Annotated in this window: 99 protein-coding genes (2 of these 99 only partly in view); 57 read left to right on the top strand and 42 right to left on the bottom strand. The window is 68.3% G+C overall.

Annotation, left to right across the window (positions count from 1 at the left end):
• Together QM806_RS20735 and QM806_RS20730 are read left to right on the top strand one after the other, a co-directional pair.
• Positions 1 to 672: the 3' portion of a TauD/TfdA dioxygenase family protein gene (locus tag QM806_RS20735; RefSeq protein ID WP_283292667.1), read on the top strand. It extends 195 nt beyond the left edge of the window; only the last 672 of its 867 coding nucleotides appear in the window; the start codon falls outside the window, past its left edge; it ends in the stop codon at positions 670 to 672.
• Positions 673 to 728: 56 nt separating this feature from the next.
• On the top strand, positions 729 to 2,264 hold the full coding sequence (locus QM806_RS20730; protein ID WP_054247304.1) for a phospholipase C: 1,536 nt from the start codon (positions 729 to 731) through the stop codon (positions 2,262 to 2,264).
• Positions 2,265 to 2,315: 51 nt separating this feature from the next.
• Here QM806_RS20730 and QM806_RS20725 read toward each other — a convergent pair whose 3' ends face one another.
• On the bottom strand, positions 2,316 to 3,731 hold the full coding sequence (locus QM806_RS20725) for an amino acid permease (protein ID WP_283292665.1): 1,416 nt from the start codon (positions 3,729 to 3,731) through the stop codon (positions 2,316 to 2,318).
• Between the two features lie 257 nt (positions 3,732 to 3,988).
• Between QM806_RS20725 and shiA the strand changes: the two genes are divergently transcribed.
• Complete coding sequence (gene shiA, locus QM806_RS20720; protein ID WP_054247306.1) at positions 3,989 to 5,347, top strand: shikimate transporter; 1,359 nt, start codon at positions 3,989 to 3,991, stop codon at positions 5,345 to 5,347.
• 103 nt (positions 5,348 to 5,450) lie between these two features.
• On the opposite strand, the gene QM806_RS20715 is transcribed toward shiA, so the two are convergent.
• Positions 5,451 to 6,230, bottom strand: a complete 780-nt coding sequence (locus QM806_RS20715) for an IclR family transcriptional regulator domain-containing protein (protein WP_005568382.1) — start codon at positions 6,228 to 6,230, stop codon at positions 5,451 to 5,453.
• 54 nt (positions 6,231 to 6,284) lie between these two features.
• Positions 6,285 to 7,100: an arylamine N-acetyltransferase family protein gene (locus QM806_RS20710; RefSeq protein ID WP_283292663.1), complete on the bottom strand. Its 816-nt coding sequence runs from the start codon at positions 7,098 to 7,100 to the stop codon at positions 6,285 to 6,287.
• A 92-nt stretch (positions 7,101 to 7,192) separates the two neighbouring features.
• Here QM806_RS20710 and QM806_RS20705 point away from each other — a divergent pair, with 92 nt between their 5' ends.
• Complete coding sequence (locus QM806_RS20705; RefSeq protein ID WP_054247308.1) at positions 7,193 to 8,272, top strand: PQQ-dependent sugar dehydrogenase; 1,080 nt, start codon at positions 7,193 to 7,195, stop codon at positions 8,270 to 8,272.
• Positions 8,273 to 8,311: 39 nt separating this feature from the next.
• On the opposite strand, the gene QM806_RS20700 is transcribed toward QM806_RS20705, so the two are convergent.
• On the bottom strand, positions 8,312 to 8,641 hold the full coding sequence (locus QM806_RS20700) for a hypothetical protein (RefSeq protein ID WP_005251221.1): 330 nt from the start codon (positions 8,639 to 8,641) through the stop codon (positions 8,312 to 8,314).
• 120 nt (positions 8,642 to 8,761) lie between these two features.
• Here QM806_RS20700 and QM806_RS20695 point away from each other — a divergent pair, with 120 nt between their 5' ends.
• Positions 8,762 to 9,613 carry a spermidine synthase gene (locus tag QM806_RS20695; RefSeq protein WP_005258922.1) on the top strand — a complete coding sequence of 284 codons (852 nt, stop codon included), beginning with the start codon at positions 8,762 to 8,764 and terminating at the stop codon, positions 9,611 to 9,613.
• Here the strand turns inward: QM806_RS20695 and QM806_RS20690 are convergent.
• The 4 genes from QM806_RS20690 to QM806_RS20675 are packed head-to-tail and all read right to left on the bottom strand — an operon-like array spanning position 9,610 to position 14,633.
• On the bottom strand, positions 9,610 to 11,001 hold the full coding sequence (locus QM806_RS20690) for a GntP family permease (RefSeq protein WP_005258920.1): 1,392 nt from the start codon (positions 10,999 to 11,001) through the stop codon (positions 9,610 to 9,612). The two genes, QM806_RS20695 and QM806_RS20690, sit on opposite strands and share 4 nt — an antisense overlap.
• Positions 11,002 to 11,042: 41 nt before the next feature.
• A complete protein-coding gene (locus QM806_RS20685) occupies positions 11,043 to 11,672 on the bottom strand; it encodes a bifunctional 4-hydroxy-2-oxoglutarate aldolase/2-dehydro-3-deoxy-phosphogluconate aldolase (protein ID WP_283292660.1) in 630 nt (209 codons plus the stop codon).
• Positions 11,669 to 13,288 (bottom strand): N-acyl-D-amino-acid deacylase family protein, encoded by a 1,620-nt coding sequence (locus QM806_RS20680; protein ID WP_283292658.1) that lies wholly within the window; start codon positions 13,286 to 13,288, stop codon positions 11,669 to 11,671. Before QM806_RS20680 ends, QM806_RS20685 begins: the two co-directional genes overlap by 4 nt.
• A 22-nt stretch (positions 13,289 to 13,310) precedes the next feature.
• Positions 13,311 to 14,633, bottom strand: coding sequence for an amino acid deaminase (locus QM806_RS20675; protein ID WP_054247310.1), 1,323 nt, complete (start codon positions 14,631 to 14,633; stop codon positions 13,311 to 13,313).
• 222 nt (positions 14,634 to 14,855) lie between these two features.
• Between QM806_RS20675 and QM806_RS20670 the strand changes: the two genes are divergently transcribed.
• Genes QM806_RS20670 through QM806_RS20660 form a run of 3 tightly spaced genes read left to right on the top strand, consistent with a single transcriptional unit; the run spans position 14,856 to position 17,066 of the window.
• Positions 14,856 to 15,869 carry a sugar kinase gene (locus QM806_RS20670; protein ID WP_054247312.1) on the top strand — a complete coding sequence of 338 codons (1,014 nt, stop codon included), beginning with the start codon at positions 14,856 to 14,858 and terminating at the stop codon, positions 15,867 to 15,869.
• Positions 15,866 to 16,615, top strand: a complete 750-nt coding sequence (locus tag QM806_RS20665) for an IclR family transcriptional regulator (RefSeq protein ID WP_005258913.1) — start codon at positions 15,866 to 15,868, stop codon at positions 16,613 to 16,615. Before QM806_RS20670 ends, QM806_RS20665 begins: the two co-directional genes overlap by 4 nt.
• A gap of 46 nt (positions 16,616 to 16,661) precedes the next feature.
• The gene (locus QM806_RS20660; protein ID WP_005251231.1) at positions 16,662 to 17,066 is read left to right on the top strand and encodes a RidA family protein; all 405 of its coding nucleotides are present in this window, start codon (positions 16,662 to 16,664) and stop codon (positions 17,064 to 17,066) included.
• 4 nt (positions 17,067 to 17,070) lie between these two features.
• Here QM806_RS20660 and QM806_RS20655 read toward each other — a convergent pair whose 3' ends face one another.
• Positions 17,071 to 18,411, bottom strand: a complete 1,341-nt coding sequence (locus QM806_RS20655) for a potassium channel family protein (protein WP_005258909.1) — start codon at positions 18,409 to 18,411, stop codon at positions 17,071 to 17,073.
• 320 nt (positions 18,412 to 18,731) lie between these two features.
• Here QM806_RS20655 and QM806_RS20650 point away from each other — a divergent pair, with 320 nt between their 5' ends.
• Both QM806_RS20650 and QM806_RS20645 read left to right on the top strand, forming a co-directional pair.
• A complete protein-coding gene (locus QM806_RS20650) occupies positions 18,732 to 19,181 on the top strand; it encodes a PPOX class F420-dependent oxidoreductase (RefSeq protein ID WP_283292654.1) in 450 nt (149 codons plus the stop codon).
• Positions 19,182 to 19,234: 53 nt separating this feature from the next.
• A complete protein-coding gene (locus QM806_RS20645; protein ID WP_039951312.1) occupies positions 19,235 to 19,717 on the top strand; it encodes a hypothetical protein in 483 nt (160 codons plus the stop codon).
• Positions 19,718 to 19,787: 70 nt separating this feature from the next.
• Here QM806_RS20645 and QM806_RS20640 read toward each other — a convergent pair whose 3' ends face one another.
• From QM806_RS20640 to QM806_RS20615, 6 genes are all read right to left on the bottom strand, one after another.
• On the bottom strand, positions 19,788 to 20,018 hold the full coding sequence (locus QM806_RS20640) for a hypothetical protein (RefSeq protein WP_054247316.1): 231 nt from the start codon (positions 20,016 to 20,018) through the stop codon (positions 19,788 to 19,790).
• A gap of 110 nt (positions 20,019 to 20,128) precedes the next feature.
• Positions 20,129 to 20,884: an AIM24 family protein gene (locus QM806_RS20635; RefSeq protein ID WP_005251237.1), complete on the bottom strand. Its 756-nt coding sequence runs from the start codon at positions 20,882 to 20,884 to the stop codon at positions 20,129 to 20,131.
• A complete protein-coding gene (locus QM806_RS20630; protein ID WP_005258896.1) occupies positions 20,881 to 21,579 on the bottom strand; it encodes an AIM24 family protein in 699 nt (232 codons plus the stop codon). The genes QM806_RS20635 and QM806_RS20630 overlap by 4 nt, the downstream gene beginning before the upstream one ends.
• A gap of 5 nt (positions 21,580 to 21,584) precedes the next feature.
• Entirely contained in the window at positions 21,585 to 22,208 is a 624-nt protein-coding gene (locus QM806_RS20625) for an AIM24 family protein (RefSeq protein WP_005258894.1), read from the bottom strand.
• A gap of 80 nt (positions 22,209 to 22,288) precedes the next feature.
• Positions 22,289 to 23,431 carry a DUF475 domain-containing protein gene (locus QM806_RS20620; RefSeq protein WP_005570611.1) on the bottom strand — a complete coding sequence of 381 codons (1,143 nt, stop codon included), beginning with the start codon at positions 23,429 to 23,431 and terminating at the stop codon, positions 22,289 to 22,291.
• Positions 23,432 to 23,549: 118 nt separating this feature from the next.
• Positions 23,550 to 24,125: a TerD family protein gene (locus QM806_RS20615; protein ID WP_005251244.1), complete on the bottom strand. Its 576-nt coding sequence runs from the start codon at positions 24,123 to 24,125 to the stop codon at positions 23,550 to 23,552.
• Between the two features lie 258 nt (positions 24,126 to 24,383).
• Between QM806_RS20615 and QM806_RS20610 the strand changes: the two genes are divergently transcribed.
• From QM806_RS20610 to QM806_RS20580, 7 genes are all read left to right on the top strand, one after another.
• Positions 24,384 to 25,505 (top strand): hypothetical protein, encoded by a 1,122-nt coding sequence (locus QM806_RS20610; protein WP_283292722.1) that lies wholly within the window; start codon positions 24,384 to 24,386, stop codon positions 25,503 to 25,505.
• A 12-nt stretch (positions 25,506 to 25,517) separates the two neighbouring features.
• The gene (locus QM806_RS20605; protein ID WP_085999984.1) at positions 25,518 to 26,720 is read left to right on the top strand and encodes an HpcH/HpaI aldolase/citrate lyase family protein; all 1,203 of its coding nucleotides are present in this window, start codon (positions 25,518 to 25,520) and stop codon (positions 26,718 to 26,720) included.
• Positions 26,717 to 28,000: a phosphoribosyltransferase family protein gene (locus tag QM806_RS20600; RefSeq protein ID WP_283292651.1), complete on the top strand. Its 1,284-nt coding sequence runs from the start codon at positions 26,717 to 26,719 to the stop codon at positions 27,998 to 28,000. The genes QM806_RS20605 and QM806_RS20600 overlap by 4 nt, the downstream gene beginning before the upstream one ends.
• Entirely contained in the window at positions 27,997 to 29,106 is a 1,110-nt protein-coding gene (locus QM806_RS20595) for a cysteine protease StiP family protein (protein WP_054247320.1), read from the top strand. Before QM806_RS20600 ends, QM806_RS20595 begins: the two co-directional genes overlap by 4 nt.
• Positions 29,103 to 29,981 (top strand): HAD family hydrolase, encoded by an 879-nt coding sequence (locus QM806_RS20590; RefSeq protein WP_054247321.1) that lies wholly within the window; start codon positions 29,103 to 29,105, stop codon positions 29,979 to 29,981. The genes QM806_RS20595 and QM806_RS20590 overlap by 4 nt, the downstream gene beginning before the upstream one ends.
• A gap of 62 nt (positions 29,982 to 30,043) precedes the next feature.
• Positions 30,044 to 31,294 carry a TerD family protein gene (locus tag QM806_RS20585; RefSeq protein ID WP_283292647.1) on the top strand — a complete coding sequence of 417 codons (1,251 nt, stop codon included), beginning with the start codon at positions 30,044 to 30,046 and terminating at the stop codon, positions 31,292 to 31,294.
• Positions 31,295 to 31,302: 8 nt separating this feature from the next.
• Entirely contained in the window at positions 31,303 to 32,871 is a 1,569-nt protein-coding gene (locus tag QM806_RS20580) for a TerD family protein (RefSeq protein WP_120660423.1), read from the top strand.
• A 21-nt stretch (positions 32,872 to 32,892) separates the two neighbouring features.
• On the opposite strand, the gene QM806_RS20575 is transcribed toward QM806_RS20580, so the two are convergent.
• The 4 genes from QM806_RS20575 to QM806_RS20560 all read right to left on the bottom strand — a co-directional run bounded on the left by QM806_RS20575 (position 32,893) and on the right by QM806_RS20560 (position 36,291).
• Positions 32,893 to 34,299 carry an ABC1 kinase family protein gene (locus QM806_RS20575; protein ID WP_283292645.1) on the bottom strand — a complete coding sequence of 469 codons (1,407 nt, stop codon included), beginning with the start codon at positions 34,297 to 34,299 and terminating at the stop codon, positions 32,893 to 32,895.
• A 117-nt stretch (positions 34,300 to 34,416) separates the two neighbouring features.
• The gene (locus QM806_RS20570; protein WP_054246672.1) at positions 34,417 to 35,271 is read right to left on the bottom strand and encodes an LLM class F420-dependent oxidoreductase; all 855 of its coding nucleotides are present in this window, start codon (positions 35,269 to 35,271) and stop codon (positions 34,417 to 34,419) included.
• Between the two features lie 56 nt (positions 35,272 to 35,327).
• Positions 35,328 to 35,894, bottom strand: coding sequence for a hypothetical protein (locus QM806_RS20565; protein ID WP_271209551.1), 567 nt, complete (start codon positions 35,892 to 35,894; stop codon positions 35,328 to 35,330).
• A gap of 76 nt (positions 35,895 to 35,970) precedes the next feature.
• On the bottom strand, positions 35,971 to 36,291 hold the full coding sequence (locus QM806_RS20560) for a GYD domain-containing protein (RefSeq protein WP_005251258.1): 321 nt from the start codon (positions 36,289 to 36,291) through the stop codon (positions 35,971 to 35,973).
• Positions 36,292 to 36,374: 83 nt separating this feature from the next.
• On the opposite strand from QM806_RS20560, the gene QM806_RS20555 reads away from it, so the two are divergent.
• Entirely contained in the window at positions 36,375 to 37,190 is an 816-nt protein-coding gene (locus tag QM806_RS20555) for a DUF72 domain-containing protein (RefSeq protein WP_005258872.1), read from the top strand.
• 123 nt (positions 37,191 to 37,313) lie between these two features.
• On the top strand, positions 37,314 to 37,787 hold the full coding sequence (locus tag QM806_RS20550; protein ID WP_005569987.1) for a hypothetical protein: 474 nt from the start codon (positions 37,314 to 37,316) through the stop codon (positions 37,785 to 37,787).
• A gap of 5 nt (positions 37,788 to 37,792) precedes the next feature.
• Here QM806_RS20550 and QM806_RS20545 read toward each other — a convergent pair whose 3' ends face one another.
• On the bottom strand, positions 37,793 to 38,110 hold the full coding sequence (locus QM806_RS20545; RefSeq protein ID WP_005251263.1) for an ArsR/SmtB family transcription factor: 318 nt from the start codon (positions 38,108 to 38,110) through the stop codon (positions 37,793 to 37,795).
• A gap of 90 nt (positions 38,111 to 38,200) precedes the next feature.
• Here QM806_RS20545 and QM806_RS20540 point away from each other — a divergent pair, with 90 nt between their 5' ends.
• Positions 38,201 to 39,256 (top strand): SDR family oxidoreductase, encoded by a 1,056-nt coding sequence (locus QM806_RS20540; RefSeq protein WP_005569985.1) that lies wholly within the window; start codon positions 38,201 to 38,203, stop codon positions 39,254 to 39,256.
• A gap of 11 nt (positions 39,257 to 39,267) precedes the next feature.
• Here the strand turns inward: QM806_RS20540 and QM806_RS20535 are convergent, their stop codons facing one another.
• Complete coding sequence (locus tag QM806_RS20535; RefSeq protein WP_005258862.1) at positions 39,268 to 39,792, bottom strand: MarR family winged helix-turn-helix transcriptional regulator; 525 nt, start codon at positions 39,790 to 39,792, stop codon at positions 39,268 to 39,270.
• A 66-nt stretch (positions 39,793 to 39,858) separates the two neighbouring features.
• On the opposite strand from QM806_RS20535, the gene QM806_RS20530 reads away from it, so the two are divergent.
• A complete protein-coding gene (locus tag QM806_RS20530) occupies positions 39,859 to 41,271 on the top strand; it encodes an FUSC family protein (protein ID WP_043791502.1) in 1,413 nt (470 codons plus the stop codon).
• 6 nt (positions 41,272 to 41,277) lie between these two features.
• Here QM806_RS20530 and QM806_RS20525 read toward each other — a convergent pair whose 3' ends face one another.
• A complete protein-coding gene (locus QM806_RS20525) occupies positions 41,278 to 41,586 on the bottom strand; it encodes a hypothetical protein (RefSeq protein ID WP_005258859.1) in 309 nt (102 codons plus the stop codon).
• 93 nt (positions 41,587 to 41,679) lie between these two features.
• On the bottom strand, positions 41,680 to 42,267 hold the full coding sequence (locus tag QM806_RS20520; protein WP_005258858.1) for a TetR/AcrR family transcriptional regulator: 588 nt from the start codon (positions 42,265 to 42,267) through the stop codon (positions 41,680 to 41,682).
• Positions 42,268 to 42,363: 96 nt separating this feature from the next.
• On the opposite strand from QM806_RS20520, the gene QM806_RS20515 reads away from it, so the two are divergent.
• From QM806_RS20515 to QM806_RS20505, 3 genes are all read left to right on the top strand, one after another.
• Positions 42,364 to 43,398 carry an ABC transporter permease gene (locus QM806_RS20515; RefSeq protein ID WP_283292637.1) on the top strand — a complete coding sequence of 345 codons (1,035 nt, stop codon included), beginning with the start codon at positions 42,364 to 42,366 and terminating at the stop codon, positions 43,396 to 43,398.
• Between the two features lie 20 nt (positions 43,399 to 43,418).
• The gene (locus tag QM806_RS20510) at positions 43,419 to 44,087 is read left to right on the top strand and encodes a SanA/YdcF family protein (protein WP_005569978.1); all 669 of its coding nucleotides are present in this window, start codon (positions 43,419 to 43,421) and stop codon (positions 44,085 to 44,087) included.
• A 67-nt stretch (positions 44,088 to 44,154) separates the two neighbouring features.
• Complete coding sequence (locus tag QM806_RS20505) at positions 44,155 to 45,231, top strand: VIT1/CCC1 transporter family protein (RefSeq protein WP_054246674.1); 1,077 nt, start codon at positions 44,155 to 44,157, stop codon at positions 45,229 to 45,231.
• Here the strand turns inward: QM806_RS20505 and QM806_RS20500 are convergent.
• From QM806_RS20500 to QM806_RS20490, 3 genes are all read right to left on the bottom strand, one after another.
• Positions 45,154 to 46,218, bottom strand: coding sequence for a GAF domain-containing protein (locus QM806_RS20500; protein WP_005569974.1), 1,065 nt, complete (start codon positions 46,216 to 46,218; stop codon positions 45,154 to 45,156). The genes QM806_RS20505 and QM806_RS20500 overlap by 78 nt on opposite strands.
• An 80-nt stretch (positions 46,219 to 46,298) precedes the next feature.
• Positions 46,299 to 46,439 carry a hypothetical protein gene (locus QM806_RS20495; protein WP_005569973.1) on the bottom strand — a complete coding sequence of 47 codons (141 nt, stop codon included), beginning with the start codon at positions 46,437 to 46,439 and terminating at the stop codon, positions 46,299 to 46,301.
• Positions 46,436 to 47,434 (bottom strand): ScbA/BarX family gamma-butyrolactone biosynthesis protein, encoded by a 999-nt coding sequence (locus QM806_RS20490; RefSeq protein WP_283292632.1) that lies wholly within the window; start codon positions 47,432 to 47,434, stop codon positions 46,436 to 46,438. The genes QM806_RS20495 and QM806_RS20490 overlap by 4 nt, the downstream gene beginning before the upstream one ends.
• A 484-nt stretch (positions 47,435 to 47,918) precedes the next feature.
• Between QM806_RS20490 and QM806_RS20485 the strand changes: the two genes are divergently transcribed.
• Positions 47,919 to 49,391 carry a glycoside hydrolase family 183 protein gene (locus QM806_RS20485; RefSeq protein ID WP_054246675.1) on the top strand — a complete coding sequence of 491 codons (1,473 nt, stop codon included), beginning with the start codon at positions 47,919 to 47,921 and terminating at the stop codon, positions 49,389 to 49,391.
• A gap of 60 nt (positions 49,392 to 49,451) precedes the next feature.
• On the opposite strand, the gene QM806_RS20480 is transcribed toward QM806_RS20485, so the two are convergent.
• Positions 49,452 to 50,663: an SfnB family sulfur acquisition oxidoreductase gene (locus QM806_RS20480; RefSeq protein ID WP_005569967.1), complete on the bottom strand. Its 1,212-nt coding sequence runs from the start codon at positions 50,661 to 50,663 to the stop codon at positions 49,452 to 49,454.
• 126 nt (positions 50,664 to 50,789) lie between these two features.
• Between QM806_RS20480 and sfnG the strand changes: the two genes are divergently transcribed.
• Positions 50,790 to 51,905: a dimethylsulfone monooxygenase SfnG gene (sfnG, locus tag QM806_RS20475; RefSeq protein WP_043791510.1), complete on the top strand. Its 1,116-nt coding sequence runs from the start codon at positions 50,790 to 50,792 to the stop codon at positions 51,903 to 51,905.
• A 43-nt stretch (positions 51,906 to 51,948) separates the two neighbouring features.
• On the opposite strand, the gene QM806_RS20470 is transcribed toward sfnG, so the two are convergent.
• The 3 genes from QM806_RS20470 to QM806_RS20460 all read right to left on the bottom strand — a co-directional run bounded on the left by QM806_RS20470 (position 51,949) and on the right by QM806_RS20460 (position 55,741).
• On the bottom strand, positions 51,949 to 53,604 hold the full coding sequence (locus tag QM806_RS20470) for an FAD-binding dehydrogenase (protein ID WP_005569963.1): 1,656 nt from the start codon (positions 53,602 to 53,604) through the stop codon (positions 51,949 to 51,951).
• Entirely contained in the window at positions 53,601 to 54,308 is a 708-nt protein-coding gene (locus QM806_RS20465) for a TetR/AcrR family transcriptional regulator (protein WP_005569961.1), read from the bottom strand. Before QM806_RS20465 ends, QM806_RS20470 begins: the two co-directional genes overlap by 4 nt.
• A 107-nt stretch (positions 54,309 to 54,415) precedes the next feature.
• Entirely contained in the window at positions 54,416 to 55,741 is a 1,326-nt protein-coding gene (locus QM806_RS20460; protein WP_283292629.1) for an MFS transporter, read from the bottom strand.
• 135 nt (positions 55,742 to 55,876) lie between these two features.
• On the opposite strand from QM806_RS20460, the gene QM806_RS20455 reads away from it, so the two are divergent.
• Genes QM806_RS20455 through QM806_RS20445 form a run of 3 tightly spaced genes read left to right on the top strand, consistent with a single transcriptional unit; the run spans position 55,877 to position 57,959 of the window.
• A complete protein-coding gene (locus QM806_RS20455) occupies positions 55,877 to 57,046 on the top strand; it encodes an LLM class flavin-dependent oxidoreductase (RefSeq protein WP_283292628.1) in 1,170 nt (389 codons plus the stop codon).
• Positions 57,047 to 57,065: 19 nt separating this feature from the next.
• On the top strand, positions 57,066 to 57,518 hold the full coding sequence (locus tag QM806_RS20450; RefSeq protein WP_283292627.1) for a helix-turn-helix domain-containing protein: 453 nt from the start codon (positions 57,066 to 57,068) through the stop codon (positions 57,516 to 57,518).
• Positions 57,519 to 57,527: 9 nt separating this feature from the next.
• Entirely contained in the window at positions 57,528 to 57,959 is a 432-nt protein-coding gene (locus QM806_RS20445) for a VOC family protein (protein ID WP_054246680.1), read from the top strand.
• A gap of 10 nt (positions 57,960 to 57,969) precedes the next feature.
• Here the strand turns inward: QM806_RS20445 and QM806_RS20440 are convergent, their stop codons facing one another.
• Complete coding sequence (locus QM806_RS20440) at positions 57,970 to 58,482, bottom strand: CGNR zinc finger domain-containing protein (RefSeq protein ID WP_167117594.1); 513 nt, start codon at positions 58,480 to 58,482, stop codon at positions 57,970 to 57,972.
• Between the two features lie 263 nt (positions 58,483 to 58,745).
• Between QM806_RS20440 and QM806_RS20435 the strand changes: the two genes are divergently transcribed.
• The 4 genes from QM806_RS20435 to QM806_RS20420 are packed head-to-tail and all read left to right on the top strand — an operon-like array spanning position 58,746 to position 62,481.
• Positions 58,746 to 60,596 (top strand): hypothetical protein, encoded by a 1,851-nt coding sequence (locus tag QM806_RS20435; protein WP_054246682.1) that lies wholly within the window; start codon positions 58,746 to 58,748, stop codon positions 60,594 to 60,596.
• The gene (locus QM806_RS20430) at positions 60,593 to 60,787 is read left to right on the top strand and encodes a hypothetical protein (RefSeq protein WP_005258831.1); all 195 of its coding nucleotides are present in this window, start codon (positions 60,593 to 60,595) and stop codon (positions 60,785 to 60,787) included. The genes QM806_RS20435 and QM806_RS20430 overlap by 4 nt, the downstream gene beginning before the upstream one ends.
• Positions 60,788 to 61,150, top strand: coding sequence for a hypothetical protein (locus tag QM806_RS20425; protein WP_005258829.1), 363 nt, complete (start codon positions 60,788 to 60,790; stop codon positions 61,148 to 61,150).
• Positions 61,147 to 62,481: a hypothetical protein gene (locus QM806_RS20420; RefSeq protein WP_005569958.1), complete on the top strand. Its 1,335-nt coding sequence runs from the start codon at positions 61,147 to 61,149 to the stop codon at positions 62,479 to 62,481. Before QM806_RS20425 ends, QM806_RS20420 begins: the two co-directional genes overlap by 4 nt.
• A 15-nt stretch (positions 62,482 to 62,496) precedes the next feature.
• On the opposite strand, the gene QM806_RS20415 is transcribed toward QM806_RS20420, so the two are convergent.
• Both QM806_RS20415 and QM806_RS20410 read right to left on the bottom strand, forming a co-directional pair.
• Positions 62,497 to 63,303 carry a family 1 encapsulin nanocompartment shell protein gene (locus tag QM806_RS20415; protein ID WP_005251300.1) on the bottom strand — a complete coding sequence of 269 codons (807 nt, stop codon included), beginning with the start codon at positions 63,301 to 63,303 and terminating at the stop codon, positions 62,497 to 62,499.
• The gene (locus QM806_RS20410; protein WP_283292624.1) at positions 63,300 to 64,352 is read right to left on the bottom strand and encodes a Dyp-type peroxidase; all 1,053 of its coding nucleotides are present in this window, start codon (positions 64,350 to 64,352) and stop codon (positions 63,300 to 63,302) included. Before QM806_RS20410 ends, QM806_RS20415 begins: the two co-directional genes overlap by 4 nt.
• Before the next feature lie 151 nt (positions 64,353 to 64,503).
• Here QM806_RS20410 and QM806_RS20405 point away from each other — a divergent pair, with 151 nt between their 5' ends.
• The 5 genes from QM806_RS20405 to QM806_RS20385 all read left to right on the top strand — a co-directional run bounded on the left by QM806_RS20405 (position 64,504) and on the right by QM806_RS20385 (position 69,669).
• Positions 64,504 to 64,929: a pyridoxamine 5'-phosphate oxidase family protein gene (locus QM806_RS20405; RefSeq protein WP_039951331.1), complete on the top strand. Its 426-nt coding sequence runs from the start codon at positions 64,504 to 64,506 to the stop codon at positions 64,927 to 64,929.
• Positions 64,930 to 65,126: 197 nt separating this feature from the next.
• Complete coding sequence (locus QM806_RS20400) at positions 65,127 to 66,479, top strand: MFS transporter (protein WP_283292622.1); 1,353 nt, start codon at positions 65,127 to 65,129, stop codon at positions 66,477 to 66,479.
• The gene (locus QM806_RS20395) at positions 66,476 to 67,504 is read left to right on the top strand and encodes a Gfo/Idh/MocA family protein (protein WP_054246684.1); all 1,029 of its coding nucleotides are present in this window, start codon (positions 66,476 to 66,478) and stop codon (positions 67,502 to 67,504) included. The genes QM806_RS20400 and QM806_RS20395 overlap by 4 nt, the downstream gene beginning before the upstream one ends.
• Positions 67,501 to 68,553, top strand: a complete 1,053-nt coding sequence (locus tag QM806_RS20390; protein ID WP_054246685.1) for an alcohol dehydrogenase catalytic domain-containing protein — start codon at positions 67,501 to 67,503, stop codon at positions 68,551 to 68,553. The genes QM806_RS20395 and QM806_RS20390 overlap by 4 nt, the downstream gene beginning before the upstream one ends.
• Before the next feature lie 102 nt (positions 68,554 to 68,655).
• A complete protein-coding gene (locus tag QM806_RS20385) occupies positions 68,656 to 69,669 on the top strand; it encodes a LacI family DNA-binding transcriptional regulator (RefSeq protein ID WP_005569694.1) in 1,014 nt (337 codons plus the stop codon).
• A gap of 9 nt (positions 69,670 to 69,678) precedes the next feature.
• Here QM806_RS20385 and QM806_RS20380 read toward each other — a convergent pair whose 3' ends face one another.
• On the bottom strand, positions 69,679 to 70,485 hold the full coding sequence (locus QM806_RS20380; RefSeq protein ID WP_005569693.1) for a sugar phosphate isomerase/epimerase family protein: 807 nt from the start codon (positions 70,483 to 70,485) through the stop codon (positions 69,679 to 69,681).
• A 1-nt stretch (position 70,486) separates the two neighbouring features.
• The gene (locus QM806_RS20375; protein ID WP_283292620.1) at positions 70,487 to 71,644 is read right to left on the bottom strand and encodes a DUF993 family protein; all 1,158 of its coding nucleotides are present in this window, start codon (positions 71,642 to 71,644) and stop codon (positions 70,487 to 70,489) included.
• Between the two features lie 118 nt (positions 71,645 to 71,762).
• Here QM806_RS20375 and QM806_RS20370 point away from each other — a divergent pair, with 118 nt between their 5' ends.
• The 14 genes from QM806_RS20370 (at position 71,763) to QM806_RS20305 (ending at position 87,828) form a co-directional block, all read left to right on the top strand.
• Positions 71,763 to 73,325: an acyl CoA:acetate/3-ketoacid CoA transferase gene (locus tag QM806_RS20370; RefSeq protein ID WP_005569691.1), complete on the top strand. Its 1,563-nt coding sequence runs from the start codon at positions 71,763 to 71,765 to the stop codon at positions 73,323 to 73,325.
• A 10-nt stretch (positions 73,326 to 73,335) separates the two neighbouring features.
• Positions 73,336 to 74,505 (top strand): acyl-CoA dehydrogenase family protein, encoded by a 1,170-nt coding sequence (locus QM806_RS20365; RefSeq protein WP_054246687.1) that lies wholly within the window; start codon positions 73,336 to 73,338, stop codon positions 74,503 to 74,505.
• The gene (locus QM806_RS20360) at positions 74,502 to 75,260 is read left to right on the top strand and encodes an SDR family NAD(P)-dependent oxidoreductase (RefSeq protein ID WP_054246688.1); all 759 of its coding nucleotides are present in this window, start codon (positions 74,502 to 74,504) and stop codon (positions 75,258 to 75,260) included. Before QM806_RS20365 ends, QM806_RS20360 begins: the two co-directional genes overlap by 4 nt.
• Positions 75,257 to 76,084 (top strand): aldo/keto reductase, encoded by an 828-nt coding sequence (locus tag QM806_RS20355; RefSeq protein WP_054246689.1) that lies wholly within the window; start codon positions 75,257 to 75,259, stop codon positions 76,082 to 76,084. The genes QM806_RS20360 and QM806_RS20355 overlap by 4 nt, the downstream gene beginning before the upstream one ends.
• Positions 76,071 to 77,195: a glycerate kinase gene (locus QM806_RS20350; RefSeq protein WP_043791327.1), complete on the top strand. Its 1,125-nt coding sequence runs from the start codon at positions 76,071 to 76,073 to the stop codon at positions 77,193 to 77,195. The genes QM806_RS20355 and QM806_RS20350 overlap by 14 nt, the downstream gene beginning before the upstream one ends.
• A 189-nt stretch (positions 77,196 to 77,384) precedes the next feature.
• Positions 77,385 to 78,425: a sugar ABC transporter substrate-binding protein gene (locus tag QM806_RS20345; protein ID WP_283292616.1), complete on the top strand. Its 1,041-nt coding sequence runs from the start codon at positions 77,385 to 77,387 to the stop codon at positions 78,423 to 78,425.
• Between the two features lie 47 nt (positions 78,426 to 78,472).
• Positions 78,473 to 79,504, top strand: a complete 1,032-nt coding sequence (locus QM806_RS20340) for an ABC transporter permease (RefSeq protein ID WP_043791326.1) — start codon at positions 78,473 to 78,475, stop codon at positions 79,502 to 79,504.
• Entirely contained in the window at positions 79,501 to 81,018 is a 1,518-nt protein-coding gene (locus tag QM806_RS20335) for a sugar ABC transporter ATP-binding protein (RefSeq protein WP_169693223.1), read from the top strand. The genes QM806_RS20340 and QM806_RS20335 overlap by 4 nt, the downstream gene beginning before the upstream one ends.
• A gap of 44 nt (positions 81,019 to 81,062) precedes the next feature.
• Complete coding sequence (locus tag QM806_RS20330) at positions 81,063 to 82,040, top strand: ABC transporter permease (RefSeq protein WP_043791324.1); 978 nt, start codon at positions 81,063 to 81,065, stop codon at positions 82,038 to 82,040.
• Positions 82,041 to 82,074: 34 nt separating this feature from the next.
• The gene (locus QM806_RS20325) at positions 82,075 to 83,193 is read left to right on the top strand and encodes a Zn-dependent alcohol dehydrogenase (protein ID WP_005569680.1); all 1,119 of its coding nucleotides are present in this window, start codon (positions 82,075 to 82,077) and stop codon (positions 83,191 to 83,193) included.
• Between the two features lie 16 nt (positions 83,194 to 83,209).
• Positions 83,210 to 84,721: an aldehyde dehydrogenase family protein gene (locus QM806_RS20320; RefSeq protein ID WP_120660440.1), complete on the top strand. Its 1,512-nt coding sequence runs from the start codon at positions 83,210 to 83,212 to the stop codon at positions 84,719 to 84,721.
• Positions 84,718 to 86,319, top strand: a complete 1,602-nt coding sequence (locus QM806_RS20315; RefSeq protein WP_269591260.1) for a GMC family oxidoreductase — start codon at positions 84,718 to 84,720, stop codon at positions 86,317 to 86,319. Before QM806_RS20320 ends, QM806_RS20315 begins: the two co-directional genes overlap by 4 nt.
• A gap of 4 nt (positions 86,320 to 86,323) precedes the next feature.
• A complete protein-coding gene (locus tag QM806_RS20310; RefSeq protein WP_043791322.1) occupies positions 86,324 to 86,815 on the top strand; it encodes a hypothetical protein in 492 nt (163 codons plus the stop codon).
• Complete coding sequence (locus QM806_RS20305) at positions 86,812 to 87,828, top strand: aldo/keto reductase (protein ID WP_005569672.1); 1,017 nt, start codon at positions 86,812 to 86,814, stop codon at positions 87,826 to 87,828. The genes QM806_RS20310 and QM806_RS20305 overlap by 4 nt, the downstream gene beginning before the upstream one ends.
• 7 nt (positions 87,829 to 87,835) lie before the next feature.
• Here the strand turns inward: QM806_RS20305 and QM806_RS20300 are convergent, their stop codons facing one another.
• On the bottom strand, positions 87,836 to 91,333 hold the full coding sequence (locus QM806_RS20300; protein WP_064080052.1) for a serine/threonine-protein kinase: 3,498 nt from the start codon (positions 91,331 to 91,333) through the stop codon (positions 87,836 to 87,838).
• A gap of 69 nt (positions 91,334 to 91,402) precedes the next feature.
• Here QM806_RS20300 and QM806_RS20295 point away from each other — a divergent pair, with 69 nt between their 5' ends.
• Positions 91,403 to 92,074 carry a cyclase family protein gene (locus tag QM806_RS20295; RefSeq protein WP_005565524.1) on the top strand — a complete coding sequence of 224 codons (672 nt, stop codon included), beginning with the start codon at positions 91,403 to 91,405 and terminating at the stop codon, positions 92,072 to 92,074.
• A 6-nt stretch (positions 92,075 to 92,080) separates the two neighbouring features.
• On the opposite strand, the gene QM806_RS20290 is transcribed toward QM806_RS20295, so the two are convergent.
• Genes QM806_RS20290 through QM806_RS20280 form a run of 3 tightly spaced genes read right to left on the bottom strand, consistent with a single transcriptional unit; the run spans position 92,081 to position 94,105 of the window.
• On the bottom strand, positions 92,081 to 92,371 hold the full coding sequence (locus QM806_RS20290; protein WP_005258785.1) for a MoaD/ThiS family protein: 291 nt from the start codon (positions 92,369 to 92,371) through the stop codon (positions 92,081 to 92,083).
• A complete protein-coding gene (locus tag QM806_RS20285; protein ID WP_005258783.1) occupies positions 92,368 to 93,465 on the bottom strand; it encodes a WD40/YVTN/BNR-like repeat-containing protein in 1,098 nt (365 codons plus the stop codon). The genes QM806_RS20290 and QM806_RS20285 overlap by 4 nt, the downstream gene beginning before the upstream one ends.
• Before the next feature lie 52 nt (positions 93,466 to 93,517).
• Positions 93,518 to 94,105 carry a sigma-70 family RNA polymerase sigma factor gene (locus QM806_RS20280; RefSeq protein WP_005565527.1) on the bottom strand — a complete coding sequence of 196 codons (588 nt, stop codon included), beginning with the start codon at positions 94,103 to 94,105 and terminating at the stop codon, positions 93,518 to 93,520.
• 169 nt (positions 94,106 to 94,274) lie between these two features.
• On the opposite strand from QM806_RS20280, the gene QM806_RS20275 reads away from it, so the two are divergent.
• The 3 genes from QM806_RS20275 (at position 94,275) to QM806_RS20265 (ending at position 98,293) form a co-directional block, all read left to right on the top strand.
• The gene (locus QM806_RS20275; RefSeq protein ID WP_283292720.1) at positions 94,275 to 95,462 is read left to right on the top strand and encodes a DUF8462 domain-containing protein; all 1,188 of its coding nucleotides are present in this window, start codon (positions 94,275 to 94,277) and stop codon (positions 95,460 to 95,462) included.
• A 130-nt stretch (positions 95,463 to 95,592) separates the two neighbouring features.
• Positions 95,593 to 97,548 carry an aconitate hydratase gene (locus QM806_RS20270; protein ID WP_283292611.1) on the top strand — a complete coding sequence of 652 codons (1,956 nt, stop codon included), beginning with the start codon at positions 95,593 to 95,595 and terminating at the stop codon, positions 97,546 to 97,548.
• A 28-nt stretch (positions 97,549 to 97,576) separates the two neighbouring features.
• Positions 97,577 to 98,293 (top strand): M50 family metallopeptidase, encoded by a 717-nt coding sequence (locus tag QM806_RS20265; RefSeq protein ID WP_120660444.1) that lies wholly within the window; start codon positions 97,577 to 97,579, stop codon positions 98,291 to 98,293.
• On the opposite strand, the gene QM806_RS20260 is transcribed toward QM806_RS20265, so the two are convergent.
• Both QM806_RS20260 and QM806_RS20255 read right to left on the bottom strand, forming a co-directional pair.
• Complete coding sequence (locus QM806_RS20260) at positions 98,228 to 112,948, bottom strand: non-ribosomal peptide synthetase (protein WP_283292610.1); 14,721 nt, start codon at positions 112,946 to 112,948, stop codon at positions 98,228 to 98,230. The two genes, QM806_RS20265 and QM806_RS20260, sit on opposite strands and share 66 nt — an antisense overlap.
• Before the next feature lie 135 nt (positions 112,949 to 113,083).
• Positions 113,084 to 114,091, bottom strand: coding sequence for an NAD(P)H-dependent glycerol-3-phosphate dehydrogenase (locus QM806_RS20255; RefSeq protein ID WP_005258770.1), 1,008 nt, complete (start codon positions 114,089 to 114,091; stop codon positions 113,084 to 113,086).
• 106 nt (positions 114,092 to 114,197) lie between these two features.
• Here QM806_RS20255 and QM806_RS20250 point away from each other — a divergent pair, with 106 nt between their 5' ends.
• The gene (locus tag QM806_RS20250) at positions 114,198 to 114,869 is read left to right on the top strand and encodes an Rv1157c family protein (RefSeq protein WP_210460617.1); all 672 of its coding nucleotides are present in this window, start codon (positions 114,198 to 114,200) and stop codon (positions 114,867 to 114,869) included.
• Between the two features lie 8 nt (positions 114,870 to 114,877).
• Here QM806_RS20250 and QM806_RS20245 read toward each other — a convergent pair whose 3' ends face one another.
• Positions 114,878 to 115,343: the final stretch of an HNH endonuclease gene (locus tag QM806_RS20245; RefSeq protein WP_283292608.1), read on the bottom strand. Its footprint extends 851 nt past the window's final position; 466 of the gene's 1,317 nt are visible here — the last part of the coding sequence; its start codon lies beyond the right edge, outside the window — the gene reads right to left on this strand; its stop codon occupies positions 114,878 to 114,880.

Here is a 115,343-nt window from a genome sequence, read left to right as displayed (position 1 = left end):
TTCGGTCGCCGGCTCGGCCGGCTGACCGCGGGGCACCCCGTCCACGACAGCGGCGACGTCGCGCAGGAGGTGTACGCACTCGACAGCCAGGACAACGGTTTCGCCGACGTGTGGCACACCGACGTGACGTTCATGAAGCGACCGCCGCTGGGGTCGATTCTCCGCCCCGTCGTCCTCCCACCGCACGGCGGCGACACCAACTGGGCCGACAGTCAACTCGCGTACGAGTCGCTGTCGCTGCCGATCCGGCAGATGATCGATCAGCTGACCGCGGTGCACGACGGCAACCGCGAGTTCGGGTACTACCTCGCGCAGAAGCGGGGCGGCAAGGGAAACGTCTGGGACGGTGAGGAAGTCACCGCGCTCGTGCCCGTCGAGCATCCCGTCGTGCGGGTGCACCCGGAGACGGGACGCAAGGGCATCTTCGTGAACCCGGGCTTCACGTCCCACATCGCCGGAGTGTCCGAGGCGGAGAGCCGGGGAATCCTCGACTTCCTCTACGCCCACCTGACCAAACCCGAGCACATCGTGCGGCACCGCTGGCGCCTCGGCGACCTCGTGCTGTGGGACAACCGCAGCACCGCGCACTACGCCAACCGCGACTACGGAACCCAGCACCGCGTCATGCACCGCATCACGCTGGAAGGTGACGTGCCGTTCGGCCCGCAATAGAGCAACCTGCGCATTCGCCGGGCGCGCGGCGTCCGCAGCGACTACCGTCACGATCCGTGACCCCGGCATCGGACATCTCACGACGCAAGTTCCTCGCCTCCGCCGCGGCGGCCGGCGGTGCCGCCTTCCTCAGCTCGTGGGCGGGCCCGGTCATCGACCGCGCCTACGCGCAGGACCCGGGCGGCAGCGGGTCGCTGAACGACATCGAGCACTTCGTCTACCTCATGCAGGAGAACCGCTCGTTCGACCACTATTACGGCACCCTGTCGGGGGTGCGCGGGTTCGACGACCCGTCACCGGCGTGGCAGCAGTACGGCTGGACTCCGGGTGCCGGGCCCACCCCGACCGGGTTTCTCAACCCGTTCCGGCTCGACACCACGCAGGGCACACACCTCGACGGCGAATGCATCAACGACCCCACCCATTCGTGGGGTCCGCAGCACGACGCGTGGAACGGTGGCGCGATGGACCGGTGGATGCCGGTGCACATCGCGCACGAGGGGCCGCTCAACGGTCCCGCGACGATGGGCTACTACACGCGAGCCGACATCCCGGTGCACTACGACCTCGCCGACGCCTTCACGATCTGCGACCACTACTTCTGCTCGGTGCTGGGACCGACGGACCCGAACCGGCTGTACTGGATGACCGGAACGATCGACCCGGACGGGCTGGCCGGTGGGCCGCTGGTCGAGACGCCGACGGTGATCCCCAGGTTCGTCTACTCCTGGCGCACCTATCCGGAGAACCTGCAGGAGGCCGGCGTCAGCTGGAAGGTGTACGCCAACAAGGATCTCGGTCCTGTGTCGAGTGTCGCACTCGACGGGATGCTCGGCTGCTTCACGCAGTACAGCGACCCGAATTCGGAACTCGCTCGCCGCGGTCTCGATCCGACGTATCCGAACGACTTCCGGGCCGACGTCGCGAACGGCACGCTGCCCGCGGTGTCCTGGATCGTGCCCAACATCTTCACGTGCGAGCATCCGGCGCTGCCCCCGGCCGCGGGCGCGGTCGGGATCGTCGAGGTACTCGACATTCTCACGTCGAACCCGGCGATCTGGGAGAAGACCGCGCTGATCATCAGTTACGACGAGAACGGCGGTTTCTTCGACCACGTCACCCCGCCCACGCCGCCGCCGGGCACCCCGGGCGAGTATCTGACGGTTCCGCTGAACACCGTGTCGGAGAGCGAGAACAACCCGGGACCGATCGGCCTCGGTTTCCGGGTGCCGTCGCTGATCGTCTCGCCGTACAGTCGTGGCGGCCTCGTCGCCTCCGACACGTTCGACCACACGTCGCAGCTCCGGTTGCTGGAGAAGCGATTCGGCGTGCCCGTCCCCAATCTCACCGACTGGCGCCGCGGCGCCGTCGGCGACATGACGTCCGCGTTCGACTTCTCGTCGGCGCCGAACGCCGGCATTCCCGTGATGACGGACCCCGGGCCACGCCTGCAGGCGGCGATCGCGCAGTGCGGGCCGAACGTGGCCGCGGGGACGCTCAACGCCGGTACGCCCTACCCCGTCCCGCCGAATTCGATGCCCGTGCAGGAACAGTCGCCGCTGCGGCGTCGCCCCAGCGGGCTGATCATGTAGCGGACTCTCTGACTCCTGCTCGATGAGCGAACGGCGGCGGCCGATCCGAGCTCAGGGGCGGAGGGCGTCGACCTCTTCGCCGGAGGTCGAGGGATCCGGCGTCTCGTCGGTGGTCCCGCGCGTGCGCTGGCGGTAGATCCCGATTCCGACCACGACCACGGCGAGTCCCATCGAGACGTACATCTGGCTCCTGGTCTCCGGCAACACGAGCATGCCGACGCAGAGCGCGATGATGGCGGCGATCGTGCACCACGTCAGGTACGGGAACAGCCACATCTTCAGCGACAGGTCCTTGCCCTCCGCCTCGAGGCTGCGCCGCATGCGTAGCTGCGCCACCGAAATCGCCAGCCACACGAACAGGGCGATCGCGCCCGAGGAGTTGACGAGGAACAGGAACACGGTGTCCGGGTACAGGTAGTTGAGGCCCACGGTCAGGAATCCCACGACCGTCGAGACGAGCACGGCCTGGCGGGGAACTCCCGACGATCCGATCTTCGACAACGAGGCCGGGGCGTCGCCGCGGCGGGAGAGCGAGAAGATCATGCGGCTCGCCGTGTACAGGCCGGAGTTCAGGCAGGACAGCACCGATGTGAGCACGACGACGTCCATGATGTTGCCGGCTGCCGGGATGCCGAAGGAGTCCATGACGGCGACGTACGGGCTCAGCGCGACGGAGGCATCGTCCCAGGGGAGCAGCGTCACGACGACGGCGATGGAGCCGATGTAGAAGATGAGGATGCGCCACACGACGGAACGCACCGCGTTGCGCACTGCCGCCACGGGGTTGGCGGATTCACCGGCGGCGATGGTGGCGATCTCGGCGCCGAAGAAGGAGAACACGACGACGAGGACCGCCGCGAACACGGCACCTGCCCCGTTGGGGAAGAACCCGCCGTGACCGGTGAGGTTGCTGAGGCCGGGGGCTTCGACTCCGGGCAGGGCTCCGCAGATCGCGAGGACGCCGAGCACCAGGAAGATGACGATGGCCGCGACCTTGATCGACGCGAACCAGAACTCGAACTCGCCGAACGACTTCACGGACGCGATGTTCGTCAGCGTGAGCAACACCATCAGGATCAGTGCCCAACTCCACTGCGGGACGTCGGGGATCCAGCGGTTCATGATGACGGCGCCTGCCGTCGCCTCGATGCCGAGGACGATGATCCAGAACCACGCGTAGAGCCAGCCGATGCTGAAGCCGGCCCATCGGCCGATCGCGCGGTCGGCGTACGCCGAGAACGATCCCGTCTCGGGGTTGGCGGTCGACATTTCGCCGAGCATGCGCATCACCAGGATGACGACGATGCCCGCGAGTGCGTAGGCCACGAGTACGCCGGGGCCCGTCTCGCGGATCGCGACCCCGGAGCCCACGAAGAGGCCTGCGCCGATCACCCCCGCGATAGCGATCATCGAGAGGTGCCGCTTCTTCAGTGTGTGCTGAAGCTGCGGATCGGTGGTTCCTGACATGGAGAAATCCCTTCGGCGCTACTCCGGGTGTGATGTGCGTCGCTGATTCGGAAAAGTGTGTACGAGGCGTGGGGGCTCCGGAATCGCCGATTCGGTGAAATTGGTGCGGCTGAGATGGACGAAACGGCAGTACCACGAATCTGCGCCTTCTTGACAACGCGGAAACGCTATGGCTACCGTCACATTATTCAACCAGCGGACACGAGTTCGGTATGCGAACAGGATCTGTCCGGCACCAACCTAGACGGGACATCGGAATGAGCGATCACGCCTTCACCCCGGCAGCCGAGAAGCAGGCGCGAAGAGCAGCGCTGAGCAGTTTCGTCGGCGCAGTCATCGACTGGTACGACTTCCTGCTCTACGGGTTGGTCGCCGCACTGGTCTTCAACTCGGAGTTCTTCCCGAATGTCAGCCCGGCGATCGGAACGCTCGCCGCGTTCGCGACGTTCGGCGTCGGATTCCTGTTCCGGCCGCTCGGCGGTGTGGTGTTCGGCCACTACGGCGACCGCATCGGACGCAAACGGATGCTGATCCTCACCGTGCTGATCATGGGAACGAGCACCGCCCTGATCGGACTGTTGCCGTCGTTCGGGTCGATCGGCTGGTGGGCTCCGGTCCTGCTCGTCACGCTGCGCGCCATCCAGGGCTTCGCCGTCGGCGGCGAGTGGGGTGGGGCAGCGTTGATGGCCGTCGAGAGCGCCCCGCCGAAGAAAAAGGCGTTCTACAGCAGCGGAGTGCAGGTCGGCTACTCGGTCGGGCTCATCCTCGCCACCGGATTCGTCATGCTCATGAGCAACCTGACCACCGACGACGCGTTCAGCCAGTGGGGTTGGCGTGTTCCGTTCGTCGCCAGCATCGTCCTGGTCGGAATCGGCCTGTGGATCCGCGCCGGAGTGCAGGAGAGCCCCGAGTTCGTCGAGAAGGTCGAGAAGGTCGAGGAGGAGCAGACCGCGCAGGACAAGAAGCGGATTCCCCTCGTCGAAGCACTGCGCAACCACCCGAAGGCATTCCTCCAGATCATCGGCCTGCGTTTCGCCGAACTGTTCTCCATGTACATCGTGACCACGTTCGCGTTGAGCTACTCCACCCAGGAACTGGGGATGGAGCGCAACTTCATGCTCAACGTCGGTCTGCTCGTCGGTGCAGTGGGTATCGGCACCATCCCGCTGTTCGCGTGGCTGTCCGACAAGCACGGCCGGCGGCGCGTCTACGTCCTCGGCGCGCTGATCGGCGCGGTGTGCGCGTTCCCGTTCTTCATCTTCCTCGAGAACGGGTCGATGATCGGCACCGTCATCCTCGCCGTGCTCCTCGTCAACATCTCGCACGACATGGTCGTCAGCGTGCAGCAGCCCCTGTTCACCGAGATGTTCGGGGCCGAGTACCGGTACAGCGGCGCGGGCGTCGGCTACCAGGTGGCCAGCGCGATCGGCGGCGGCTTCACCCCGTTCATCGCGGCAGCCCTGGTCACCGCCAGCGGCGGGTCCTGGCACCTCGTGGCCGTGTACCTCGCCGGCGGCTGCATCGTCAGCGCCCTGATCGCGTGGCGACTGCAGCCCGATGCGAGTGCCGACGCGTCGGACGCCGCCACTCGAGCCGAGCTCGAGAACTCGCACTGAACATGGCGGCGCGGTCGGTGCTCCGGGAGTTGCCGGGTGCGAGCCTCGACCGCGTCGTGCAGGTCGGGGCCGGTGGTGCCGGAGTCGCCGTCGCCCTAGGCGGTCAGCCGAGGGACAGGTCGGAACCGATCCGCTCCGCGGTCGCGACGAGTTTCGGCACCACCGACGCCGCGACGTCGTCCCGCGTGTACTGCGTGCCCTGCAGCGAGGAGTTGAGGGCGGCGACCACGGCGCCCGTCCGATCCCGGATGGGAACGGCCGCGCCGCGGATGCCGATCTCGAGCTCGTTCTCCGACATCGACCAGCCGTCGGCGGCGACCTTCCGGACGTCTGCGCGCAGGTGTTCGACGTCGGAGATCGTGTGGGGTGTGAAGGCCTGGAATTCGGTGGTCTTCAGGTAGTCGTCGAGCGCGCCGGCCGAAAGTCCGGCCAGCAGAACCCGTCCCGTGGACGTCGCGTACGCGGGGAACCGCATGCCCACCGTGATGGAGATGCGAATGATCCGGGGCGAGCGGACCCGCGCCACGTACACCACGTCGGGACCGTCGAGAATGGTGACGGAGATGGTCTCGCCCAGTTCCTTCGCGAGAGCCTCGATGTGCGGGTCGGCGACCTGCGGCAGTCGCAGCGCGGCGAGGTACGAGAAGCCGAACCGCAGCACCCGGGGTGTGAGCGAGAAGTTGCGTCCGTCGAGACGCAGGAAACCCTTGTCCACCAGGGTGAGCAGAATACGGCGCGCAGTGGACCGGGTGATCCCGACAGCCTGCGCCACCTCACTCAGTGTGCGTTCACGGTGCTGTTCGTCGAAGCATTCGAGAACGGTCAGGCCACGGTCCAGGGACTCGAGGAAATACCGTTCCCCCGACGCCGGCTGCTCGGCCACCTCAGCAGCCACCTGTTTCGCACACGCCGTCATGCTACCGGGCGACTAGGTGTGTCAGAGCCGGCTGAACGCCGCGTCCAGTGTGGCGAGTCCGCTCGTGTCGATGAGGAAATCGGTTTCGAGAGTGTCGCGCAGTTCGTCGACGGTCGCCAGTTCGCGCCGCTCGGACGTCCCGCCGAGGTGGTGCACCGTCAGCCGCGTACCGGCCAGGGCGTAGCGGCGGTCTTCCGTGGCCCGCGCCGCCATGAGTCCGGTCACGAAATGCGATCCGGGCCAGGTCGACAGGTACCAGTTGGGGGCCTCGTAGTCGACGGGGAACTGCCCGGTGAGGTCGAACCGGTAGATGGTCCGCCACTCGTCACCGACGAGTGCCTGCATCGCGTAGTCGCCCGCGACGTCGACCAGCCGGAACGGTTCCAGCGGAGTGTCCTGCACGGTGTCCAGTTCGAAGCGCAACGTGGTGGTGAGGGTCATGCCGCCGAACCCGACGTCGATGAGCCTTCGCTCGCCGGCGACGTCGACGAGCAACAGCATGTGCGAGCGCGGAGTGACCGCATCGATCGGAGATCCCCACAGAACACGGGCGGCGAGTGGCGTCACGTCGAACCCGAGCTCGAGCAGGACGGCCCGCAGCAGGAGATTCTGCTCGAAGCAGTAACCGCCCCTTCGGGATTCGACCAATTTCTGGTGCAGTGACGGCAGGTCGAGCCGGTTCGGTGTGCCGAGGAACGGGTCGAGGTTCTCGAACGGGATCGACCGGGCGTGATGTGCGGCAAGCTGGTTCAGCGTCGCCGTCGTCGCGGATCGGTCGCCGTCGTACCCGATCCGGTCGAAGTACCGCTCGAGGTTCAGATCGCCCGCAGTGGCCATGGAGCACAGTGTAAGCGCGGCGAATGACCGATCAGGGGCCGTCACTGGGGGAGGATGGACAGGGTGCGGGGTCGCGTGACGGGAGGACACCCATGGGACGGCGACGTTTCTCGGTTGCAGCGTTGCTGGTGGTCGTCACGTGCGCGGCATGCCAGTCCGAGGGGAGTCCGGCGCAGCCGTCGACGACCACCGCGGTCGCCGCGCCGGCCGAAGCCGAGCCCACGGTGATCGCCGCCGACCTCGACGTGCCGTGGGGGATCGCGCTCCTGCCGGACGGGACGGCACTGATCGCGGAACGGGACAGCGGCGCGATCCAGCACCTGCAGGCGAACGGCGACACGACCGTGATCGGCGAAGTGCCCGGTGTGGCGGCGCGGGGCGAATCGGGACTGCTGGGCCTGGCCGTCTCACCGGCCTACGCAACGGATCAGATGATTTACGCGTACCTGACCACCGACGACGACAATCGGGTGGTCGCCCTGCGGTTCGACGGCCGCAGCCTCGGGGAGCCGGCCCCGATCCTGACGGGCATCCCCGCCGGATCGATCCACGACGGCGGCCGGATCGCATTCGGGCCGGACGGCAAACTGTACGTCGCCACCGGTGAAGCCGGTGACCGGCCACGCGCCCAGGACCCGTCCTCACTCGGCGGCAAGATTCTGCGGATCAACCCCGACGGGTCGATCCCGGCCGACAACCCCACCCCCGGTTCACCGGTCTGGTCGTTCGGGCACCGCAACGTGCAGGGCCTCGCGTGGGACGACGCCGACCGGTTGTGGGCCACCGAATTCGGGGCGAACACCTGGGACGAGGTGAACCTCATCGAACCCGGCGGCAACTACGGATGGCCGGAGGTCGAGGGGCGGTCGGGCGAGGCGGGCTTCGTCGATCCGGTGGTCCAATGGTCCACCGGCGAGGCGTCCCCGTCCGGGCTCGCGTTCCAGGACGGCGCGCTGTGGGTCGCGGCGCTGCGCGGCGAACGACTGTGGCGGATTCCCGTGGGCGGTGACGGCTCGCTCGGCGAACCGCAGTCGCTGTTCGAAGGTGAGTACGGCCGACTGCGCACCGTCGTCGCGACACCGGACGGAGCAGTCTGGTTCAGCACCAGCAACCGTGACGGGCGCGGCGATCCGGCGGAGGGCGACGACCGCATCCTCATGCTGCGCCCGTGAGTACTTATCAACCGCGGGCGGTTAATAAGTACTCACGGGTCAGTCGGTCCAGGGGACGATCGGCGGCTTCACCCACATGATCTTCTCGTCCCGGTGCGCCGGGGTGGCGGCGGGATGGTCGGGGTGGCGCTCCGCCCACGCCGACTTCTGGTCGAGCAACTCGACCACGGTCAGCCACGTCTCCATGGTGCTCGGCGGGTTCGACCCGGCCGCCCGGGCGAGTTTCCGCAGCGTGCCGTCGGTGAGGTCGAGGAGTTCCTGACCGCTGATTCCGCGATCCCACACATACCGCGCGAGTCCCATCGCCTTCTCGCGACGTCGCTTCGCAGCGCCTTCGGTGTGCGCGAAGTCGACTTCCTGAGGTTCCATCGTCTTCCCTTCTCGTGCGCGTCACCACGGTAGGTCACCCGTGTCTCGTCCCGGTATCGTGGGAGGACGATTCTCGCAGCAGACGCGAGCGGACGGCGCGAGCAGTAGGGAAGACGGACGATGGGCAGGCAGCGCGGCGGTCGGGCTGCCCGGACAACCGACGGGGGTCCCGTCGCAGGCGTGTACCCGATCGACACGGGCACGTGCGAACTCACCGAAGACCACCTCAACCCGCACGGCTGGGTGCTGAAGGTGAACGGGGTCGAGAGTTCCCACATCGACCTGTCGGATCCCACGCACCTCGATTTCGAGTACATGCGGTGGATCGCCGAACTGGTCGCTTCGCACTGGGGAACGGACCAGCGGGTGCGGTCCCTGCACCTCGGTGGCGGTGCCTGCTCACTCGCGCGGCATCTCGCCGCCCGGTATCCGGACGCCCGGCAGGTGGTGGTCGAACTCGACGGCAGGCTCGCCGAGTTGGTGCGCGAATGGTTTGACCTGCCGCGGGCACCACTGCTGCGACTGCGGGTGGGTGAGGCGCGGGCGGTCACCGAGACGCTGACGGAGTCCAGCCGCGACCTGATCGTGCGCGACGTGTTCGCCGGCAACACGACTCCGACGCCGCTGACGACGACGGAGTTCACCGGGCACGTGCGCCGGGTGCTGGCGCCCGGCGGGATCTACGCGGTCAATTGCGGCGACACCCGCGACCTCGTCCTGGCGCGCCGGGAGGCGGCGACCATCGGCAGCGTGTTTCCGCACACCACGGTCATCGCCGATCCCGCCATGCTCAAGGGCCGCCGCTACGGCAACATCGTGATCGCGGGCAGCGACGTGCCGATCGGCGACGACCCCGCACTCGTCCGCACACTGCTGGGTGGTGGTGTGCCTGCCCATGTCTGGGACGACCGGCAGGTGCGGACGTTCGCCGGTGCGGCGCGGGTGCTGCGCGACGCGGACTCCGGGAGCTAGACCAGCACCCAGATCAGCGAGGCCATCGCGAAGCCCACCACGGACAGGATGGTTTCGAGCACCGTCCACGTCTTCAGAGTGTCTTTCACCGACATGTTGAAATACCGTGACACGATCCAGAATCCGCCGTCGTTGACGTGGCTGGCGATGATGGATCCGGCCGACACGGCGATCACGATCAGGGCGATCTGCGGGGACGAATAATTTCCGGCTGCGATCGACGGTTCGATGACGCCTGCGGTGGTAACGATGGCGACGGTCGCCGAGCCCTGGGCGATGCGGAGGGCGCAGCTGATCAGGTACGCGGACAGGATGACCGGGAGGCCGAGTGCGTCCATCGAGTCGGCCAGGGCCTGCCCGACTCCGGTGGCCCGCAGCACCGCGCCGAAGAACGCACCGGCGCCGACGACCAGCAGGATCATGCCGACCGGTTTCAACGCCGCCGCGGACATCGCACCGATCTCCTGCGCCGTGATTCCGCGCCGGGTCCCGAGCAGGTACAGCGCCAGCAGGACGGCGATGGTCAATGCGATCGTGGGTGTGCCGAGGAAGATGAGGACGGACAGTAGTGTCGAGCCTTCTTCGAGGACCACGTTGCCGACCGTCGCACCGAGGATCAGCACCATCGGCACGAGGATGATGAACGAGATCAGCCATAGTGGCGGCGGGTTCTTGTCGGCTTCCTTCTCCTCCGGGATGAACTCGTCCGGGACCTCGATGATCACGCGCTTGCCGATCCAGCTACCCCAGACGACGCCACTGACGAACCAGGCGGGGATACCGCAAGCGAGGCCCATGATGATGATCCAGCCCATGTCGACGTGCAGCAGACCGGCCGCGGCGACGGGTCCCGGGTGCGGGGGCAGGAACGCGTGGGTCATGGACAGGCCGGCGAGCATCGGCATCGCGTACATCACCAGCGACTTGCCGCCGCGCTTCGCCGCCACGTACACGAGCGGGGCGAGGATGAAGATGCCGATGTCGAAGAAGACCGGGATACCGAGGACGAGGCCGGTGACACCCATCGCGAGCGGAGCGCCCTTGGGCCCGAACAACTTCAGTAGCCGTTCGGTCAGGACGTCGGCACCGCCGGAGCGTTCCATCATCGCGCCGAGGACGGTGCCCAGGCCGATGATCGGCGTGATGTGCCCCAGGATGCCGCCGAACCCCTTCTCCAGAATCGAGTCGGCCGCCGACGTCGGTGTGCCGACCAGTTCGACCACCGACACTCCCGCGATGAGCGCGACGCCGACGCCGACGACGATCAGCGCGATGAACGGCTCGAGCTTCAGCTTGATGATGAGGATCAACAGCACGGCGATGGATATCGCCGCGAGAGTGAGTAGTCCGGCTGTGTCGTGCTGCAGCCAGTCGACGAACGACGTCATTGCGTCTCCAGGGGAGGTGGTGGGGTCGGGCGAGAGTGGGACTAGTTCGAGAGCGCGGCGACGAACGATCGTGCGCGGTCGGTGATGTCGGTCCAGTTGCCTGCCGCGACGCTGGACGGTGGGACGACGCTGGTGCCCGCGCACACGGCCAGCGCGCCGGCGTCGAGGAACTGGCGGGCGTTGGAATCGTTGATCCCGCCCGACGGCAGGAGTTCCACGCCGGGATACGGGCCGTGCAGGTCCGACAGGTAGTCGGGGCCGAGCCGCTTGGCGGGGAAGATCTTGACCGCGGCCGAGCCGAGATCGACGGCCATGGCCACCTCGGTGGGAGTGAACGCGCCGAGGAACACGGGAATCGACCGCCCTGTCGCGACTTTCGCGACGTCGGGACGGATGCCGGGGGTCACGAGGAACCGGGCGCCGGCGTCGATCGCGGCGGCGGCCTGATCGCCGGTCATCACGGTTCCGACGCCGAGGATGCTGCCTGCCGCGGCTGCGGCGTCGGCGGCGCGACCGAGATGATGGAGCACCTCGGGCGTGGTGAACGTCAGCTCGACCGTCCGGATTCCGCCCTCGGCGAGTGCGTGGCACAGGTCTGCGGCGTCGGGGATGGTTTCCGCTCGCACCACCGTCAGTACCCGGTCGGCACGCAAGATGTCGATCTCGGTCATCGAACTGCTCCTCCTTCTTCGCGGCGCAACGATCTTCCGGCGGTCGCGCCGGTGAGGCGGCCGTCCTCGAGGGCGAGGTGGCCGCGGACGAATACGTGGGAAATACCGGCCGCCGCCTGGCGCGGCTGTGCGTAGGTCGCGGTGTCGCTGACCGTGTCCGGATCGAAGAGCACGAGGTCAGCGGCGTATCCGCGGCGGACGAATCCGCGATCCACGAGCCGCAACCGCGTCGCGGCTCGGCCGCTGAGGTGACCGACACACTCCTCGAGGGACATCAGGCCGAGGTCGCGGCTGTAGTGCCCGAGGTAGCGAGCGAACGTTCCCCACCCGCGCGGGTGCGGTTTTGCGCCGACCAGCAGTCCGTCGCTGCCGCCGGTGTGCCGGGGGTGCTGCATGATTGCGCGCACGTTCTCCTCGTGGCCGACGTGTTGCAGGATGCCGCTGCCGAGTTGGTCGCGGATCAGGATGTCGATGCACACGTCGAAGGGGTCGCGGTTCTCGGCGACGGCGATGTCCGCGACGGTCTTCCCGACGTAGTCGTCGAGTTCCGCGTTCTGCACGCCGCTGATCTCGAGCGTGTGCCACTCGGCGATCACCCCGTGGCAGCCGTCGGAGCCGGTGACCTCGAGATGCTCCCGGATGCGTTCGAGGGCAACCGGATCCCGGAGCCGATCGAGCGTCTGTTCCATGCTGCCCGCCGACGCCCAGCTGGGCAGGATCGCCGACAGCGTGGTGGCGCCGGGAAGGTAGGGGTAGGTGTCGAGGCTGATGTCCGCGCCGGCGGATTCGGCCGTGTCGAGCAGGGCCAGCAGTTCCGGGGCGCGGCCCTTGTTGGGTCCGAAGTTCAGCGTGGCGTGAGCCAGATGCAGTGCGCACCCCGCCCGCGACGTCAGGTCGACCATCTCGGCGTAGGCCTCCATGGCGCCGGCGCCGTAGGACCGGTGGTGCGGGGAGAAGTAGCCGCCGTACTCGGCGACGGTCCGGCACAGTGCCAGCAGCTCCTCGTTGTCCGCGTACATCCCCGGCGTGTAGGTCAGTCCCGCGGACAACCCGACGGCACCCTCCGCCATGGACTGCGCGACGATCCGCTGCATCTCCTCGATCTCCGACGGTGTCGCCGGCCGGTCGTCCCAGCCGACCACCAGGGCCCGGACCACTCCGTGCGGGACGAGATACGCGACGTTGGTGGCGATACCGCGGTCGAGTCGGTCGAGGTATTCGCCGACGCTCCGCCAGGAGAAGTCGAAATCCGAGGGATCGGTGTTCCACCCCGCGATCTTGCGCCGGACCACCGCGAGCACGTCGTCGGTGACGGGTGCGTAGGACAGCCCGTCCTGCCCGAGTACCTCGGTGGTGACGCCCTGGGTGATCCGCGACGGGTGCTCGGGGTTCAGCAGGATCTGCAGATCCGAGTGGGCGTGCATGTCGATGAAACCGGGCGCGAGCACCAGGCCGTCGGCGTCGATCACTCGATCCGCGCGAGGGCGTCCGGTCTCGGAGTGAACTGCCTCGGGCCAGATTTCGGCGATCCGGTCTCCGTCGACGAGCACGTCGGCGCGGTACGTCGGCGCCTCCGAACCGTCGACGACGGTGGCGGAGCGGATCAGTGTGGTCATGATGTGAGTCCTCGGCCGGGGATCAGAAGAAGGTGCGGATCAGGTCGACGACGACCGGATCGTCGGAGTCGTCGCCGACGACGGGAATCCAGCGCCACTTGTCGAACGCGGTGCACGGGTGCGAGAGACCGAGCCGGACGACGTCCCCGACACGCAGATCGTGTTCGGGCCGTGCGGGATCGAGCCGGAGGAACGCGTGCTGGTCGTTGACGGCGGTCACTTCGGTGCCGACGAGGGGCCGCGGCGTCGCCCCGAGTTGGCCGGCGACGGTCTGCGCGGTGGGGAGTCCTTCGTCGAACGGGACGTCGCGCTTGCCGGCGTCGAGCAGGGCGAGGCCCGGCTCGGGGCGGGACACCACCCGGGCCCACGTGTGCATCGCCGACGTGAGTCGACGTGCCTGCCTGTCTTCGCTGCGGCCGAACGGTGAGATCCCGGTGTAGAAGCCGTCGTCGTGGATGATGTATGCGCCGGCGCGGACCACCACTTTGGTTCTGCCACCGGCAAGTTCGGCGAGCACCTCGGCGACCACGTCGAAGTAGGCGCTGCCGCCCGCGGTCACGTACACGTCCTGACCCTCGGGGTAGCGGCCCTCGGCCTCCAGTCGGCGATGCAGTTCGGCCATCGACCGGAGATACGTGCGGACCCGGGTGAGGGACTCCTCGGACGCGTCGTGTGCGAGGGCGCCCTCGTAACCGGAGACACCGGCCAACCGCAGTGCGGGGCTTTCACCGATACGTTCGGCCACCTCCACTGCCTCGGCCACGGTTCGCGCGCCGGTGCGTCCTCCCTCTCCGCCGAGTTCGACGAGTACGGGCATCGGACGGACCACCGTGACGTGCGCGAGCGCCGCGGTCATCGCGTCGACCGTCTGCGGGGAGTCGGCCCACATCAGGACTTCGAGTTCCGGGTTCGCGTCCATCTGCTCGGCCAGCCACCGCAGCGCGGTCGGGTCGACGAGCGAGTTCGCGATCTGCACCCGGCGCGCGCCGAAGCGTACCGCCACCCGGAGCTGACCGAAGTTCGCGAGCGTGATGCCCCACGCGCCGCTGCGGATCTGCCGGTCCCACAGCACCGGAGACATCGTCGTCTTCCCGTGCGGCGCGAGGTCGACCCCGTGCGCCTCGCACCAGGCCGCCATCGTGTCGAGATTGCCGGCGATGGCCGTCTCGTCGAGGACCATGACGGGCGTGCTGAAGGCGGACAGCCTCGGCTGCGTTCCGAGGAACTCGGTCTTGGTGAGGCCGTTCGCCGCGGAGGGGAGGGCTTTGTCCACGTCGGACAAGCGCAGCTCGTCGAGCTCCGCCAAGGCGCCGGAATCGAGTGTGTCCGGTCCGCTGATCGTCATCGTCGATCCTGTCGTTCGGGTTCTGGGGGGCAGGCCTGCAATCGGAGGGAGGGCCGTGAAGTGCTACGTTGCGCTCTATGCAACGGTGATTGCGTTTTTGAGTCACCTATGTCTAGCATTGGCCTGGGTCATCGTCAACGGTCCGGTGTGGCATGCATCGCCGGGGCGAGGGCTCTCGAAACGCAACCCCAGTGCCGGTCCGAGCAGTCGTAGAGGTAACAAGTGCAGGAATCGACCCCCACCCCCGAGTCCGGTGTCGCGTGCCTCGGTGAGGCGATGGTCCTGGTGGCCCCGGACTCGACACTCCACCTGGCCGGCGCCGAGGCGAACGTCGCCGCCGGACTCGCCGCGCTGGGCATACCCGCCGCCTGGGTCGGACGGCTCGGCGACGACGAGTTCGGCACCCTCATCCGCACCGAACTGCAGGCGCGGGGTGTCGACGTCCGCGCGATCGAGGTCGATCCCGACAGGCCCACCGGGCACTACTCGAAATCCACCGCCCTCGACGAGCACGGCGAGCCGCGAACCGACAGCCTGTATTCCCGGGCCGGTTCGGCGGCGTCGGCCATGGATCCCGGATTCCTCGACACGCCGGCCGTCGCGGATCTGTTCGGCCGCGCCGCCGTGGTCCACTGCAGCGGAATCACACCGGCCCTGTCCGATTCGTGCCTCGCGCTGATGCGGCGACTGCTCCGCGACCGGTCGGGAATCTCCGGTGTGGTCAGCTTCGACGTCAACTGGCGTGAACAACTGTGGCCGGACGGCGACCCGCGGATGGTCGTGGAACTGGCGAATCTCGCCGATCTGGTTCTCGTCGGCGCGGACGAGGCCTTGCGCGTTCTCGGCACCGCGGATCCGCACGAGTTGCGGCTCATCCTGCCCGCCCCGGCCACCGTCGTCGTCAAGGACGGAGCGCACCGGGCGCTGGCCGTCGACCGACGTGGCCGCAGTGTGGCGGTTCCCGCGCTGCGCGTCGACGTCGTCGAACCCGTCGGAGCGGGCGATGCCTTCGCCGCCGGATATCTCAGCGGGGTGGTGCGCGGCGAGGATCAGGCGCGGTGCCTGCGCCGCGGGCACATCGGTGCCGCCGCCACTCTGACGGTGGCAGCGGACTCGGCACCCCCGCCGCCCGCCGAACTGCTGGACGAGCTGCTCCGGTGCTCCGAATCGGACTGGGCGGCAACGAGCGTCACCGCCGACGGTTTCTCCCCCCGAGGAAGTGGAGTGAACGGATGAGTCAGAGTGTCTCCCGCGCCCTGCACCTGCTGGTGCAACTCGGCAACGGTCCCGCCAATCTCGACCAGCTGGCCGAATCCACCGGGGTCCACAAGACCACCGTGCTCCGGTTGCTGCGAACGCTGTCCGACGAGCGGTTCACGTTCCGCGACAACAGCAACCAGTATCACCTCGGTTCCCGCATCTTCGAGCTCGCCGCGCAGGCCACCGATCAACGGGAAGTGCGGCGCATCGCGTCGCCGCACCTCGTCGCGTTCAACCGCGAATACGGGCGCACCACGCACCTCGCGGCGATGGAAGGAGGTGACGTGGTGTACATCGACAAACTCGAATCGCACGATCAGATCAGGATGTACTCGCGAATCGGACTGCGCGCCAACCTCAATTCCACCGCCGTCGCGAAGGTGATTCTCGCCGACCTGCCGGATTCGGAACTGCGGCCGATCGTCGACTCGATGGACTTCTCCGCCCGCACCGCCAACACGATCACGACGCCCGAACGCTACCTCGACGAGATCCGTCTGGTCCGGGAGCAGGGCTGGGCGCACGATCAGGAGGAGAACGAGCCGTCCGTCAATTGCATCGGGGTGCCCATCCGCGGCGCGTCCGGCCGCGTCGTCGCCGCCGTCTCCGTCTCGGTGCCCGACGTCGTGCTCAGCTACGAACGCGTCCTCGACCTGCTCGAACCCCTTCAGGCAGTGGGGGCGCGGATCTCCCGCGACTGCGGATACCGCGCCCAGCCCTGACCGTCCCCCGTCCACCCGAAAAGTAACGACACACAGGAGAATCGATATGTCCGACACCACCGTCATCCGCACCGAAGGCGCCCCCGCCCCCGCGCACACGTTCAGCCAGGGCATCAAGAAGGGCAACATGCTCCAGGTGTCGGGGCAGGGTCCGATGGACCCCGTCACCAACAAGTACATCGCGGAGGGCGACGTGCGCGAGCAGACCCGTCGCACGCTCGAGAACGTCAAGGCGATCCTCGAAGCCGGCGGCGCGAGCGTGGAGGACGTGCTGATGTTCCGCGTCTACCTCACCACCCGCGACGACTTCGCCGCGATGAACGACGTGTACGGAGAATTCATCGCGGAGAACGTGCCGAGCGGACAGCTGCCGTGCCGGACCACGGTTTTCGTCGACCTCCCGCACGAGGTCATGCTCGTCGAGATCGACGCGCTGGCAGTGACCGGCTAGGTCGCTACGCGGTGACGAGGTGCCGGCAGCTCATCCGCGGCGACATGGGCAGCTCGGTGAAGACGGGCTCGGACGTGTCCGCCGTCGGCACCTCCAGGTAGAGGTGGCTGCCGTCCGCGACGACCCCCTGCGGTTGCAGGCCGATCAGCTTGGCCACCACGTACGTGGCGCTCAGGCTGGTGACGTCGCGGATGATCCCGAGCCGCAGCAACGACCGCGTCTCCGCGATCGCCTCCTGCTCACCGGCCCGCAGGACCAGCCGCAGTCCGGGTGACACGGCCTGCGCCGCCACGGACACCGCGATGTTGTCCAGGTCGTCGGAGCCGACGGCGGCCAGCGCGAGAGCTCGGCTCACACCCAGTCGCTCGAGGAGTTCACGGTCACCACCGTGCCCCACGACGGTCGGGATGTTCATCGACCGCACGAGCCGCAGGTTCTTGGCGTGGGGGTCGCGTTCGACGCCCACCACCGCGACACCGAGAGCCTGTAGTTCCCGGCAGAGCCGGAGCCCGACCTGGCCGAGGCCGACGACGATGACGTGGCCGGAGCGGGGCAGGACGCGGCTGCCCACCAGGCCGACCAGCCGGGGGCCGAGCAGGCGCTCGATGATTCCGGCGGTGAACATGGCCGTGAAGACGACGGTGAACAGCATCGCCACCGAGGCGAACACCGCGTAGGCGGGGCTGCCGTGGGTGTCGGTTCCCGGACCCACGGTGGTCACCACGCGCACCGCCTCGTTGAACGCGTCGAGCGGTGCCACGTGCTGGCCGAGCATCAGCCACAGCCAGTCGGCGAACAGCACTGCGAGGAGCCCGGCGAGCCCACCGAGCAGGATGCGCGTGCCGATGTCGTGCGAGCGCAACAGTCCGGTCGCGCCGGTCGCCGCGGTGCGCCACCAGCTCCGCCGGGGCAGGTCGACGTGGGCGCCCTCGGGGTGGCCGTCGATCATGCGGACCGTCAACATGTGCTCGCCCGCGTGCCGGGCCGCGACGAGTTCGGGTTCCAGGCACGGACCGGCGAGCGTGGGGGCGGCCAGGTCTGCAGGTGACGTCACCTCGCACTGCGGAAGGAGCTGCGACAGCTGGTCCGCGACCGTGCGGTCGAAGATCGTCACCACCAACGGGATCGACGCCGAGATGTGCGCCGCGGCCAGCGCGTAGCGCAGTGCGACGACGTCGTCGCGCACCAGTACGGCCATCCCGCAAGGTTCGTCCGCCATCGCCAGGCGGAGCTCGTCGTCGTCGGGGGCGACGAGATGGCGTACGTGAAAGTCCCTTTCGCGGAGGGACGCACAGACCCGTCGGGCCACGGTGGTTTCGCCGATGACGAGATATGAGTCGTTCACGTGTGGTCCTTCCGGCTCGGGATCACGAGAGCGTACCCGAGTAGAACCGTAGATCCCACACGAGAATGCCTACCGGTGAGTAGCCGGCAATGTCCTGGAACACGTTATCGGCCAATGATTTTGCGAAACGTCAGCCTACTCGTCGGTAGGAGCGGCGCCCTGTATCGCCAGGACGAGTCCGATCGCGGCGATCCAGACCAGGCCGCTCGGAGCGGCGGTCAACGTGGTAGCGCTCTCCCGTCCGCCACGCGACGATGGAGGTCGACGATCATCGCCGCAGTGCCGGGAACACCTCCGCGGTGACCGTGGTTGGGTGAGTCATGATCCTCGATGCGAATGACGACCGGCGCCCACTTCTCGACCTCGTTGCCGCACACAACCGTGCGGTCCTCGCGACGATCAAACGCGACGGGCGCCCGCAATTGTCCAACGTGATCTATGCCTGGGACCCCGGCACGCAGACCGCGAGAGTGTCGGTGACGGCAGATCGGGCCAAGACCCGGAACGCCGCCCGCGACCCGCGGGTCTCGCTGCACGTCAGCGCGACCGACTTCTGGAGCTACGCGGTCGTGGAGGGAGACGCGGAACTGAGCGCGGTCGCGGCGGATCCGAACGACGCGGCGGCGGACGAGCTCGTCGACGTGTTCCGGCTCGCGTCCGGAAAAGAGCACGACGACTGGGAGGAGTTCCGCCGCGCGATGGTGTCCGAGCACCGGCAGGTACTCCGGGTCCGCGCGACGAAGGTGTACGGCATGGCCCAGTTGCCCTGAGTGTGCAGAACGTAGCTGTGGCAGCCGGTCGGAGCCGGTGGGACGATTGAGTCATGCGCAGGAGACGGTGGCCGGCGGCACCGCCGCCTGCCACGGAGGGAATCGTGGTGCACGGGCCGGTGGAGCTCGTGACGAGCCGCGACCTGAGCTTGCGCCTGGCGGAGGTCGTCGCGCACCCGACGGGCATGCTGCTGCGCATCGAGCTGACGGCGAGAGGCAGATCCGCTGATCTGGCGCGCCACGAGACGCGTCCACTGGACGATCCCGACGACCCGTCGGCTCGGTGGTCGTATCTCGCGGTGAACGTGCATGTCGACGATATGGAGGGTGTCGCTGATCCACGCCACCCGCATTCGACGTCGAAGTCCGATGCCGCTGACGCGTCCGAGTATCATTCCGCGCCGCATTACTGGATCAGCGACTACCCGGAGTCGGGAACGATCACGCTGACCGCGGGGTGGAAGGAAATAGGACTCCTGCCGAGAACGCGGACGATCACTCTCGGCCCGAATCCGAGTATGCGACCCACCCGGTAGACATACGAACGTGCCCTTCGGCGCCGTGGGAGCGTCGAAGGGCACGTTCGTCCTGCGAGGGGAACGCAGATCAGGGCAGGGGAACCCAGGTGCCGAAGAACCAGAATCCGTGCGGGCTCGGCGCGGGTGCCTGCTGCTGCGGAGCGTGCTGCTGCTGCGGCTGAGGCTGCGGTGCCTGCTGCTGCTGGGCGGGGACGGGGTTGTGGCCCACCGGGTCGGCGCTGGCGACGCCGGCTCCGATGCCGAGGGCTGCGAGGGCGATACCACCGGTTGCGACGGCCTTGGTCACGACGGACTTCATGCGGTTCCTCCTGGAACGTATCGGATGCGGTGTCAGAACTTCCTGACACAGACCAGATTGCTGCCCGTCCCTGCTGAAACTCTTCGCTCAGTCTGTCAATCTCCTCGGTGTCAGCGCGGCTGCTCCGCCAGCTTGGCGGCGATCACGCCGTTGAGCCGTTGCAGACCGCTCGGGGTGAGGCCGTGGATCTGGCCCTCGATGCTGCGCACGACATGCGTGTCGCTGAGGACCTTCTCGCTCGACTGGATCAGAACCGTTCCGGCGCCGGTGAAGTCGAACTGCCGTTCCTCCCCGGAGTTGATTCCCATCATGTGGGCGCCCGCCGCGAGGAAGTTGCTGATCCACCCCTGGTCGTAATGGTGGCTCGGGGACGGGCAGTCGGCCCACCCGACGAGCGCCTCGGGGTCGATCCGCAGCGGCGGCTCGGCGAACATCACCGGGCCGTTGGACGACGCAAGGAACTTGCCGGTCCCGATGAGCGTCAGGAAGCCCGGCACGATGGACTGGTTCAGGGCCAGACCCGGCTCGAACGCAAGGAGATTCGACGCCCGGATCGTGAGGTTGCCGTCGTCGAGGTCGTACGAGTTGATGTCGTAGCCGCGGTCGCCGATGATCAGCTTCCCGAATCCTTCGGCCACCGCGTAGTCGCCCATGTACAGCGGCGCGGAGAACTGGTTGGCGACCATGTGCAGTGCGGCGCCGTGCAATCCGTGGGTCAGTGCCTGGAACTGCATCTGCCCGTAGTAGGCGATCATCGCACCCTTGCGGATGAACCAGGGCGCGGTGAGGTCGATGCAGAACGCGTAACTGTTGTCGGGAATGTTGTCGCTGGCGCCGAGAGTGGACGGATTGTGGATGGCGGTCACAGTTTCTCCTCCGAAGCCTGAACGTAGACGATGCCCTGACCGGTGCACTGCAATTGCATCGCTTCCCCGACGCCGCGGCCCATGGCCTCGCGCCAGCCGACGGCGGATTTCAGTTCCACCTGGACGCTCCCGTACGTGCCGACGAATGCGTCGGGGTCGACGAACACCGGATTCGGTCCACCCACAGGGAGTTCGATGAAGCCGCCGTGCGCGAGGAGGACCGCCGACCCGTACCCGGACAGCTGCGTCGTGAACATCCCGGTACCGGCGAGGGCGCCTGCCGCAGCGCCACGCAGGGCGCCGAGCATGCCGCGTCCGCCGCCGCCGCCCTGACTCGTCACGGAGATCACCGAACTCTGCAGTCCCGCATTGTGAGCGAGCAGCCGGGACGCCTCGACACACAGCGCACCGCCCTGCGACATGTCGACGACGTGCACCTCTAGCCCGGCGTGGCCGTAGTGCACCTCGCCCTGCCCCTGCGCGAGCATCGTGCGTTCGTGCTCGCCCTGCATCATGCGTCCGGCCATCCGGGTGAATCCACCCATGCCCGCCATCGACTGGGAACCCGGCACCTGATGCGGCGAGAACTGGACCTGACCCGTGTAGAACAGCATCGCGCCCGTGCGGGCCACCACACCGCCGGCGGCGCCGACGTCGACCTTGACGACCTTCGAGTTCACTTTCGAGAAGACCATGGGGCTCACCGCTCTGCCGGTTGAATGGAGACGACGCCGTGACCGTCCCACCTGAGGGAGAAGGCCTCACCGTTGCCCTGGCCGACGGCGTTGCGCCACGACACGTCGGTCACGAACGACTGCGTCACCTGTCCGCGCGCCGAGACGAACGCGTCGGGATCGACCACCAGCGGGTACTGCGGCGACACCTCGAGATGGATGAGCGGCCCGCCGGCCGACAGCAGCGCCACCTGTCCCTGGCCGGAGACGGTCGTGGTGAACAGGCCCTGACCGCCGACCCCGCCGCGCAGTCCGGTGAACGTGACGTTGGTGTTCAGGTTGCCGCTCAACGCGAGAAGCTGCTGCGACTCGACCTGCAGGGTCTCGTTCGCCAAGTCGACGACGGAGACGTACTGACCGCCCACCGCGAGGTACACGACACCGTGGCCGGAGCATTCCATCAGCGACAGCGCCTCGCCCGTGGCACGCCGCTTCATCCCGGCGAGCACCCCGTCACCGCCACCGAAACCTGCCGACTTGAAACTGACATTGCCCTCGTAGGCGATCATCGAACCCTGTATCGCCCGGATGGTGGTTCCGGCGAGCTGCGCCTCCACCACCTTCTTCGACTTGTCGAGCAGCCGCCCCATGGGTGCCCTTTCCAGTGTCGAGCGGCAGTGCCCGTGACCGAGTCACGAGCACTGCCGCTGGATGTGAGTACAGGCAGAACCTAGCCGACGGACACCGGGTCCTGCTCGTCCACGTCGTCTTCCACTGCGCCGGCCGCTGCAACGGCCTTGCGGTTGCGGACGATGCTGGAGATGAAGGCGGCACCGATGAGGGCGACGCCCACGAGTCCGGTGACGTTCTCGTTGACGTGGTAGCCGATGGACACCAGCAGGATCACGGCCAGTGCGCCGATGGCCCAGTGGGCGCCGTGCTCGAGGTACACGTAGTCCGACAGGGTGCCCTTGCGGACCAGGAACACCGTGATGGAACGGACGAACATCGCGCCGACGAAGCCGAGGCCGAGGGCGATGATGATCGGGTCGGACGTGATCGCGAACGCGCCGATAACACCGTCGAAGGAGAACGACGCGTCGAGGACCTCGAGGTAGAGGAACAGGAAGAACCCGGCCTTACCGGTGGCCTTGGCCAGCTCGGTCGGTCCGCCCTTGGACCCTTCGACCAGTTCTCCGTCTTCGTCTTCCCCCGGAGTGTTGAACAACTCACCGAGACCGTTGACGGCGATGTAGGTGACCATGCCGAGGACGCCCGCGATCATCACCGTGGAGACCGTGTCCGCGGGGGCGATGTACGCGGCGGTGATCAGCAGCAGGGCGCCGGCGATGATGACGGCCAGCTGGTCGAGCTTGCCCGCGCGGGCAAGGGGCTTCTCCAGCCAGGACAGCCAGGTGATCTCCCGCTCTTCCAGGATGAAGCCGAGGAACAGCATCAGCAGGAACATGCCGCCGAACGCCGCGATCTGCGGGTGCGCGTCGGTGAGCAGCGTTTCGTAGCTGGCGCTGCCGTCGGGGAAGTACGCGGCACCGTCGGCAGGCGGGTTGAGAGCCAGGTCGAGGGCGGCGACGGGGCCGAGGCCGGACGCGAGCCACACGATGACGAGGGGGAAGACCAGACGCATACCGAACACCGCGATGACGATGCCGACGGTGAGGAAGATCTTCTGCCAGAACTCGCTCATCCGGCGGAGCACGGTGGCGTTGATGACGGCGTTGTCGAAGGACAGTGAGATCTCGAGGATCGACAGGATCACCACGAGGAGGACGGCCTGGGGGCCTCCGTAGAGCGCCGCAACGATGATGGAAATCACCGTCACGGCGAAGGAGAGACCGAATATTCGCAGAACCACGAAGCGTGGCCTTTCTCTAGTGGGCATGCAGGGTGGCTACTGCAGGTGGACGAGCACCGGGGGAGGGTTTCACGTCAGGGCCGTGAAACCCTCCCCCGGCTGGAGAACGTGACGACTGTCAGACGTTGACGCCGTAGTCGCGGGCGATACCGGCCAGCCCGGACGCGTAGCCCTGTCCGATGGCGCGGAACTTCCACTCCGCACCGTTGCGGTACAGCTCGCCGAAAACCATAGCGGTCTCGGTCGACGCGTCCTCGGACAGGTCGTAGCGGGCGAGCTCGGTGCCGTTGGCCTGGTCGACGACGCGGATGTAGGCGTTGCGGACCTGACCGAACGACTGCGAACGGGTCTCCGCATCGTAGATCGAGACGGGGAACAGGATGCTCTCGATGTTCGCGGGGACCGCCGCCAGGTTGACGTTGATCACCTCGTCGTCACCCTCGCCCGCACCGGTGGTGTTGTCACCGATGTGCTCGATCGAGCCGTCGGGGGAACGCAGGTTGTTGAAGAACACGAAGTGCTGGTCCGACACGACCTTCTTGTCGGCACCCGCACCGATGGCACTGGCGTCGAGGTCGAAGTCGGTGCCGGTGGTCGAGCGGGCATCCCATCCGAGTCCGACAGCCACCGCGGTCAGGTTCGGCGCCTCCTTCGTGAGAGAAACATTGCCGCCCTTGGTCAAGCTGACGCCCATTCAGGGGTCCTTTCGAGAGGAGGTGGGTGGACCCTCGACAACTGTCGAAGTTCCGGGTTCGTCGTGCAACACCACGATAATGAATTTGTCCGACTTGTCCCATCCCGCGAACTGTCCACAGGTTTGTGCACAGGCAATTCCGGACCACTCGGGGTTGTCGGCCCGACCAGTACGATTCAGGACGTGACGAGCGGATGGGCGGGACGCTTCCGAGGAAGAGCCCGGGGCGACGACTCGGCTCGTCGCGCCCACGACACGATGGTCGCAGCGTTTCTCGATATGGACAACCGGCAGAGCATCGCCGCCGCGGCCGTGGACGCCTCGGAACAGCTGACTCCGGAACGCGGAATCCGGCGGGCCTGGGAACCGGTTCGCGACGGGTGCTACCAGGCCGCAACGGCGTATCTGGCGGCCGAAGACCAGTTCGAGAACGTGCAGTCACCCGCCGCCACCGCCGCGTACGAGCAGGTGACGCGGCATTTGGTCGCGGCAACCCAGACCCTCGACGAGTTCTATCGCACACATCGCGGCCATCTCGAGGAGTCGACCGCCATGCTGGCGGCCGTTCCCCAGGTTGCCCAGCAGGCGCTTCAGGTCTCCTCCGCCGCGCAGCAGCGGGTGCAGACCGAGGGCGCCGCGTACGCCGGCTACCCGTCGGTACGCGACCGGGGAGCGGCACTCGACGCCGCGGTCGTGGCGCTGCAGGGCGCCCGTGGCGCCAATCCGATCCGCGAAGCGGCGGCGCGCGTGCGGGAGGAGTCGGCGGCGCTGGAGAAGGCACTGGCCGCGGCCCCGTCCAGAGAGCAGGACGCCGCTCACGCGGTGTCGTCGGTGACGACGAGGATCGCCGCCGTGCAGACTCGGGCGGAACGCCTCGCGCCCGCCTACTCCGCGCTGCTGCGCGAGTTCAACGCGGCCAGTTCGGCGGATCTCGTCCACAACGACCGCGAGAGCCGCAGGCACATCGAGCAGGCGCAGACCGATCTGCAGCAGGCGCAGAAGGCTCTGACCGCGGGTAATCCCGAGGGGGCGCTCGAACTGACCGCCGCGGCGCGGACCCATCTGGTCGACGCCGAGGCGAACGTCGACGGCGTCACCGATCGCCTGCGGTTGCTGCGCGCGGTCCGCGAAAACCCGCGGGCCAAGGAAAACGAGATCAGATTTCGTCTCCGCGACGCCCAGATGTTGGCTGTCAATCGTGGGCTCGTGCGGGAATGGGGGTCGGTCCTCGACGCTCAGCTCGAGCGGATAGACCGAATTGCAGGGACACTGACCGGGAGGCATCCCGACTACTGGGCATACGTCGCCCAGCTCGATGCCGTGTCGGCGTTCATAGCCGAGGTGGTTCAGAAGATGAGAGGACACACAGGACAGCGATGACACGGGGGGACGATGAGCATTAGCGAAGAGATGATGCCGGCTGCGGTAAAGCATGTTCGGCACTTCCACCACCTCGATCCCGAGACGCACGGCCGGCTGTTCCTGCACGCTCCGCAGGCGCTCGGGCCGGACGAGGATCGTACGGTGCTGGCCGTCGCGCTGGGCGCGACGCTGTACGTGCCTGCGACGAGGTCCGACCTCGCGGACACCATCCTTCGACGGTCCGGTGACGGTGTCTGCTCGATGGTCCTGGACCTCGAGGACGCGGTGGCCGACGACCAGGTGGAGGCGGCGCTGCTCAACGCCGTCGACGCGCTCGACCGGCTCGCAGTCCACGGTGGTGCGCGGATGCAGTTGTTCGTCCGGGTGCGGGCCGCCGAGGACCTTCGGCGGATCGCCGATCTGCTGACCACCGGCGTCGAGGTGTTGTCCGGATTCGTGATTCCGAAGTTCGGTAGTGCGACGGGACGTGTATTCCTCGACGAGCTGGCCGCGGCATCGGAGCGGCTCGGCAAGCACCTGTATGCGATGCCGGTGCTCGAATCGCCCGCACTGGTGCACCGCGAGACCCGCGACGACGAACTGGCGAAGATCGGCGCACTGCTCGTCGAACACCGCGAGCGGATCCTCGCCGTGCGCATCGGCGCCACCGACATGTGTGCCACGTTCGGCATCCGCCGCGACCGCGACCTGACGATCTACGACGTGCGGGTGGTCGCGGACGCGATTGCCGGCATCGTCAACTTCCTGGGCCGCGCCGACGACACCGGACACGTCATCACCGGTCCCGTGTGGGAGTACTTCGCCGACCACGAGCGGATGTTCCGGCCGACCCTGCGCGCCACGCCGTTCGAGGAGCACAACGAGGTGCGGTTCCGCCAGCAGCTGGTCAGCCGGGATCTGGACGGCCTGCTGCGGGAGATCGCCCTCGACCGCGCCAACGGTATCCAGGGCAAAACCGTCATCCATCCGACGCACGTCGCGGCCGTGCACGCGCTGTCCGCGGTGACGCACGAGGAGTACCACGACGCGCTCGACATTCTCGGCGCCGAGAATGTCGGCGGCGTCCAGGCGTCGGGGTATCGCAACAAGATGAACGAAATGCGCCCGCACCGCAGCTGGGCCGAGAAGACACTCGTCCGGGCGAAGGTGTTCGGCGTGACAAACGAGGGAATCACGTTCGTGGATCTACTGACCGCATTGGCCGTCCGATGAGCTCACCCACCGCCGTGCGCGCGGTGCCCTGGGCCACGGAACATCTGGGGCTGACGCTCGCCCACGTGGGTTCGGACACGGGGCTGACCATCCCCGAACTCGTCGAGCCCGGCCTGCGGCGCAACCCGCGGCGTGCCCATCTGCTCGTCTCGACGGTCCTCGGCAAGCACGTGCCCACCGACCCGGCTGCCGTGATCGGCGCAGGCGACCGCCTCGGTGATCTCGTCGCCGACCTCCTCGGCCCGGACGCAGATCCCGTCGTGCTCGGATTCGCCGAGACCGCAACAGGTCTGGGGCATTGCGTCGCGGCCCGGCTGCGCGCCCGGTGTTACCTGCACTCCACGCGCCGGGACGTCCCCGAGATCGGGACGTCCGCCGGGTTCGAGGAGGGGCACTCGCACGCGACCAGTCACCAGCTACAGCCGACGTCCGTCGAGTTGTTCACGGGCGATCGTCCACTCGTCCTCGTGGACGACGAGATCTCCACCGGCGCCACCGCGGTCGACGCGATCCGAGCGCTACACCGGCAGAACCCGCGCAGCCGTTACGTCGTGGCGTCGCTCGTCGACATGCGCGAGCAGGACCACCGGGACGCTGTCGCCGCCGCCGCCGCCGAATTGGGGGTGCAGATCGACAGTGTGAGTCTGGCGGTGGGACGCACCGAGCTTCCCGACGGACTGATCGACTCGGTCGGTGCCCTCCCTGATCCGGTGCTCAACCCCGTCGGTGAGCGAACCGGGACCGTCGAGCGCGCCGACATACCTTGGCCCGCAACAGTTCCGGAGGGCGGGCGTCACGGGTTCCTGCAGGAAGACACCGAGGAGTTCGATGCGGCCGTCGCGTCGGCGGCTGCGGTGCTCCGTGACCGGCTCGACCCGCAGCGCCCGGTGATCGTCGTCGGACACGAGGAGCTGATGTACCTCCCTCTGCGAATCGCGGACGCGCTCGCCACGTCCGGTGTCCGGGTTCGTTTCCAGACGACCACGCGGTCACCCGCCTACGTGCTCGACCAGCCGGGGTACCCGCTGCGCCGCGGATTCCGTTTCACGGCCCCCGAGAACGGGGAAGAGCAGCCGCGTTTCGTCTACAACGCCGAGTGGCCGGACGAGGACGCCGTCGTGGTCGCGGTGATCGACGCCGCGGCCGACACCGACCGGCTCACGGCGGCCGGCGGATTCCTCGACGTCCTCACCGCGTCGGGGACGGATGTGCTCCTGGCCGTCGTGTCCGGCGCCGACCCGCGGTCGCTGCGCGCCGCGCGTGCGGGAGCGTCGACGTGACGGCGCCGCTGACCGGCCCGGCGTTCGGTTCGTACGCCGCCGACGAGGTGGGCTGGCTGCTCAAAGACCTGTCGCACGTCGACCTCGAAGCCGATGTCGCCGAGCGGGAGCGCCGCATCCAGTCGGGTGAAGCCCACTACGCGGAAACGCTGCCCATCGAATACCAGCCCGATGCGGAGTACCGCGAGCTGTTCGAGAAGGTGCTGCAGGACAGCTCCATCCGGCTGGCGCGTGCCGTGGGGACGGTCACCGACCTCGTGCTGGCCGAGCGCGGCCGCGACGTCACTCTCGTGTCCCTGGCGCGGGCGGGAACCCCGGTGGGTGTGCTCATGCGCCGCTGGGCGCGCGACGTCCACGGGTTGACGCTGCCGCACTACGCCGTCTCCATCGTCCGGGACCGGGGGATCGACGCCGTCGCGCTCGACTACCTTGCACAGCATCACGACCCGGCGAACGTGGTGTTCGTCGACGGATGGACGGGCAAGGGTGCCATCGCCCGCGAGTTGTCGCAGGCACTCGCCGAGTACCGCGAAGCCGGGGGCGCCGAGTTCGACGACGACCTCGCCGTCCTCGCCGATCCCGGGCACTGCGTTCGCACGTTCGGCACCCGCGACGACTTCCTGATCGCCTCGGCGTGTCTGAACTCGACTGTGTCGGGCCTGGTGTCGCGGACCGTCCTCAACGACACGCTGATCGGCCCCGGTGACTTCCACGGCGCCAAGTTCTACGCGCACCTGGCGGGCGAGGACGTGTCCAATCACCTCCTCGATTCCGTCAGCGCCTCCTTCGGGGATGTGCGTGAACACGTTCCCAGCGACGTCGAGGACTTGCTGCGGTCGGACCGCACCCCCACCTGGGACGGCTGGAAGTCCGTCGAGGCGGTTCGGGAGCAGTACGGAATCTCGAGTGTGAACTTCGTGAAGCCGGGCGTCGGCGAAACCACCCGCGTGCTGCTGCGCCGGGTGCCGTGGCGGGTGCTCGTCCGCGACCTCGACGCCCCGGAGCACGCGCACATCCGGCTCCTCGCCGCCGCGCGTGCGGTCCCCGTCGAAGAGGTTCCCGGCCTGGCCTATTCGTGCATGGGCCTGATCAAGGATGTGACATGACCGCGCTGATCGCGACCGACCTCGACCGGACCATGATCTACTCGCGCGGGGCCATGGAACTCGCCGTCACCGAGAGCGACGTGGCCGAGCGGCCCGGCGACGAGGACCTGCTGTGCGTCGAGGTGTACGACGGCAAACCGCTGTCCTACGTCACGTCGGCCGCCGAGGCCATGCTGCGGAAGCTCACCGCGACCGCCGTGGTCGTGCCCACCACCACGCGCACCGTTGCCCAGTTCCAGCGCATCGACCTGCCGGGGGCGCCGTGGCGGTACGCGATCACGACCAACGGCGGCAATATCCTCGTCGACGGGGTGCCCGATGCGCGGTGGCGGTCGGGTGTCGACATCGCGATGGCCGACGGTGGAGCCTCGCTGGTGGAGGTCGGCGCCGAGTTGAGCCGACGGATCGACGACGGCTGGGTGCGTTCGTCCCGGGTGGCCGACGAGTTGTTCTCCTACCTGGTCGTGGACCTCGACGCGATGCCGGCCGGCTTCGTCGAGGAGTGGAACGACTGGTGCGCGGATCGGGGATGGGGAGTGTCCCGGCAAGGCCGCAAGATCTACACGATGCCCGACGCGGTGTGCAAGAGTCGTGCGGTCGCCGAGGTCCGTGCAAGGCTCGTCGACGACGGAGTGCTCGAGGCGGAAGCGCCCGTGCTGGCGGCCGGGGACGGGGCTCTCGACGCCAACATGCTCAGTGCGGCCGACGCCGCCATCCGCCCCCGGCACGGCGAACTCGAAACCATCGACTGGCAGCATCCGACCCTGTCGGTCACCGGAAGCAGCGGTATCGCCGCTGGTGAGGAGATCCTGCGCTGGTTCGCGGACCGTGTCGCGCGGGGTGCGGGGACGACGGCCGTCGGCTCTCTTTTGTAGGTTGTAGGCAAACAGACCAAACGGGACAAACCCGACGCTCCCACAGTGAAGGAACCACCGCAGTGTCCACTCCGCTAGCCAAGGGTCAGAACGGCCCGCTGAGCGTCGACGACGTCATCGTCTCCCTCGAACTGACGGCCGCCGCCGACCTGTCCGCGCTGCTCGTCACGGACTCGGGGAAGGTCCGCTCGGACGCCGACTTCGTCTTCTTCAACCAGCCGGCCGGTCCCGGCGTGCGACTCGTCCCCGGAGCCACCGGACAGGCGGCCTCGCTGAAGGTGTCTCTCGGCGCGGTGCCTGCCGACATCGCCCAGGTGCGCGCGGTCATCACCCTCGACGACGCCACCAGTAACTTCGGCCGCTCGGCGCCGCCGACCGCCCGGGTCTCGGACGGCACCGGAAACTCGCTGTACGAGTACAAGATCGAGGGACTGAACTCCGAGTCGATCGTCATCGCGCTCGAGCTGTACCGACGCCAGGGCGCCTGGAAGGTGCGGGCCGTCGGGCAGGGCTACGCCGGCGGGTTCGCCGCACTCGTCACCGATCACGGCGTGTCCGTCGACGACGCTCCCGCACCCGCCGCCGCTCCTGTCCAGCAGCCGCCCGCTCCCGCACCGGCACCGCAAGCCGCCTACCCGCCGCCGGCCGCACCGGTTGCGCCCACGGCTCCCGCTGCACCCCCCGCTGCACCCCCCGCGCCCGCTGCTCCGGCCGAGGTCAGTCTTACCAAGTCGCGACCGGTCAGCCTCTCCAAGGGCCAAAAGGTCACGCTCCGCAAGGACGGTGGCGTCGCACTGACGTACATCCAGATGGGGCTCGGCTGGGATCCGATCGAGAAGCGCGGCATGTTCGGGAACCGTTCCGCCAACGTCGACCTCGACGCGTCGGCGGTCCTGTTCGCGGACAACAACATGGTCGATGTCGCCTACTACGGGCAGCTGACGTCGAAGGACGGGTCGATCCGGCATCAGGGCGACAACCTCACCGGTGAGGGCGCCGGCGACGACGAGGTGATCCTCGTGGATCTCACCCGCATTCCGCCGCACATCTCGACCATCGTGTTCATCGTGACGTCATACCGCGGGCACACGTTCGAGCAGGTGAAGAACGCCTTCTGCCGCCTGGTGGACACCACGTCGTCGGCCGAACTCGCCCGGTTCACGCTGCAGGGCGGGATGCCGTTCACGGGAATGGTGATGGCCAAGGTGTACCGGGTGGGCGGTGAGTGGAAGCTGCAGGCCATCGGTGAGGGCATTCAGGCCAAGCATGCCGGGGAGGCCGCGCCTCAACTCGCCCGCTTCCTCGGCGTCTAGGGGCGGCGGTGACGGTCCACCTCGTTCCGGGGCAGAACGCCGCGCTGCCGTCGCGCGAACTGCGTTTCCGCGCGGTCGATGCGACGCCGATCGACGTCTCCGCGCTGATCGTGGACGGCGATCTCCGCGTGCTGTCCTCGGACCATTTCGTGTTCTACAACCAGCGCCGCGCCGCCGGGGTGGAACTCGACGCGGACGGAACGGTCCGGCTGCAGCTGGACGAGGTGGACGCCGCTGCGGTGGCCGTGCTCTGCGTGGTCAGTGTCGATCCGGCGTCCCCGAACGGTCCGGCGACGCTGGCCCGCGAGGGGCTGTCGGCCACGCTCGCCGACGAAAATGGTCTTCCCCTGGTCGTTTTCGACGTCCCGCTGGTCGGTTCCGAGGCGGCCGCGATCTGCCTCGAGATCTACCGGCGCGGCACCGAGTGGAAGGTGCGGGCCGTCGGGCAGGGATACGACGGCGGCCTCGCCGAACTCGTCACCCGGCACGGCGTCGAGGTGGACGAACCCGCGCACGCTGTGGCCGAGGAGGTTCCGGCGATGCCCGGTCCTGCGGGCATCCCGCTCGACCCGGCCCACTCGTTCGAGAGGGCGTGGATGATCTTCGAGGACGCCGCCCGGTCCGCGGCCTCGTTCCGATCCTCCCGCGACTACGCGCAGGCCCGGCTGGACGACGAACTGTCCGAGTCGGTGGCCGACCCGTCCACACGCAACAGTCCGGCGGTCGTGCAATCGCAGGCCAGGGCGCAGGAGCGGTGTGATGCCCTCGTCGCCGAGGCGCAGCGCAAATTCGACGGCGAGACTTCGCAATTGGCCGACGAACTCCGCGCCATCGATCCTCTGCTGCCGCGGTCGCTGGCCACCTTCGAGTCCGCCGCGTGGACCAGCCCGGTCACCGGCAGCGCCGTGACGGACGGGCTGAGGCTCGGTGAGTTGACCGCACCCGACCTCGGTGAGCTGCGGGTGCCGTTCTGCGTTCATTACCCGTTGGGGCGTCCGCTCTGGATCGTCGGCGATCCGGCCGAGGCCGCACCGGTGGTCGCGGCGCTGGCGGCGCGCATGCTGGTCGCATCACCTGCGGTGGCACAGCGGTTGGAGGTGGTCGACCTCAGCGGCTCGCTGCGCACGTTCACCGAACCCCTCGGTGCTCTGCTGGCTTCGCCCGTCGTGTCGTCGGCTTCCGACATCACCGCCCGCCTCACCGCGCTGTCCGAGAGCGTCGACCTCGCAGAAATGGCGGCCCGCAGCGGAATCCGCGACAGCCTGCCGGAGCCGCGGCTGGTGATCCTGGGCGACTTCCCGCACGGGTACGGCGCCGAGGACGCCGCCCGGATCGTGCACCTCGCCGATCACGGTCCCGCACTCGGGACGTCGCTGATCATCGTCGGCGACAGCGCCTCCGCCGATTCGGATCCGGGCGTCGCGGTGCTCGAACGCATCGCGCAGCAGGTTCCGACGTCCGGGGTCCTCACCGTCTCCGACCCGTGGACGGGCAACGACTGGATCCTGACACCAGACCGGCTCCCGGACCACCCCCTCCACCGGGCCTCGGTGCTGGATTCACTGACCGGGCAATAAAACCCTCGCCGCGAGCTAGCGTCACTCGTCGGGCAGTTCGACCCCGAGTTCGAGGGCCTTCGTGGCGGCGGCGTCCGGAAAGACGTTGCGGAACAGGAACAGGTCCTGCCCGATCACCCAGCCGGGGGCGAGTTCCGTGGCGTAGCGCTCGAAGTAGCCGAGTTGCTTTCCGAACAGGACAAGTTCCTCGGGGCTGGCGACGCCCCATTTCTTGCCGATGCCGATGAGCGCCATGATGAGTTCGCTGAGCCGCAGCTCGCCGAGGTCCCGGCCCAGCAGGGGTGCGAGCGCGGCGGCCACCTGGAGTCCGATCTCGTCGTCGGTGGCGTCGTTGTCGGTCGCGTAGCCGAGGCTCCGGATTCCGCGGGCCATCCGGGAGAAGTCGCCGTCGATCAGCGTCGCGTAGAACATGTCGCGCAGGATCTGCCGCCACGACTCGGGGAGCTCACCGACGATGCCGAAGTCGAGCATCGCGATGCGTCCGTCGTCGAGGACCCACAGGTTCCCGGCGTGCACGTCGCCGTGGAACGGGCCGTGCAGGATGACGGACTCGATCCACACCTTGACGCCGCGGCGGATCAGCATCCGGGTGTCCATGTGGACGAGGTCGGGGAACCGGTCGAGCGGCAGCCCGTACATGCGTTCCATACAGATGACGTGCGGACCGCAGTAGTCCCAGTACACCTCGGGGGTGGTGACGCCCTTGTTGTCGCCGAACGCCCCGATGTTCGTCCTGAACCGGGCCTGGCGGTCGGCCTCGACCGCACTGTTGAGTTCGGTCATCGTGGCGGCGTGGAGGTCGCGGATGATGGCGGTGGCGTTGGCGATGCGGAAGAACTCGAACAGTTTCTCGAGGATCCGCGCGCCCCAGTACGCGGTGCGCAGGTCCACCACCATGCGGCGGAAGATGTCGGGGCGTTGGACCTTGATGACGGCTTCCCTGCCGTCGGGGAGAACGCAGCCGTGCACTTGCGCGACGGAGGCGGCGGCGAGGGGGACGTCGTCGAACGACGCGAACAGTGCGTCGACGGGATGCCCCAGATCGGCTTCGATCACCCGGCGGGCCTCCTGGGCGGGCACCGGCGGCACGTCGTCGAGACATCGCAGACAGGCATTGGCCAACGGGGCGGGGAACACGCCGGAAGACGACGCCATCAGCTGCCCGACCTTGACGAACGTCGGGCCCAGCACCTCGAAACCGTTGACCAGGCCCTCCGACGCCGCGTCCGCAAGGGTGCGGCCGCGACGTCGGACAGGCCAGGTGACCAGCGCGAACAGGGTGTAGGCGACGACGACCACGCCGATGACCAGCGCCCGCCACAATTCCGCGGCGCGAAAATGATCGAGGCTCGCGGAGTGCACGGTCAGGGCTGTAGGTGGCGGCCCCGAAGCGTACGGGCCGACCGGACGTGCCGTTGGCTCTTGCACAGTTCCTACCTTGCGTTCAGTGCTGCCTGCCGTTCAGAAGGGGACCATACCCCGACCGTTTCGGCGAACCCCTTTCAGTATGCGGTACCCGCCATCACACCATTTGGTTAGCAGAACTCAGAGTCCCAGCGCGCCTGCGAGTTCCCGCAGGGCAGGCACCGGATCGTCGCCGGCGGGGAGTACCTGGATGGCCACGTGATCGGCGCCCGCGTCCAGGTGTTCCCGGAGGCGGCCGGCGACGTACTGCGTGTCGCCGTGGGCGACGAGCGCGTCGATCAGGTCGTCGCTGCCGCCGTTCTCGATCTGCTCGTCGGTGTACCCGAGCCGTTTCAGGTTGTTGACGTAATTGCGCAGGTGCAGGTACGGATTCTCGACGGCCGAACGTCCGATGGGGCGGGCGCGTTCCGGATCGGTGTCCAGCACGACCTTCTGCTCTGGCGCGATCACCGGACCCGGGCCCAGCAGCTCACGCGCTTCACGGGTGTGCTGCGGAGTGGTCAGGTACGGATGGGCGCCGGCGGCGCGGGCTGCGGACAATTCCAGAACCTTCGGCCCGAGTGCGGCGAGGACGCGTCGTCCCGCTGGGACACCGGCAGCATCGAGGGCGTCGAGATACTCCACGAGCGCGGCGTACGGCTTGCTGTAGTTCAGCCCGGGCTGTTCGGGATGGCCGACACCGATGCCGAGGAGGAAGCGCCCCGGATGACGGGCTTCGAGCCGGTGGAACGAGGTCGCGATCTCGTCGGCGGGCGCGGTCCAGATGTTCACGATTCCGGTCGCGACGGTGATCGTGGACGTCGCGTCGAGTAGGCGTTCGGCGATCTCGAGGTCGGCAGGCGGGGAGCCGCCGATCCAGATCGCGCCGTAGCCTGCCGATTCGATCGCCGCACCCACCTCGGGCGCCAATCCGCCGGCGTGACGCCAGACGCCGAACTGTCCGAGCTGCGGGGTTTGTGCTGTGGTCTCCGTCATGTGGCGTGCAACCTTCCGTCGTCGTCATTCATTCCGGTGTTCTCGAGTACGGGGTCTCAGGCCTGGTGCAGCCAGGAGCGGAACAGTAGCGCGCCCGCGGCGGCGAGCACGAGCGCGACGGGAACGGCCCACGCCGGACCACCGTCGCCGAGTAGACGCCGAGTGAGTCCGGCCAGCAGAGAGGCGATGGCCTTCAGGATCCACACGGCGACCGGCACGAGCAGGAGTCCGAGGACGAGATGCACCAGCCAGGCGCCGGCGAGCGTCGGACCACCCCAGCTGTACTCGTAGGAACCGTCGGTGATCAGCCCGTAGAACAGGCCCCGGAACGCGGCGATCCCGCTGAGGAACGCGAAAAACCAGGCCACCATCCCGATCAGCAGCGACAGCACCGAGTGGGCGAAAACGCTCGGCCACGACGGCGAACGCACGTCGATCCGCTCCGACGCGCTCGAGTCGGCGGCAGCGAGCTGCCACCGCCCGGCCCAGCGGTGCCGTCCGGTCATCGCGGCGCCGAGTGAGACGAGGCCGGCGGGAAACGCCCTCAGCGCGAACAGGGCACGGCGAGCGGACTCGGTGGTGAACGGGTTCACCGATGTCGAGTTGGCCTGGTCAGTTGACATGGCTCGACGCTATCGACCGACTCCTCCGCCGCACATCATCCTGCAGAACGATATTCGCTACCGCAGGGGTAGTCGATCAGCTGCCGGGCGCCCGGTACTCGGCGTCCCGGCGGACCGCGTCGTCCACCTGCTCCGGCGTCAGCAGCGCCACCGATTCGGACCGCGCCGCACCGGAGGCGGTGGTGCGGATGCCGAGCGCGGCGGCCGCGACGTCGTCCGGCACGTCACCGATCACGAACAGATCCCGGCCACCTAGTGCGAAGTAGCAGGATTCGACTGTGCCCCCGACGCTTTCGACCATCTGGGTGATCGCGTCGCGTCGTGCGGTGCCGCCTTCGGCGAGTAGTCCCTTCGCGCCTTCGGGTGAGTACGTGACCTGCCAGAGATATCTCGGCATCAGTGCCTCCTCGATTGTGGGGTCCTCTCATGGTTCTCCCGGGACGGGCCACATGCAATAGGTTCCGGCGCTAGGGTCGTGAGATGGCTGAGGCCCGCGTAGGTATCTCCGGCTGGACGTATCCCGGTTGGCGCGGTGACTTCTACCCGGACGGTCTGGCCCATCGCAAGGAGTTGGCCTACGCCGCGGGGCGATTGACGTCGATCGAGATCAACGGGTCCTTCTATTCGTTGCAGCGACCGACGAGTTACGCGAAGTGGCGTGACGAAACACCGGAAGGTTTCGTGTTCGCCGTCAAGGGCGGTCGCTACATCACGCACATGAAGAGGCTGGTCGGCGCGGAGACGGCGCTGGCGAACTTCTTCGCATCCGGGGTGCTCGCGTTGGGCCCCAAGCTCGGACCGCTGCTGTGGCAACTGCCCCCGACACTCGCGTTCGATTCGACGAGTCTCGCAGCATTCTTCGACCAGCTGCCGAGGACGACCACCGATGCCGCGGCGCTCGCGTCTCGACACGACGACAAGCTCACCGACGACAGGGCGTGGACGGAGACGGACGCCGATCGGCCCGTCCGCCACGCCCTAGAGGTCCGGCACCCCAGTTTCGATACGGAGGAGGCGAGGAAGTTGCTCCGCGCGCACGACGTCGCATTCGTCGTCGCCGACACGGCAGGCCGGTACCCGTACGTCGAGGCGGCGACGAGCGATTTCGTCTACGCCCGGTTGCACGGCGACAAGGAGCTCTATGCCAGCGGCTACACGGACGAGGCGCTGGACGAGTGGGCCCGCAAGCTCGAGCGGTGGCTCGGGGAGGGCCTCGACTGCTTCGCGTACTTCGACAACGACATGAAGGGGTACGCGCCGTTCGACGCGCTGCGGCTGATCGAGCGGCTGCGTTGACTGTCGGTGTCCCGTGGCACAGTGCGCCGTTTGTCGGTGTCCCATGGCACAGTGCGCCGTTTTGTCGGTGTCCCATGGCACAGTGAGCGTCGGTTCGATGAAGACGAGAAGAGGATCTACCGGATGTGGCCCACTCATTGGCCTGCTGTCGCGCGTGACATCGCCGAAGCGCTCGACGCCGCCATCGTCGCGGGGCGCGCGTCGGACGCGTCGGCGCTGACCGAGGCGACGGAGGAACTGGCGGCCCTGCCTGCGGAGCAGGTCGGTGCGGTGCTGGCGGGGGTGGTCCGGGAACTCCTCGAGACGTTGCACCCGGACGGTCTGACGGGCGAGGACGTGCAGGACGTTCTCACCCGCTGCGCGCGGGCGGCGGCACTCTGGTTTCCGGTCGTCGATGTCGATTCGCTGGTGACCGTGCTGACCGGTGCACTCGGCGTGGCCGATGTCGAGGAGAACCCGCGCAGACCGGAGCGTGCCGTGGAGGCCGCGATCCTGGTCATCGCCGATCTGCTGAGTGCGGCGGAGGTTCCCGCCGACGGTTACGTCCGCCGGGCTCTCGACGAGATCGCGCGCGCCGAAACCGTCGAGATGCCCTGATTCGTTCAGAGTTCGGTGCGGATGTGATCGGCCAGCCGGGCGATCCGGTCCTCGTTGCGGCGGTAGTGGGTCCACTGGCCGATCCGATGGCTGGTGACCAGTCCGGCGCTCTGTAGCGCGGCCATGTACTGCGAGGCCGTCGACTGGGAGACCTCGGCCCTCGCCTGAATGTGCTTCAGGCACACGCCCACCTCGTCGGCGGGTTCGAGCTGCGGGGGAAAGCTGTCGGGGTCCTTCAGCCACTGCAGGATGCGCACGCGGGTCGGGTTCGACAGCGCTTTGAAGACCAGGGCCAGGTCGGTCGCGTCCGGAAGCTCACTCACAGACTTATCGTACCGCTATATCGCGATTTTACGATATGTGTGCTTGACTCGGTATATCGCAACTTCGCGATATGTCGATAGGGGTGAGTGATGGCGAAACGCAGAGTGGCAGTGGTCGTCGGTGCGCGCGGGGTGATCGGCGGCAATCTGATCGACCACCTCGAGGCGACCGGGGAGTGGGAGATCATCGGGCTGTCGCGACGGGGCGGACCCGACACCGGCAGGGTGCGGCACATCGCGGTCGATCTGCTCGACGAGCGCGACGCCGCCGACAAGCTGGGTGAACTGCGCGACGTGACCCACATCTTCTACGCCGCCTACCAGGACCGTCCGTCGTGGGCGGAGCTCGTCGCGCCCAACGTCGCGATGCTCGTCAACACGGTGAACGCGCTCGAACCCATGGCTGCCGGGCTCGAGCACATCAGCCTGATGCAGGGCTACAAGGTCTACGGCGCCCACCTCGGACCGTTCAAGACGCCGGCGCGCGAGAGCGACCCGCCGCACATGCCGCCCGAGTTCAACGTGGACCAGCAACAGTTCCTCGAAGACCGTCAGCGCGGCAAGCGCTGGACGTGGTCCGCGATCCGCCCCTCGGTCGTGTGCGGATTCGCTCTCGGCAATCCGATGAATCTCGCACTGGTGATTGCCGTCTACGCCACGATGTCGAAGGAACTCGGAGTGCCGCTGCGGTTTCCGGGTAAGCCGGGCACGTACACGAGTCTGATCGAGATGACCGACGCCGGACTGCTGGCGGAGGCGACCGTCTGGGCCGCGACCACCCCCGAGTGCGCGAATCAGGCGTTCAACATCAACAACGGGGATCTGTTCCGCTGGGACGAGATGCTGCCGAAGATCGCGAATTTCTTCGAGCTGGATGTCGCACCACCGCTGCCGATGTCGATGGAGGTCGTCATGGCCGACAAGGAGCCGGTGTGGAACGATCTCGTCGCGAAACACGGACTGGAGCCCACGCCGTACTCGGACGTCTCGTCGTGGGCATTCGGCGATTTCGTCTTCGGCTGGGACTACGACGTCATCGCCGACGGTTCCAAGGCGCGCCGGCTGGGTTTCCACCGTCACGTCGAGACCGAGCGGATGTTCCTCGACATCTTCCGCGACCTTCGAGCCCGGAAGATCATCCCCTGAGGGGGAGGGGACTACCGGCGAATCCCGGATTCGACGTTGGCGGCGATCCGCCGGAGCAGTCCGGCCAGGACGGCGCATTCGTCCTCGTCGAGTCCGGCGAGGAATTGCCGGTCCCGTTCGACACGCTGCGGGAACTCGGTGTCGACGAGTTTCCGCCCGGACTCGGTCAGATGGAGCAATACGACGCGCCCGTCGCGTTCGAAGGGTAGCCGTTCCACGAGTCCCAGCCGGGCCAGGCGGTCGACGTGTTTGGTGGTGGATGCGCCGCTGAGCATCGTCACGGCGGTGACCTCGCTGGCTCGCAGTGGCCGATCGCTGCGGGCGAGTACACACAGGACGTCGAACTCGGCGCGCGAGACCCCGCTCGCGTCCAGGGCGCGGTCGAGTTGCTGCAGGGCCTGGGATCCGATCCGGGTGATGCGACCCATTACTTCGATCGGTGACGTGTCCACTTCGGGATGGGTCTCGGCCCATTCGCGTCGAACGCGATCGGTGAAGTCCTCATCCGGACGTGGGGCAGTGCTCATGAAATCCATCGTAGCGACCAACTTCACATTAATTCAGAACTATTTTACTAGTGAAGTATACGGTACGCTGAGGTCATGCAGGCTTCCCCTCGATACGCACCCGACCTCAGCCGGCTCCATCACTCCCGTGGGGCTTTGGCCTATTCGGTGGCGCCGTCGACGTGGCGTCGTGCGTTCGAGGTCCGGAACGCCGATGCCACCATCGCTCCTGCACTGCGGGTGGGTGCGGCGACGGCCCTGGTACTGGTCATCGGTGGCCTGCTCGGGCACGGCAACCTCGCGGGTTTCGCGGCACTCGGTGCGCTGACCGCCGCGTTCGGCCGATACGAGCCGTACCCGCGGCTCGCCCGCAAGGCGGGTCTCGTCGGTGTCGCGCTCATCGCCTTCGTCGCCGGGGGAGCGCTCCTCGGTGCAGCGGGGCTGTCACTCTGGCTGCAGATAGCGGTCATGTCCGTGGCGTCGGGGGTCGCCGCGTGGCTGCTGGCGGCGTTCCGCATCGCCGGTCCCGGGCCGGTCATCCTGGTCTTCGCGGCCACCGCGGCGGTCGGGCACGCGACCCGGCTCTCCGATCTCGGACCGGCCGTCGTGGCCGTGGCGATCGGTGTCGTCGTGGGCTGGCTCGCCGCCATGACGCCCTGCCTGTTCGTTCCCCTCGGTCCCGCCCGGCTGGCGGTGGCGCGGGCACTCGCCGCGACCGCGGAACTGGAGCATGCACACGACGTCTCCGCGATCGCGGCCGCACGCAAGGCCATCGACAACGCGCGTGACGTGATCGCACACAGCGGGCGGGGCCGGGACGGGCACTCCCACCAATTGTTCGCGCTTCTCGCCGAAGCGGACACGGTCGTCGATCGGTGGGCGCACGAACGTGACCGCGACACCCTGCGCGCGCTCGTCGATCACGAGTCCGAACTGCGTAAGGTGAAGCGCCGCAGCGACCTTTCGGCGTTCGGAGCCGAGATCGCGGTACTCCCGAAGCCAGGCGGCTTCTTCGCGGACGGTCTCCAGGCGTTGCGGTCGCGAGAAGGGATCGTCAACGCGGCCCGTATCGCCGCTGCGGCCGCGCTGGCCGGATGGATCTGTGTGGCACTGGGATTGGAGCACCCGCTGTGGGCGTCGATGGGTGCGATGGCCGCGATGCAGGGTTTCAATTTCAGTCAGACCGTGCAGCGGGGAATTCAACGCCTCGTCGGAAACGTGGCAGGCGCCGTCCTCGCCGCCGGGCTGATCGCCGCAGCGATGGGGTACTGGCAATCCGTCGTGGTCATCGTGGTGCTGCAGACCGTGACCGAACTGGTGGTCATCAAGAACTACGCGTTCGCGTCCGTCGCCATCACACCCATGGCTCTGCTGCTCACGGGCCTCGGCTCGGCGGTCGCCCCGGACATCGCGGTGAGCCGCATCGTCGACACGCTCATCGGTGTGGTGGTCGGGGTGATCGTCTCGGCTGTCGCGATCAGCCGGACCGACCACCACCACGTGAACTGAGTCGGCTCAGATCCCCGTCGCGGAGACGTAACCGGCGAATCCGATGGCGCACGCGCCCGCGCAGAGGATCAGGGTTCCGCACGCCACCGGCCACGCGATCGTGCGCCGCGCGATGCGTGCGATCGTGACCAGGCCGCCGATCACGGTCGCGAGTGCGGCGACCGCGAGCGCCACGCACACCGCGATCCACGCGTTCTCGGCGCTGCACGTCTCGGGCGGGCAGTAGTCCAGGAACAGCAGCCAGAACAGCCCCGCGACCGCGGAGATGCTGGCGACGGCGACCGCGACGACGAGTGCGGCCGCCGACACGGCCACGTCCCAGCCGTTCAGCGGCGGCTGATCGTCACCCGCACGCGGGTGATTCCATGGATGTTCTCGAGGCCCCCCTGGCTGCATATGCGTCACAGTTTACTTCGGGAGGATCGGCGGCGGCAGCGGAGCCCCGTCCGGGCGCAACCCGGCGAGGAACACCGTGATCAGCCGCGGAACGAGATTTGCTGTCGTGCCGTCGAACATCAGCACGTGGGGCCGGGTGAGCATGGCGATCCCCATGATGATCTCGAGCGGCACGACGTCCTCGCGGACCAGCCCGACGTCCTGGAGCCGGCGAATGAAGTCGGTGACCGTCGACTTCGTGCGCTCCCTCGACTCGCGGACGTCGGATGGTAGCTCGTCGAGGCTGTTGACCAGCGCGGGAACCAGTGCTCCCATGCGCAGTTCGACCACTGCGTCGACGAACCGTCGCCACGCCCCCTCCGGGTCGTCCGTGCATTCGGCCAGTCCTCGGACGGCGAGTTCGCGGACTTCGGCGAGCGTCGTCCGGGCAACGGCGTGGGCGAGTTCGTCCCGGCTCGGGAAGTTCCGGTAGAGAGTGGCGATTCCGACGCCGGCCTTCGCGGCGATGGCGTCGAGGGGTGCGTCGTGCCCGCGATCGGCGAACACCGCGCGGGCAGCCTTGATCAGCGTGTTGCGTCGTTCCAGCGCGTCTGCCCGCACGATTCCACCTCTTCCGTTGACAACCCAGCATAACCGGAGGAATATTCTCCACAAGTAACGGAGAAATTTCCTCCACTTAGTTTGAAGGGGAGTCCGATGAGCACTTCGGATACCGGGACACTCGCGCCGCGCACGGAGCCGACCGGGCGGTCGGCGCACGGCCCGTCCGATCCTGCGAAACTGGCCGCTGTCGTGCTGGGACTCACCGCGGTGATCGCGCTGATGCTGCTGGCGTTCGCGTTGCCCGCCGTCAACAGCGGCCCGCACGACCTCCGGCTGGGCGTCGCCGGACCCGACGCGGCCGTCACCCGGATCGACTCCGCGCTCGCCGCGGGGCACCCCGGCGCGTTCGTCACCGAGCGCTTTCCCGACGCCGGTGCGGTCCGGACGGCGATCGAACACCGGGAGGTGGTCGGCGGAATCGTCGCGACACCGGACGGCACGAAGGTCCTGTCCGCGGGCGCCGGCGGGGCACCCATCGCGCAGACGATGAACGGTATCGCGGCGGGCATGAGCAAGACTGCGGGACACACCGTTCCGGTCGAGGACGTCGTTCCGCTGACGGCCGACGACCCCGCCGGCGTCGGTCTCGGCGCCTTGGCGCTTCCCCTGGTCTTCGGCGGCATGATCCCCGCGCTCGCGCTCGTGCGGCTGTTTCCGCGCAGTGTCGGTCGGCGGGTGGCCGGGGCGGTGCTGTTCGCCGTGAGCGCCGGGGTGGTGCTGACGGCAATCCTGCAGTTCGGTCTCGGAAGCGTCGACGGCAACTACTGGACGACCACCGGCGCCGTCGTGCTCGGCATCGCCGCCATCTCGCTGACCGTTCTCGGGCTCGAATCGGTGTTGGGCACAGCGGGGTTCGCGCTCGGCGCGGTGACGATGATCTTCTTCGCCAATCCGCTGTCCGGCCTGGCGACGTCCGCGGCGTGGCTGCCGTCGGGGTGGGGCGCATTCGGTCAGCTGCTGCCACCCGGAGCGGCGGGAACCATGGTGCGGTCGACGGCGTTCTTCGACGGACACGGAGCCGGTGCGGCAGTGCTCGTGCTGACCTGCTGGATTCTGTTCGGGCTCGGCCTGTGCCTGGTATCCGGACTGCGTGAGCGGCGCGCCGGGGAAGAACCGGCCGTCGCCTGACGCTGTGGTTTGATGGCGGCATGGGGGAACGACGGATCGTCCGCCGACTGGTCGGCATCGGAGCGGGCCTCGGCGCGCTCGCGGTCCTCGTCGTCGCGGCGTCGACGGTGTGGATATCGCGCGAGGCCTCCGGCCACGTCTACGACATCGACGACGCACCCGAAGCACCGGTGGTCATCGTCCTCGGTGCGCAGGTGCGCGACGGCAAACCCCGGGAGTACCTGGCCGGACGCCTCGACGTCGCCGTCCGTCTCGTGCAGGACGGCCGTGCGCGGGCAGTCCTCGTCTCCGGCGACGGCGCAGGCAGATCCGGCGACGAGATCGCGGCGATGACGGAATACCTGGTGGAGAAGGGCATCGACCGCAGCAAGATCGTCGGCGATCGGTACGGGCTCGACACCTACGACACGTGCGCTCGCGCCGTCCAGACGTACGGCGTGACCAAGGCGCTGATCGTCACTCAGGGTTTCCACGTCCCCCGTGCGGTCGCGCTGTGCCGCGGTGCCGGGATCGACGTCGCCGGTGTCAACGCCGGATGCGAATGCCGCCCGATCACGATGGCCAGGAACACCGTGCGCGAATCACTGGCCCGGCCGAAGGCCGTCCTCGACCTGCTGTCCGGGCGCGATCCCGTGGTGGTCTCCGAGCCGGAGGACTCACTCGGGAAGGCGCTCGCCGCCGAGGACTGATCCCGAACCGCCGCGGAGGGGAGGGTGCGTCGGTAGGCTTCTCCCGTCGACGATCGGGAGGCGGACGATGGTTGGTGCACGACCGGATCCCGGTCCGCGTGAAATCCGGAAATGGCGTCGCTACCTCGCCGACGAACGCGCCGAGGCGGCCGTCTACCGCGACCTCGCGAAACGTCGGACCGGCGAGGAACGCGAGATTCTGCTGGCGCTCGCCGACGCCGAGGGACGGCACGAGGCGCACTGGCGCGAGCTGCTCGGCGAACACGTCGGCAAGCCCGTACGCGGTGACGTCCGCACACGCATCCTCGGTGTGCTGGCCCGGCGGTTCGGATCGGTGTTCGTGCTGGCCCTCGCGCAGCGCGCGGAGACCCGGTCGCCGTACCCGACGGACGTCGACGCCACCGACGCCATGGGCGCGGACGAGCGCATCCACGAAGAGGTGGTGCGGGCGCTCGCGGCGCGCGGGCGAAATCGTCTGTCCGGCACCTTTCGTGCCGCCGTGTTCGGTGCCAACGACGGCCTGGTCAGCAATCTCGCCCTCGTCCTCGGCATCAGCGGTAGCGGCGTCGACAATCACATCGTCCTGCTGACCGGGCTCGCAGGTCTGCTCGCGGGCGCGTTGTCGATGGGCGCGGGCGAGTACGTGTCCGTGCGGTCGCAGCGTGAACTGCTCGAGGCGTCGGCGCCGGGGCAGGGCGCCCGTGAGGCGGTGCCGCTCCTCGACGTCGACGCGAACGAACTCGCACTCGTGTACCGCGCGCGGGGCATGCCCGCGCAGGACGCCGAGAAACGCGCGGCCGACGTGCTGCGGAGAGCCGTTCAGCCCGAGCCCGTCTCGGGTACGGAAACCGCCGACGAGCACGAGGCCATCGGCACCGGGCTCGGTGCGGCTGCCGCGAGTTTCTGCTTCTTCGCGTCCGGTGCGGTGATCCCCGTGCTGCCGTACCTCTTCGGCATGGAAGGCACCGCCGCGCTCGTGGTCGCTGCTGCGCTGGTCGGCGTCGCGTTGCTCGGGACCGGTCTGGTGGTGGGGTTGCTGTCGGGTGGACCCCCGGTCAAGCGCGCGTTACGCCAGCTGGCAATCGGGTACGGCGCAGCCGCCGCCACCTACCTGCTGGGCATGCTGTTCGGGACAGGCGCCTGAGAGCGTCATCATCACCACGGGTGTGGAACCGTAGCCGGGGACGGCAAACGTGCGCACCGTGTGCCGGGACCAGGACCCGTCCGACAGGGCGACGCGGGCGACTCCGGGAAGACGAGCCGGGATCCGTTGCCGCACCGCCGCGAGGTCGTCGCCGTGCAGCAGCCCGATCTGCCCGCCCTCCGCCGCCGCAGACAGACCCGCCAGCGGTGCCGTGATCCATTTGATGGCGTACCCGTGCTGTGAATCGACCAGTGCCGCATGAACCCCGGCGACCGCGTGCACGGTCGACGCGACGTCCGAATCCATCACCCGGATCGCCAGTTCGCCGACGTCGGTCTTGTGCGTGACGTCGTGATCGACGCCCCGCAACACCACCCCCTCGGGTGTCTCGACGGCGCGGCGCACGAACCGGACGAGGCGCAGCGTTCCGTCGTCGTGGCGGGCGATGAGTTCGCCGGACAGGAACTCGCCGTCCCGCGCGTTGTCGAGGCGTTCCATCAGCACCGCGATGTCGGAGATCCGCGGCACCCTCCGATACAGGTCGGCGAGACCGAAATAGCCGTGTTCCGGCCGGGCGTCCGCGACTCCGTACAGATTCCGGAACTCACGGGTCCATCGAGTGCGTCGCGGACCCGCCGACACGGACAGATTCCATTCCCATCCCGCTACCCGGTGCGGCGGTGGCACCGGACAGTCCGCACGACCGGTGAAGATCTGCACCGCGAGGACGTCCCCACCCGGACCGAGTACCGGTTTCGCCACGACGAAATCGATATCGCCGACCGGCTCGCCGAGTGTCACCTGCACCGGCTGTCCCGACGACTTCACCGTGTCGATGGCGCCCGCCACCAGCGTCAGCATTCTGCCGCGGTAGACGTTGCCGAGTGGCCGGCACTGCCGTTGCTTGATGCCCTCGGCGATCACCGTCGGTGCGTCCCCCAGGATTTCGACCAGAATCCAGCCGTCGCCGCTTCCCCGTTGTTCCACTGGTACTGCCCCCCTCATGGCGCCCGATCATCCCACGGCGGTGATCCGGATGCTCGGCGAGACGGTCGCCGCGACGGCGTTCAGGCCGGTGCGGTCGCGACGGCGTCCAGGAGTCCCGGGAAGCGGAAGTCGATGTCGGATCTGCGCAGCTGAGCCATCCGCGAATTGCCGCGGTCGACCTGTGTGATCAGCCCGGCCTCGCGCAGGACCTGCGTCGTCATCGGACGATCCGATCGAGGGCGGCAGTCGAGGCGCTCACTCGCTGCAGGGTGACCCGGCCGTGTGCGATCTGCCGGCCCTCCTGCGCCAGAGTGCCGGACAGGACGACCTGGCGGGAGCAGATTTCCGCCTCGGCGACGGCCGCGCAATCCGTCGGCAACTCCAGCTCGCCGAAGCTTTCGAAGACGGCGTCGCATCCCACGAGCACGAGCATTCGCGGGGACAGGCCGAACAATTCGTGTGCGGCGGCGAGGGCGGTCTGACGCATCGCCTCGAAGATCAGTGCGCCCGGTACGTGGTCGAGCGGGTGGTCGAACAGGCCCGGGTGGGCCTGATCGACCAGCACCTGGCTGCGCACGGTGTCGCCGTCGACCCCGATCCGGCTCAGCACCACGTTGTCGAACGAATGTCGAGCCACCTCCCGAGGCTCGACCCGCTCGTGCAACGGATGCGAACGGGCGGGATCGAGCTGCAGCGGTGCTCGACCCCTCTGCCGGAGGTGGTCCCACGCGTCGCCGGGCATCCACTGGATGGTCATGCTCATGGTGGCCGCGGCAGATCCGTCCAGCGCGAGTGTCATCGCGAGGGTGATTCCGACGATGTCGGCGCCCCGCCTCTTCTCGGCGGTGATCGTGGCATCCAGAACCCCCGCGGCGGGTGCGGGACCCACTCTCACGGCGTCGAGGTCGACGACCTCGAGCGCTCCGGCGTTGAACACGAACTTGGCGTCGAGCGGAGCGTCGACGTGCCGATGCGAGATCAGGATGGACGCCTGCCGGAACGTTTCGAGAAGAAGCAGCGGATCATACTGTCGTACAACGATATTGTGATCGCTGTAGTAGCTGTGGACCCTGGGGAGCTGCATGCCGAGACGGAATCGTGGGTAGCTCTCGCAGATGATGTCGGTGAGGAAGACCTCGCAGATCGCGGCGCGGTGCACGTGCGCGCGGGGGATGGACGACGAATAGGACAGGGTCCGTTCCAGGACGGCGGTCATGTCGATTCCTTTCGTTGGCAGCGGAATTCGCACGGGTCGATGTCGCCGGACGACGACGGCGGTGATCAGTGGAATGCGGGACCCGGGCAGAACGGTGGTTCGCGCTGGATCGGAAGAACGCGGGCGAGCCCGCAGCGCAGAGGGCGAGGAGCTCGGGGTCTCGTCGCGGGCCGGGGATCCCGGTGGATGCGCACGATCAGTGAATACCGGGCGATCCGGAGCGTCAACAGATGTAATCCTGTGTTCACCGATCCCGTGACGGTGTTCGGCAGGCGAACGCGACAGTCGAAAATCGTTGACCTGCGGTATCGGTGACTCCGCGTACGAGTAACTTCCGCTGTCGCGTGGCAGGAGTCACAGCCCCGGTTCCGGATCGGGACAGAAATGTTACTGCCAGGTATGGCGTGTGGTAACCGGCGAGCGTAGAAGGCCGATGCTATGTTCCCCTCGCCGGGAGTGGCCGGAGTTGACGGAGGGGTCGGGGATGTCGAAGAGGTGGGTCGCGTCGGTCGCGGCAGTGGCGATCGGCTCGGGCATGATCGCCTATTCGAACCAGAACGCTGCCGTCGCGGAACCCGAACCGGTATCCAACGGCATACCCGGCAGCGGTCCCTGCGCAAGCGAGGTGTCGAACGAGACGCACTCACTGATACCGGAGAAGCTCGAGATCCCGATCCCGTACCCGAAGATCACGACGGTGCCGTATCCCGCTCCCGTCACGGAGCCCGTCCGCGTCTCGCAGGCGTTGCCCGCCGACACGTGCACCGATCCGTGCCCCGACCTCACGGACGAGACCGACCAGGCCCCGGGAAACCTGTCGAGCGTGCTGAACATCCCGGACGTCAGCGTGAAGTTCACACCCTTCCACTTCGGTATTCCCGTCCCGGGCGCCGACATCCAGTTGCCCCCGCCGCCGCCCCTCGTGCACCCCGCGACCGAGGAGGCGCCGCGCAGCGCGGCCCCGGCAACCCCGAAGATCGGCGACGTGACCCGCGTGGCCAAGGTGACCGGGTCCGGTTCGGTCAGCCGCACCGACAAGCGTTACCAGGTCAACGGCACCGACCTCGGCATCATGTGGGAGAGCGCCCCTGACCAGATCGCCGTCGCGTTCGGCGACACGGTCGGCAAGGGATTCCAGCCGCCCGGTGGCCAGGGCGGCGACTGGCGCAGCAACGTCCTCGGGTTCAGCTCCGACCGCAACCTGTCCGACGGCATGAGCCTCGACAGCATGGTCCAGGACAGCCGGTGCCACGCGGCGGAACTGCTCGACAGCCGCAAACTCGACAACATCGAGATCACCACCATCCCGACCTCGGGTTTCGCCGTCGGGAACCGGCAGTACATGAGCTACATGTCGATCCGCACCTGGAACAGCATCCCCGCCACGTGGTGGACGAACTACGGCGGCATCGCCTACTCGGACGACGGTGGATCGACGTGGACCAAGGACCCGTACGCGAAGTGGGACAACATCTTCGGGGTCACCAAGTTCCAGGTCGCGTCGATGGTCCCGGCCGGCGACTTCGTGTACATGTTCGGCACCCCCAACACGAGGCTCGGCGCCATCGGCCTGGCCCGCGTCCCGGCCGCCGATCTGCTGAACACGTCCGCGTACCAGTACTGGCAGAACGGCAACTGGACGCCCGTCGGTGGTTACACGGAGGCGACGCCGATCGTGGACGCCCCCGCCGCCGAACTGTCCGTGCGCTACGAGGAGGCCACCGGCAAGTGGCAGATGGCGTACCTCGACACGTCCAAGGCGGCCATCGTTCTCCGTGAGTCCGACTCGCCGCAGGGCGTCTGGTCCGACGGGGCGCCGATGGTCAGCGCCGTCGAGTACCCGGAACTGTACGGCGGCTTCATCCACCCGTGGTCGAGCGGCGACGATCTGTACTTCACCATGTCGACCTGGTCCGACTACAACGTCTTCCTCATGAAGGCGGATTTAGGCGGCTAGCGCCCGTGCGCGGTTGACGAGTCCAGGGACTCGCTAACCGCTCACGGGTGGCGGAGCCGCCTACAGCAGGCCGTGACGGGGCGGGACGGTGCCCGACAGTGTCCACCGGCCGATGTGCTGGATCTTCCACCGAGTGGGGTCGTGCAGGGTGTGGGTGCGGGCGTCGCGCCAGTACCGGGACAGATTGGACGTTTCCGACGCACTGCGGGTGCCGCCCAGTTCGAACAGCACGCTCGACGCCTCGAGTGACGCACGGGCGGCGGCGACCTTGGCTGCGGCGGCGTCGATCGAGGCGACCGCGGCAGCCTGCTCGTTCAGGTCGCGCCGGGCTGCGTCGATGCTGCGCGCACCCTCCCGGAGGAGTGCCGTCGCGGACCGGACGCTGACCGACGCCTCACCGGCCAGTTGGATCAGCAGGGGATCGTCGACGGCGTCGGTGACGCCCGCCTCGAAATAGGGCCTTGCCTGACGTGCAGTTCGCACGCCCTCGTTCAGGGCTGCTGCGGCGATCCCGGCGTCGATCGCGGCGTGCAGGATCTGGGCCTGCGACCCGTACGTGGTGGGTGCGTCGAAGATGGGAGAGAACGGCACGACGTGGAACGCGGGCACCCGGACTGCGTCCAGCGTGACGGTTCCGCTCGCCGTGGTCTTCTGCCCCATGCCGTCCCAGTCGTCGACGATCGACAGCCCGGCAGCGGTGCTCGGCAGGTAGGCGACGGCCTTGGTGGGTTTCCCTGCCGGCGTCGTCGTCCCCGGAAGGGTGGCCCGGACCGCGATCCAGTCGGCGAACAGTGCGCCCGTGCTGTAGAACTTGCGACCGTCGACGACGAAGTCACCACCCTGCTCGGTGAGCGTCGTGGCGTCGATGTCGATCGTCTTCGTTCCGCGCTCGCTCTGGGCGTTGGCGAACCGGCGCCCCGCGAGCACCTCGGAATAGAAGAATTCCTGCTGCGCCGGCGTGCCCTGGTGACGCAGCACCTCGAGGAACGTGTAGTGGCTGTGCGGGATCTGCGCGATGCTCGGATCGCCCTCGGCCAGGAGACGGAAGACTTCGGCGAGGGTTTCGGTCCGCGCGTCGACGCCACCGTGCTCGCGGGGAACACCGAGTGCGAGCAGTCCGGACGCGGCGAGAGCGCCTACCTGTTCGTAGGGAAGTTGCCGACCGGCATCGCGAGCTGCCGCCTCCTCGGCGAATTGTGCCGCGAGATCGGCGGCGACGGCGAGGGCTTCGGCCTCGTCACTGATGCGGTGGGCGTTCTGAACGGCGGTCATGCCTGATCTCCCGGTACGGCGGTCATGGCGTCGAACCTCACACGGACTCGCGAGCCGGGTGAAGGGTTGTGCGCGCAGTGATTGGAAGGGTGGGCGTGGGCTGCACGGGCGGGTTGCATGCTGGGTATGTCAACCGAACACATCGCTGAGCAGATCAAGTTCGCCTACTGGGTGCCCAACGTCAGTGGCGGGCTCGTCACGTCCGACATCGAACAGCGGACCAGCTGGGATTACGAGTACAACAAGAAGCTCGCCCAGACCGCCGAGAACAACGGTTTCGAGTACGCGCTCAGCCAGGTCCGGTACGAGGCCAGCTACGGGGCCGAGTTCCAGCACGAGTCGACCAGCTTCAGCCTCGCACTGCTGCTGGCCACCGAACGGTTGAAGGTCATCGCTGCCGTCCACCCGGGTCTGTGGCAGCCCGCGGTCCTGGCGAAGCTGGGGGCCACCGCCGACCACCTGTCGAACGGCCGGTTCGCCGTCAACGTCGTGAGCGGCTGGTTCAAGGACGAGTTCACCCACCTCGGGGAGCCGTGGCTCGAGCACGACGAGCGGTACCGGCGCAGCGCCGAGTTCCTGCAGGTGCTCCGCAAGATCTGGACCGAGGACGACGTCGACTTCCGTGGCGACTTCTACCGCATCCACGACTTCACCCTCGAGCCGAAGCCGCTGAACACGCCCGACCGTCCGAACCCCGAACTGTTCCAGGGTGGCAACTCCGCCGCCGCACGGCAGAACGCGGGCCGGTACTCCGACTGGTACTTCAGCAACGGCAAGGACTACGACGGCGTCACCGAGCAGATCGTCGACGTGCGACAGGTGGCCCGCGAGCACAACCGGGAAGTGAAGTTCGGGCTCAACGGATTCATCATCGCCCGCGACACCGAGAAGGAAGCACGCGACACCCTCCGCGAAATCATCGAGAAGGCGAACAAGCCCGCGGTCGAGGGATTCAGGTCCGCCGTCCAGCAGGCCGGCGCGTCCACCGCCGACAAGTCGGGGATGTGGGCCGACTCCACGTTCGAGGATCTCGTCCAGTACAACGACGGATTCCGCTCCCAGCTGATCGGGACGCCGGAGCAGATCGCCGAGCGCATCGTCGAATACCGCCGCCGCGGAGTCGACCTCATCCTGGGCGGCTTCCTGCACTTCCAGGAGGAGATCGAGTACTTCGGCACCAACGTGCTGCCGCTGGTCCGCGAACTCGAGGCTTCCGAGAGGCTCGCGCCCGTGAGCGGTTAGCGAGTCCAGGGACTCGTCAACCACGCACGGGCGGCGGAGCCGCCTACAGGTGCCGGGCCAGCGCGCGACCCGCGGCCCGGCCGGAGAAGATGCAGCCGCCGAGGAAGGTGCCCTCGAGCGCGCTGTAACCGTGGACGCCGCCACCACCGAATCCGGCGACCTCACCGGCGGCGTAGAGACCCTCGAACGGTGTGCCGTCGGGCCTGATCACCTGCGAGTCGAGGTTGGTCTCGAGCCCGCCGAGGGTCTTGCGGGTGAGCAGGTGCAACCGGACCGCGATCAGCGGACCGTTCTTGGGATCGAGCAGCTCGTGCGGGCTCACGACGCGGGTGATCTTGTCGGCCAGCAGGTTCCGTGCGTTGCGGATCGCCATGACCTGGAAATCCTTGGTGTAGCTGTTCTTCACCTCGCGGTCGCGGGCCACGATTTCGCGTTCGAGGTCCTCGTATTTCAGCGGTGCCTCCGGGGTGAGGGCGTTCATGCCGTCGACGAGATCACGGAGATTGTCGCGGACGACGAAGTCCGCACCGTGCTGTTTGAACGCCTCGACAGGACCGGGTGCGCCCTTCTTCAGGCGTTCGGCGAGCAGTTTGAAGTCGCGGCCGGTGATGTCGGGGTTCTGCTCGGAGCCCGACAGCGCGAACTCCTTCTCGATGATCTTCTGGTCGAGGACGAACCACGTGTGGTGGTGGCCGCTGTTCATGATGTGGTCGAGGGTTCCCATGGTGTCGAAACCGGGGAAGTTCGGGCTGGGCAGGCGTTTGCCGTTGCCGTCGAACCACATCGACGACGGTCCGGGGATGATGCGGATGCCGTGGTTCGGCCAGATCGGGTCCCAGTTCTGGATGCCCTCGGTGTAGTGCCACATCCGGTCGCGGTTCACGATGTTGCCGCCGGCGTTCTCGGTGATCTCGAGCATGCGGCCGTCGACGTGCGCGGGGACGCCGGCGAGCATGTTCTCGGGAGCCTTGCCGAGGCGCGCGGGCCAGTTCTTCTTGACCAGTTCGGGATTGCCGCCGATGCCGCCGGACGTGACGACGACGGCCTGCGCGGAGAATTCGAACTCCCCGACCGCGGTCCGCGAACTTTTCACACCGCGTGCTTCGGTGGACGGTTCCAGGATTGTGCCGCGCACGCCGGTGGCGGCGCCGTCGGTGACGACGATCTCGTCGACCTGGTGACGATGCTTGAACGTGACGAGGCCCCGCTTCGACGCGGCCATCACGCGCGTGAGGAAGACTTCGACGACCCCCGGTCCGGTGCCCCAGGTGATGTGGAAGCGCGGGACGGAATTGCCCTGTCCGAGTGCGGATCCGCGTCCGCGTTCGGCCCACCCGACGTTCGGCATCAACCGCAGCCCGAGGTCGTGGAGGTAGTGCCGCTTCTCGCCTGCCGCGAACTCGACGTACGCCTGGGCCCACAGCCGCGGCCACTGATCTTCGCGGGCGCGATCGAATGCCGCAGTGCCCATCCAGTCCTGGATCGCCAGTTCGTACGAGTCCTTGATGCCGAGGCGCCGCTGTTCGGGGCTGTCGACGAGGAACAGGCCGCCGAGCGACCAGAAGGCCTGCCCGCCGAGATTCGCCGAACTCTCCTGGTCGACGACGAGCACCTTCCGGCCGGCCTTGACCATCTCGTAGGTGGCGACGAGTCCGGCCAATCCGGCGCCGACGACGATCACATCAGCCTGTTCGGTCACGAGGACCCCTCTTTCCGGTGTGTGTGGGTGTGGGTGGTGTCGGGTTCGGTGTACGCGGCCACGACGTGGGTGAACAGTTCGAGACGCAGTTCCCGGGCGGACGCGTCGTCGTCTTCGATGAGGCACTGGACGCTCGTGCCGTCGTGCAGGGCGACGAGCGCGCGGCCGAGCACCCGGGGATCGCCGACGACGCGGCGCCCGAGCCGGTGCAGCGCCTTCTCGAGGATCGGCACGATGGTCTCCAGAATCGTGTCCTCACGTGCTGCGAGGGCCTTCTTCAGCGACGGGTTGCGCAGGGCGTGGGCGGTGAATTCCGCGTTGATCCGGTACCACTGGTCGTCGACGGGGACGACTCCGAGCACCAGTTCGGTACCGGCGCGCAGTTTTTCGGCAGGCGTGAGCCCCGAGAGGTCGATGCTGGACGAGTCGGCGGCCAGCCGGATCTGTGCGAGCATCGCGCTGGAGCGCTGTTCCCACATGGCGAAGAACATCTCGTCCAGCGATGCGAAGTTGGAGTAGAAGGCGCCGCGGGTGTAACCACCGCGTTCGCAGATCTGCTCGACCGTCGACCGTCCGAAGCCGTTCTCCGCGAACACCTCGACCGCGGCGTCGAGCAGACGCCGACGCGTCTGGCCTCGCCGTTTCGTGACCCGGCGGGGTGTGTCGGTGGCAGGCTCGGTGGAGCGCGCCGGCGACGTCGGCATGGGCACTCCTCCGATCGGTTCGACAGCAGCCGTCGATACACTAGCGTATCGGATACACCAGTGTATCGAACTCGGCTGTCAGAGCCCGTCCGGAGAGTTCTGCGGTCTCAGAGGTAGAGGTCCTGCTTTCGGATCAGGGCCGTCGCCACCACGCTGACGACCGAGGTGGCGACGAGGTATCCGCAGGCCAGCCAGGGAGTTCCGCCTGCGACGGCGATCAGGGCGGTGAGGATCATCGGCGTGATGCCCGATGCGTAGATTCCGGAGAACTGGTAGACGACGGACAGGCCGGTGTAGCGGATCTCGGTGGGGTACAGGCTCGCGTAAAGCGTGCCCTGCGCACCGTAGAAGAGGGCATGGACGACGCCGAACACGAGCACCATCGCGACACCGAACAGGATGAGATTCTCCGTGCCGAACAAGGCGAACGCGGGGAAGACCGCGAGCCCGTAGGCCCCGATCCCGACGAGGTAGATCCTCTTGGCGCCGTAACGGTCGACCAGCAGGCCGGAGAACGGCAGGAGCACGGCCATGACCGTCGCGGCGACGGTGACGACCAGGAGGACGGGGATCTTCGCGAACTCCAGATTCTTGGTGGCGTACGTGATCGCGAAGACGCCCCAGGTGTTGAACGCGGCGCCCTCACCCCAGCGAGAGAGCAGGCCGAGGACGGTGCCCCGGCGCACCCGGCCGCGAAACACGTCCTTCAGTGGAGCGGAGGAGCGCTTCGAGAGGTCGTGTACCTCCTGGAACGCCGGAGTCTCCTCGACCTTCAGCCGCACCATGAATCCGACGAACACGAGAATCAGGCTCAGCAGGAAGGCGATCCGCCACCCGTAGGAGAGGAACTGGGCGTCGTCGAAGATCACCTGCAACGCGGCGAAGACGCCGGTGCCCAGGGCCAGGCCCAGCGCCAGACCGATCTGGGGGATGCTGCCGAAGATGCCGCGCTTCTTCGCGGGACTGTGTTCGACGGCGAGCAGCACGGCGCCCGCCCATTCACCGCCCAGTGCGAACCCCTGCAGTATGCGCAGGAGGAGCAGCAGGATCGGCGCGACCACCCCGACCTGCGCAGCCGTGGGCAGCACACCCATCAGAGCGGTGGCGATGCCCATGATGAACATGGTGAGCGCGAGCGTCTTCTTGCGTCCGATGCGGTCGCCGATGTGGCCGAAGACGACTCCGCCGATCGGCCGGACCACGAAACCGACCGCGAACGTGGCGAACGCCAGCATGGTGCCGACGAACGAACTCTGATCGGGGAAGAACAGCTGGTTGAACACCAGGCTGGCAGCCGTCGCGTAGAGGAAGAAGTCGTACCACTCGACTGTCGTCCCCAGGAGGCTGGCGGCGACGACGGTGCGGAGCCGCTCGCGCCGCTCGAGGTCGGTTTCGGTCGAGGATGTGTACGGGGCGTCGGACAGCGTAGTCATAGCGCGGCGACCGTAACCCTGCTCGCTGCGGTCGGGCACGATTCCGAATCACGGTGATCGAAACCCTCGCGCTACGGCTTCGTCGTTGATGAACTGTCCAGCGCTGCCCATCTGTCGTCGACAAGAGGATCGCGCGTGTCTCTGCATTTCCACTGGTTCCTTCCCACCTACGGTGATTCCCGCAATCTGATGGCGGGTGGTCACGGGAGTTCCATGGCAGGAGACCGTCCCGCCACGCTGCGGTACCTCAATCAGATCGGCGCGGCGGCGGAGTCGAACGGCTTCGAATCGGTCCTGACGCCCACCGGCGCGTGGTGCGAAGACGCCTGGCTCACCACGGCCATGATGCTGGAGACCACCGAGACGTTGAAGTTCCTGGTCGCACTGCGGCCGGGCCTGCTCAGCCCCACGCTGGCCGCACAGATGGCGGCGACGTTCCAGTGGCAGTCGCAGGGGCGGCTGTTGCTCAACGTCGTCACCGGCGGTGAGGACCACGAGCAGCGCACCTACGGCGACTACCTCGACAAGAACCAGCGTTACGCCCGCTGCGGCGAGTTCCTCGACGTCATCCGGAAGCTGTGGGCGGGAACCGGACCGGTCGACTACGCAGGCGAATACATCCGGGTCGAGAACGCCCAGTTGCAGCGCATCCCCGACCCGGTGCCACCGATCTTCTTCGGCGGGTCGTCGCCGGCCGCGGGCACTGTGGCCTCCCAGTTCGCCGACACCTACCTCACCTGGGGTGAACCGCCGAGCGCCGTCGCCGGGAAGATCGCCTGGATCCGCGACCTCGGCGACGTCCAGGGCCGCACGCTCGATTACGGCATCCGGCTGCACGTGATCAGCCGCGACACGTCCGAGGAGGCGTGGGCCGAGGCCGACCGCCTGCTCTCCGCCCTCGACCCGGCGAGGGTCGAGCAGGCGCAGCAGAGCCTCGCCCGGTCGGGTTCCGAAGGTCAGCGTCGTATGCGGGAACTGCACGGCGGGGGAAGTGCCTACTCGAAGGACGCCGGAGCACGCGCCCTCGAGGTGGCCCCCAATCTGTGGTCCGGTGTCGGGTTGGTCCGCGGCGGCGCAGGCACCGCGCTGGTCGGCTCCCACGAGGAGGTCGCCGATCGCATCGCCGAGTACGCGGCGCTCGGGCTCGATCACTTCGTCCTCTCCGGCTACCCGCACCTCGAAGAGGCCTTCAACTTCGGCGAAGGGGTCCGGCCGATTCTCGAGCGCCGGGGGCTCGTGCAGTCGCGCAGTCAGCGCCCCGGCGACCTGTCCGGGTCGACGGCGTTCCTGTCCTCGAGTCGGTAGCCACTGCCAGACTGGGGGCATGGCAGCAACTGCGCGAGTGCCGGGGGAACTGCTCCCGCACCTGCGCCGTGCCCGCGACCTCGCCGACCGTGACTACGCGCAACCGCTCGACCTCGGAGAACTCGCGGCGACGGCGGGGGTGTCGAAGTACCACTTCCTCCGTTGCTTCGCGGCGGTCTACGGCAGGACTCCGGGCGTGTATCTCGCGGAGCGTCGCGTCGAGCGCGCCCAGGACCTGCTGCGGGCGACGAACCTGACGGTCACCGAGATCTGCCACCTCGTCGGGTACACCAGCGTCGGGTCGTTCAGTGCCAAGTTCCGTCAGCTGGTCGGCACGTCACCGTCGGTGTACCAGGCGAAGTTCGCCGAGCACGGGGCGCCGTGTATCCCCGGCTGCTACGTGTTCATGCACGGGCTGAGCGACAGAAATACCGCAATTTCCGAGAAGCGCGGTCCGTCGCGCCGGACATAGGTTGGTCGCATGATCACCAACGTTTCTCTCGTCACCCTGTGGGTCACCGACCAGGACGACGCCAAGAAGTTCTACATCGACACGCTGGGTTTCGCCGAGGGCACCGACGTCACGATGGGCGACGGGTTCCGGTGGGTGACGATCCTGCACCCCGACCACCCGGAACTCGAGGTCACGCTCATGAAGCCGGGGCCGCCGCTCGACGCCGACATGGCGGAGGCGATCCGCCGGTCGCTGGCCGCGGGAACGATGGGCGGTTTCGGGCTGACCACCACCGACTGTCATCAGACGTACGAGGATCTGGTCGCCAAGGGCGTCGAGTTCACCCAGCCTCCGGCCGAACGTCCTTACGGCGTCGAGGCGGTGATGCGGGACAACTCCGGCAACTGGCTGGTGCTGGTGGAGAAGCGTGAATACACCGGAGAAGATTTCCCGCACTGAGCGATAGGGGTCAGCGCGCCCGGTGACGTCGCACGGCGTCCCGGTTCGCGCACTTCGGTGAGCAGTACCGCTGACGGCCGTTGCGGGACGTGTCGGCGTAGATGGCGGTGCATTCCTCGAGTGCGCACCGGCCGAGTCGGTGCATGCCGCGGCCGACGAGATGCAGTGCGGTGCCGACCGAGAAGAGCGCCTCGAGTACGCCCGCCAGCGACTGCTGGTCGTCGCGGTAGTGGAGGTGCCAGCCGTCGCCGGCGTGGTTGGTCAGTCGCGGGTAGGCGGATGCCTTCGTGAGCATGAGGTTCACCTGTTCGGCCCGGGCTTCGTTGCTGGTGGTGTCCGCGATCGACGACCACCGGTCGAGCATCGCGAGCACGTCGGCGAGGTCGTCGTCGGTGACGGGGAAGTCGACGACGATGCCGGCATCGACGCACCGGTCGACGAGTTCGCCGGTCGAGTCGGGCGGGTGATTGGCAAGGTCGGCGGCGAGGGTGACCGCGTATTCGCCGTAAGGGTTGAGATGCACAATGCCATTACATCACGCTGGGTGCATGAGTGAACATCACGAACACGACTGGCAGGAAGTATCTCGGCATCGGACGAGCACGGGAGTCGTCACATACCTCGGCTGTTCGTGCGGGCGGTGGCAGTTATTGCTGGTCGAGGCCTCGCTAGAGGAATCTAGCCATATCTACGTCTGATCGCAGATGTGAATAGATTTGTCTACGAACCTCCGTGTGCCGGGTCGAGGGTCTGGCGTTTTCGGCACGAGGCGCACATAATCACCACGTGAGCCAAGTTACTGTTACTCCGAGTTCACCCATCCTTGCCCAATCGGGCGGAGAGGGTGGCGGTGCGGCGTTCGATCAGATCATCGGAATCTCGGTGGCGACGGCGATCATCACCGTGGGTCTGCTGTGGATCGCGTACCTGCACCGCACACGCAAGATCACGTGGCTGCAGACGACCGCCGACACGGCGGCGCGCGCGCTCGACCGGCCCCCGTGGGTGGCACTGCCCCTGGTGACGTTCGTCGGGACCATCCTGACGGCGTTCTTCGGTTTCATCTGGGACGTCAGCCTGCACATCGGGCGAGGCCGCGACGACGGGCCGCTCGCGAACCCCGCGCACTACTTCATCCTCGTCGGACTCTTCCTGCTGTTCATCACAGGAATGCTGGCGATGATCCTGCCGCGCGACGAGAAACCCGGTCCGGCGGCGATCAAGATCACGCGCACCTGGTACGTCCCGGTCGGCGGCGTCCTGGTGGCCGGGGCGGGGCTGTACGCCCTCATCGGGTTCCCGCTCGACGACGTCTGGCACCGTATCTTCGGTCAGGACGTCACGCTGTGGGGGCCGACGCACCTGATGCTGATCGGCGGTGCGGGACTGTCGCTGATCGGCGTCCTGCTCCTGGACTACGAGGGCCGGATGGCCACCCCCGGTGACACGAAGCAGGACAGCAGGCTGATCTGGTTCCTGCGGTGCGGCACGTTCGGTGGCCTGCTCATCGGCCTGTCCGTCTTCCAGATCGAATACGACTTCGGCGTCGAACAGTTCCGCCTCGTCCTGCAACCGATGATGATCGCCGGCGCGGCCGCGTTCACCCTGGTCGCGGCGCGCATCGTTCTCGGACCCTTCGCGGCGATCGTGGCCGTGGCGGTGGCAGGCGTCGTGCGTGCGCTCACGGCACTGATGGTGGGACCGGTTCTCGGCGCCCCCACGAACGTGTTCGAACTGTGCCTCGGCGCCGCGGTGCTGATCGAACTGCTCGCCCTGACACCGCTGATCAAGAATCGGGTGGCCTTCGGTGCCGTCGGCGGACTCCTCGTCGCGACGGTCGGGCTGTGGCTCGAGTCGCTGTGGATCGACGCCGTGTACATCTACCCCTGGCCCACCAGCATGTGGCCGGAGGCGCTGGCCATGGCCGTGCCGGTGGGCATCGCGGCCGGGGCGTGCGGCGCCCTGCTCGGGCGGGTACTGCGATCCGAGGGGCTTCCGCGTCCCGCGATCAGCCGCACCATCGTCGTCGCCACGGTCGTGGTGATCGCCGGGGCCACCGCCAACGGCCTCGTCGCGACCGTCCCGGACAATGCCACGGCGACAATCGCTCTCACGGAGGCCGCGCCGGACGGCGGCCGGATGGTCGACGCGGAGGTGCGCATCGACCCACCCGATCTCGCCGGCGACGATCCCGCCTGGGTGTCCATTCTGTCCTGGCAGGGTGGCCCGGGACTGGGCAACGGATTCACGGTCGACCGACTCGAACGCACCGGGCCCGGCACCTACCGAACTCACGAACCGGTGCCGGTCCACGGAACGTGGAAGACGTTGCTGCGCGTGCAGGACGGGCGCACGATGACGGCCGTCCCGATCTACCTGCCCAGCGACCCGGGCATCGGCGCCGAGGAACTCCCCGCCGTCGCGTCCTCGACCCGCGACTTCGTCCCGGAAATCACGATCCTGCAGCGGGAGCGGAACTTCGATCACCCGTCCTGGCTGTTCGGTGCCGCGTCGCTGGTCGTGCTCGTGTGCACTCTCGCGCTGATCACCGCGCTGGCCTGGGGAGCGGGCCGGATCAGCAAGTACACGCAGGGTCAGGCGGCCACCGGCACCCGTGAGGACGTGACGGTGACATGAATCCGGTGAACGACCCGGACATCGTCTTCCTCGCCGATCATTCGGTGCTGCTGGCGATTCCCGCGTTCGTCCCTGCGTTCCTGGTGGCCGGCCTGGTCATCTACCTGGCGGTCCGGGACCGCAAGGCGGAAGCCGCCGAGAATGCCGAGAGTGCGAAACACGGCCCGAGTGAGAAAGACGAGGAGAATTAGGTGATCAGGCGGTTGGCCGGAGTTGTCGTGGTACCTGCTGTCGTCGTCACCCTGGTGTCGGGCTGTGGAGGCGACAACGACACTCCGGCAACGGAGGACGGTGTCGTGATCGACGTCGTGATCGACAGCGGCTCGGTCACACCGAGCAACGAGCGCATCGAGGCCACGGTGGGGGAGACCGTCACCGTGCGGATCGAGAGCGACGCCGCCGACGAACTGCACGTGCACGCCGTGCCGGAACATTCGTTCGAGATTCACCCCGGAACGCAGGAAACCCAGTTCTCCGTGGACGTTCCGGGCCAGGTGGCGGTGGAGTTGCACGACACGGGTAAGACGGTGGCCACCCTGCTCGTGCGTCCATGACCGTTGTTCTCGCGCACGGCCTCGGTGGATCCACCGACCTTCCGATTCCGTTCACGTATGCGCTGATCGGGGCGAGTTGGGCGCTCACCGTGTCTTTCGTGGTCCTGGCGTTCGCGTGGCGCACCCCGAAACTGGATCCGGACAGTCCCGGGCGGAGGTTGCCGGGCTGGGTGACGCGGTTCGCCGACGCGCCGATCACGCGGAACGTGCTGGCGGCGTTCGGTGTGGTGCTCGCGGTGTGGGTGGCCCTCGCGGCGTTCTTCGGACCCGCGGCATCGTCGGAGAATGCACTGCCGGGCGTGTTCTACGTGCTGCTCTGGGTGGGACTGGTCGCGGCGTCGCTGGCGTTCGGCCCGGTGTGGCGGGTGCTCTCCCCGGTCCGCACGGTACACCGATCGGTGTGCGCGGCGATCGGGCGCTCGCCGGCAGAAGGCAATGCGCGGTACCGCAACTCGTGGGGCTACTGGCCCGCGGTCGCGGGACTGTTCGCCTTCGTCTGGCTCGAGCTCGCCTCTGGCGACCCGGGTTCCGTTGCCGCCGTGCGCACCTGGCTGCTGGTCTACGTCGTGGTCACGACGGCCGGGGCCTTCGCGTGCGGCGAACGCTGGTGTGAGCGGGGCGATCCGTTCGAGGTGTACAGCACGCTGGCGTCGCGGTTGTCTCCGCTGAGCCGGGATCGGCACGACGGCCGGATCGTGCTGCGCAATCCGCTGGACCACCTGGGATCGATGCCCGTCCGTGCCGGCTCGGTCGCGCTGATGGCAACGCTGCTGGGATCCACGGCCTTCGACAGTTTCTCGGCGTTCCCGTGGTGGTCACGGCTGGTGGACGGAATCGGTTCGCCGATCGGCGCCACTCTCGTGCGCACGGCGGGGCTGCTGGTGTTCATCGGCTTCGTCGGGGTGTCGTTCTGGGTGGCCTCGCGGGCCGCGGGCGGACTACGACCGGAGCAGCGCTCCGCTCTCCCCGGGCTGCTGTCGCATTCGCTGATCCCGATCATCATCGGCTACGTCTTCGCCCACTATCTGACGTATCTGGTGGAGAAGGGGCAGGCGACGGTGATCCTGCTGGCCGACCCGATGGGGCGGGGATGGAACCCGCTGGGGCTCGGCGACGCCGACGTCTGGTACGTGCTGTCCGAGCATCCGGCCGCGACGGCATCGATCAAGGTGCTGTGCGTCCTCGCCGGACACGTCCTCGGAGTGATTGCGGCACACGACAAATCCGTGCGGGTCCTGCCGCGGGGTCATCAGCTGACCGGGCAGCTGGCACTGCTGTTCACGATGGTCACGTACACCTTCGGTGGGCTGTACCTGCTGTTCGGCGGCTGACGACCCCGGCGTGCGTCAGCGTGCGAGGACGACTGCCGCCTCCGCGGTGAGCGAGGCGAACGTGAACGTCTCTTCGAGGTAGAGCGTCACATCGGTGGCGGTGTGGCTGTCGTAGCCGATCGACAGGTCCGTGCCGAGGGTCAGCTGGTTGTCGCCGCCGCGAGTGGACAGCACGTACCCGCCGCTGATGGCGGGTGCCCAGATGATGTCGCCGGTGACCAGGTCGCGCAGGTGGTGGAACACGGGATGTCCCTCGTCGCGGGTCTCGCTGACCGCGGTGTACGCGTCGGCGTCGAGCACCACCGAATACGGTCCCTCGACACCGGCGAGTCGCAGCGCCGACAGTGCGGAGGCGACGGCGTCGGGGATCAGCAGCGGATCCTCCGGCAGACTGAGAACCGGGTTGTCGCTGGACGGTCCGAGTCCGCGGATCCCCGCCTCGTCGAATCCCTGGAAGATCGACTGGTCTTCGGCGAACGCGACGGCCTTCGCGGCGTCCTTGACGGGCTGCCAGTCGGAGTCGAGGGAACCCCGGGCGACGTCGTCGACCTCGGCGCGGCTGAGGGTGAACGGGAACCGGAGTTCGACGAGCGGGTCCACCTGCCGCTGCTGCGCCCGGATCCTGCTGTCCGACGTCTTGATCGGGGTGACGCGGCCGAGGTTGTGGGCCGAGTAGGAGTATCCGAACGGTCCCGCGACGTCGACGACACGCCGCCCCGCGACATGCCGCTTGAACGTGCGGGCGGCCTCTTCGCCGATCTGCTGCCAGGCAACCTCGGTGACGGGCGCCAGGTTGCGGTGCAGATTGCTCGAATCACTCATTGCGATACTCCTTTGAGACCACCGATTTTCAGGGACAGGTCGTACGGGCCGGCCGCGGCGGGCTCGACCGGGTCGTCGGGCGCCGACTCCGCGTCGGCCGGCTCGTCGCCGAGCGATTCGAGCACGTCCCGGCTCGGCACGAAGAACAACGTGCCGGTGGCCGCCGTGGAGAAGTCGAGGATGCGGTCATAGTTGCCGGGCGGCTCGCCGAGAAACATGCGCCGCAACATCAGCTCGGTGACGGCGGGATCCTTGGCGTACCCGATGAAGTAGGTGCCGTATTCGGCCTCGCCGAGGCTGCCGAATGCCATGTTGTCGCGGAGGATGTCGTGTTCGACGCCGTCGTCGTCGACGATGGTGTTGAGGGTGACGTGCGAATTGCCGGGCTGGACGTCGTCGTCGAGTTCGACGTTCTCGAGCTTGGTGCGCCCGATGATCCGTTCCTGTTCCTCGGTGCTCAGCGTGTTCCACCCACTCATGTCGTGCAGGTACTTCTGCACGATCACGTAACTGCCGCCGCGGAAGTCGGGATCCTCGTCGCCGATCAGGGCGGCGTCCGCGGCGTCGTCGTCGGTGGGATTCTCGGTGCCGTCGACGAATCCGAGGAGGTCGCGGGAGTCGAAGTAGCGGAAGCCGTGCACCTCGTCGACCACGGTGGCGGCGGAGCCCAGCGCGGAGATGATCTGGCGGCCCAGTTCGAAGCACAGGTCTTTGCGGGCGGCCTTGATGTGGAACAGGATGTCACCCGGGGTGGAGGGCGCGCTGTGGACCGGTCCGGACAGCGGCACGAACGGATGCAGGTGCGCCGGTGTCGACGACGGGCTCACGCGGTCCCAGAACTGCGCACCGATACCGACCACGCACGACAGTGAGCCGGCGAGTTCGCGGAATCCCACCGCCTTGAGCGGTCCGTCGATCCCGGAGATCACGTCGCACACCGTCGCGCGGTCGTCGTCGGAGTCCCCGGCGACGAGCACCAGGAACAGCGAGGCAGGGCTGGGCGGAGTGAGGACTGCTTGGGGTGCCAATCTCGCGACTGGGCCTGGCATCTGTGTCTCCGTTCACTTCGACGTACGACGCTGCACTGTCCGGAACCTAGGTCCATCTAACCGTTTCGCACCGCCAGGTTCCATTCCATCGGTCCGCCGCGCCGCCGCGGGGCTCCGGAATCTGTCGGTGGGGGCTCCTATCGTCGAGGTCATGCCATTGTCTGTGTCCGAGCGCGAACAGTTCCTGTCCGAGCCGCACATCGCGGCGCTGTCGGTCTCCGCCGGTGAGAGCCGCGGACCTCTGACGGTCCCGATCTGGTATCAGTACGCCCCGGGCGGTGATCTGTGGGTACTGACCGGCGCCGGTTCGGAAAAGGCGCGCCTCATCGAGGCGGCCGGGCGATTCACGATGATGGTCGAACGCGTCGCCCCCACCGTCCGATACGTCTCCGTCGAGGGTGCGGTGACGCGCACCGTCACGGGAACCGACGCCCAGCTGCGGGAGATCACCGAGCGCTACCTCGCGCCGGAAAAGGTCGACGGCTACCTCGATTTCGCCCGGGCCGAACTCGGCGAGCAGGTCGCGATCTATCTCCGCCCCGAGCACTGGCGATCGGCAGACATGGGTACCGCCTGACCGCGGGGCCGGTCACGGCCCGGTGTCCAACATGAAAGCGATATCTGACCGGTACTAGTCGGGAAACGTCGAGTATTTTGCTGTGAACTGTGGAAACGGGAATCCGTCCGCGTAGCTGAGAAAGCGTTTACAAATTCGGTGACGTGGGTCATAGTAGTCGGGTTCCGGCAGTTTCCCTTCACAGTCAGGAGTTCTCGATGGGCATGGCCGAACTCGGCACCGAGCGGTCGACCGCGGTGCCACACGGGTCGGCAGGGCAGCAGCGCCGCCGGGTGATCAAGGCGAGCGCGGCGGGAACCGTGATCGAGTGGTACGACTTCACGCTCTATGGCCTCGCCGCTGCCCTCGTCTTCGGGCCGCTCTACTTCCCCGGGGCGGGATCCCTCGCCGGCACGATGGCCGCCTTCGGGACGTTCGCCGTCGGGCTCGGCGCCCGCCCGATCGGTGGGCTGGTGTTCGCGCACTTCGGCGACCGGCTCGGTCGCAAGCCGATGCTCCTCATGACCCTGCTCGTCATGGGCGCCTCGACGACGCTGATCGGGGCGCTGCCCACCGCGGACGCGATCGGAATCTGGGCGCCGATTCTCCTGATCGTACTTCGCCTGTTCCAGGGCGCCGGCGCGGGCGCCGAGTTCGCCGGGGCGATCACGATGGTCACCGAATCCACGGACAGCTCCCGGCGAGCCCTCTCCAGCGCCTATCCGGGAGCCGCGATCTACGTCGGGACCGGCGGCGCCACCATGATCTTCGCACTGCTCACGCTGATGCCCGACGACCAGTTCCTGTCCTGGGGCTGGCGTATTCCGTTCCTGGCCAGCGCCGTCATCGTTCTCGTCGCCGGCTATCTGCGGTTGAAGGTGAACGAGACCGCCGTGTTCGAGGAGGCCGCGCAGCACGGCGAGGTCGACCGCGCGCCGCTGGTCGAGGCGGTCCGCAACCACTGGCGGCAGATCCTGTGCGGACTTGCCCTGTTCAGCTTCGTGATTCCGTGGGCCTACGTCATGCAGGTCTTCGCGCTCTCGTTCGTGACCAAGACCCTCGGCGTCGATTCCACCCAGGCCCTGATCGGATTGATCGTCGCCGAGTTCTGCGCCATCCCCGTCATCATCGGATTCGGCCGACTGGCCGACAAAGTCGGCCGCAAGCCGGTCCTGTTGTCCGGCGCGATCTTCGGCATCATCTTCCCGTTCCCGATGTTCATGATGCTCGACACGCGGTCGCCGTGGATGGTCGGACTGGCACTGATCCTCGGCATCTGCCTCGTCCAGGGCACGACGTCCGGTCCGGGCGGTGCACTGCTCTCCGAACTGTTTCCCACCAAGATCCGGTGGAGCGGCATCGCGATCTCCCGGGAGATCCCGGCCGCCGTGGTCGGCGGCACGATCCCGCTGGTCGCCACCGCCCTCGTCGCCGTCGCGGGCGGGACGCCCTGGCTCGTCGCGAGCTACCTCATGGGCTTGAGCGTGGTCGGGCTGATCGGCATCGCCCTGCTTCCCGAGACCCTCGGCCGGAGCGTGGGTTCGCGCACGTCCGTCGAGGTCGCACCGTGACCCGTCGCGTCGTGGTGGTCGGCGCCGGGCTCGCGAGCGCCGCACACCTCACGGCGCTCCGGGCTGTCGGCGCCGACGTGGTCGGTGTGGTGACGCGCGACGAGACGAGGGCGGCGGCCGCACGCCGGCTGGCACCGGAGGCACGGATACTCCCGAACGTCGACGCGGCAGCGGACCTGGACGCCGACACGGCGGTGGTGGTCACGCCGCCGTCGAGTCACCTGGCCGTCGCGTCGGCACTGGCCGAGCGCGGCCTGGACCTGGTGATCGACAAACCGCTGGCCGCGTCGTTGCACGATGCGCAGGCGATCGTCGACGTCGCCGAGCGGTCCGGCGTGCGGGCGGCGGTCACACTGCAACACCGCTACAAGGAGGCGGCGCGTCGCGCCCGGCAGCTTCTGTCGGACGGAGCGATCGGCGCCCTCCGCTCGGCGACCGTCACCGTCCCGCTATGGCGCCCCGACTCCTACTACGCCGAGGCCGGACGCGGGACCTGGGACCGCGACGGCGGCGGAGTGCTGATCACCCAGGCCATCCACACCCTCGACCTGTACCTGTCGCTGGCCGGCCGGGCGCGCAGTGTCGTGGCCGCGGCTTCCACCAGCCGAGGCCGGCTCGAGGCCGAGGACACGATTCACCTCCTGATCGACCACGGCACGCATGCGGCGTCGGTGACGGCGAGCACGGCCGCGTGGCCGGGCGGTGCCGAGACGATTCACCTCTACGGCGACGCGGGACAGCTGCGGCTGGTGGGGGATTCGCTCGTCCAGATCGGCGACGGGGTCCGCCGGGTCGTCGACGGTTCCGTCGACGCGTCCGGCCCGGACCCGTTGTCGATGACGGCGTGGTTCCGGTCGCTGTACGACGACGTCTTCACCAGTTGGGCGGCAGGTGCGGCACCGCTGTCCGACGCCCGGTCCGGGCTGCCCGTGCAAGCGGTGATCGACGCCGCCTACCGGTCCGCCGCAGCCGGCACGATGCCGGTCACTGTCTCCGAGGAAAGGGAAAGTGCATGTCAGTCTTGAGTATTCGGGTCGACGGTCCGAACGAGTATCGCCTCGATCACGGTGACGTCGCGGCACCCGGCGAGGGGGAGGTGCTCGTCGCACTCGACTCGGCCGGGATCTGCGGCGGTGACCTGTCGCATCTGCGCGGCCGGAACGCCGTCGCCGCATATCCGACGGTGCTCGGCCACGAATGCGCGGGACGTGTGTCGCGGGTGGGTCCGGGCACGAGTCTCACGGTCGGTCAGCCGGTGATGGTCTACCCGACCACGGGCTGCGGCCGATGCCGCGCGTGCCGAGACGGCCGGATCAACAACTGTCCGAGCATCCGCGTGTTCGGCCTGTCCGACCCACGCGGGTGTTTCAGCGAGGAGTTCGTCGTTCCCGAGACGCAATGCGTGCCCGTGAGCGACTCGGTGCTGGACCGTTTCGGGGCGCTCGTCGAACCGCTCGCCGTCGGAGTTCACGTGGTCCGGCGCGGCGGCGCGTCGGAGGGGGACAGCGCGCTGGTCGTCGGGACCGGTGCGATCGGTCTCGCGACCACGCTGGTGGCCAGGAGTCGGGGCGTCCAGGTGTTCGGTGTCGATCGCTACTCCGAACGTGAGCAGCCCGCCCTGGCGTGCGGGATGAGCGACTTCACGACGGACTCGGGGGCCGCGCTCGAGGGCTGGCTCCGGGACCGGACGGACGCGGTCGACCTGGTCTACGACACGGTGTGCACCGACGAGTCGTCTCGGCTGGCGCTGCGGGTCCTCGCTCCGGGCGGCCGGTACGTCGCGATCGCGTCCGCGAAACCCGGGCACGAACTGACCCTCGACTACAGCGCGCTCTACGCCCGCGAACTGTCCGTCGTGGCCTGCCGGAACTACGTCCGTCAGGATTTCGTCGAGGCGGCCGAACTACTCGAATCGGGGAAGGTGGACGCGTCACCGCTGCACACCGCGACGTTCCCGCTGGACGAGTTCGGCCGCGCGGTCGAGGAACTCGAATCGAACGGCAGCAAGCACGTCAAGGTGCTGCTGACGTCGCGGAAACTGCTCGGAACGCGCGCCTTGTTGCGCACGGAGTGAGCGTCCGCGTGATCCGGGGCCGTCTTCGCGATACGCTGTAAGCGTTTCCACCCACCGAGGTGGTAGACGGTAGCAATGGCGACGAGAGATGTAGAGGCAGCTATGGCTGATCAGACCCGAGTGCCCGCGAGCCGTCGCGTCACGATCAATACCGTAGCGAAGGCAGCCGGGGTGTCGATCGCCACCGTCTCCCGTGTCATGAGCGGCAGCTCGTCGGTGACCCCGGACCTCGCGGCCCGGGTCCACAAGGTCGCCGACGAGCTGTCCTACCGGCCCAGCACCGCCGCCCGCGGACTCGTCCTCGGGTCGCTGAGGAACATGGGCGTGATCCTGCCGGACCTGGCGAACGCGTACTTCTTCGACGTCGTCAAGCAGATGCACCACGGCGCCACCGCCGACGGATACCGCATGCTCGTCGCCGACTACTCCGGTGACGCGGCCGACGAACTCGCCACCGCACTCGACCTGCTCGGCCAGGTCGACGGCCTCGTGCTGCTCTCGTCGAGGATTCCGACGAGTGGCCTGAAGGAACTCGCGAAGCAGTCGACTCCCGTCCTGCTCGTCAACCGGGTCGAGTTGGAAGTCGATCTCCCCATGGTGGCCGTCGACAACTTCACCCCCATGATGCAGCTGTGCGGGCATCTCGCGAAGCTCGGCCATCGCCGGATCGTCTACGTGAAGGGCTCGGATCTGGCCTGGCAGAACCGCGAGCGGTGGCGGGCCATCGAAATGGCGAAGGTGCTCGGGATCGAGGCGACGGCGGTGCCGTCGGACGGCACCATCGAGGGTGGCTACGACGTGGTGGAAGAAGCACTCACGCACGAGCCGACCGCTCTCGTCTGCTTCAACGACCTGACCGCGCTGGGCGTCATCTCGAAACTGCGTGAGCGCGGACTCCGCGTCCCCGAGGACATTTCGGTCACCGGCTTCGACGACATCGACATGGCGCGCCACCTGGCGCCGCGCCTGACCACGGTGGTCAGCCCGAAGATCGACCTGGGCGACCAGGCTTGGTCGCTGATGCGCGCGGCCCTGAACAACGAGGCCACCACGTCTCCGCCGCTGATCCCCGCCGACGTCGTCATTCGCGAGTCGACGGGGCCCGCCTCGCGTTGAGCCGGGTTTTCAGACGGCGGCAAGGCCGTTCGCCGCGGCGTGGACCGCGTCTTTCGGGTCTGCGGCCCACCAGCGGTCGCTGAGGATCTCGACCTCCACGAGCCCCGCGTAGCCGCCGGTGTTCCTGCAGTCGGCGACGAATCCGGTCAGGTCGATGCACCCTTCGCCGGGCATGCCGCGGCTGCTGAGTTCGCCGTGGATCGGGGTGACCCAATCGGCCAACTGCACCGAGAACAGGCGTTCGCCTGCCCTTGTGATCTGCTGCGGCAGCGCTGCGTCCCACCACACGTGATACGAATCGAGGGCGATCCCGACGATGTCGGATCCAATCGCCTCGACCAGGTCGTTGGCCTCGCTCAGTGAGGTGATCACCGAACGACTCGACGCCATCATCGGGTGCATCGGCTCGACCGCGAGCCGCACCCCCGACTGGCGGGCGTACGGCTCGAGTTCGGCGATGCCGTCCCGGACCTGCCGCCGCGCGTCGGCGAGGTCGCCGTGAGCGGCGCCGCAGACCAGCACGAGGCAGTCGGCGCCGAGGGCGTGCGCCTGATCGACCGCCACTCGGTTGTCGGCCGTGGCTTCTCGCCGCAGCCGGGCGGTCGGTTGCGGGAACATTCCGCCCCGGCAGACGCTGGTGACGCGCAGACCCGACTGCCGGAGCCGGGCCGACGCGTCCACCAGATCCACGCCGTCGAGGACGTCCCGCCACAGGCCGACGCCGCCGAATCCCCACTGCGCAGCGAGGTCGGCGACCTCGGTGAGGCCGGCACCCTTGACGGTGACGGAGTTGAGACTGCAGTGCGCGAGGTCCATGTCAGTGGATTCCGTGCACGGCGAAGTAGGCGGCGGCGCGGGTGGCGGTGAAGTCGGGATCGGTGAACAGCCCGATCGCGTCGGCGGCGCGGACCAGTTCGGCCAGGTGGGTGAGGCTGCGGCCGGTCTCGAAGCCGCCGATCATCCGGAAGTGCTCCTGCTTGCCGTTCAGGTACGCCAACCAGGCGACGCCGACCTTGTAGAACTGCGTCGGGGCGGCGAACAGCAACCGGCTCAGGGTTTCGGTGGGGCCCAAGATGTTCCGGAAGCCCTGCTCGTCGCCGTCGTCCAACCGCGCGAACGCGGCGGAGGCGAACGGTCCGAGCGCGGCGAACGCACCGAGGAGGGCGTCGCTGGTGTGGGTGCCGTCGCCGGCGATCAGGCCGACGTAGTTGTAGTCGTCGCCGGTGAACACCCGCACCCCGGCGGGCATCCGCTCACGCAGGGCGATCTCGAGCGCCGGGTCGAGCAGGGACACCTTGATGCCGCGCACGGTGTCCCCGTGCGCGTCGATGATCTGCAGCACGGTGTCCATGGCCGCGCCCGAATCCGCGAATCCCCAGTAGCCGTCCAGGGCGGGATCGAACACCGAACCCAGCCAATGCAGGACCACCGGGCGGGTGGCCGCCGACAGCACGGCGTCGTACACGGCGAGGTAGTCGTCGGGACCGGTCGCGGCGCGGGCGAGGTGCCTGCTCGCCATCAGCACCACCTCACCGCCCGCGGATTCGATCGCCTCCACCTGTTCGAGGTAGGCGTCGCGGATCTCGTCGAGCGAGGGGTTGTCGGTCTTCAGTTGATCGGTGGCCACACCCACTACCACCTTCCCGCCGACCGACTTCGCGTCGGTGAGCGTGCGGACGGCGAGGTCCTTCGCCGCGGCCCAATCCAGCCCCATGCCGCGCTGGGCGGTGTCCATCGACTCGGCCACCCCGAGGCCCAGCGACCACAGGTCGCGGCGCAGGTGCAGGGTCGCGTCCCAGTCGATCTGGTCCGCGGCATTCTCCGCCGACGCCCGCAGCGGATCGGCGACCACATGCGCGGCCGCGTACACCGCCCTGCTGGTCGGCGGGGTGGACCGGGTGTCCAGCCGTGCCGGTGCGTTCCACGCGAGAGTCGTGGGCGAACCGTGGCGATCGGGCAGCAGGATCGAGGCCATGAAATCTCCTGTAATCGTTTTCTTGATGTTGTGCAGCTCACAATATACTGTGTCAATCACCGAGGTCCATAGCGTTCATGGGCCGATTGGCAGAATGTAAGCATTTACAGGAGCGGATATGACACAGCCCGGAACGGGTGCCGCCTCGAGGCGCTGGACACTGACCACCGCGACCCGAGCCGTGAGCGACATCGCGCCAGGATCAACGATCGCCCTCACCGGTTCGGGCGGCGGAATCCTCGAACCGGACACCGTCCTGAAGGCGCTGGAGGAGTGCTTCCTCGCGACCGGATCGCCGAGGGACCTCACGATCGTGCACGCCCTCGGCATCGGCGACCGGGTGAGCCGCGGAACCAACCACCTCGCGCACAAGGGCATGGTCAAGCGGGTCGTCGGCGGGCACTGGACGTGGTCGCCGACCATGATCGACCTCGTCCGCAACGACGAGATCGAGGCGTACGCGTGGCCCGGCGGCGCGATCAGTCAGCTGCTGCGGGAGATCGGCGCGCGCCGGCCGGGCCTCATCACAGCGACCGGTCTCGACACGTTCGTCGACCCGCGGCACGGCGGGGGCAAGTTCACGCCGTCCGCCACCGAGGACCTCGTCGAACTCCTGACGCTCGACGGCCGCGAGTACCTGCGCTACAAGCCGTTTCCCGTCGACGTGGCCATCGTCCGCGGCGATTCCATCGACCCGTCCGGGAACGTCACGTGCTCGGGCGAGGCGGCTCAACTCGACGCGCTGGCCGTCGCTCAGGCGGCGAAGGCGAGCGGCGGCCGGGTCATCGTGCAGGTGAAGAACCTGCTGGACCGGCCGATCGATCCGCGGCTCGTGCACATCCCGGCGGTCCTCGTGGACGACGTCGTGCACGCGCCGGCCCAATGGCAGACGTACGCGGGCGAATTCGATCCGGAACTCTCCGGCGATGCGGCGAACTCCGGTTTCGGCGCCACGAACCACGACCCGATCCGCATGCTGATCGCCCGGCGGGCGGCCGCCGAGGTCCGGGACGGCGACGTCCTGAACGTCGGCTTCGGGGTGTCCGCGCTGGTCGTGGACGCGCTCGCCGAACAGGATCGCCTGGACGACATCACACTTGCCATCGAGCAGGGGCTGATCGACGGCATCCCCGTCTCCGGCGACCTGTTCGGGGCCGCGCGAGGACCGAAGGTCGTGCACTCGTCGACCACCCAGTTCGATCTGTTCTCGGGCGGCATGCTCGATGTCAGCTGCCTGGGTATGGCCGAGGTCGACTCCACCGGCGCCGTCAACGTCAGCAAGATCGGCGGCGGAATCGTCGGACCGGGCGGGTTCATCGATATCTCCCAGAACTCGCCGCGCGCCGTGTTCTGCGGAACGTTCACCGCCCGCGGCCTGGACGTCGCGATCGTCGGGGGAGAACTGGTGATCCGGCGCGAAGGCTCGGTGCCCAAGTTCGTCGACCGCGTCGATCAGGTCACCTACTCCGGCGCTCTCGCCGTCCGTGAGGGACGTGAGGCGGTGTACGTCACCGAACGCGCCGTCTTCGTCCTCACCCGGGACGGCCTCGAACTCGCCGAGATAGCACCCGGCATCGACATCGATCGGGACATTTTGCCGCACATGGGATTCCGTCCGATCATCAAGAACCCACGCGTGATGGACGCGGGGTTGTTCGCCCCCGTCGCCGTACACATCTGAGGAGAACTACATGTCAACCGGAAACAGCGTCATTCCCTCGTCGGTGCTCGGCGCCGACGAACGCAAGCTCGTCGCCGAGTTCGTCGACGAACGGATCCGTCCGGTCGCCACCGAGCTGGATGAGACCGAACGATTCCCCGAAGAGATCTACCGGGAGATGGGCAAGATCGGGCTCTTCGGCATCACGGTGCCCGAGAAGTTCGGCGGCTTCGGCGGCACCGCCCTCGACTACCTGTTCGTCATGGAGTCGCTGTCCTACGGGTACGCGTCGGTGGCCGACCAGTGCGGCCTCGTCGAGATCCTCGGCAGCCTGCTCGGCAACTACGGCACACCCGAGCAGCGGGAGCAGTACCTGCGCCCGATGCTCACCGCCGAGAAGCGCTGCGCCTACGCGCTCACCGAGCCGGGATCCGGATCCGACCTCGGATCGATCACGACAAGGGCGGTGCGGGACGGTGACGGTTGGGTGCTCACCGGTGAGAAGATCTACATCCACAACGCCCCCGTCGCGGACTTCGCGGTCGTCCTCGCCGTCACCGACCCCGAACTGGGGAAGCGCGGCGGCATCTCCGTCTTCCTGGTGGACGTCGACCAGCCCGGTGTCAGCCGCGCGTACCACGAACACAAGATGGGCCAGCGGGCCTCGCAGGTCGGCGGGCTGGTGTTCGACTCCGTCCAACTGCCGGCCGACGCCCTCCTCGGCGAGGAAGGCAAGGCCTTCGGTTACATGATGAAGGTGCTGGCCAAGGGCCGTCTCGGCATCTCGGGCCTGAGCCTCGGCATCAGCCGCGCCGCACTGGACGCCGCCACCCGGCAGTCCCTCGACCGCAGCCAGTTCGGCAAGCCGATCTCCGCCAACCAGGGCATCTCCTTCTCCCTCGCCACCGTCGCCACCGAACTGCGGGCCGGCACCGCGCTGTCGGTCGAGGCGGCGCGGGCACTCGACACGGGGGCAGCGGACGCCGAGACGCTGTGCTCGATGGCCAAGCTCTACGCGTCCGAGGGATGCGTGCGCCACGCCGACGCCGCCGTGCAGGTGTTCGGCGGCAACGGCTTCATCCGCGGATACGAGGTCGAGCGCCTCTACCGCGACGCCCGCATCACGAAGATCTACGAAGGAACCAGCGAAATGCAGCGGCTCATCATCAGCCGGGCAGTACTGAAGGGAGCCGCGGCATGAGCGGCGTTGCACAACCCACCAACTCGGTCGATCTGTCGGGGAAGACCGCCATCGTGACCGGTGCGGCCGGTGGGATCGGTTCGGCGATCGCCCGGGCCCTCGCCCGGAGCGGGGCACTCGTGGTGGCGGTCGACGCCGACCCGAAGGTCACCGACGTCGCCGCGGAGTTCGGCGGACACGGTCTCTGCGGCGACCTCACCGACCCCGAGTTCGGTGCGCGCGCCGTCGACCTCGCCCAGCAGCTGTCGGGGCGCCTCGACATCCTGATCAACGCGGCCGGGATCCAGTTGCGGACCACCGCGATCGACGTGGACGAGGACGGGTGGGAACGTCTCCTGGACGTCAACCTGTCGGCGGCCTACCGGTTGACGCGGCAGGCGGCCAAGTCCCTGGTCGACGCCCGCGGCAGCATCGTGAACATTGCGTCGCTGTCCGCGGATCGCGCTGTCCCGGGGATCGTTCCCTACGGCGCGACGAAGGCCGCACTGACTCAGCTAGGCAAGGGACTGGCCGTGGAACTCGGCCCCCACGGCGTGCGCGTCAACACCGTCTCGCCGGGCTACATCGAAACGCCGATGACGGCGGACGTGCTGGGGCAGGAAGACTTCCGCGCCCAGAAGCTGAGCCGTATCCCGTTGCAACGGTTCGCCGACGGCGACGACGTCGCCGACGTCGTGCTGTTCCTGGTCTCCGACGCCGCGCGGTACGTCACCGGGGTGGTCCTGCCCGTCGACGGCGGGTACTCGATCACATGACGAGCCTGGCGACCGTTCCCTCGGTCACGTTGAACAACACCGTCACGATGCCCGCGCTCGGGTTCGGCCTCTTCACGATCCCCGACGAGGACATGGGTTCCACGGTGTCCCACGCGCTGTCCGCCGGCTACCGCGCGTTCGACACGGCCCCGATGTACGGCAACGAGGCCTCTCTCGGCGCGGCGCTGGCCCGGGCGGACGTCGATCGGGACGAGATCTTCGTGACCACCAAGATCTCCAACGAGGACCAGGGCTACCAGCAGACACTGGACGCGTTCGAGGCGAGTGCGGCGAAACTCGGCCGCATCGACCTGTGCCTGATCCACTGGCCGGCACCGAGCCGCGGACAGTACCTGGAGACGTGGCGGGCACTCGAAAAGCTGTACTACGACGGACGGGTGCGGGCGATCGGCGTGTCGAACTTCCAGCCCGAACAGCTCGAGCGGCTCGCGGAGATCGCGACGATCACCCCGGCGGTCAATCAGATCGAACTGCACCCGCTGCTCACGCAGTCCGCGCTGACGGATCTGCACCGGTCGATGGGCATCCGCACCCAGGCGTGGGCGCCGCTGGCGAGGGGGCACCTGAACGACCGCGCACTCCTGGCGGCGCTGGCCGCCCGGCACCGTGTGTCGGTCGCGCAGATCGTGCTTCGCTGGCATCTGCAGATCGGGACGATTCCACTGCCCAAATCTTCTGCGGTGCACAGGATGCGGCAGAACGCGAATGTGTTCGACTTCCGGCTGTCCGCCGCGGAGATGGACGCGATCTCGGCCCTGAATCGGGATCAGCGCACGGGACCCCACCCCGATGACGTCGACTGACGCCGGCTCGAAGCGGGTGGTGCTGGCCCCGGATTCGTTCAAGGGCTCACTGACCGCGACGGAGGTGGCGGCGGCTCTGGCAGCCGGCTGGTCGACGGTCCGGCCGAACGACGAGCTGGTCCTGCTCCCGCAGGCGGACGGCGGCGAAGGCACGGTGGACGCCGTCGCGTCCTGCCACGACACCGGCGTGTGTCGTGAGGTGCCGGGGGTTCGAGGCCCCGATGGACGTCCGGCGACCGGACGCTGGCTGCTGCTCCGGGACGGCACGGCGGTAATCGAGCTGGCCCAGATGAGTGGGCTGCCGCTGATGGACTCGCCGGATCCGGGGGGAGCGTCGACGACCGGCCTGGGACAGGTGATCGCCGCCGCACTGGCGGACGGCGCGAAGGCACTGCTGGTCGGACTCGGCGGTTCCGCCTCCACCGACGGCGGTGCGGGCGCCCTGCGGGCGCTCGGCGCGAAGCTCCTGGACCGCGACGGCCGGGAGATCCCCGACGGGGGCGCCGGCCTGGCCGCTCTCGCCTCGATCGACGTGGGCTCGCTGACCGAGCCCCCACCCGGTGGCGTCGAACTGCTGACGGACACGACGGCCGTTCTGTGCGGCCCGAACGGGGCAGCGCACGTCTTCGGGCCGCAGAAGGGCGCCGATCCCGCGGAGCGCGACCGCCTCGATCGCGCGCTCGCGACGTTCGCCGCCTGCCTCGGCGCACGACTGCCGTGCAGTCCCGACGAACCCGGCGCGGGAGCGGCGGGAGGCACTGGATTCGGACTGTCGGCCTGGGGCGGCCGGTTGGTGCCGGGCGCCGCCCGCATCGCGGAGCTCACCGGGCTGAGCGCCGAGTTCGGCCGCGCCGACGTCGTGGTCACCGGTGAAGGCCAATTCGACGCGACGTCGCTGTCCGGCAAACTCGTCGGTTCCGTGCTGGAACGGTGCGCGGAGACCGCGACCCGATCGGTCGTCGTCGCAGGCCGCCTCGCGGCGGCGCCACCCGGCATCGGGATCTCACTGTCCGACCTGGCGGGGAGCTCCGAACCGGCACTCGCCGCACCCGCGATGTGGTGCCGGGTGGCCGGAGCGGTCGCCGCAGCCCGGCTCACCAGCACTCTGTAATCGATTTCTGATCTGTCCGGTCGATCCGGATGGCACTTGACCACACCATGCAGCGCTTGACTTGTGACGCCGATCACGGTAAGAAAGCGTTTACATTCTTTTTCAGGAAGTGGACGAACGATGACACGGACGCAACGATCAATCAGGGCGGCAGCCCGGGCCGTCGGCGTTGCCGCGGCAGTCTCCGTCATGGCGAGCTCCGCCATCGCCTGCTCGACGGGATCGGAACAGATCGAGCGGGACGGGGCAGCCGTCGACCGGGGCGACATGGTGATGGTCTCCGAGGTGCGGTCGCTCACCAACCCGTATGAAGCCGCATGGGTGCAGGGCAGCCGCGCGTACGCCGAATCGCTGGGGATCGAACTGAAGGTGATCGTCTACGGCGGCGACTCGCAGAACGCGCTGTCGCAGTTGCAGTCGGTGCTCGCCGCAGGCAAGACCGTGCTGCTCAACATCAACCCGAACACGAGCGCCGACACCCCCGCGATCGTTCGCGCCGTGCAGAACAGCGGCGGGTGCGCGGTCACCCAGTGGAGCAAGCCTGCCGACCTGCATCCCCAGGACGTCGGGAACGGATGGGCGTCGTACGTCGCCTACGACGGCGTCCAGCAGGGAGCCGACACGGGGAAGGCCCTCGTCGATTCGCTCGGCGGCACCGGCGGCGTGATCGCGCTGCAGGGTTTGCTCGCCAACGAGATCAGCCAGACCCGGTTCCAGGGCTTCCAGCAGGCGATGGACGGACAGTCCGGCGTCACCCTGCTCGACGACCAGCCCGCCGACTTCGACCGCAACAAGGCCTACACCACCACGCAGACCCTGCTCAACAAGTACGGCGACCAGGTGAACGGTATCTGGGCCGCAACGGATTCCATGGCACTGGGCGCTCTGCAGGCGGTGCGTGAAGCGGGCCGCGCGGGGGAGATCAAGATAGCCAGCGCCGCGGACGCCACCCCGGAAGGCCTGGGCGCCATCGCGAACGGGGAATTGCTCTCCACCTACACGACCGACCCCTACTTCAACGGCGCGATGGGACTCGCCATCTGCTATCAGGCCATGACCGGCGCACTCGACGTCGAGTCGCTGCCCCGGGAGAACCGCGAGTTCTTCGTCGATCAGTCGCTGATCACCGCGACCAACGTCGACCAGTTCCTCGCCGTGCCGAGTGACGAGGAGATCGTGCGCGCGGTGCAGGATCCGTTCTCCCGCATCACCGGCCCGGTGGCCCGGTAGCCCCCGCCCTCGATTCACGAACCACACAATCTTCCGAAGGAGTGACGATGTCGACGACTGAAGTGACCGGGGAGGTGACGACCCCCGCAGAACCTGTTGCGCCCGTGCGCAGCACAAGACCACGCGTGCGCCGGCTGCTCTCCACCGCCGGCCCGCTCGCCGCCCTGCTGGGACTGTGCGCCGTCTTCGCCGCGCTGGCTCCCGGCTTCGCGACTGCCAGCAACGCGATGGCGATCGTGGAGCAGGCCGCGATTCCCGTGGTCCTCGCGATGGGCGCCACGCTGGTGGTCCTGGTGGGCGGCGTGGACCTGTCGATCGAGGGCGTGATGGCGGCCAGCGGGCTGACGTTCGTCCTGCTCGCAGCGAACAGCGTCAACGGCAACGACCTGGGACTCCTCGCGGTCCTGCTGGCGCTGGGGGTCGGTCTGCTCTTCGGAGTGGTCAACGGCGTGCTGCACGTCGTCGTCCGGGTGCCGTCCTTCCTCGTCACACTGGGTACGTGGTTCGTCGGTCTCGGTGTCGCCACCGTGCTCTTCGGCACCGCCACCCCTCAGCTCGCCGACCCGTCGCTCGCGGCCTGGGCCGGCGGCCACTGGCTCGGGCTTCCCGTCGTCGTGGTGTTCGCGCTCGCCGCCGTGGCCGTGACAGTGCTGCTGTGCAAGGGAACCCGGCTCGGCATGCACACCTACGCGATCGGCGGCGACGAGGCGACCAGCCGCCTGGCGGGCGTCCCGGTCGGGCGCACCAAGATCATCCTGTTCGCCGTGGCCGGACTGCTGTCCGGGCTCGGCGGAGTGCTGGCCACCATCCGGCTCGGCGTCGGCGACGTGAGCGTCGGATCGGGAAGCCTCTTCCTCACCCTGTCCGCGGTGGTCGTCGGAGGCACCCTGCTGAGCGGCGGTCGCGGCGGACCCCTGCATTCCCTCGTGGGTGTGCTGCTCCTCGTGGTCCTCGGCAACGGACTTCTCCTGTCGGGCGCCAGCCCGTACATCCAGCAGGGCGCGCAGGGTCTCATCATCGTGGTCGCGGTGATCGCCACCGGGTGGCCCGCCCGCAGTCGATTGAGGGTCGTGAAATGACATCTCTCCTGGAACTCCGCAATGTCACGAAGAAATTCGGACCCAACACCGTCCTCGACGACGTGAGCCTGTCCATCGCTCCGAACGAGGTCGTGGGGCTGATCGGCGAGAACGGCGCCGGAAAGTCGACGCTGCTCAAGATCCTCGCGGGAGTCCACCGCCAGGACGGCGGACGGATGGTGCTGGGCGGGCGCGACGTGAGCTTCGGAAGCCCCGCCGACGCCGCCGACCACGGGATCGGGGTGGTGCACCAGGAGCAGTCGCTGCTCCCGAACCTCACCGTCGGCCAGAACCTGATCCTCGGACACGAGGGTGACACCGCCCGCGCCGGGTTCCTCCGCCGACGGAAGATCAGGGACCGCGCCCAGGAAATGTTGTCGGTGGTGGAGTCGACGGTCGACCCGGGCGCGCTGACCGAGACGCTCGGGTTCGCCCAGCGCCAGATGGTGGAGGTGGCTCGGGCCGTCGGCGGCAGGAAGGTGGAACACCCGCCGCTGCTCATCCTCGACGAGCCGACGTCGGTGCTCGAACCCGAGGACGTCGAGGTGCTCCATCGCCGGGTCACCGCCCTCAAGGAGCGTGGTTCCGTCATCTTCGTCTCCCACCGTCTCGACGAGGTCCTCCGCTTCTCCGACCGTGTGTACGTGCTGCGCGACGGCAAGGTGGTCGGTGAGCGGATCGCCTCGGCGGCAACCGAATCCGAGCTGTACCAGCTGATGATAGGTAAGGGCGCGGCCGAGGAGATCTACTCGTCGGAGCGCAAGCAGGCCGTTCCCCGGACGGGCACGCCGACTCTGTCGGTCCGCAACCTCACCTGCGGCGGCAAGGCGAAGGACGTGTCGCTGGACGTCCACGCCGGCGAGATCGTGTCGGTGGTGGGCGTGGTCGACTCCGGCCGCGAGGAGGTGGCCCGCGCCGTCTTCGGCGCCGTCCCCATCGACTCCGGAACCGTCGAGATCGACGGACAGCGGTCGGCCCCCGGATCACCGGCGGACGCCGTGCGGTCCGGTGTCGCATACGTTCCCGCCGAGCGTCGCGTCGAAGGCATGATCGCGGGCGCGACCGTCGCGCAGAACATCGCGACGGTTCATCCGGTGAAGGCAGGCGGTGGCCGGATCTCCTCGGGTGCCCGGGTGGAGGAGACCGCCCGCGGCTGGATCGAGAAACTCGGCATCCGGCCCGCGGACCCCGACGCCGACATCGCGCGACTGTCGGGCGGCAACCAGCAGAAGGCCGTGGTGGCCAAGTGGATCCTGGGCGACGGACTGAAGGTGCTGGTTCTCGACCACCCCACCCGCGGCCTCGACATCGGTGCGAAAGAAGACCTCTACGCCGTCTTCCGCGACCTCTCCGACAGGGGAGTGGCGATTCTGGTGCTCGCCGACACCCTGGACGAGGCGATCGGCCTCGGCCACCGCGTGATCGTGATGCGGGACGGCGAGATCACCGGCGCGTTCGACTCGCCACCCGGAAACCCGCCCAGCAAACTCCAACTCCTCGAGAAGATGATGTGATCGCCGTGGCAACAAAAACTTCCGCCGAGAGGACTTCCACCGAGATGCGCGCACCCGAGGGCGCGGCGCAGGCGGTGTCCCGGACGACGCGGGACCGGTTGCGGCTGGCAGGCCCGTCGGTCGTGCTGGTCGCGCTCGTCCTCCTCGTCGCGCTCGCCGAACCGAACTTCCTGTCGATGAACGCCCTCGCGGTGGTCTCGGCGCAGGCGGTCCCGATTCTGCTGCTCGGGCTGGGCCAGATGTTCGTCATCCTCACCGGCGGCATCGACCTGTCGGTGGCGGCGCTGGCATCGCTCGCCACGGTGATCCTGGCGACGGTGATCGGCTCCCTCGGTCCCCTCGCCGTCGTCGTCACCCTCGTGGCGCTCACTCTGATCGGTGCGCTGACCGGTCTCCTGATCGTGTTCGGTCAGGTCCCGTCGTTCGTCGTCTCACTCGGGGCGCTGGGGTTCTGGGGTGCGGTCGCGCTCGTGGCGTCCGGGTCGACCACCATCTACATCAGCGAAGGCTACGACGCGATCTTCTGGCTCAGTTCGTGGACGATGCTCGGTCTCCCCATGGCGGTGTGGGCCGCAGTGGCGGCGGTCGCCGCGGTATTCTGCGCGATGCGGTTCTCGCCGCGGGGCAACGTCTTCCACCTCGTCGGCCTGGGGGAGAAGGCCGCGATGATGAGCGGCGTCCGAACCCGGATCGTCCGGATCGGCGCATTCGCCCTGTCCGGATTCTTCGCAGGCGCGGCGGGTGTCGTACTGTCGGCCCAGCAGCAGAGCGCCGCACCGCAACTCGCGGATTCGCTGCTCCTGCCCGCCATCGCGGCCGTGCTGGTCGGTGGCTGCGCCATCACCGGTGGAATCGGCGGAGCGTGGCGGGTGCTCGTCGGCGCCCTGGTGGTCACCGTTCTCCGGGTCGGCGGCTCGGTGGCCGGCATCGACCCCAGTTTCCAGCAGATCGTGTACGGCGCGGTCGTCATCGTCGCGGTCGCCGTGACCCTCGACCGCGGCCGGCTCTCGATCATCAAGTAAGACTCTGTGTCAGTGTGAGATTCGAAGGAGAACGATGAGTACGACGGCACGCGGTGCGGTGATTCACGAAGTGGGCGGCAAGTGGGAGGTCGACGACCTCGTCCTCGCGGAGCCCGGTCCCGGCGAGGTGCGGATCAAGGTGATGGCGTCCGGACTGTGTCACTCCGACGATCACCTCGTCACCGGTGACATTCCCAATACGCTGCCGCTGGTCGGCGGACACGAGGGTGCCGGTGTGATCGACGCGGTCGGGCCCGGTGTCACCCGGCTCGCCGTCGGCGATCACGTCGCCACCGCCTACCTCCCGGCTTGCGGAACTTGCGCCTGGTGCGCGCAGGGGATGCAATATGTCTGCGACACGGGGGCCGGTATGGAGGCTGGTTTCATGCTCGACGGAACGGCGCGGTTCGCCACGCAGTCAGGGCGGCCGATCGGCGCCATGCAGCGCCTCGGCACGTTCGCGAACTACCTCGTCACCTCGCAGGCCCAGGCCGTCAAGATCGACGACGACATCCCGTTCGACGTGGCCTGCCTCGTCTCGTGCGGGGTCGCCACCGGGTGGGGCTCCGCCGTGAACGGCGCGGGCGTCCGTCCCCGGGACACGACGCTGGTCGTCGGGGTCGGCGGTGTGGGGATCAACGCGGTGCAGGGCGCCCACCACGCGGGTGCCGCGCACGTCGTCGCGGTCGACCCGGTCCCGTTCAAACGCGAACGAGCACTCGAACTCGGCGCCACCCAGGCGTACGCGTCGATCGACGAGGCCATGCCGTTCGTCCGCTCGGTCACCAACGGGCAGGGCGCCGACAGCGCCGTCGTCACCGTCGGCGTGGTGGACGGACAGCTGATCGCCGACGCGTTCGGCGGCGTCCGCAAGGAGGGAACCGTCGCCGTCGTGTCGATCGGCCAGAACGAACCCGGGATCCCGATCAGCCCGCTCGAACTGGTGGTCTACGCCAAGCATCTGCGAGGGGTGCTGTTCGGCAACTGCAACCCCACCCGGGACATCCCGGCCCTGCTGGACTACTACAAGTCGGGACGACTGAAGCTGGACGAACTGATCACCCGGCGCTACAGCCTGGACCAGGTCAACGACGCATACGTGGACATGCACGCGGGGCTCAACCTGCGTGGTGTCCTGATCCACGAACACTGACGAGGAACTGCCAAAGATGTCGACAGTCGAAGCAACACAGATCCGCAGCTACGGACACTTCATCGGCGGGCGCAGCGTGCCCCCGTCCGAGAACATCATCGAACGGGTCAGCCCGGCCGACGGCCGCGTCGTCGCCACGTTCACCGCGGGCACCCGCGCCGACGCGGCCCTGGCCGTCGCGGTCGCACGGGAGGCCTTCGACGAGGGCGAGTGGCCGCACTGGACCGCGATGGACCGCGGCCGGGCACTGCTGCGGTGCGCGGGGCTGATGCGCGAGCACGAGGAACGACTCGCCCGGATCGACGCGGAGGAGTCGGGCAAACCGATCACTCTGGCCCGCGGCGACGTCGGGGCGAGCATCGAGTTGTTCGAGTACGCCGCGGCGCTGGCCATGACGATGCACGGTGAGGCACACACGGCGCTCGGGGACGACTGCACCGCCATGGTGGTCCGGGAGCCCGCCGGCGTGGTCGGCATGATCATCCCGTGGAACTTCCCGCTCCTCCTGCTCGCGCAGAAGTTGCCGTTCGCGCTCGGCGCGGGCTGCACGGCGGTGGTGAAGCCATCCGAGTTCACGTCCGGCACCGCCGTCGAGCTGGCCCGGTTGCTCACCGAGGCGGGGATCCCCGACGGGGTGGTGAACGTGGTGACGGGCGCGGGGACCGAGGTCGGTGCCCCGCTCGCGGAGAGCAGCCTGGTCGACATCCTGTCGTTCACCGGGAGCACCGCCACCGGCAAGCGCATCGTGGAGGCCTCGGCGGGCAGCGTCAAGCGACTGTCGATGGAACTGGGTGGCAAGGCCGCCAGCGTCGTGTTCGACGACGCCGACCTCGACGACGCACTCGACGGCGTCCTGTTCGGTGTGTTCTTCAATCAGGGTGAGTGCTGCGTGTCGGGTGCCCGGCTCCTGGTCCAGGACTCGATCGCGGACGCCTTCCTCGCCGGCCTCGTCGAGGCCGCCGGCCGTATCAGGGTGGGCGGACCGCTCGACGACGCCAGCGAACTGGGTCCGATGATCGACGCCGGCCACCTCGAGAAGGTGCTCGGGCACATCGACGCGGCACGGCGGGACGGTGCGACCGTCCTGACCGGCGGTGACCGGCTGTGCGGAGAGAACTGGGGGAGCGGGCATTTCGTCGCTCCCACGATCCTCGACGGCGTGGCCGAGGAGTCCGCCGCCTTCCAGGAGGAGATCTTCGGACCCGTGCTCACCGTCACCCGGTTCAGCGACGTCGACCACGCCATCCGGCTCGCCAACGCCACGGAATACGGACTCGCCGGCTCGATCTGGACCAAGAACATCGACAAGGCGCTGCGGGTGGCGAAGGAGATGCGCAGCGGCCGCGTGTGGGTGAACACCACCATCGACGGCGCCCCGCAGCTGCCTGCCGGCGGCATGAAGCAGAGCGGGTTCGGCCGCGAGATGGGGCAGGCCGGCTTCGACGAGTTCACCGACGTCAAGACCATTCAGATCCGCACCGGACCACGTCAGCGCGTGTTCCCGAACTGGACCGGAGGCAACCGATGAGTGCCACCTACGACTACGTCATCGCGGGCGGCGGCACCGCGGGCTGCGTGCTGGCCGGACGGCTGACCGAGGATCCGACGGTCCGGGTCCTCCTGCTCGAGGCCGGCGGCAACGACCGGCATCCGTTCATCCACGTGCCGGCGGGCTTCGCGAAACTCACTGCGAGCAAGTACGACTGGGGATTCTCGAGCGTCCCGCAGAAACACTGCAACGACCGGGTCATCCCCCTCGCCCAGGGCAAGGTCATCGGCGGTGGCGGCTCGATCAACGCTCAGGTGTTCACCCGTGGCGCGCACGAGGACTACGACGAGTGGGCGCTGAAATACGGCTGCGCGGGATGGTCGTTCGAGGAGATCCAGAAGTACTTCCTCCGGTCCGAGGACAACGAACGGCTGTCGGCGCCGTACCACGGCACCGACGGGCCGCTCGGCGTCTCCGATCCCGTCAACCCTCATCCGCTGTCGAAGTCGTTCGTCCAGGCGGGTCAGGAATTCGGGCTGCCGTTCAACGGCGACTTCAACGGCGAGCACCAGTACGGTGTCGGCCTCTATCAGACGACCACGAAGAACGCCCGCCGGTGCAGCGCCGCGGTCGCGTACCTCGCACCCGCCAGGAAGCGGCCCAACCTGACGGTCCGGGAGAACGTCGCCGTGTCGCGGGTGCTGCTCGACGGCGGACGCGCCACCGGGATCGAGGTGCTCACCCCGCGCGGTGTGGAGACGTTCCGTGCGTCCCGCGAGGTGCTGGTCGCGGCGGGCGCGTTCGGTTCGCCCAAGATCCTGCAGCTGTCGGGGATCGGTCATCCCGACGATCTCCGGGACGCGAATGTCGAGGTGGCCCATGCGCTTCCCGGTGTCGGCCGGAACCTGCACGACCACTGCGATCTCGACGTCATCTACGAACTCCGTGAATACCAGAGCCTCGACCGACTGAACCTGATGCGTCCGGCCACGGCGAAGGCGGGACTCGAGTACGCGGCCTTCCGGCGCGGCCCGCTGGCGTCGACCGTCGTCGAGGCCGGTGGGTTCAGTTTCGGGCACGCGGCGGAGTCGATTCCGGATCTGCAGTTCCACTTCCTGCCCGCCGCCGGCGTCGAGGCCGGTGTCGCCGCGGTCCGTCCCGGCTACGGCTGCACCCTGAACTCGTACTCACTGAGGCCGGAGAGCCGCGGCTCGGTGAAGATCAGGTCGAACGATCCCACCGCCCAGCCGCTGATCGACCCGAACTTCCTCGCCACCGACTTCGACCTGGAGTCGAGCATCGAGGGGCTCCGGCAGAGCCGCGAGATCATGGCGCAGTCGTCGATGGCGCGGCACATCAAGGCGGAACATCTGGCCGGTGGTCTGTCGGTGAACACGAAGGACGACTACGTGAAGTTTGTTCGCGCGTACGGCCGCACCTCGTATCACCCGGTCGGCACGTGCGCGATGGGTGTCGGCGACGACGCCGTCGTCTCGCCGGAACTGAAGGTGATGGGCATCGAGGGTCTGCGGGTGGTCGATTCGTCCGTCATGCCGCGCATCGTCAGTTCCAACACCCAGGCTCCCACGGTGATGATCGCCGAGAAGGCGATCGATCTGATCCGTGGGGAAGGATGACCGGATGACCAATTTTTCCGGACTGACCGAGGACGTGGCTCGGGAGGCCGTCGAGCTGGCGCGGCCGTCGATCGAGAACCTCTCTCACGGATCTCCGGGGCATCTCGTCGTGCTCCGGCCAGGCGTCGCCCCAACCGCCGACGCGGAGTTGCCCGTCGTCTTCCGCTGTAGCTGGGGTGAGAAGAAGGACTGGGCCGGGCCGTACGACGTGATTGCCGAGTCGAAGGCTCGGATCAGCTGGACCACCGGCCTGCCGTCGCACGCCGTTCAGCAGCTGCATCCCTACCTGTACCAGCACGGTTGGACCAAGTGGGGTGGCAGCGCGGTGGGCGAGGGCGGGCTGGTCGTGGCGTACAGCGGCGACAAGTGGTTCCACGACCAGTTCTATTCGGAGCTGGTCGTGGCGGCGATCAAGGTCGTGTGCCTTCGCGAGATGGACGCCGTGATGCGCGACCCGAGCGCCCTGTTCCTCGGCAACGGAAGCGAGAATCCATGAAGGTGAACGATACTCGGACGTTCGGGCGCGCAGGGTTCGACGTGACCCTGCTCGGGTACGGCGGTGCGCCCATCGGCAACATCTTCCGGCCGGTCCCCGAGGCGGAGGCGCAGGCGCAGATCGCCGAGGCGTGGGACATGGGGGTGCGTTCGTTCGACACCGCACCCATGTACGGGCACGGGCTGTCCGAGCACCGGGTGGGCCATGCACTGCTGACGAGGGACCGCGACGACTACGTGTTGTCCACGAAGGTGGGGCGCACGTTGACGCCCGCGCGCCGTGGGTCGTTCGACACCGGAATCTGGGTGGACACCCCGCCGTTCCGGGCCGACTTCGACTACTCGTACGACGCGGTCCTGCGGCAGGTGGACGACAGCCTGCAGCGCATGTGCCAGGACAGATTCGACATCCTCTACGTGCACGACGTCGACCGGTACACGCATGGCGACGCCCAGCCCGCGCGGTTCGCGGAAGCGCTCGAGGGTGCGTTCCCCGCGCTGATCCGGTTGCGGGAGGAGGGCGTGGTCCGGGCGATCGGAGTCGGGGTCAACGAGGCCGACGTCGTCGTCGACGCCCTCGAACGCGTCGATCTCGACTGCGTCCTCCTCGCGGGAAGATACACCCTGCTCGAGCAGGATCCGGTGAAGGACCTGCTGCCGCTCGCGGTGGAGCGCGACGTTGCGATCGTCCTCGGCGGTGTGTTCAATTCGGGCATCCTGGCCACCGGCGCGGTGCCCGGCGCCAAGTTCAACTATCAGCCCGCACCCGACGAGGTGCTGAGCCGGGTGCGCGACATCGAGAAGCACTGCGAGCGTCATCGGGTTCCGTTGGCGGCCGCCTCGATTCAGTTCGCGGCCGCGCATCCGGCGGTGCGGGAACTTCTGCTGGGCGCACGGAACTGCGCGCAGTTGCGGCAGAACGCGGCCTGGCTCGAACACCCGATCCCGGCCGAATTCTGGGATGACCTGCGCGCCGCGGGACTGATCCTGGAGGAGGCGCCCACTCCGTCCTGACCGCCGGTCACATCGTGTACGGAGCGGTCGCGTTCTGTAGCTCCTCGAGAAAGTCGGCGGGCACCGTCGGCCACTCCGGCCGCCAGTTGCCGGCCAACTGATCTGCCCGGAGATCCGCGACGAGGGCGACGACGAGGGGTCCGCCGTCGGGAAGCACGCGGTGGAGTCCGCGTGCCGCGCAGATCGAGGCGATGGAGGCGAGGGTCTGCTTCGCCTCGTCGTCGCGGCCCGCGGCGGCGAGGCACGCCACCCGGAGGCGCTCGGCCAGCAGGTAGGCGCGGTTGCGGCCGGTGCCGGCCAGTCGATCGGTCCACTCCTGCGCCCAGGTGCACGCCAGCTCGATGTTCTCGCGCGCCCCTGTGGCGAGCAGCATCCGGATCGCGGTGGTCTCCTCGACCTGCGCGACGATCTCGTCGATGCCCGACACGGGGCGTCGCCGGTCCTCGTATCGAACCGGTTCGGGGACGTGCAGGGTGGGGTGTGGGGCAATGCCGAGCCGGCGACGTTCGTTCTCGATGCGGGCGCGCAGCCGGGCGAGGGAGTAGGTCTCGGCCACCTCGAGTCCGGCGTGCAGGCGTGTCGTCGCCTCCTCGCGGTCACCCCGCAGCGCCTTGACGTGAGCGCCGGTCACGAAGCGGGCGACCTTGAAGTCCACCCCACCGGTCTCGACGGCGAGGGTGTATCCGTCGTCGAGGAGACGTTCGGCTTCTTCGACGTCCCCGCGTTCGTAGAGCACCTCCCCGAGCAGCGACCCTGCCAGCCGGGCGGACGGCGCTCGCGGCCCGCCCAGTTTCCGTCCGGCTCGCCGGGCCCGCCGGAACCGGTCGACGGCGTCGTCGATGTCGAGCTGCTCGTACGACGCGACACCTAGATAGCTCTGGCCGTGAACGACGTTGTGCGGACCCTTGTTCCGTTCGTAGAAGGGTCGCGCGACCTCCTGGATCCGGCGCACCTCCGCGAAGTCGAAGCGGTACACGGCGGCGAACGTCGTGACGTTGAACGCGGCGCACACCACCCACGGGGACATGGACTCCGGCCGCGCCAGGCAGTCGGCGGCGAGTTCGTCGATCCGGCCGCTGCGGTCGTTGCGCAGTTCCGCCACCGCACGGACGACGCCCGCCTCCGCCCGCAGATCCGCCGTGTCGCTCGCGCTCGCGCCGCTGTGGTCGAGTGCCCATTCGGCTCGCTCGAGCGCGCGTTCGGCGGCCATGGTCCGGTTCGCCATCGCGTGCGCCCACGCCGTCGTGACCTGCAGCCGGGCGCTCGTGGCGACCAGAGCCGGCGGCAGCTTGTCGACCACCGCCGACAACGTCGCCGCCTGGGACTGCTCGAGCAGTATCAGTCCGTCCGCTTCGACGAGTTCCACGGCGCGTTGCTCTTCGCCGCCGGCGATGGCGTGGTCGACGGCCTCGCGGAGCAGGCTGTGGTCGCAGAACCAGCGGGACGCGACGCGGTGCAGTTCCCGGATCCGGTCGGGTTGGTCGCGTTCGAGCCGTCGGCGCAGGAACTCGGCGAACAGGGTGTGGTAGCGGAACCACGTTCGCTCGTCGTCGATATGGCGCAGGAACAGGTCCCGGTCCTCGGCGGCCTCGAGCATCGCCTGCCCACGCGCGGTGTGTGCGAGGGCGCCGGCGAGACTGCCGCACGTGCGTTCAGTGATCGAGGTGGCCAGCAGGAAGTCGAGCATCTCGGGTTCGAGGGTGTCGAGGACGTTCTCGGCGAGAAATTCGCCGATCGCGTGGTGGCGGCCGGACAGTCCGGCGATCAGCTCGGAGGGATCCGCTCGCCCGCGCAGCGACAACGACGCCAGTTGGAGAGCCGCCACCCACCCGTCGGTGGAGTCGCGGAGCTCGGTGACGTCCTCGCTGTCGAGGGGCAGGCCACCGAGGTCGACGAGGAACGACCGGGCCTCGGAATCGTCGAAACGCAGTTCGGAGTAGTCGATTTCGACGAGTTCGTCCTTGACGCGCATGCGGCTCATCGGCAGCCCGGCCCTGGTCCGGCTCGTCACCACGACCTGCAGGTGGTGACACCCGTTGTCGAGGAGGAACTCCAGCGCGGCGATCGTCGCGGGCTCGGACACGCGCTGCCAGTCGTCGATGATCAGGGCGATCCGTTCGCCGCTCTCGTGGATCTGGTTGACGAGCGAGGTGAGTACGTAGCGTTCGGCTTCGTCGTCGTGCTCTTCGAGGACCTGGCCGAGTTCCTTGGCCAGGTTGGGACGCACGTGCCGGATCGCCTCGATGAGGTGCGCGACGAACCAGACCACGTTGTCGTCGTCGCTGTCGACGGTGAGCCACGCGACGGCCACGCCCTCGTCGGCGAGGACGTTCCGCCACTGGGCGGCCAGGGTGCTCTTGCCGAATCCAGTGGGGCCGTGGATCACGGTCAGCAGGCGTCGGCGTCCGGCCCGCAGCAGGTCGATCAGCCGGTTCCGCTCGACGAGCTGACGGGTCGCGGCGGGCGGCCGGAACCGGGTGGCCGGTGCGGGCGGCGGCGTCGACGCATATCGGGCCCGTCCCGTCGTGGAGGTCCGGAACGGACCGGAGACGGTCGAGACGGCCCCGGGCGAGGCGTCCTCGACGTGGTGGACCCCGGCGTCGACGGGCATCGCCATCTCGTCCACGGCCAGTCCGTGGTGGCGTTCGACCTCCCGCAGTTCGTCCCCGAACGCGGCGGCGGACGCGGGGCGATCCTGCGGTTTACCGGACATCGCCCGCTGGATCACGGCGCTGAGGTCCTCGGGGAAACCCTCCGTCCGCAGGTCCGGGACAGGCTGGGTGGTGATCCGCAGGAACTGCGCGATCACCTCCTCGCCGTTGTGCCGTTCGAAGGCCGCGTGCCCGGTGATCGCGCTGAACAGGGTCGCACCGAGGCTGTACACGTCGGAGGCGGCGGTCGGGGTCCGCCCCGACAGCACCTCGGGAGCGGTAAATGCGGGGGAGCCGGTGACGGTGCCCGCCGTCGTCTCGAACGCCCCCGACATCCGCGCGATCCCGAAATCGGTGAGCTGCGGTTCGCCGTACTCCGTCAGCAGGATGTTTCCCGGTTTGACGTCTCGGTGCAGGATGCCCACCCGGTGCGCGGTTTCGAGTGCACCGGCAAGTTTCACCCCGATACGCAGGGCGTCGCTCCAGGGGATGGGCCCGCGCCTGCGGATCTGCGCGTCCAGCGAGTCGTGGGGATGGAACTGCATCACGATGTACGGCCGGCCGGCGTCGGTCGTCCCGACCTGCATGATGTTGACGATGTGCGGGTGGCCGCTCAGCCGGCCCATGGCGCGCTGCTCCCGCAGGAACCGTTCGAGGTTCTCGGCATCGAGCGCCGCGGTGAGGACCTTGACCGCCACGGTTCGATCGAGTTCCGGTTGGGCACACCGATAGACCACCCCGAACCCACCGTGCCCGATCTCCCTGGCATCCTCGAGACCGACCGCGGACAGCTCGGTTGCGAGTGTTTTCGACACCGACTCACGCTGGGTGGCGAGCGGGTCAATATCGGTCATTCCACCACCTCTTCGCTCGTCATCGAGCATATCGCGGTACGCGTGACCCCGAGGCCGGACAATCGAGCGATGCCACACGTGCGGAAAATCGTGGATCTGTCACACACCATCGGTCCGGGGATGCAGGTGTATCCCGGCGACCCGGTGCCGACGCTGATCCGGCACTGCACCCTCGAACGCGACGGCTACAACGTGCTGGACGTCAGGATCGGTTCGCAGTCCGGGACGCACGTCGACGCCCCGGCGCATCTGAAGGCGGGGGCCGCGACCGTCGACCGGCTGGCGCCGGAGCTGTTCGTCGGACGTGGCGTCGTGTTCGACCTGCGCGAGCTCGTTGCGCGGCAGCGGATTACCCGCGACCTGATCATGTCCCGGGCGGAGGACGCCGGCCCGGGCGACATCGCCGTGTTCCATACCGGGTGGTCTCGCCACTACGGAACGGATGCCTACTACACACATCCGTTCCTCGACCCCGCGGCAGGCGCGCTGCTGCTCGACCGGGGAGTGCGGACGTTCTGCCTCGATGCCCCGAGCATCGACGAGACGCCGGACGGGGAGCACGCCGACGCCGGATACCCGGTTCACCACCTGATCGCCGACGCAGGCGGAGTGATCGGCGAGAATCTGTGCCGGCTCGACCGGATCGACTTCCCCGACCCGCTCCTCAGCCTCCTGCCGATCGCTCTGGAGGCCGGCGACGGAGCTCCCACCCGGGCAGTGGCGATGGAGCTGGCCGAGTAGTCGCGCTCAGCCGCCGGCCACGGACTGCAGGATCTGCAGTTCCTGCCCGGGCGTCACCTCGGTGCCGACACCGCCGAGGAGCCGGACGTCCTCGCCGTCCACGTAGACGTTGACGTACCGCCGCAGGGCGCCGGTCTCGTCGCGAATCCGGCGGCCGAGAATCGGGAACTCGCCCGCGAGAACGTCGAGCACGTGGGACAGCGGCGAGGCGGTGTCGAGGGGCACGTGTACGGACCGTTCACCGCCGACGATCGACGCCAGCGCCCGCGGAACCCGCACGGTGACGCCCTCACTCATGACGCGATCACTGCGGCCCGCACGCACAGGATGTCGGGCAGATGCGCCGCGACCGTGCCGAACGTGGCGCCCTCGTCGGCGCTCCCGTACACCTCGCCGCCGCGCGTGCCGAAATACACGCCGACCGGGTCGCCGGTGTCCACTGCGGCGGCGTCGCGGAGCACCACGTTGTAGTCGCGTTCCGGTAGCCCGCTGTCGAGGCGGGTCCAGCTGTTCCCGGCGTCCTCGCTCCGGTAGACGGCCAGCCGGCCGTCGGGTGGGATTCGTTCACGGTCCGCCTCGATCGGAACGACCCAGATGGTTCCCTCGCGGCGCGGGTGGGTGAGCATCACGAATCCGAAGTCCGTCGGCAGCCCGTCCGCGATCGACTTCCACGTGTCACCGCTGTCGTCGGTGCGGTAGACGCCGTGATGGTTCTGGGCGTACAGCCGGTCGGGGGCGACGGCGTCGCGGGCGATCTTGTGGACGCACTGACCGAACTCCGGGTTCGGGTCCGGCAGGAAGTAGGCCGTGATCCCGGTGTTGCGCGGCTCCCAGGACGCACCCCCGTCCGTGGTGCGGTAGACCCCTCCGGTGCTCATCGCGACATGCACCGTGTTCTCGTCCTGTGGATGTGGTACGACGGAATGCGCTGCGGCGCCGCCGTATCCGGCTCCCCACTCCGGTCGGTGCGGATGGTCCCACAGCCCGCGTTCGAGGTCGAAATGCTCGCCGCCGTCGACCGACCGCCACACCGAGATGGGTTCGCACCCCGCCCACACGACGCCCGGACGGTCGTCCGTGTCGGGCCGGAGCTGCCACACCCGCTCGAGCGCGGCGCCGTCTCCGTCGCCGAAGCGGATGGCGCCGTGATCCGGTTCGGTCCAGGTGGAACCCAGATCGTCGGAGTGCGCGACGGTGGGACCCCAGTGCTCGGACCGGACCCCGACCAGAATGCGGGTGCGCCCACCCCGCGTGTCGATCCCGATACTCGGAATCTCGTTCATCAGGAAGTGTGGGCCGGACAGCGACCAGGTGGCGCGGTCGCGGCTGGTGGCCAGCCACAGGCCCTTCTTCGTTCCGATCGCGACCAGGACGGTGTCGGGTGCGCTCATGAATCCATCGGACCACTCGGCCCGGCAGTTGGCAACGACGGAGCGGGAACTCTCAGCGGGCGGGCCCGTGCCCGATCCGCGCCCGCAGGTGGCTCAGTGCCCGGTGCTGGGCGACGCGGACGGCGCCCGGTGTGGTGTCCAAGACCCGTGCGGTCTGCTCGGCCGACATTCCCACGATGACGCGCATGAAGAGGATCTGCTGGTGCCGGACCGGAAGGGTCTCGACGAGGTGGCCCATCTCGCCGCGCAGTTCACCGCGCAGGATGTGATGCTCGGGGCCGTCCTCGACGTCCACCACGTGGTGTGCGGCGGCGGCGCGCGCGGTCTGCGGCACGGACAACCGGGTGGCGCGGCGCCGCGCGTCGGACACCTTATGCGCGGCGATGCCGAAGATGAACGACAGCAACGATTTTCCCTGGTTCTCGTACGTCCGCAGGGCGCTCATCAACGCGAGGCACACGTCCTGGGTGACATCGTCGGCGGTGGTGTGCGGGTGATCCACCGACTCGAGCCGGCTCGTGCAGTAGCGGTGCACGAGGGGGTGCGCAATGCGGAGAACCTCTTCGACGGCGTCCTCGTCGCCCTTCGCTGCGTGCGGCGCGAGGCGTTCCAACTCGGCTCTGGCGTCCAACTCGATCATGGTGTTCTCCCTGTTCCTGGTGCTGCATCCAGCCTCGGGGGAACGCGCGATAGTCGATAGGCACCGAAGGGTGCGGAAGTCCCCACCCCGGCTAGGACTCCATAGCGGGATCTAGGACACGCGCTAGATGAGCGCAGATTCGGCAACAGAGGTTGTTACCTTCGTGGCCATGGACCCTGTCCGTAACCCCTATGCGCCCGGCGCGGGACAGCGCCCGCCGGAGCTCGCGGGCCGAACCAGGCAGCTCGACGCGTTCGACGTGGTGCTCGAGCGGATCGCGCGCGGTCGCCCGGAACGCAGCGTGATGCTCACGGGTCTGCGTGGCGTCGGGAAGACGGTCCTGCTGAACCACCTGCGGTCGGCCGCCATCTCGCGGCGGTGGGGAACGGGGAAGATCGAGGCCCGACCGGATCAGGATCTGCGGCGGCCGCTGTCGTCGGCGTTGCACATGGCGGTTCGGGAGATCGCGGGCTCGCACCGCGACCCCGACCGGGTGGAGGAGTTCCTCGGCGTCCTGAAGTCGTTCGCCCTGCGGGCGACGGCCGACAAGGGCATGCGGGAGCGGTGGCAGCCGGGCATCGACGCCCCCGCGGTGAAGGGCCGCGCCGATTCCGGGGACATCGAGATCGACCTGGTGGAACTGCTGCTCGACGCGTCGTCCCTGGCCCGCGACGTCGGGGTCGGGATCGCACTGTTCATCGACGAGATGCAGGACCTCGGCGCCGCGGACGTCTCGGCGGTGTGCGGGGCCTGCCACGAGCTCAGCCAGGACGCGGCGCCGCTGATCGTGGTCGGAGCCGGATTGCCGCACCTGCCCGCGGTGCTGTCGGCGTCCAAGAGTTACTCGGAGCGGCTGTTCAGCTACCACCGCATCGACCGGCTGGACCGGGTGTCGGCCGACCGGGCGTTGATCGCGCCCGCCGAGCGGGAGGACGTGAAGTTCACGGACGAGGCGCTCGACGCGTTGTACGCCGCGGCCGACGGCTACCCCTATTTCGTCCAGGCCTACGGCAAGGCGACGTGGGACGTGGCCGCGGCCAGCCCGATCACCGAGGAGGACGTGCGGGTGGCCGCGCCGACCGCGGAGGAGGAACTCGCGGTCGGGTTCTTCGGGTCACGGTACGAGCGCGCGACGCCTGCCGAGCGGGAGTACATGCGGGCGATGGCCGACCTCTCCGGGGACGACGGACCGGTCGCCACGTCGGCGATCGCCTCCGAGCTCGGTCGCAAACCCGCGTCGCTGTCGCCGGCGCGGGACGGGCTGATCAAGAAGGGCCTGATCTATTCGGCCGAGCGCGGGTCGATCGGATTCACCGTGCCGCACTTCGGCAAGTTCCTGCGGGCGCAGCACGACTAGCGGAATCTAGCTCTCTCTACGGATTTGCCTAGAAAACCGAAGATTTTCCTGTCGAGTGCCGGACATATTCCGGGCGCTGGCCCTCGCCGTCGCTCCGGCGCATCCTGGAGGTACGACGAAGGGATCAGCGATGTCGGACACTGTCGCCCGCAAGGTCATCGGTGCACACCTCCTCGACGGCCGGATGGAACCGGGCGAGGAGATCTCGATCCGGATCGACCAGACGCTCACCCAGGACGCCACCGGAACCCTGGTGATGCAGGAACTCGAGGCGCTCCACCTCGATCGCGTCAAGACCGAGTTGAGCGCGCAATACGTCGACCACAATCTGCTGCAGGCCGACGAGAAGAACGCCGAGGACCACGAGTTCCTTCGCACCGCCGCCCTGCGGTACGGGTTGTGGTTCTCGAAGCCGGGCAACGGGGTCTCTCATCCCACCCACATGCAGCGCTTCGGCGTCCCCGGCAAGACCATGGTCGGGTCCGACTCGCACACACCGGCGGCGGGCTCGCTGGGCATGCTCGCGATCGGCGTCGGTGGGCTCGAGGTCGCCATGGCGATCGCGGGTCAGCCCCTGCACCTGCGGATGCCTCAGATCTGGGGGGTGGAGTTGACCGGCAGGCTCCCCGACTGGAGTTCGGCGAAGGACGTCATCCTCGAGATGCTCCGCCGCCACGGGGTCAAGGGCGGGCTCAACAGAATCATCGAATATCACGGTGAGGGGCTCGCGACGTTGACGGCGATGGATCGTCACGTGATCGCGAACATGGGCGCCGAACTGGGCGCCACGACGTCCATCTTTCCCGCCGACGACGCCGTCCGCGATTTCCTGCGCGCCGAGGGCAGGGAAGGCGACTTCGTGGAACTGCTCGCCGATGCGGGCGCGGAATACGACGTGCACGAACACCTCGACCTGTCGACGATCGAGCCGCTGATCGCGAAACCGTCTTCGCCGGGAAACGTGGTGCCGGTCCGGGAGGTCGCCGGTGAGGACGTGAGCCAGGTGGTGATCGGGTCGTCCGCCAATCCCGGGCTGCGCGACTTCGCGATCGCTGCGGCCATGGTGTCGGGGAGGCAGACCGACCCGAGCGTGAGTTTCGACGTCAATCCGAGTTCGCGGGAGATCCTTTCCGATCTGACCAAGATGGGCGCCACGCTCGCACTCGTCGTGGCAGGCGCGCGAATTCATCAATCCGGGTGCATGGGCTGCATCGGCATGGGCCAGGCGCCGGCGACCGGCCGGAATTCCCTCCGGACGATGCCCCGCAATTTCCCGGGTCGTTCGGGCACCCGTGAGGATTCCGTGTGGCTGTGTTCACCCGAGACGGCGGCCGCGTCGGCTCTCACCGGGGTGATCACCGACCCGCGGGACTGGGCGGAGAAAGCGGGGATGCCGTACCCGGAGATCACGCTTCCGGACGAGGCCACCGTCAACACGGCCATGCTGGTGGCTCCGCTGCCGGAAGAGGAAGCGCGGCACGTCGAACTCGTGAAGGGGCCCAACATCTCGTCCCTGCCCGAGTTTCCGCCCCTGCCCGACCGCATCGAGGCACCGGTTCTTCTCAAGGTCGGTGACAACATCTCCACCGACGAGATCTCTCCGGCCGGGGCGCGGGCCCTGCCGTTCCGTTCCAACATTCCCAAGCTGGCCCGGTTCACGTTCACCCAGGTGGACGAGACCTATCCGGCGCGCGCGGAGGAGACGGCGAAGACCACCGGGCATTTCATCGTCGGTGGTGACAACTACGGGCAGGGGTCCTCGCGTGAGCATGCCGCGATCACCCCGCGCTACCTCGGGTTGCATGCGGTGATCGCCACCTCGTTCGCCCGTATCCACTGGCAGAATCTCGCCAACTTCGGTGTACTCGCGCTCGAATTCGAGAACCCGGACGACTACGACACGATCCGGCAGGACGACGTGCTGGTCCTCGACGGAGTTCGGGACGCCATTCGTTCCGGCCCCCGCCTGACCCTGTTCGACTCGACCCGTGACGTGGAGATCCCGGTGCGTCACCGGCTGTCCCCACGTCAGGTCGACGACGTGCTCGCGGGCGGATTGATTCCACAGCTGGCACGCAGGGAGTGATCAGCCGGTCGCCGTACACTCGGCGCCGATGAATGGAATTGAATCGCTGTGGGAGCGCATGAGCGCCGTCAGCCCCGCGCCGGCTCCTTGGATCGTTCAGGTCACGGCGGTGGTGGCGGTGATACTCGTCCTCGAACCGCACGCCTGGCGAGTCACCCGCAACGTGGTGACCATCGTGCACGAGGGCGCGCATCTGGTGGTCGCCCTGCTGTTCGGTCGAACGCTGAAGGGGGTGCGGCTGCACTCGGACACATCGGGTGTGGCGATCTCGTCCGGTAAACCGACCGGGCTCGGTGTGGTCCTCATGACGTTCGCCGGCTACGTGGGTCCTGCCGTTCTGGGGCTCGGCGCGGCCCGGGTGCTGGGTACCCAGCACGCGGTCGCGGTGCTGTGGATCGGTGTCGTCGCTCTCGCGGCCATGCTGATCCTCGTCCGGAACCTGTACGGGTTGTTCTCCCTCACGGTGGTCGGGGCGCTGCTGTTCGGAATCGTGTGGTTCGGGACGCAGGACCAGCAGGTGGCCGCGGCGTATCTGATCACCCTGTTCATGCTCGTCGCCGCGCCGCGCCCGGTCCTCGAACTGCAGCGGCAACGGGCCCGCGGCGCGGCCCCGGAGTCGGATGCGGATCAGCTGGCGCGACTCACCCGCGTGCCCGGCATCGTCTGGGTGGGTCTGTCCCTACTCGTGACGCTGGGCTGTCTCGCGCTGGGTGGCTGGTGGATTCTCCGTCCCGTCGGTGGCTGATGCGGCCGCGAGGTATTCGGCCAGGATCGGTCCGATGACGGCCAGCGCTTCCGGTTCGGTCATCCGCGCGTGAGGGCGGTCGACTGTGTGCGCGATGACGTCCCCGTCGATCCACGGCCGCCACGTCGTACTCGCCGGCACGGGCTGGGATCCGTCCCCGGCCGCGCCGAAGAACACCAGGCTCCCGTCGAAGTGTCCAGGAACGAAGTCGGCGGCAGCGTCGACGACGTCGACGTAGTCCTCGTACAACCGGGTCAGCTGCTCCGGCCCGAGCTGCTCCGACGCCCCGCCGCCGAATTCCGTGAGCAGTTCCGGCAGTGTCGGCGCCGGGGTGTCCCGCTCCGCCGACGCGTAGCTGTCGATCATCGCGAGCATACGCACCTCCTCGCCGAGCGACCGCAGCTCGACGGCCATCGCGTGCGCGATCACGCCACCCACCGAGTACCCGAGCAGGTGGTACGGCCCCCGCGGTTGAACACGGCGGATCTCCTCCACGTATCGATGGGCCCGCTCTGTGATCGACGAAAACCGTTCGCCGGGCACGGTCACGGCGGGGGACTGCACACCCCAGACGGGGCGGTCGGGGCCGAGATGCGTACTCAATCCCGCGTAGCACCAGGCCAACCCGACGGCCGGATGGATGCAGAACAGCGGCTCGCGTCCGCCGTCAGGATGCAGCGGCAGCAGCACCTCGAGCCCGGTGGAGGTGTCGGAGGCCGCGGCGAAACTCGACGAGATTCGCGCGGCGATGCTCTCCGCGGTCGCGTCGGCGAAGAACCATTCGAGCCGGACCTCGACCCGAGTCGTGGCGTGCAGTCGTGACGCCGCCCTGGTCGCGGACAGGGAGTTGCCGCCCAGTTCGAAGAAATTGTCGTCCAGCCCCACCAGGCCTGTGCCGAGAATGTCCGCGAACACCGCGGTGACCAGTTTCTCGGTGCGGGTCGTCGGGGGGCGGAACCGCTGCGCCCGTGGCACACCCGGATCCGGAAGCGCCCGTCGATCCAGCTTGCCGTGGGGTGTGGACGGTAGCGCCCCCAGCACCACGATCTGGTTGGGCACCATGTACCGGGGCAGTCGCTGCGCCAGTTCCGCCGACACGGCGCGGGTGTCCACCACCATGTCCGGCCGCGGCACGACGTAGCCGACCAGCCGGACGCCGGTGCCGGCTGATTCGTACACGGCCGCCGCGGACTGCGCGACGGCGGCATCGCGTCGCAGTGCCGTCTCGATCTCCTCCAGTTCGACGCGCTGACCGCGGATCTTCACCTGGAGATCGCGCCTGCCCAGATAGTCGATCGTGCCGTCTCGGCGACGACTCACCACGTCGCCGGTCCGGTACATCCGTTGACCGGGCGGTCCCCACGGATTCGCCGGGAATCGGGAGGCCGTCACCCCCGGTTGTCCGAGATAGCCGCGCGCCAACTGGGCACCCGCCAGGTAGAGCTCACCCGGAACGCCGACGGGCACCGGATGCAGCCGCGAATCCAGCACGAGCACGCCGACGCCGTTCTGCGGCACGCCGATCGGGACGGTCGCGTCCACCGTGCCGACGGCCGTGCGGGTCACCGCGACCGCCGTCTCGGTCGGGCCGTACTCGTTGTACAGCGTCGCGTCCGGGCACCGCGCGTGGAAACTGTGTGCCGTGCCGGGCGGCAGGACCTCGCCACCACACGACACCTGCCGCAGTGACGTCAGGTCCGCGTCGGGGATCGCCAGGATCTCGGCCAGCATGAGGGGAAGGAAGTATGCTGCGGTCACCCGGTGCCGTCCGACCAGCTCGGCGAGATGCCGCGGGTCGCGGTGGCCGTCCGGTCGAGCGATCACCAGCCGCGCACCGGCGATCAGCGGCCACCAGAATTCGCGGACCGAGGCGTCGAACGTGTACTGCAACTTGAGCATCACCGTGTCGTCCGCGCCGAGCGGATCGGTGTCCTGACGCCAACTCAGGAAGCTCACGACGGCCGCATGGGTCACGACGACACCCTTGGGGGTACCCGTCGATCCCGACGTGTGGATCACGTACGCGGGGTTCTGCGCTCGCAGGGGCGCGATCCGGTCCAGATCGGAGATCGGCGACGGATCGATACCGGAGAGGTCCAGTCGGTCGACGACGACCAGTTGTGTCTCCGTGGGCAGCACGTCGGAGAGGTCGAACCGGTCGCGCTCGGTGGTGAGGACGACGCGTGTGTCCGAGGACCGGATGATCTGGGCATTGCGCTGCGCGGGCTGATCGGGGTCGATCGGCACGTACGCCCCTCCTGTTTTCGATACGGCATACATTCCGACGAGGAGGTCGACCGAGCGGCGAATCGCCAGTCCCACCATGGACTCCGGGCCGACGCCGGCGCCGATCAGGTGGCGGGCCAGTCGATTCACGTGCTCGTCGAGTTCACGGTAGGTGAGCGCACGATCTCCGGAGACGACGGCGATCGCGTCCGGCGAACTGGCGACCTGCCGCGCGAACAGATCGACGAGGGTCTCCCCGGAGGACGGCACAGCGGTGGGGACATCCGGGTCCGGATCGAGAAGGGCGAGGTCGCCGACGGCCGTATCCGGTTGTGCGACGGCCTCGCTCAACGTCCGGATGAAGCGTTCGCCGATGTTCGCGACGGTGTGGTGGTCGAACAGATCGGTGGCGTACGTGAACACCGCCGCACGCCGGGTGCGTTCCGTCGACGGGTCCGGATCGGCGGTCACGGTGAGTTGCAGGTCGAATCGGGCCGACCGGGTAGGGGGAGTCATCGCCGACACCCGCAGTCCGGGGAGGGTGAGCGCGGTGTGGTCGAGGTTCTGGAACGCCAGGGCCACCTGGAACAGCGGATTGCGTGCGCGTGACCGGGCGGGATCGAGGACCTCGACCACGGTCTCGAACGGAACGGTGGAGTGCGCGAACGCGTCCAGGTCGTCCTCCCGCACGCGGCCGAGCAGTTCCGCGAAGCTTTCCGCGGGGATCACCTCGGTGCGCAGGACCAGGTTGTTGACGAACATGCCCACCAGGTCGTCGAGGGCCTGGTCCCCGCGTCCCGCGACGGGGGTGCCGATCACGATGTCGGTGGATCCGCCGAGCCTCGCGAGGAGCACCGCGAATACCGCGTGCACGACCATGAACGGGGTGACGGCTAGGGCTGAAGCGGTGTGCTCGACCGCACGGTAGAGCACGTCGTCGAGCGCGAACTCGACTGTGCCGCCGCGGTGCGACGCGATCGCGGGATGTGGCCGGTCGGCGGGGAGGGACAGCTGTTCCGGCGCACCCGACAACGTGTCCTTCCAGTACGACAGTTGCTGCGCGGCAACGGATTGTGGATCGTCGCGGTCGCCCAGTAGTTCGTGCTGCCACAGGGTGTAGTCCGTGTACTGGACGGGAAGTTCGGCCCACCGCGGCGCCTCGCCCGAAACCCGCGCCTCGTAGGCGGTCATCACGTCGCGGACGAGCAGCGGCACCGAGAACCCGTCCGCGCTGATGTGATGGACCATGACGGCGAGCACCCACTCGTCGGGGGCGAGGGCGAACAGCCGGGCACGGATCGGCGGTTCGGCGCCCAGAGCGAAACCCTTCGACGCGAACGTCGCAACCCGCGCGGCGACGTCACCGCGGGACACGGGTGTCGGACTGAGAGTGGGAGCGGCCCGCGACACCGGGACCACCTGCTGGTACGCGACACCGTCACTGTCGGGGTAGAGGGTGCGCAGCGGTTCGTGACGGCCCATCACGTCCGCGACGGCCGCGGTGAGGGCGGCGACGTCGAGTGTTCCGGTGAGCCGCAACGCCATCGGGATGTTGTATTCGGGGGAGCCGGGGGCGAGGCGGGCGAGGAACCACAATCGTTGCTGCGCCGGCGACAGCGGCACGCGGGCCGGGCGCGGACGCACGGTCAGGGCGACGCGCGTCGCGCCGCCGGTCTGCTCGTTGACGGCCACAGCGAGCGCGGAGACGGTCGGCGAGTCGAACACTGCACGTACCGGCACCGTCGTCTCCAGCGCGGCACCGATCCGGGACGCAACGCGCGTGGCGGACAGGGAACTGCCGCCCAGGGCGAAGAAGTTTTCGTCCCGCCCCACGAGGTCGAGTCCGAGCACCTCGGCGAACGCTGTCGCCACCACCCGTTCGGCGGGCGTGTGCGGGGCCTCGAACTCGGTTGCCGCGGGAACGGGGTCGGGCAGCGCCGAGCGGTCCAGTTTCCCGTTGACGGTGAGCGGGACGGCGTCCACCACGACCACGATCGCGGGCACCAGCGGGGTCGGCAGGCGCGTCGCCGCGTAGCGGATCAGCTGATCCGGATCGACCGTCTCGTTCCGAGCCGGCAGCACGTACGACACGAGAACCTCGACGCCGTCCCGGAGTTCACGCACATCCGTCGCCGCGAATCTCACGGCCTGATGGGTGAGGAGGGTGGCGTCGATCTCGCCGAGTTCGATTCGGACGCCGCGTAGTTCGATCTGCGAGTCGTTGCGGTACAGATACTCGATCGACCCGTCGCGACGCCGACGACCCACATCGCCCGTCCGGTACATCCGCTCCCCGGCTGTGCCGAACGGGGAGGCGACGAAGCGTGCGGCGGTCAGCGCGGGCCTGCGATGGTAGCCGCGGGCGACACCCGGCCCGCAGATGTAGAGTTCGCCGGCCACTCCCGTCGGAACCGGGTGCAGCCGCGAATCCAGCAGGAGTACGGCGGCGCCGCGGACCGGGCGGCCGATGGTGACCGGCCCGCCGGCCGCCAAGGGATCACTGATACTCGTCATGACCGTCGTCTCGGTCGGACCGTATCCGTTGAACATCTGCGCCTGCTCGGCCCACACCGCCGCGAGTTCAGGTGGGCAGGGTTCGCCGCCCACCACGACGACCCGCAGGTCGTGCAGGCCGCGCGGGTCGACCGTCGCCAGAACCGTCGGTGTGGTGAACACGTGGCTGACCCGCTCGCGGGCCAGCAGGTCCGTGAGTTGGTTGTCGCCCCGGGCCATCGGTGGTGCGAGCACCATGCATGCGCCCGCACCGAGCGCGAGCAGTATCTCCAGCACCGCGCCGTCGAAGCTGGGAGACGAAGCGTGCAGCGTGCGCGACGACGCCGTCACCGAATACCGATCTCGCTGTTCTGCCGTGAAGTCGGCGAGACCGGTGTGGGTGACCACCACTCCCTTGGGGTTTCCCGTCGAACCGGACGTGTAGATCACGTACGCCGGATGGCGCGCATCCAGCGGCCGAGCACGGTCGGCATCGGTGACCGGGTCCGAAGACCAACCGCGACATTCGGTTCGGAAGCCCGGGTCGTCGAGCACCAACCAGTTCGTACCGTCCGGCAGGGCCTCGCGGTCCGCAACGGTGGTCAGCCCGAGGGCGGCGCCGGAGTCGTCCATCAGATACCGGACCCGCGCGGCGGGGTAGTGCGGGTCGACGGGCACGAACGCGGCACCCGTCTTCGCGACGGCCCACACGGAGACGACGGACAGGACGGACCGCGGCAGACCGAGCGCCACGAGTGCCTCGGGGCCCACCCCGCGCCGCATCAGGGCGCGGGCGAGCCGATTCGACTCGGCGTCGAGTTCGCGATACGTCATCGACCGGCCGTCCGCCGTCAGCGCCGACCCTCCCGGATTCTGCCGGACGGCGGCGGACATCAGGTCGGGCAGTGTGCGTTGCGGCAACGACGGCGGTCCGTCGTGCCGCGCCTGCTGCTCCGCGGGGTCCCGCACGTCGATGTCGCCGACCACGATGGACGGGTGTGCGAGCGCCGCCCGCAGAACGCGCCGGAACCGGTCCGCGAATCCCGCGACCGTGGCGTCGTCGAACACATCGGTGGCGTACGTGAAGACGCACGACAGTGGTCCCGGGCCGCCTGCGTCGTCGACCGATTCGGTGACGGTGAGCTGGAGGTCGAATTTCGCGGTGTGCGTCGCGATCTCGACGATCTCGGCGGACACCTCCGGCAGGTCGATCACGACCGGCGCCGTGTTGTGATAGGCGAGCGCAAGCTGGAACAGCGGATTGCGACTGCGGGACCGAGCGGGTGCGACCGCCTCCACGACCTCCTCGAACGAGACGTCCGCGTGGGCGTACGCGGCGAGATCGACGTTCCGCACGTGGGTGAGTGTGTCGGCGAACGTGGTGTGCAGCGGGACATCTGTCCGTAGCACCAGTGTGTTGACGAACATTCCGACGAGGTCGTCGAGTGCGCGGGGCCCGCGTCCCGCGATCGGCGCGCCGACGACGATGTCCGACGTGTCGCCGAGCCTGGCCGCGAGGACGGCCAGCGCCGCGTGCACCACCATGAACGGAGTGGCGTCGTGCGTCCGCGCGAGAGCACGAATCCGCAGATGAATCTCGGCGTCGATGGTGAACTCGGCGTTCGCGCCGCGGTGCGTCGCGACGGGCGGGCGGGCACGGTCGAACGGCAGGGGGAGTAACTCGGGCAGTCCGGACAGTGTCTGCGTCCAATACGCCAGGCCCCGCTGCCCGTCCTGCAGTTCACGCTGCCAGGTGGCGTAGTCGGCGTAGCGGACGGGCAGTGGCGTCCAGCCCGGGGAGTCGCCCTCCGCCCGGGCGCGATACGCCGCCATCACATCCCGGGCGAGTGGTCCCAGCGAGAACCCGTCCGCACTGATGTGATGGACGACGAGAGTCAGCACCCACTCGTCGGCGTTCACCGCGAGAAGCTCGGTGCGAACCGGGGGTTCGGCGGTGAGGTCGAACCCCGCCGACAGCAGGTCGCGGACCCGGGCGATCGGGTCCGTCGTCCTCCGGACCGTGCACGCCGGCACGGCGGAGGCGGGGAGAACGTGCTGGCAGGGGATCCCGTCGTGTTCGGGATACACGGTGCGCAGGGGTTCGTGTCGTTCGATCACGTCACCCACCGCCGCACACAGAGCCGATTCGTCGAGCGTGCCGGTGAGGCGGAGCACGACGGGAATGCTGTCGGTGGCCGAGCGTCCGTCGAGCCGGTTCAGGAACCACACACGCTGCTGCGCGAGGGACAGCGGAACGTGGGCGGTCGGGGCGCGGCGGACCAGGGGCGTCCGCTCGACCGCGTGCGTTCGTTTCGGGAGATACTCCGACAGTTCCGCGACCGTCGGGTGGTCGAACAGTTCGCGGATGCCGACGGAGGTTCCCAGCGCCGCTCCGACGCGGGCGACGGCCTGCGCCGCGGTCAGCGAGTTTCCGCCCGCCGCAAAGAAGTTGTCGTTCCGGCCCACCCGGCCGGTGCCGGTGACCTCCGCGAACACGAACGCGACCACGTCCTCGGTGGGGGTGGCGGGCGGATCGGAGGCAGACTGCGCGGGCGCCGGTTCCGGTAGGGCGGCGCGATCCAGCTTCCCGCTGGTGGTGAGGGGCAGCGCCGGGAGCGGGACGACGGCGGAGGGAATCATGTAGGCCGGGAGCAGACCGGTGAGACGGTCGACGATCCGGCCTTCGTCCGGCGGCACACCGTCCGCGGGCACGACGTAGGCGATCAGCCGGTCTCCCGCTTCCGGGTCGCGGTGCACCGTGACCGCCGCGTGTGTCACCGCCGGGTCGGACGTGAGTGCGGACTCGATCTCGCCGGGTTCGATGCGTTGGCCGCGGAGTTTGATCTGGAAGTCGCTGCGGCCGAGATACTCGAGCCGGCCCGACTCGTTCCACCGCACCACGTCGCCGGTGCGGTACATCCGGCCGCCCGTTCCGCCGACGGGATCGGCGACGAAGCGTTCGGCGGTCAGATCGGGGCGTCCGGCATACCCCCGCGCCAAGTACCCACCGGCAAGGTACAACTCGCCCCTCGTCCCGACCGGCACCGGTCGGAGCCGGCTGTCGAGTACATACGTACGTATGTTGTGAATGGGGCGGCCGATGGCGACCGCGGTGCCGAACTCGTTGCCGTCGACCGACTCCGAGGTCGCCGCCGCCGCCTCGCACGGGCCGTACCAGTTGTACAGCGCGGCGGCGCCGCGTTCCCTGAATCGTGATGCCGTCGCCGCGGACAGGGGCTCTCCGGCCGAGTACACGCGGCGCAGCGTCGAGGGCGCCCGCGGCCCGCACTGCTCCAGGAAGGCATCGAGCATCGACGGTACGACGTGGAGAGTGGTGATCGACTCCTGCTCGATGATGCGCGCGAGGTAGCGGGGGTCGCGGTGTCCGTCGGGTGCGGCGATCACCACCCGCGCACCGGTGTGCAAGGGCCACAGCAGCTCCCACGCGGAAATGTCGAAGGTGAGCGGGGTCTTGTGCAGTACCGCATCGGAACCGTCGAGCGGCGTCAGTGTCTGCGCCCAGCGGAACTGGTTCACCATCATCTCGTGGGTCACCGTCACGCCCTTGGGCCGGCCGGTGGAACCGGACGTGTAGACGACGTATGCGGCGTTCGCCGGATGCAGTGCTGCGCGTCGTTCGGAATCCGTGATCGGTCGGGGGTTGTATCCAGTGACGTCGAGCACGTCGAGATCCACGACGGCGACTCCGTCGGGGACCGTGCGATTCCGGCAACCGGACGTGAGGACCAGTGTTGGTGCGGCCGAGTCGATGACGAGTGCGGTGCGTTCGAGCGGCTGCTCGGGGTCGACGGGCACGTAGGCGCCGCCGGCCTTCAGCACCGCGTGCAGCGCGACGAGAAGCTCGATCGAGCGGGGAGCCGCGACACCGACGACGGCTTCCGGTCCGACTCCCTTCGCTACGAGATACCGGGCGAGCCGGTTCGCCCGTGCGTCGAACTCCGCGTACGTCAGTCGATCCCGGCCGAAGACCACCGCCACGGCGCCGGGGGAGCGCTCGACCTGTGCGTCGAACACGTCCACCAGGGTCTGCGAGGGCACCGGGGCGTCCGTCGCGTTCCAGGTGCGCAGAACCCGCTCGCGCTCCTGCTCGCCGAGGAGATCGAGCCTGCCGAGGACGACGTGCGGATCCCTGCCGATGCACTCGAGGACGCGGCCGGCCCGCGCGAGCATGGCCGCCCCGTCGTACCGGCGTGACCGGCACTTCACTGTCAGCCGCAGGGTCCGGGACACCGTCGCCGCCAGCGTCACGGCGTAGTGCGAGGCATCGTGTGCGCGGACCCCGTCCAGGGTGAGTCCGTCGACGGGTTCCGGCAGCGCGCTGCGGTCCACGGGGTACGACTCGAACGCGACCAGCGTGTCGAACAGCGGCGCCACGCCGACTGCCTGCTGGATGTCCGCCAGGCCCAGATGGTGATGGTCCAGGAGGCGCACGTGGTCGGCCTGCAGGCGGGTGAGCAGCATGGCGGTGTCGGTATCGGGGTCCAGCGGGATCCGCACGGGCACGGTGTTGACGAACAATCCCACCGCACTCTCCACCCCGGCGACGTCCGCGGGCCTGCCGGAGACGGTCGCGCCGATCACGACGTCGTCCCGGGTGGTCGCCTGCCCGAGGACAATTCCCCAGGCCGCCTGCACGATCGCGCTCAGCGTGACGCCGAGCTCGGTCGCGCGGGCCGTCAGCTTTCGGGTGTCCTCCTCGCTCAGCTCCAGCACCGTCTCCGACGTGGTGGGGGTGGGTTCGGCCGGCGCGGCGGGCTCGGTGATGCCGTCGAGAGCCACGGCCCACGCCCGCGCCGAGGCCTCGGTGTCCCTCGCTGCCAGCCATTCCAGGAAGTCGCGGTACGGGCTCGAATCCGGCTGCTCGGTGCGGACGTCGTCGCGTTGGTAGGCGGTGAAGATTTCGCGCACCAGCAACGGCATCGACCAGCCGTCCAGCACGATGTGGTGAGCGGTGATCGCCAGTTCGGCGCGGTTCGGCCCTCGCGACAGCAGGGTGAACCGAATCAGCGGCGGGGCGGACATGTCGAAGCGGGCGGTGCGGTCGCCCTGCAGGATCTCCTCGGCAACCTCGCCCGTGTCGCCGCCCGTGAGCTCGACCTGCCGCCACCGCAACGGCACGTCGTCGAGCACGAGTTGCACCGGGACACCGCGACTGTCGCGCACGAACGCGGTGCGCAGGTTCGCGTGCCCCGCGAGGACGGCGATGCATGCACGCCGGAGTCGATCCTGATCGAGGTGTCCGGACAGGGTCAGGACCACCTGCATCGCATACGGGTCGGCGTCCGCGCCCGCGAGAGCCGCGTGGAACAGCAGGCCCGACTGCAACGGCGTCAGCGGCCACACGTCGAGCAGACCCGGCCGGTCCCGCTCCCACTCGACGATGTCGTTCGGGTCCACGGCGACGAGGGGCAGATCGGACGGGGTGAGCCCACCGGCGTGTGGAGAACGGGCCACCGCGGCGAGGGCTGTCAGCGCCTGCTCCCACAAATCGGCCAGCGCCTGCACGTCCTCGGACGCGATCGCGCCTGTCGGGTATGCGAAGGTGGCGTCGAGGACGCCGTGGGTGGTGAACGCGGTGATGTCGATCAGCGCGGTGACCGGCATCGACGGTTCCGCCGACGAGAACACGGCGGTGCCCTCCCGCACCGGGCGCCACTCGCGTTCGGTATCCGCGGTATCGAGACGACCGAGGTAGTTGAAGGCGACCTGGCCGATGCCGTCTCCCGGAAGCCGCAGCAGCCCGTAGCCGATGCCCTTGTCGGGCACCGCACGCAATTGTTCCTTGACGGACTTGATCGCACTGCTCGCGGAGCGCCCGCCCGCGAACGCCTCGTCCAGATCGACGTCCCCGAGGTCGAGGCGGATCGGGAAGATGCTGGTGAACCACCCGACTGTGCGGGAGAGATCGGCGCCGTGGAGCACCGCTTCCTCGCGGCCGTGCCCCTCGAGCCGGATCACCGGCGCGGTGGCCGGTCGTCCCCGCCGGCGCTGCCACTGCGTGAGGGCGAGGGAGAGCGCGGTGAGCAGTGCGTCGTTGACCTCGCACCGGAAGGCGGCTGTGAGGTCGGTCAGCAACGAGTGCGTGACGGCTGCGGTTACTTCCGTGTGGACCCGATCCACGGTGGAATTCACGTCACGCCGCGCGTCGAGTGGGCGGGTGCCGAGCGGCGGATCCTCGCCGGCAGTCATGGTGCGCCAGAACGACAGCTCGGACAACCGGCCCGGCCGCTGCGCCTCCTCGATCAGGCCGTGCGACCACCGGCGCAGGGAGGTGCCGATCGGTGCGAGAGTGGGCGGTACCCCCGCCGTTACCTGCGCCCACGCTGCGGCGAGATCACCGATCAGGATTCGCCACGAGACCCCGTCGATCACCAGGTGATGGGCGACGAGGAGGAGCCGCCCGCGGCGGGTGGTGTCGCCTGGTCCGGGGTCGAGCCACACGCATTGCATCATCACGCCCGCAGTAGGATTCAACCGGCGGATCGCGGCTTCGTGTTCGTCCCTCGTTCGCGGCGCCGGGTCGGCGTCGGCGGGCAGCGGAACCCGCAGGATCGTGTCCTCCGGCAGCGGTGCGCCTGCCGGGCTTACGGTGAGAAACGCCGTCCCGTCCGAACCACGCACGAGGTGCGCCCGCAGTGCGTCATGCCGATCGATGACGGCACCGATCACCGTGTGCAACCTCTCCGCGTCCATGCCCCGTGGCAGTTCCACCACCACGGCCTGTGCGTACCGGTCGACGACGCCGGCCCGGTCGAACAGGAATCGGGCGGCCGGGGTGAGCGGCATGTCGCCGACCCCGCCGCCGGGGAGTTCCTCGAGCACCGATCTGCCGACGTCGTTTCCGGCGACTTGGCCGAGGCGGGCGATCGTTCGCTGCTCGAACACGTCACGCGGAGTGAACGAGATTCCCGCACTCCGTGCCCGGGAGGCCAACTGGATCGCCATGATGCTGTCGCCGCCGAGCGCGAAGAACGACTCGTCCACACCGAAATCGGACGTCCCGAGGATGTCGGCGTAGAGGGTGTGGAGTGTGCGTTCGCGCTCACTGCCGGGGGCGGTCCGGGAACGTGACCGGAGGCCGTGCTCGGGGAGAGCAAAGCGGTCCAGCTTGCCAGACGGGGTCAGCGGAATGTGGGAGAGCACGACGACGGCGGCCGGCACGAGATGCGGGGGCAGTGCGGTCGTGAGGAACGACAGCAGCTCCCGCTCGGTCGCGGTGTCGGCGCCCACCACATACGACACGAGCTGATCGCCGGCCGCCTGCGAGCGAATCACGGTGACGGCGAATCGAACCGCCGGATGCCGGAGGAGGGTGGCGTCGATCTCGCCCGGCTCGACGCGCAGGCCCCGGATGTTCACCTGTTCGTCGCTGCGTCCGAAATATTCGAGTTCGTGGTCGCGGGTCCAGCGGACCGTATCGCCGGTGCGGTACACGCGGGTGCCCGGTGGTCCGTACGGGTCGGCGACGAACCGTTCCGACGTCTGCCGGGCGTTGCGGTGGTACCCGCGGGCCAGGGCGGTCCCCGCGACGTACAGTTCGCCGACCACACCGACGGGGACCGGACGGAGCCGTTGGTCGAGGACCACGGCCCTCGTGCCGTGGATCGGCCGGCCGATGGTGACCGGTCCGGACTCGGCGAGAGGCTCGCTGACGGTCGCCATGACGGTGGTCTCGGCCGGACCGTACGCGTCGATCATCCGGCATCGGGACGCCCACCGAGACAACAGTCCCGGTGGACACGTCTCACCGGCGACGACGAGTGTGCGCAGCAGCAGACCTCCGACCTCGCCGGGTTCCATCGACGCCAGGACCGACGGGGTGATCACCGCGTGGGTGACGTGTTCGGTGGTCATCAGCTGCGCCAGTAGGGATCCACCGAACACCGCGGGCGGGGCGATGACGAGAGCAGCGCCGGAGCCGAACGCCATCAGCATCTCGAAGACGGAGGCGTCGAAGCTCGGCGACGCGACATGCAGAACCCTCGCCGCACTGTCGAGGTCCAGTCGGGTGCGCTGCGCGGAGACCAGATTGGCGAGCCCGCGGTGCGTGACCACGACTCCCTTGGGGACGCCGGTCGATCCGGACGTGTAGACGAGGTAGGCGGCGTCGTCGAGTCGTATTGCCGGCGTGGGGAAATCGTGGACGTTCGAGCTGCCTGCCTCGTCGAGCAGTAGCCACTCGATGCTGCCCGGCAATGTGGTTGCGTACTCCGCGGACGTCAACCCGACTGCCGCGTGGGAGTCGTCGAGCATGTGCCGAACACGGGGGACCGGGTAGTTCGGATCCACCGGAAGGAAGGCGGCCCCCGTTTTGGCGACGGCCCAGACCGCGCAAACGTAGTCGGAGGACCGGGGCAGAGCCACCGCGACGATGTCGCCGGACCCGACGCCGGACCGTGCCAGCGTCGCAGCGATCCGATCCGATCGCCCGTCGAGTTCGCGGTAGCTGATCGTGCGGCCGGCGCTGACGACGGCAGGCGCGTCCGGATGCTGTGCGGCGGCGCGGAACACGTCGGCGAGCGTGACCGGGACGCTGTCGGGCGGTCCGGGGAAGGGGACCAACGCCGCGGTCTCGTTCTCCGTGAGGACCGGGAGTTCCCCGATCGGGTGGGCGGCATCGGCGTCGAGGAAGTGCCGGAAGTACCGCAGGAATCTCGTGTGGTGCCCCTCGAGCTCATCCTGCGAATACAGTCGCGGGTTCGCCTTGAAATCGAGGTGCACACGTCCGCGGGGACCGTACCGGTACAGGTTCACCAGGAGGTCTTCGATCGGACCCGACGACAGCACATGCAGTTGGCTCCGCAGCGAACCGAGTTCCAACTCCTCGGGGAACAGCATGATGTTGACGGCGGGGCCGAACAGTCGCGGCCCGGACAGGGCGCTTCCCCGGTCTGCGCGGATGTCCTCGTGCCGGTACCGCTGATGCCGCAGGGCACCCGACATCACGAGGCGGGTGCGGGACACCAGATCGCCGATGGTCGCCGTCCCCGCGGACGTGATGCGCAGCGGCACCACGTTGGACACCATGCCGCCGGACCGGCGCAGCGCCGCCGTCGTGCGGGCCGACACCGGGAGACTGAGCGTGACGTCGTCCTCGCCGGTCATTCGCGCCAGATAGCCCGCGACCGCGCAGACGGTAAGCGTCGCAGGATTGACTCCGTGCGCTGCCGCGCACTTCTCGAGCTGGTCGACGACCTCGGTGGTCAACGTTCCGCCGACGTCCCGGGAACCGGCGGTCGCAGGCGCGGAGCCGCGCGCGAGGGTGCTCGCGCGGGTGACACCGCGCATCGTCTCGGTCCAGTACTCCCGGTCGGACTCCCGGCGGGCGGAGTTGCGGTAGTCGGTCTCGAGTTCGTGGATGCGCCGAAGACCGACGGGCTTGCTCGCGGGTGGTGGCAGTCCGTGCACCGCGGCGGTGTAGAGCGCGGCGATCCGGTAGAGCATCGTGACGGACCCGAAACCGTCCATCGCGATGTGGTGGGCGCGCGAATACCAGAAGTAGTGGTCGTGTCCGACGTGGAGAAGGAACGAGACGGTCAGGCGGTCACGCTGGACGTCGATCGGATCGGCGGTCTCGGTGCGCATCCACGCGTGCGCCGCCGCCTCGGGGTCCGGCGTGTCCCGGAAGTCGAGGTAGCCGACGGGAGCGTCCAGGCTCGGTTCCACCCATTGCAGCGGTTGCCCGTCGACCTCGGAGATCTGCAGGAAGAACGACTCGAACTCGGCGGCCGCTCGGACACACGCAGAAGTCAGGACGCTCCGGTCGAGATCGCCGTGGATGTCGACGTACTGGGCGACCGACACCGGAACCGTGGGGTCGACGTGCTGCGCGAGCCACATCCCCGTTTGCGCGGGTGACAGGGGGAACGCGCGCGCCGACGAGTCTCCGGGACCAACCGAGGTCGGTGAACTCATCGCTGACTTCTCTCACGCACACGTCCCCGCACGACGCTGCTTGCTGGGGTGCCTCCATTCAGGAGTCTGCCCCAGTTTTCTAGGAGATTGCTTAGAAACGTCTAGATAGTGCTACTGCCGGTTGCAGTTGTGCGGTCACGCCACCTCATCCTCTCCGCCGGCAGCGACTTTCCGCAGGCCGCGGTAGGCGCCCTCCGGCGTCTGCCGTCCCGCGACCACTGCCTCGACCTCGGCGGCGATGGGCATGTCCACGTTGAAGTCGCGGGCCAGTTCCATCACGGTGGGGGCGGTCTTCACACCCTCGGCCACCTGACCCAGCTTGGCGACGGCCTCGTCGACCGTCATGCCGCGGGCAATGAACTCGCCCACCCGCCGGTTGCGCGAACTCGGGCTCATACAGGTGGCGATCAGATCTCCGACCCCGGTGAGTCCCGCGAACGTCCGCGGGTTCGCGCCCATCGCCTCACCCAGCCGGGTCATCTCGGCCAACCCGCGCGCCAGGACCATCGCGCGCGTGTTGTCGCCGACGTCCAGTCCGTCGGCCATGCCCGAAGCGATGGCCACGATGTTCTTCAGCACACCGCCGAGTTCGCAGCCCAGCACATCGGTGTTCCGGTACACACGGAACACGGCGGACGCGAACAACGGCTGCAACGCCGTGGCCACCCGGACGTCCTGAGTGGCGACGACCGACGCCGCGGCGAGCCCGTCGACGATCTCCCGTGCAATGTTCGGGCCCGCCAGAAGCCCGACCGGATGCCCGGGCAGGCACTCGGCGATCACCTCGGTGGGTCGTAGCCGCGTTCCCGGCTCCAGCCCCTTCGCCAGCGACAACACCGGCACCCACGCCCGCACCTCGTTGGCGATCTGAGCAAGAGTGCTGCGGACCGCGTGCGACGGCACCCCGACCACGAGAACGTCGGCTTCCTGCGCCGCCTCCACCAGGTCGGCTGTGGAGCGCATGGAGTCGGGGAGTGGGCGGTCGCCGAGATACCGAGAGTTGCGGTGCTCGTTGTTGATCTCGTCGGCCGTGTCCGAGTTTCGCGCCCACAGCAGGGTCGGTGTGTTGTGGGCGGCGAGACCTGCCACCGTCGTTCCCCACGACCCGGCGCCGAGCACGACGACGCGTACCGGGCGGGCCATTACCGATCACCCATCGTGTTGATGCTGTCCATGACATCCAGCCTGGCACTTGCCGGGCGTTCACGAAGCTGATTCGGCAAGTCCCTGCGGCCGCTAGCATCCATTCATGCGTGGACGAATTGCGGGACTTGCAGCGTGTGTCGGTGTGCTCACCTCCATGGCAGTCGGTGAAGCGCACGCTGCGCCTCCGACGCCGCTCGGCGACATGGCGGCAGTGCGAGCCGCCCTCCAGTCGGCCGCCATGCCGATCAGCACCCGCACCGCGCAGTCGATCACGACCACCATCGAGCGCATCGCCGCCGGTACACCGCGATACAACTACTTCCCCCGATCGGTTCATCTCGTCGAGGGCACAGCTCAGCCGTTCCTGTACGACACCACCGCTGCGGACTGCCTCCCTGCCGGTTTCGGAGAGCAAAACGATTCGGTCGGTATCGCTCGCGCGATAGCAGGCCCCGCCGTCGACGAGAACCTTCCTGTCCCAGTCATTCCGCCGGGGAAGGTCAATGTCTTCTTCAGCGGGATGAACACGGCAATGTCGTCGCCACTGCAGGGCGACCTCGTCGAGGTCGCCTGGCTGAACCTCACCACCATGCAGTCGGGGCGAGCGCCGCTGTATCAGGAGCGGCCGGCCGACTACATCGTCACGCTGTCCAACACCCTCGAGACAGGCAGGGGCACAATCGTGTTCGTCGTCTTCGGGAGCATCCTCGACAACACCAGCCGAGCATTGCCGCCGTGTGATTACGCCCCGGTGGTCGGCGTCGTCCAGGCGTGATCGCGCTGTCACGACGCACGCAGGCGTGCGATCAGTACCGCCTCGACCTCCGACTGTCGTGCCGCGGCCGGGAGCGGCGGGGCCGCCGATCGGTAGTGGTGCCCGGTCGGGGTGCCGAGGTCGAGGAGGTGGGTGCCGCCGGGCCTGCTCACGGGACGTGCTGTCCAACCCGGTGCTTCCTTCGCGTAGTTGCAGGCCTCGCAGAGCCCGGACCCGTTTCGCGCGGTGGTCTTACCCAATTTACTGCGTGAGCGGATGTGATCGTGATGCCGGATCGGCGCATCGCACCACGGCGTCCGGCACGTCCGATCCCGGAGGTCGATCAGCTTTCGCAGGCTCTTCGGGAACGTGCGCGACCGGGACTCCATCGCCGTCAACGCCCCCGACTGGGGGCACGAATACACCCGCTGCAACGACGTCTCGGTGTTGCTATCGACAGAATCGGCCACCAGTTGCCGGGCAATCCCCGCCGGC

It is taken from the genome of Rhodococcus sp. IEGM 1351, from assembly GCF_030056875.1.
GTDB classification, from domain to species: domain Bacteria; phylum Actinomycetota; class Actinomycetes; order Mycobacteriales; family Mycobacteriaceae; genus Rhodococcus_F; species Rhodococcus_F opacus.
This window is presented reverse-complemented; position numbering and strand designations above follow the sequence as displayed.

Bases quoted from the DNA above. Each gene is read 5' to 3' on its own strand.
- QM806_RS20480 (WP_005569967.1), bottom strand. From the start codon at position 50,663: ATGACCGCCGTTCAGAACGCCCACCGCATCAGTGACGAGGCCGAAGCC.
- QM806_RS20685 (WP_283292660.1), bottom strand. From the start codon at position 11,672: ATGACCGAGATCGACATCTTGCGTGCCGACCGGGTACTGACGGTGGTG.
- QM806_RS20515 (WP_283292637.1), top strand. From the start codon at position 42,364: ATGAGCACTTCGGATACCGGGACACTCGCGCCGCGCACGGAGCCGACC.
- QM806_RS20695 (WP_005258922.1), top strand. From the start codon at position 8,762: ATGGGCAGGCAGCGCGGCGGTCGGGCTGCCCGGACAACCGACGGGGGT.
- QM806_RS20645 (WP_039951312.1), top strand. From the start codon at position 19,235: ATGCGCAGGAGACGGTGGCCGGCGGCACCGCCGCCTGCCACGGAGGGA.
- QM806_RS20485 (WP_054246675.1), top strand. From the start codon at position 47,919: ATGTCGAAGAGGTGGGTCGCGTCGGTCGCGGCAGTGGCGATCGGCTCG.
- QM806_RS20690 (WP_005258920.1), bottom strand. From the start codon at position 11,001: ATGACGTCGTTCGTCGACTGGCTGCAGCACGACACAGCCGGACTACTC.
- QM806_RS20415 (WP_005251300.1), bottom strand. From the start codon at position 63,303: ATGAGTGATTCGAGCAATCTGCACCGCAACCTGGCGCCCGTCACCGAG.
- QM806_RS20460 (WP_283292629.1), bottom strand. From the start codon at position 55,741: ATGACTACGCTGTCCGACGCCCCGTACACATCCTCGACCGAAACCGAC.
- QM806_RS20700 (WP_005251221.1), bottom strand. From the start codon at position 8,641: ATGGAACCTCAGGAAGTCGACTTCGCGCACACCGAAGGCGCTGCGAAG.
- QM806_RS20590 (WP_054247321.1), top strand. From the start codon at position 29,103: ATGACCGCGCTGATCGCGACCGACCTCGACCGGACCATGATCTACTCG.
- QM806_RS20325 (WP_005569680.1), top strand. From the start codon at position 82,075: ATGAGTACGACGGCACGCGGTGCGGTGATTCACGAAGTGGGCGGCAAG.
- QM806_RS20640 (WP_054247316.1), bottom strand. From the start codon at position 20,018: ATGAAGTCCGTCGTGACCAAGGCCGTCGCAACCGGTGGTATCGCCCTC.
- QM806_RS20385 (WP_005569694.1), top strand. From the start codon at position 68,656: ATGGCTGATCAGACCCGAGTGCCCGCGAGCCGTCGCGTCACGATCAAT.
- QM806_RS20630 (WP_005258896.1), bottom strand. From the start codon at position 21,579: ATGGTCTTCTCGAAAGTGAACTCGAAGGTCGTCAAGGTCGACGTCGGC.
- QM806_RS20570 (WP_054246672.1), bottom strand. From the start codon at position 35,271: ATGACGGAGACCACAGCACAAACCCCGCAGCTCGGACAGTTCGGCGTC.
- QM806_RS20565 (WP_271209551.1), bottom strand. From the start codon at position 35,894: ATGTCAACTGACCAGGCCAACTCGACATCGGTGAACCCGTTCACCACC.
- QM806_RS20400 (WP_283292622.1), top strand. From the start codon at position 65,127: ATGGGCATGGCCGAACTCGGCACCGAGCGGTCGACCGCGGTGCCACAC.
- QM806_RS20320 (WP_120660440.1), top strand. From the start codon at position 83,210: ATGTCGACAGTCGAAGCAACACAGATCCGCAGCTACGGACACTTCATC.
- QM806_RS20370 (WP_005569691.1), top strand. From the start codon at position 71,763: ATGACACAGCCCGGAACGGGTGCCGCCTCGAGGCGCTGGACACTGACC.
- QM806_RS20285 (WP_005258783.1), bottom strand. From the start codon at position 93,465: ATGAGCGCACCCGACACCGTCCTGGTCGCGATCGGAACGAAGAAGGGC.
- QM806_RS20335 (WP_169693223.1), top strand. From the start codon at position 79,501: ATGACATCTCTCCTGGAACTCCGCAATGTCACGAAGAAATTCGGACCC.
- QM806_RS20710 (WP_283292663.1), bottom strand. From the start codon at position 7,100: ATGGCCACTGCGGGCGATCTGAACCTCGAGCGGTACTTCGACCGGATC.
- QM806_RS20355 (WP_054246689.1), top strand. From the start codon at position 75,257: ATGACGAGCCTGGCGACCGTTCCCTCGGTCACGTTGAACAACACCGTC.
- QM806_RS20410 (WP_283292624.1), bottom strand. From the start codon at position 64,352: ATGCCAGGCCCAGTCGCGAGATTGGCACCCCAAGCAGTCCTCACTCCG.
- QM806_RS20310 (WP_043791322.1), top strand. From the start codon at position 86,324: ATGACCAATTTTTCCGGACTGACCGAGGACGTGGCTCGGGAGGCCGTC.
- QM806_RS20260 (WP_283292610.1), bottom strand. From the start codon at position 112,948: ATGAGTTCACCGACCTCGGTTGGTCCCGGAGACTCGTCGGCGCGCGCG.
- QM806_RS20490 (WP_283292632.1), bottom strand. From the start codon at position 47,434: ATGACCGCCGTCCTGGAACGGACCCTGTCCTATTCGTCGTCCATCCCC.
- QM806_RS20295 (WP_005565524.1), top strand. From the start codon at position 91,403: ATGCCACACGTGCGGAAAATCGTGGATCTGTCACACACCATCGGTCCG.
- QM806_RS20665 (WP_005258913.1), top strand. From the start codon at position 15,866: ATGAGTCAGAGTGTCTCCCGCGCCCTGCACCTGCTGGTGCAACTCGGC.
- QM806_RS20345 (WP_283292616.1), top strand. From the start codon at position 77,385: ATGGCGAGCTCCGCCATCGCCTGCTCGACGGGATCGGAACAGATCGAG.
- QM806_RS20450 (WP_283292627.1), top strand. From the start codon at position 57,066: ATGGCAGCAACTGCGCGAGTGCCGGGGGAACTGCTCCCGCACCTGCGC.
- QM806_RS20280 (WP_005565527.1), bottom strand. From the start codon at position 94,105: ATGATCGAGTTGGACGCCAGAGCCGAGTTGGAACGCCTCGCGCCGCAC.
- QM806_RS20530 (WP_043791502.1), top strand. From the start codon at position 39,859: ATGCAGGCTTCCCCTCGATACGCACCCGACCTCAGCCGGCTCCATCAC.
- QM806_RS20290 (WP_005258785.1), bottom strand. From the start codon at position 92,371: ATGAGTGAGGGCGTCACCGTGCGGGTTCCGCGGGCGCTGGCGTCGATC.
- QM806_RS20405 (WP_039951331.1), top strand. From the start codon at position 64,504: ATGCCATTGTCTGTGTCCGAGCGCGAACAGTTCCTGTCCGAGCCGCAC.
- QM806_RS20550 (WP_005569987.1), top strand. From the start codon at position 37,314: ATGTGGCCCACTCATTGGCCTGCTGTCGCGCGTGACATCGCCGAAGCG.
- QM806_RS20420 (WP_005569958.1), top strand. From the start codon at position 61,147: ATGACCGTTGTTCTCGCGCACGGCCTCGGTGGATCCACCGACCTTCCG.
- QM806_RS20270 (WP_283292611.1), top strand. From the start codon at position 95,593: ATGTCGGACACTGTCGCCCGCAAGGTCATCGGTGCACACCTCCTCGAC.
- QM806_RS20465 (WP_005569961.1), bottom strand. From the start codon at position 54,308: ATGCCGACGTCGCCGGCGCGCTCCACCGAGCCTGCCACCGACACACCC.
- QM806_RS20610 (WP_283292722.1), top strand. From the start codon at position 24,384: ATGGTCGCAGCGTTTCTCGATATGGACAACCGGCAGAGCATCGCCGCC.
- QM806_RS20510 (WP_005569978.1), top strand. From the start codon at position 43,419: ATGGGGGAACGACGGATCGTCCGCCGACTGGTCGGCATCGGAGCGGGC.
- QM806_RS20255 (WP_005258770.1), bottom strand. From the start codon at position 114,091: ATGGCCCGCCCGGTACGCGTCGTCGTGCTCGGCGCCGGGTCGTGGGGA.
- QM806_RS20430 (WP_005258831.1), top strand. From the start codon at position 60,593: ATGAATCCGGTGAACGACCCGGACATCGTCTTCCTCGCCGATCATTCG.
- QM806_RS20360 (WP_054246688.1), top strand. From the start codon at position 74,502: ATGAGCGGCGTTGCACAACCCACCAACTCGGTCGATCTGTCGGGGAAG.
- QM806_RS20650 (WP_283292654.1), top strand. From the start codon at position 18,732: ATGATCCTCGATGCGAATGACGACCGGCGCCCACTTCTCGACCTCGTT.
- QM806_RS20340 (WP_043791326.1), top strand. From the start codon at position 78,473: ATGTCGACGACTGAAGTGACCGGGGAGGTGACGACCCCCGCAGAACCT.
- QM806_RS20535 (WP_005258862.1), bottom strand. From the start codon at position 39,792: ATGGATTTCATGAGCACTGCCCCACGTCCGGATGAGGACTTCACCGAT.
- QM806_RS20560 (WP_005251258.1), bottom strand. From the start codon at position 36,291: ATGCCGAGATATCTCTGGCAGGTCACGTACTCACCCGAAGGCGCGAAG.
- QM806_RS20275 (WP_283292720.1), top strand. From the start codon at position 94,275: ATGGACCCTGTCCGTAACCCCTATGCGCCCGGCGCGGGACAGCGCCCG.
- QM806_RS20505 (WP_054246674.1), top strand. From the start codon at position 44,155: ATGGTTGGTGCACGACCGGATCCCGGTCCGCGTGAAATCCGGAAATGG.
- QM806_RS20555 (WP_005258872.1), top strand. From the start codon at position 36,375: ATGGCTGAGGCCCGCGTAGGTATCTCCGGCTGGACGTATCCCGGTTGG.
- QM806_RS20300 (WP_064080052.1), bottom strand. From the start codon at position 91,333: ATGACCGATATTGACCCGCTCGCCACCCAGCGTGAGTCGGTGTCGAAA.
- QM806_RS20305 (WP_005569672.1), top strand. From the start codon at position 86,812: ATGAAGGTGAACGATACTCGGACGTTCGGGCGCGCAGGGTTCGACGTG.
- QM806_RS20680 (WP_283292658.1), bottom strand. From the start codon at position 13,288: ATGACCACACTGATCCGCTCCGCCACCGTCGTCGACGGTTCGGAGGCG.
- QM806_RS20330 (WP_043791324.1), top strand. From the start codon at position 81,063: ATGCGCGCACCCGAGGGCGCGGCGCAGGCGGTGTCCCGGACGACGCGG.
- QM806_RS20495 (WP_005569973.1), bottom strand. From the start codon at position 46,439: ATGACGACGCAGGTCCTGCGCGAGGCCGGGCTGATCACACAGGTCGAC.
- QM806_RS20660 (WP_005251231.1), top strand. From the start codon at position 16,662: ATGTCCGACACCACCGTCATCCGCACCGAAGGCGCCCCCGCCCCCGCG.
- QM806_RS20380 (WP_005569693.1), bottom strand. From the start codon at position 70,485: ATGGACCTCGCGCACTGCAGTCTCAACTCCGTCACCGTCAAGGGTGCC.
- QM806_RS20250 (WP_210460617.1), top strand. From the start codon at position 114,198: ATGCGTGGACGAATTGCGGGACTTGCAGCGTGTGTCGGTGTGCTCACC.
- QM806_RS20365 (WP_054246687.1), top strand. From the start codon at position 73,336: ATGTCAACCGGAAACAGCGTCATTCCCTCGTCGGTGCTCGGCGCCGAC.
- QM806_RS20705 (WP_054247308.1), top strand. From the start codon at position 7,193: ATGGGACGGCGACGTTTCTCGGTTGCAGCGTTGCTGGTGGTCGTCACG.
- shiA (WP_054247306.1), top strand. From the start codon at position 3,989: ATGAGCGATCACGCCTTCACCCCGGCAGCCGAGAAGCAGGCGCGAAGA.
- QM806_RS20315 (WP_269591260.1), top strand. From the start codon at position 84,718: ATGAGTGCCACCTACGACTACGTCATCGCGGGCGGCGGCACCGCGGGC.
- QM806_RS20445 (WP_054246680.1), top strand. From the start codon at position 57,528: ATGATCACCAACGTTTCTCTCGTCACCCTGTGGGTCACCGACCAGGAC.
- QM806_RS20675 (WP_054247310.1), bottom strand. From the start codon at position 14,633: ATGACGATCAGCGGACCGGACACACTCGATTCCGGCGCCTTGGCGGAG.
- QM806_RS20725 (WP_283292665.1), bottom strand. From the start codon at position 3,731: ATGTCAGGAACCACCGATCCGCAGCTTCAGCACACACTGAAGAAGCGG.
- QM806_RS20625 (WP_005258894.1), bottom strand. From the start codon at position 22,208: ATGGGGCGGCTGCTCGACAAGTCGAAGAAGGTGGTGGAGGCGCAGCTC.
- QM806_RS20265 (WP_120660444.1), top strand. From the start codon at position 97,577: ATGAATGGAATTGAATCGCTGTGGGAGCGCATGAGCGCCGTCAGCCCC.
- QM806_RS20615 (WP_005251244.1), bottom strand. From the start codon at position 24,125: ATGGGCGTCAGCTTGACCAAGGGCGGCAATGTTTCTCTCACGAAGGAG.
- QM806_RS20540 (WP_005569985.1), top strand. From the start codon at position 38,201: ATGGCGAAACGCAGAGTGGCAGTGGTCGTCGGTGCGCGCGGGGTGATC.
- QM806_RS20605 (WP_085999984.1), top strand. From the start codon at position 25,518: ATGAGCATTAGCGAAGAGATGATGCCGGCTGCGGTAAAGCATGTTCGG.
- sfnG (WP_043791510.1), top strand. From the start codon at position 50,790: ATGTCAACCGAACACATCGCTGAGCAGATCAAGTTCGCCTACTGGGTG.
- QM806_RS20375 (WP_283292620.1), bottom strand. From the start codon at position 71,644: ATGGCCTCGATCCTGCTGCCCGATCGCCACGGTTCGCCCACGACTCTC.
- QM806_RS20600 (WP_283292651.1), top strand. From the start codon at position 26,717: ATGAGCTCACCCACCGCCGTGCGCGCGGTGCCCTGGGCCACGGAACAT.
- QM806_RS20350 (WP_043791327.1), top strand. From the start codon at position 76,071: ATGACGTCGACTGACGCCGGCTCGAAGCGGGTGGTGCTGGCCCCGGAT.